Here is a 113813-nt window from a genome sequence, read left to right as displayed (position 1 = left end):
GGGACCGCCGCGCCGCCGAGGCGGGCGATCCCGTGGGCAAGTTCAACTACGGGCTGGCCCTGATCCGGGGGCACGGGGTTTCGCAGGACAGCGCCCTGGGGAAGAGATTGGTGGACGAGGCCGCGCGCGAGGGGCTGGACGTGGCCCGGCGCTTGCAGGCAGCGGGCTATGATCCGGACGAGGTCACGCCCGACGCGGACAACTGGAAATACGCCCCGCTGTTCTGATCCGCCTGCGCCTTACGACGAAAGCACAAATGCAATCGGGACGGACGGCTGCTAGGTTGAGCCCGGAAACGCGCGATAGGGACCGCTTTTGCGGACACGTCATTAGGAGACACAGATGAAATTCGTCCCCTTCGCGCTGGGGGCGTTGTTCCTGGCAACGCCTTGTCTGGCCGAATCCGAAGCCACTTTCGAAAAGATAAAGATCGACGCGGGCGCCGCGCTCTACGATGCCGAGTGCCGTCGCTGCCATGCCTCGGACACAGCGCACGACAGCTATGGCCCGCCGCTGGAAAACGTGATCGGGCGCGGTGCCGGCACTTATCCTGACTACGACTACTCGATCGCGCTGGAGGCATCCGGCATCGTCTGGACGCCGGCGGCGCTGCGGGCCTGGATGGAGGACAACAGCGGCTTCATGCCCGGCACCAAGATGCGCCATGTGGGCATCGAGGATCGCACGGTACAGGATTTCATCCTGGCCTATCTGGCCAGCATCTCGGATCGCGATCCGAGCAAGATATCCGAGTAGACCGCCTCGGAAAGCCGGGTCCGCCCTAGTCTCGGCGGGTCCGGCACTGTTGGCCGCGGCGCTCTTGGACGACCAGAGAGGGCTGCCAGTGCGACTCGGGACCAGCCGGGTGCAGGTGACCAGGCCGAATCGGGCGCAGGGCGCCCTCCGGGGACGGGATACCACGAGGCTGCATTCGATCTCGTGCAGCACGCCCCCGGCCGGTTCCCGTCGACTGCAAGGCGTCGAGAGAAACTGATTGCCCGAATGCGGCGTCGGTCCAGATCGCGAAACAGCATGGATTGACCTTTGGGCAACCCTCCTACGACCTTTGTGCAATTTCGCGGAAACGTGAAGGTTCCAATAATGATGACCAGCCAAACGCCCAGTCTTGCGGGGTGGTCAGGCTTGGAGAGGATGCAAGGGAGGAATACGATGAACCGTTTCATCATGGCCGCGGCTGCGGGTCTGATTGCCGCCACTGGCTGGCAGTCCGGCGCTCAGGCCGGCGTCACCGAGGAAGACCTGGCCCAGGACCAGGCAAATACCAGCAGCGTGCTGACCAATGGCATGGGTCGCCACCTGCAACGCTACAGCCCGCTGGAAACGCTGAACAAGGACAACGTCAAGAACCTGATGCCCGCCTGGGCCTTCAGCCTTGGCGGCGAGAAGCAGCGCGGCCAGGAAACCCAGCCGCTGGTGCATGACGGGATCATGTACATCACCGGCTCCTACAGCCGCCTCTATGCCATCGACGTCAAGACCGGCGATGAGATCTGGCAGTACGACGCCCGGCTTCCCGAAGGCATCCTGCCCTGCTGCGACGTGATCAACCGAGGCGCCGCGATCTACGGCGACAAGATCTATTTCGGCACGCTGGACGCACGCATCGTGGCGCTGGACCTCAAGACCGGCGATGTGGTCTGGAACAAGAAGATCGCCGACTACAAGGCCGGCTATTCCTACACCGCCGCGCCGCTGATCGTGAAGGGGCTGGTGATCACCGGCAATTCGGGCGGTGAATTCGGCATCGTCGGCGAAGTGCAGGCCCGCGACGCCGAAACCGGAGAAATGGTCTGGACCCGTCCCGTCATCGAAGGCCACATGGGCACGTTGAACGGCCAGGAAAGCACCATGACCGGCACGCTGAACGCGACCTGGCCGGGCGACATGTGGAAGACCGGCGGCGGCGCAACCTGGCTGGGCGGCTCGTATGACATCGAGACCGACACGCTGGTGTTCGGCGCGGGCAACCCCGCCCCGTGGAACAGCTGGCTGCGCGATGCCGGCCAGAAGAACGACGGTTCGGGCGACAACCTCTACGCCGCCAGCCGGATCGGCATCAATCCCGACAATGGCGAGATCAAGTGGCATTTCCAGACCACTCCGCGCGAAGGCTGGGACTATGACGGCGTCAACGAAATGGTCGCCTATACCGACCGCGACGGCAACAAGCGCTGGGCCACCGCCGACCGCAACGGGTTCTTCTACGTTCTGAACCGCGAGGACGGCAAGTTCGTGCGCGGCGTGCCCTTCGTCAAGGACATCACCTGGGCCTCGGGCCTTGATGAGAACGGCCGCCCGATCTTCAACGAGGACAACCGCCCCGGCGACCCGGCGGCCGCAGCCGACGGCGCCAAGGGCGAGGTGATCTTCGCATCCCCGTCCTTCCTGGGTGGCAAGAACTGGATGCCGATGGCCTTCAGCCAGCGGACCGGCAACTTCTACGTGCCTTCGAACGAATGGGGCATGGATATCTGGAACGAGCCGATCACCTACAAGAAGGGCGCGGCCTATCTGGGCGCGGGTTTTACCATCAAACCGAACTACGAGGACCACATCGGCAGCCTGAAGGCGATCGACCCGGATACCGGCGAGCTGAAGTGGGAATTCAAGAACGACGCGCCGCTGTGGGGTGGCGTCATGACCACCGCGGGCGGCCTGGTTTTCACCGGCACCCCCGAGGGCAAGTTCATCGCCTTTGATGACGAAACCGGCGAGATCCTGTGGTCCTTCCAGACCGGTTCGGGCATCGTGGGTCAGCCCATCACCTGGGAAATGGACGGCGAGCAGTATGTCTCGGTCATCTCCGGCTGGGGCGGCGCGGTGCCGCTGTGGGGTGGCGAGGTCGCCAAGAAGGTGAACTACCTCAACCAGGGTGGCACACTCTGGACCTTCAAGCTGCCCAGACAGCTGGCCTCGAACTGATCCCGAGACCGCCTTTTCCGACAATCGGGCGCGCGCCTATCCGGGCGCGCGCCTTCGTTTTGGCCACCGAACCGGCTTTGCAAATGCGATTCTGAGACCAACCCGGGCATTCGACCTTTGGCCAATGGCCTTTCTCCCCCGCCTTGCTACACTTTACCGGACACCTCTAGTAATGGCCGGACACATGCAGACCCCGCCCCTCAAATCCGCCGCAAAGACGTTTCAAAAGGCGCTGATCGTGGACGATCATCCTCTTTTCTGCGACGCGCTGTCGATGACGCTGCAGGCGGTGTCATGCATCAGGACCGTGGAGACGGCCGCCCGGCTGGAGGATGCGCTGGAGCTTCTGGCCGACATGTTCCGGCCGGACCTCGTGATCCTCGACCTCAACCTGCCCGATGTCGAGGGGCTGGACGGGCTCGTGCGGATCAGGACCGCGGCCCGCGTTCCCGTGGTGGTGGTGTCCTCGATCACCGACAACCGGGTTATCTCGGGCGTGATCAGCGCGGGTGCTTCCGGGTTCGTGCCGAAACATTCCCAACGCGGCGTGTTCCGCCAGGCCATCGACAAGGTGGCCGCCGGTGGCGTCTTCACCCCCGAAGGTTTTGTCCATCTCTCGGGGGGCAGCGATGAAGGACCGGACGTAGACGATGCGCTGGAACGCCTTTCGGCCCTGACCAACCAGCAGGCCCGTATCCTGCAACTGGTCTGCGAGGGCAAGCTGAACAAGCAGATCGCCTATGACCTGTCGATCGCGGAAACCACGGTCAAGGCACATGTCACCGCGATCATGCGCAAGCTGGGGGTCCAGAGCCGCACCCAGGCGGTGCTGATCGCAAAGAAGACCAGTTTTGCGAGTTTCTTGCCAGAAGGCCAGAAACCGGCGTAACCTGTAGGCAGGTTGCAAGGGAGGAGCGCTTGGACCTAAAACCGGGTCCGGTTCGCGCGGCTCAGACCGCGCCTCAAGTGTTGCGCACCACATCGGTGCGCCACGATCATCCGCATGCAATCGAGTATATCGCCAGCCAGATCGACCGGGGCGACCTGGAACTCGTCATCCTTCTGGTTTCGCACGTGGCCGACTTTGACACCCTGCTGCGTGCCGCCGGCGAGATCCTGCCCGGCACCGTGGTTGTGGGTTGCTCCACTGCCGGCGAGATTTCCGCCGATGGCTATGCCGATGGAGAAATTGTCGCCATCGGTCTGCCTCGCGAAAACTTTCGGGCCCGCGCGACTCTGATCCCCGACCTCGCCGACTATGATGCGCAAACGATCATCGACCGCATGATCCAGACCAGGAACGACCTGGCCATGGCACGCCCGGACTGGAATCACGAGTTCAACTTCATGTTGATCGACGGTCTCTCGACACTCGAAGACCGGCTGGTCTCGGATCTGGCGATGGGCCTGGGCCCGGTTCCCCTTTTCGGAGGTTCGGCCGGCGACGGTGAAACCTTCACGGAAACCCGCGTGTTCTTCGAGGGGCAAGCCCATGCCAACGCCGCCGTCCTGATGCAGGTGCGGACCCGTTGTCCGATCCAGGTTTTCAAGACCGACCACCTGATCCCGTCGGACCAGCGCATGGTGGTCACCGGGGCCACTCCCGAACTGCGCACGGTGCACGAGATCAACGCCGAACCCGCGGCGCGCGAATACGCGCGTATCCTGGGCAAGGACCCGGAACAATTAACCACCTTCACCTTCGCCGCCCATCCCGTCGTGGTGCGGATCGGCGGGCAGCATCACGTCCGTTCCATCCAGCGCGTCGCCGAAAACGGCGACCTCGTGTTCTTTTCGGCCATCGACGAAGGCCTGGTCCTGACCCTAGCCCAGGCGCGTGACATGCGCGAACACCTGCGCGAGGAACTGGCGCGGCTGTCCTCCAACCGGCGACCCTCGGTCATCCTGGGGTGCGACTGCCTGTTGCGGCGTCTCGAAGCACAGGAAAACCAGGTGATCGGCGCGCTGTCGGAAATCCTGCGGGAAAACAACGTGATCGGATTTTCGACCTATGGCGAACAGTTCAACTCGATGCACGTCAACCAGACTTTGACGGGTGTCGCCATCTATCCACCCGAAGAGCAGTGATCCGTGATGCCAGCCAGTCTTTTGAATCCCAACGACAGTGCGGAAAGGCAGATAGAGAAACTGGTCAAGATCAACGGTGCCCTGATGCGCCGTGTCGAACAGGCCACCGATGTCTCCGGGGCGGCCTATGCCCAGTTCGAGCGCGCGGCTTTGCTGGAGGAAGAGGTCCGCAACCGCACCCGCGACCTCGAACATGCGCTCGACCTGCTGAACGAATCGAATGCCCGGCTGGCCGAAGCCAATCGCGCCACCGAAGAGGCCCGGTCCAACCTGGCCAATGCGATCGAAACGGTGCAGGAGGGTTTTGCCCTGTTCGATCCCGACGAACATCTGGTCATGTGCAACTCGCGCTTCGGCCTGCACATGCCCGATATCCGGGACCGGTTCCGCCCCGGCATCACCTTTCGTCAGTACGTGGATCTGGTCAGCGGCTCCCAATACCTTTCGCTGCCCGAGAACATGAACCCGGCCGATTGGGCCGCGCGCCGCATGAAACGGCACCAGGACGATCACGTGATCTTCAATGTGCGCATGGTCGGCAGCCGCTGGGTCCAGGTCAGCGAACACCGGACACCGGATGGCGGCACGGTGATCCTGCAGACCGATGTCAGCGACATCATGCGGCTCGAGCGGCAGGAGCGTGAACGGATGCTCGATGACCAGGCCCGTCTGGTCCGCGCAACGCTGGAACATCTGGATCAGGGCGTGTGCATCTTCGACAATCAGGCCCGTCTCGCCGGATGGAACCAGCGAGTGGGCGCGATGCTGTCGATCCCTGCCCGCAAATTCTCGATGGGAACGCGGTTCTTCACCCTGTTCGAGGGATTCGCGCAGGGCTCATCCTATTCCAGTGGCATCACCGAGTCGGATATCCGCGACTGGATCACCACCAGCGACAGTCGCCCTCCGATCAGTTTCGAGATCCAGCAGGGACAGAACAAGACGCTGGCGGTGCATGCCCAGGAGATGCCCGACAAGGGGTTCGTGATCTCGTTCACCGACGTCTCGGCCGAACGCGCCGCGGTGCGCGCCATCCAGCAGGCCAACGAACTGCTCGAGGCGCGGGTGGCCGAGCGGACCCTGGAGCTGGCCGACGCCCTGACCGAGGCGGAACGGGCCAACGCCTCGAAGTCGCGCTTTGTCGCCGCCGCAAGCCACGACCTGCTGCAGCCTTTGTCTGCGGCCAAACTGTACATGGCCTCGATCGAACCCGGTCAGGATGCCGAACGGCTCCACCAGATCGCCGAAAAGGCCCGCCGCTCGCTCGACAGCGTCGAAACCATCCTGGAAGCGCTCCTGGACATTTCAATGCTGGACTCGGGCAAGGCCGAGGTCCATCGCGCGCCTGTCCCGCTTGGCGTGATCCTGACCCAGCTTGCCGAGGAACTGGGTCCGACCGCGCGCGCCAAGGGATTGGAACTGAAGGTCGTTGCGACCAGCGCAATCGTCCTGTCCGACGCAACCTATCTGCGCCGGATCGCCCAGAATCTGATCGGCAACGCAATCCGCTATACCCGGACCGGAAAGATCGTGGTCGGCGCCCGCAGGCGCAGCAAATCCGTCCGCCTCGAAGTCTGGGATACGGGGCCGGGCATCCACCCGGAGCAGCGCGACGTCATCTTCCGCGAATTCCAACGGCTCGAAACGGCCGCCTCGGCCGCCGAAGGCATGGGGCTGGGGCTGGCCATCGTCGAGCGTGCCTGCGCCTTGCTGGGACACCCGCTGGACCTCGTATCCAGTGTGAACCGCGGCTCGGGCTTTCTGGTGGAACTGGCGCTTGCCCCTGCACCGGACTTCACCGCGCTGAGCCGCAGGCGCACCCCGCCTGATACCACGCCGGGCCTGGACGGGCTGATCGTGCTGCTGGTGGAGAATGATGCCGAATTGCGCAATGCCCTGACCATTGCGCTGGAAAACTGGGATGTCTGCGTACTGCCGACCTCGGACGCGACCGAGGCGCTGGAACTGATCAGGGACGAAGGAATCCATCCCGACGCGATCATCGCGGACCTGCAACTGGACAAAGGTGAGCTGGGCACCGATCTTCTGTCCGATATCCGCGCACATCTGGGTCCGGTTCCCTCCTGCATCATCACGGCATCCCGCTCCCCGGCGGTGATCGACACTTGCGTCCGGCACGGCTGGCAGCTGTTCCACAAGCCGGTCGCTCTGGATACGCTGCGCAACTTTCTGACAACTGCGGCAAGAACCGGTGCCGGGACCTGCGGACATTAGACCAAAGAAGCATTGGCCTGCGACCGAGTGTCAATTATCGTGATCCGAAGACAACCATCCATTGGAGGAGTAAAGATGGCTTGGACTGCCCCGAAGCTTCGTGAAGTCAACTGCGGCATGGAAATCAACATGTACGCCCCTGCAGAGGATGAAGGCGGCCGCGGGGCCGACCCGATCCTGTTCTGATCGTCCCGCCGCGGAGGCCCTGACAGATGCGTATTCTTGTCTTGGGTGCCGCGGCCGGCGGAGGCCTACCGCAGTGGAACTGCGGCTGCGTCAACTGTGTTGACGCGCGCGCCGGTCGGCTCAAGCCGTCCGGCCAATCTTCGTTGGCGGTCTCTGCGGACGGTCGCCAATGGTCGATCCTGAACGCCTCGCCCGACATTCGGCAACAATTGCAGGACAGCCCTGCCCTGCATCCGCGCGGGTTGCGCGGCAGCCCGATCGCGTCCGTCCTGGTCACCAATGGCGATATCGACCATATCGCCGGCCTGCTGTCGCTGCGCGAGCAGACGCCGTTTGTCCTTTGCGCCACCCGCGAAATCCATGCGGTACTGGACGGCAACCGCATCTTCGACGCGGTCTCGCGTGAAAAGGTGCGCCGCCATCCGGTCGCGCTCGACCAGCCATTCGACCTGCACGACGGGTTGGAGGCGATGCTGTTCGCTGTTCCCGGCAAGGTGCCGCTCTTCATGGAAGGCGACGTGGTGGATACCAGCCTCGTAGGCGAACAGACCGTGGGCGTCCGGCTCAGTGACGGCCGGGCGGTGGTCTACTACATTCCCGGCTGCGCCCATGTGCCCGACGACCTTCTGGCACGGCTTGGCGACGCCGATCACCTGCTGTTCGACGGAACCCTCTGGGACGATGACGAGATGATCCGAAGCGGCACCGGCACCAAGACCGGCCGCCGGATGGGCCATATCTCTATCTCGGGACCAGACGGCTCCATTGCCCGGCTTGCCGGGGTCGAAGCCGGCAAGACCTTCATCCATATCAACAACACCAACCCCGTCTGGCGTCCGGACCGCCCCGAAAGGGCGCATGTACTGGCCCAGGGCTGGCAGGTCGCCGAAGACGGACTGGAGATCGTCACATGAGCCGCGAAAGCCTGGAAGCGCGCCTGCGCGCCATCGGAGCGGAACGCTACCACGACAAGCATCCGTTTCACCACAAGCTGCACAGCGGCGGCTGCACCCCCGATCAGGTGCGCGCCTGGGTTATCAACCGCTGGGCCTACCAGGCCGCCATCCCGATGAAGGACGCGGCCTTCATGTCGCGCTGCGACGATCCCGACATCCGCCGCGAGTGGCGCTCGCGGATCGAGGATCACGACGGAGGCGTCGACGAGGGCGGCGGGCTGCGCCGCTGGCTGAAACTGGCCGAGGCGGTGGGGCTGGATCCCGATTACGTGGCCTCGGGCCGGGGCATCCTGCCCGCGACCCGCTTCGCGGTCGAGGCTTATGTCCACTATGTGCGCGAAAAGCCATTGCTACAGGCGGTGGCCTCGTCGCTGACCGAGCTTTTCGCCCCGAAGATCCATGAAAACCGGATCGAGGGCCTGCTGAAACACTATGATTTCGCCAATGACAGCAGCCTCAGCTATTTCCGCAAACGCCTGACCGAGGCACCCAAGGAAGTGGCCTATGGGCTGAAATGGGTGCTGGATCACGCCGACACGCCCGAGAAGGAGGACATGGCCTGCGCCGCGCTGATCTTCAAGACCGACGTGCTCTGGGCCCAGCTCGACGCGCTCTGGGGCGCCTATGTGGACGGTCACCTGCCCCCCGGCGCCTGGCGTCCCGGCGAGGGCATGACATGAGCCTGACCATCGCCGAAAGCGACCGCACTTGCACGTTGGCCATCGCCGACAGCGACCGGCCCTATCTTCCGCGCGGCGTGCGCCTAAAGGCAGACAAGGTCCGCGGCGGAACGGTCCTGCTGGCGCCGGAAAAGGCGGTGGCGCTGGACGCGATCGGCGAGGCCATCCTGAGCCGGGTGAACGGGCAGGCCCGCCTTGGCGAGATCATCGACGATCTCGCCGCCACCTACAATGCGCCGCGCGAGCAGATCGCCGGTGATGTGCAGGTATTTCTCCAGGGCTTGCGGGCCCGCGTCTTCCTTCAGGTGAAGTCATGACCGTACCGCCCCCCATCGCGATGCTGGCCGAGCTGACCCATCGCTGCCCGCTGTCCTGCCCCTATTGCTCGAATCCGGTCGCCTTGCAGGGACGCCAGTCAGAACTGGATACCGCCACCTGGGCCGATGCGTTCCAGCAGGCCGCCGAACTGGGTGTCCTGCAACTGCACCTCTCGGGGGGCGAGCCGGCCTCGCGCCCTGATCTGGTGGACCTGACACGCGCCGCCCGCGAGGCCGGGCTTTACACGAATCTCATCACCAGCGGCATCGGCCTGACCCCGAAACGGCTCGATGCGCTGGAGGCAGTCGGGCTGGATCATGTCCAGCTCTCGCTGCAGGGCACCCATGCCGACCTGGCCGACCGCATCGGCGGTTATAAGGGCGGTTTCGCCCGCAAGATGGCAGTGGCGCAGGAGATCAGGGATCGCGGCATTCCCCTAACGCTGAACGCCGTGATGCATCGCCAGAACCTCGACGATCTGGACCGGACCATCGAGATGGCGGTTGAACTGGGCGCACGGCGGCTGGAGGTCGCCTGTGTGCAATTCCATGGCTGGGCGACCCTGAACCGGGCGGCCCTGCTGCCGACCCGCGAACAGACCGAGGCCACCAAGCGCAAGGTGGCCGAGGCCGAGGCACGTCTGCGCGGGGTGCTGGCCTTCGATTTCGTGCCACCGGACTACTACTCGGACTTTCCGAAATCCTGCATGGGGGGCTGGGGCAGCACGGGGCTCAACATCGTCCCCGACGGCAAGGTCCTGCCATGCCATGCGGCCGAGACCATCCCGCATCTGCAGTTCGACCGGATCACCGACCGGCCCCTGCGCGAGATCTGGTATGACAGCCCGGCCTTCAACGCTTATCGCGGCACCGATTTCCTGCCCGAGACCTGCCGCAGTTGCGAACGGGTCGGCATCGACTTTGGCGGCTGCCGCTGCCAGGCCCTGGCGATTGCCGGCGATGCGGCGGCGACAGATCCGGTCTGCCGCAAGTCGCCCGATCACCATCGGGTCACAGCGTTGCTGGACGAGGCGATGCGCGACGCGGACGGTGCCGATTTCACCTATCGTGTCGCGCCCCGCTAGGCTGTAGTCATCGCGGCAGGCACCCGCGGTAGAGGTCAAGCACCGGATCGTTGTCCAGGTCCACGTCGCCCAGACGCAGGACCGCCCCGGCGGCCACGTCCCGACGCAACCGCACACGGTGCGCCAACCCGATTGGCAACGCATCCGTCGCCTGACCGATGGGCAGGGCCTTGCCCCAGACGGTGTAGCCGCCTTCCCCGTCCAGCATCTCGCCCGCTTTCAGGGGCCGCTTGGCGACACTGGCCACGGTGCCCCGCATCTCGCGCGACATGCCGGTGGGCTCGTTCCGCAAGGCCGCCGACAGGACGGAAACCGACAATTCCAGCCCGATCAGGTGAAAGGGCTTGTACATCGCCGCGAAACGCCCTGTCGCATCGGTCGGCAATCCGTACTGCCGGAAACAGGCGGCGGCATAGTCGTTCGGGGCTTCGAGCACCACGTAAACCCCCCAGCGCAGGTCGCGATAGACCGGGCGCCCGTCCCGTTCGAGCGAGGAGATCGTTTCGACCATACCGACCCGATCCAGTTGCCCGCCCAGCGCGCGCGGGCGCAGCACATGCGCCAGATCGTCGACCCCGCAGGGTGGAAAGGAGAGGCCCCGTTCAGGCACATCCAGCCCGCAGGCATTGGCGATGGCCACCATCTCGATGGCGCTTTTGGTCCCGTCGAGAAAGGAATTAAACATCTTCGGGTTCATGCCGGCCCGTGCCGCCTCTTCCGCCGTCAGGCCATAATGGTCCCACACCCCGTCCGGAGTGACATCATGGTAGGCAGGCAGGTATTTCGTACCCTTGCCCGCCGCCGCGACGCGAAAACCGGTGGCGCGCGCCCAATCGACCATTTCGGCAACGAGCGCGGGTTGATCGCCATAGGCCATGGAATAGACCGTGCCCGCAGCCCGTGCCGCGCGCGCCAGCGCCGGGCCAGCCAGCACATCGGCCTCGACATTGACCATCACGACATGTTTGCCTCCGGCGATGGCGGCCTGCGCATGGGCGATGCCGGCACGCGGGTCGCCGGTGGCCTCGATGATCACCTCTACATCCGAACGGCCGGCAAGCGCGCGGCCATCCTCGACAAAGGCGGTGGCAGCGATCCGTTCCTCGCTCCAGCCCACGGCCCGGCAGGCCGCGCGCGCCCTCTCCGGGTCGAGATCGGCAATCGCCGTCACTCTCAGGCCGGCAATCGTCGGCACCTGGCTGAGAAACATCGAGCCGAACTTGCCCGCGCCGATCAATGCGGCATTCACGGGATTTCCTGTTTCGGCGCGTTCGCCTGCAAGACGCGCAAGGTTCATGTCATTTCCTTCCTGTGGCCCGGTTCCGACAACGCCATTCCGCGGGCATCCATCACCGCCTGCGCCCAATCGGCAGGCCGCTCCTGCGGCAGGTTGTGGCCTGCACCCCGAAAAACACGGTAGTCGAACGCCCCGGTGAAATGGTCGCGATGCCCGGCCGTTCCGGCGTTGACCCCGTCGCTATCGCCATCGATGGCCACCGTGGGCACGCCAATTGACGGCTGGGCCACAAGTTGCGTCTCGATATGGGCATAGGCCGGATCGCCCGGCACCAGTCCGAACCGATGGCGGTAGGAATGGATCACCACTTCGACGAAATCGGGGTTTTCAAAGGACGCGGCGGTCCTGTCAAAACTCGCGTCATCGAAATCCCACCGCGGCGACCACATCCGCCAGAGCGTGCGCGCCATCGCCCGCCGGTCCCGCGCCAGACCCCGGCGCCCGCGCTCGGAGTGGAAATAGTACTGGTACCAATAGCTCGCCTCGATCTCGGGCGCTTCGGGCTCGCCCGAACGGGGAATGTTCTGAATGTTGTAGGAATTGCCGCTGACCAGCGCCACGACCCGATCCGGCCACAGCGCCGAGACCACGCAGGCGGCCCGGCCGCCCCAGTCATACCCGCCCAGCACCGCCCGTTCGATCCCCAGCGCATCCATCAGCGCCAGCAGGTCGGCCGCCAGCGCCGCCTGTTCGCCCGAGCGGGGCGTCTCCGGCGACAGGAACCGCGTGGGCCCATAGCCGCGCAGCCAGGGCCGGATCACCCGCGCGCCGGCATCTGCCAGCAGCGCGGCGGAGGCGGCAAAGGTCTCCACGTCATAGGGAAAGCCATGGCTCAGGATGCAGGGCCAGCCATCCACCGGGCCAGATTCCAGATAGGCGATGTCCAGAACCCCCGCCCTCACTGATTTCCTGTGCAATCTTCCGGTCTCCAGACGCCGCCGTTTCGCCTGCAGATTGCGCGCAAAACCGCCATCGTGCAAGCCCGCCCTAGGGCGCGAAGCCGCACCGCCCTAAACGGTATGGCAGTGCATACCGGAATCGCGCTAAACCCCGCGGGAACCCCCTGTTCGGCGCTCTGCAACCCACGACGGTGAAACAGGAGAAACAGGCATCCGGGCACGGCCGTGGCAGGCATGCCCCGGCAGACCCAGGAGGAATGTCATGGGCGTAATCCGCGAAAGCGACCTGATCGAAAGTATCGCCGAGGCGCTGCAATACATCTCGTACTATCATCCGACCGATTTCATCAGCGCCATGACCAGCGCCTGGGAGCGCGAGGAAAACCCCGGCGCCAAGGCCGCGATGGCCCAGATCCTCGTCAACTCGCGCATGTGCGCCATGGGCCGCCGTCCGATCTGCCAGGACACCGGCGCCGCCAATATCCATGTCAAGATCGGCGTGCAGGCGAAAACCGATTTCACCCGCTCGCTGCAGGAAATCTGCGACGAGGGGACACGGCAGGGCTATCAGCGTGACACCAACCCGCTGCGCGCTTCGGTCGTGGTCGACCCCTTCGGCACCCGCAAGAACTCGGGCGACAACACGCCCTGCATGCTGACCGTCGAGATGGTGGCGGGCGACAAGATCGACGTCGAGGTTGCGGCCAAGGGCGGCGGTTCGGAAAACAAGTCCAAGTTCACCACGCTGAACCCCTCGGGCAACGTGGCCGACTGGGTGGTGCAGACCGTCGAGACCCTGGGCGCGGGCTGGTGCCCGCCGGGCGTGCTGGGCATCGGCGTCGGCGGCAATGCCGACAAGGCGATGGCCCTGGCCAAACAGGCGCTGAACGAACCGCTGGACATGGCCGACCTCTTGCGCCGCGGCCCTTCGGACAAGACCGAGGAACTGCGGCTGGAAATCTACGAGCGCGTCAATGCGCTGGGGATCGGCGCGCAGGGGCTGGGCGGCGTGACCACCGTGCTTGACGTCAAGATCAAGAGCTTCCCGACCCATGCCGCCTCGCTGCCCGTGGGCCTGATCCCCAACTGCGCGGCCACACGGCATGTGCATTTCACCCTCGATGGTTCCGGCCCGGCCGAATTCACCCCGCCGCCGATGGACCTCTACCCGGAAATCCTGCTGGAAAAGGCCGGGGCGCAGGCGACCAAGCTGGACCTCGACAACCTGACGGACGAGGTTCTGGCCTCGCTGGAACCCGGCCAGACGCTGCTTCTGTCGGGCACGCTCTATACCGGGCGCGATGCGGCCCACAAACGGATGATCGAGATGCTCGACCGCGGCGAGCCGCTGCCGGTCGATCTGAAAGGCAAGGCGATCTACTACGTCGGACCGGTCGATGCCGTGGGCGACGAGGCCATCGGCCCCGCGGGCCCGACCACCTCGACCCGGATGGACAAGTTCACCGACCGTATCCTGGCTGACACGGGACTCAAGGTGATGATCGGCAAGGCCGAGCGCGGCCCGGTGGCGCTGGAGGCGATTGCTAAGCACAAGGCGGCCTATCTGATCGCCGTCGGTGGCGCGGCCTATCTGGTGTCCAAGGCGATCAAGGCGGCCAAACCGGTGGCGTTCCAGGATCTCGGGATGGAGGCGATCTACGAGTTGAAGGTCGAGGACATGCCGGTGACTGTTGCAGTCGACACCCAGGGCAATTCGATCCACATCACCGGCCCCGCCAGGTGGCGGCGCGATCCGGTCGCCGCGAGTTAAGCAGACCAAAGCCGCCCGGCATGTCCGGGCGGCTTTTTCAATCGAACTGGCGTTGCGACACGCGCACCTGATCCTCCAGTTCGGCCGAAGGGAACAGGATAACACGGTCCCCGGCCTCGACACCCGACAATATCTCGGCCTCGCGCCCATTGTTCTGCCCTACCTCGACGCCGGTCAGAACCGCGCGGCCATCGCGGACCACAAACACCGCCCAATCGCCGCCGTTCCGGAACAGCGCCGCCGACGGGGCAACCAACGCATCCTCGGTATCCCAGACGATGATGCGCACCTCGACCCGGTACCCGTGGCCCAGAGAGCGGCGCTCCTCCGCCGGCGTTGCGATCCCGATCGTGACCTCGACCCTTTGCTCCTCGACTCCAAGCGCCGAGAACTTGGTATAGCCATAGGGATCGATCCGACTGACGCTCCCTTTCAGATCGGTTCCGCCGCCCCAGTCGGTGATGATCACCGGATCGCCCAGCTGTGTCCGCACCGCGTCCGAGGACAGGAGTTCAGCCATCACCTCCAGGTCGCCCTGAATGTCGCCGATTTCCAGGATCGGCTCGCCCGCGGGCAGGGTCGTTTCGCTTTTCTGGAAAACCTTCAGGATCGTACCGTCGATCGGCGCGCGCAAGGGGATGCCGTACTCTGCCTGAACACTGTCTGCCAGGGCGTTGGCCAGAGCAATGTCATCGAAACCGATCAGCTGCGCCCGGGCATTCGCGAGTTCCGCTTCGCGCATCGCGATTGCCGCCTGAACCGTGTCCAGGTTCGCGCGTGCAACCCGAGCAGCCTGTTCGGCACGCTCCATCGTCACCTCGCTGGCAACCCCCCGCTCGACCAGCGTTTTGGCCCTCTCCAGATCGCTTTCGGCAAAGTCGTACTTGGCCTGCGCCGCGTTCAGATCGGCATGGGCAAGCCTCAGCGCGGCTTCGGCCGCGGTCACGGCGGCATGGGCCTGTTCACGTGTGCGGACATCCAGAACAGACGGTTTCGCCGGGCGCATCTGCGCGACCACGGTTTCACCGGCGGTGACCCGTTCACCCGGCAGCACGGTCACCCGTTGCAACTCTCCCGCCACGGGCGACGAGACCACGTAAGGTTCCTTGACCCGGGTGCGGCCCTCCTCGTCGATAGTCACCATCATGGGCCCCCGGCGCACCTCGGCCATGTCCACCAGGACCGGGCGGGGCCAGAATGCAAATGCGAGAAACCCGCCAACCAGGAGAATTGCCATTGCGGTCAGGACTGTGCGGGAAACCCTTTTCTTTTGTCTCGGCACGCTCATCACTCTCTGCTTTTCAGGGCCTGAACCAGGTCAGTACGGTCTATATCGCGTTTCACCGCCCAACCCGACACCAGAGCGGCCAGAATGACGATCGCAGTCGCCTGGCCGAAACTTGCAAGGCCGAAACTGGCGGGAATCTGGTAGAGGTCAGTGCTGAACCCGGCGGAAACCGCAAAGCTCAGACCGTAGCCGCCAAGTGCGCCAACAGGCAATGCCAGCAAGGTCACGAACGCCAGTTCCCCCAACAGGACAAAGGCGACCTCGGATCGGGTGAAGCCAAGCACTCGCAATCCCGCAAGATCGCGTTCGCGTTCTGCCTGCGCCACGCGCGCGGCGTTGTAGATGACGCCGAAGGTTATCACCCCCGCAATCGCCGCCATGACATAGCGCATCGCACCCGCGCCCTGATCCATCATCTTGCGAAGGGCCGCGCGGCTTTCGGCCTTGATCGCGACTCCGGCGACCTGTGGCATGTCCTTCAACCGGCGATAAGTCTCGTCGGCCCGGCTGGCATCGACCCGCAAATAGGCGCCCGAGATGCGGCCCGGTTCCGACAGGAGCCGGTTGAGTGCCGCAATCTGCATGAAGGCCGGAGACCCGATCAGGGATTCGGCAACCGCCGAGACCTGAACCTCGACCTTCGGGCGCCGCCCCTCCCGAACATCCAGCGTCACCATCTGCCCGGGGCCGACCTTCAATTCCTGCGCCAGACCGGTGGCCAGGATCAACCCGTCGCCCCGGATGGCGATCGGCCTGGTACCCGCGTCGACCGCCCGGTAAAGCCGCGGCTGCTCGACCATCCCGTTTATCACACCGCGATAGCTGTTCCTGCCGTTCACCATGACCGCGTCCACGACCCGAAACGGTTCCACCTCGATCACGCCAGGTAGAGCGGCCAGGTCAAAGCGGACCTGTTCGGCCACGGGATGGATGAAAGACACCATAAGGTCGCTGCGGTCTATGTCTCCGAAAGTCAACTCGACCATGTCATCGAAACCGGCCAGAATCGAGGCCATCGCCGCAGCCAGCGCGGTGGCGGCCCCGACCCCGGCCACGGCCCCGGACATGCGCAACGGTTCGCGCGCCAGACGGCGCAGAACCATGCGCGTCGGTTGATCCAGCGCCCGTGCCAATGCCCCCCCGAACGGGCGCGCCCGGCTGAAATCCGCGGGCGCCGCAGGGCGCATCGCGACCGCCGGTGTCAACTCGAAGACCCGGCGCAATACAAGCAGGCCCCCCGCCGACGCAGCCAGCAGGCTGGCCCCGAACCCGATCGCGAAACTAGACGGGTCCAACCGGAATACCAGGAACGGGAACTTGTAATAGAGCAGGTAAACATCGACCAGCGCCCGCCCGGCCAGAATTCCGGCGACGCCCCCAAGAACCGCACCGCCCAGGCTGATGATCATCACCAGTCTGAGATAGTGCGAGCCGACCTCCCAATTGCTGTAGCCGAACGCCTTCAACAGTCCGATTTCCCGCCTCTCCGCCTGGATCATGCGCGAAATGACGATGTAGAGAAGAAAGGCCGCCACCGCCATGAATACAGGCGGCACGACGTGAGAAACCTGACGCAAGCCATTGATTTCCTGCGTAATGTATGTGTCCGATGGAAGATCCGCAAGCGCAAAGGCGCCCGCCCCGCCATAGTTTTCCAGCAGGTGGTCTACCTCCGCGATCACGCCGGCCGCTTCGACCCCGCGCGCGGTCGACAAAAGGACCTCGTTAAAGGCCCCTTCCATGTCGAAAACCGCCGCAATCGCGTCCGGAGCCATCAAGAGCACGGCAAACCGACCATCATCGGGCACCATTTCCCCGGGCGCGGTGGTGTACAGGAACTCGGGCGACATCGCGAGGCCGGCAATCCGGAACGCGTGCCGCGCGCCGTTCATCGTGGCCTGTATCCGGTCGCCCGGACCCAGCCCATGCGCCTTGGCAAAACTGTCCAGCAACAGGATTTCGTCTGGCCTGTCCCCGGTGAGCGCACGGCCGGCGGTGACCAGAACGGCATTCAACCGCGGCAAGTCCCGCAACGACAGCGCGCGGGCGCGCACCGGAACCGAAACGCCCGGCAGGTCGATCCGGGCGGCGCCGGTCACCCGGAGCTCGACGGCGGCAACACCCTGAATTTCCTGCAAGTCCTCCAGCAACCGCCCCGGAGCGCGGGTGACCGGCGCATAAACGTCGGCCAGCCGATATCGCTCGTAATAGGCCCGCCTGGTTTCTTCCAGGCTGACGACCAGTCCGCTTTGCATGACCTGAAGCAGAACGCCGACCGCGACGACCAGCGCAATGGCAATCGCCTGACCCTTTATCCGCAACAGGTCGCGAGCCAGCTTTCTGGTCAGAGGGGCCATGCCACGCCTACCATTCGATCTCCTCGGGGCGCAATTTCCTGTCGTTTTCCCTGACCTCGACCACTTGCCCGTCGCTGAAGCGGATCACGCGGTCGGCCATTGCCGCCTGTGAGGCCGCATGGGTAACCACCAGCACCGTCGCGCCAAGAGTCTCGTTGACATCGCGCAAGACCCTCAGGACCGCGCGGCCCGTGGTGCTGTCGAGCGCCCCGGTGGGCTCATCGCAGAACAGCACGTCCGGCTGTTTTGCCACCGCCCGGGCAATGGCGACGCGTTGCTGTTCGCCGCCCGACAGTTGCGAAGGAAAATGATCGGCGCGTTCGGACAATCCGACTAGGGCCAAAGCCTTGTCCGGCTCCATCGGATTGCGGGAAATCTCTGTCACCAGTTCGACGTTCTCGCGCGCGGTCAGGCTCGGCATGAGATTGTAGAACTGAAAGACAAACCCGACATGGTCGCGCCGGTACCTGGTCAACTCTCTGTCGGACATCGTGGTCAGTTCGCGGTCCCGGAACCGGGCCGTCCCCTCGCTGGCCCGATCCAGCCCCCCGATGATGTTGAGCAGCGTCGACTTGCCACTTCCGGACGCGCCAAGCAGGACAACGAATTCCCCCTCCGGGATGTCGAGATCGACACCCCGCAGGGCATGTACGGCGGTTTCCCCCTGACCGTAGATCTTCTTGAGGTTTCGAATGGTATACGTGTTCTCGGTCAAGACCGCACCTTTCGGCTACCTTCGGGCGATAAGCCTGCCCAGCGACACACATGTGCCCGGGGCCAGTCTAGGACTGCATGGCACGCTTCAGCAAGGCAGGCGGGCAAATGCCGGAACACGGGGCGGCGATACACCACACGCCGCTTGCCAGTCGCTAGGAACGCACGGCATTGTCATCCGGAAAGCGGCCCGGATCAGACTGGATGCGGGCACGATAGGCGGCGATTTCCGTCGAATGCTGCCGGGTCAGGTCGATATCGTCCCAGCCGTTCAACAGCTTGGTCCGCCAGACCTCATCCAGTTCGAAAGGCACCGACAGGTCCGCGATCGTCAGCAGCCTGGCCCCCAGATCGGCAGCACCCTGTGCTGTCCCGGTCGACAGGACCTTTGTCAACAAGGCCGCATCGGCCTCGGCCACCCTGGCCGGCAGCAGACCGTTGTTGACCGCATTTCCCGCGAAAATATCGCCAAAGCTTGGCGCCGCGACAACACGCACACCGGCATCGACAAGCGCATAGACCGCCGCTTCGCGCGATGAACCGCTGCCGAAATTGCGCCCCGCCACCAGGATGGTTGCGTCCGGATGGGCGTTGAGCGGAAAATCGGGGGCCGGCTCACCCCGGGCATTGCGCCGGACATCATGCAGCAGGAACCGGCCATAGCCCTGCGTGCGCGGGGTCGACATGAAGCGCGCCGGGATCAGCTGGTCGGTGTCGATATTGGCCATCGGCAGCAACACCGCCTTGCCACGGGTCACGGTCCATCCGGCCATCAGAGCGCCCTCCCCTTCAACAGCGGCCTTACGTCGCTCAGCGTTCCGGTGACGGCTGCCGCCGCCACCATGGCGGGCGACATCAGATGCGTGCGCGCGCCCTTGCCCTGACGGCCGCGAAAATTGCGGTTGGTGGACGAGGCGCATCTCTTCCCCGCCTCGACAAGATCACCGTTCATACCGACACACATGGAACAGCCCGACGCGACCCATTCGAGCCCCGCCTCGACGAATATCCGGTCGAGCCCCTCCTGTTCGGCCTGCGCCTTGACCCGCGCCGATCCGGGCGACACCAGCCCGGGCACCCGCGCCTTGCGCCCGGCCAGCACCGCGGCGGCGGCGCGCAGGTCCTCGATCCGGCCATTTGTGCAGGACCCGATGAAGATCTGGTCGACCGGTGTGCCTGCAAGCGGCCGCCCCGGCACAAGCCCCATGTAGTCGAGCGCGGCGCGGGCGGCCTGTGCCTTGGCAGGCGGCAGGCCCTCGGGGTCCGGCACCAGCGCGTCGATGGGCAGGGCCTGTTCCGGGCTGGTGCCCCAGGTCACGATGGGCGCGATTTGCTCCGCCGAGAGTGCGACATCGCGGTCGAACCGGGCATCGGCATCGCTCGCCAGATTGCGCCAGTTGTCCAGCACTCTTTGCCAATCGTCGCCGTGCGGGGCATGGGGCCTGCCGCGCATATAGGCAAATGTCGTGTCATCCGGCGCCACCATACCCATGCGGCCGCCCCCCTCGATGGTCAGGTTGCACAGGGTCATCCGGCCCTCCATCGAAAGGTTCCGGACGGCGCTGCCGGCATATTCCACGGCATGGCCTTGGGCCCCATCCGCCCCAAGCCGCGCGATCCAGTTCAGCGCGATGTCCTTGGCCGAAACACCGGGCGGCAAATCACCGTCGACGGTGATCCGCAACGCCTGCGGCTTGCGCTGCCAGATTGTCTGAGTGGCCAGGACATGGGCGACTTCGGTCGCCCCTATGCCAAAGGCCAGCGCGCCGAACGCCCCATGGGTCGAGGTATGGCTGTCCCCGCAGGTGATCAGCAGGCCGGGCAGCGTCAGGCCCTGTTCCGGCCCGACCACATGCACGATCCCCTGATCGGGGTCTTCGAGGTCAAACAGCCGCAGCCCATGCCGGGTGGCATTGCCGCGCAGGGTGTCGATCATCCGGGCAATCGCCGGATCGGCCATCGGACCCGTCCTGCGCGTCGGCGCATAATGATCTACCACCGCAAAGGTCAGTCCGGGTTCGGCCACCGGCAGACCCCGCTCGGCCAGTTTTGCAAAGGCGTGGTGCGATCCCTCGTGCACCAGATGCCGGTCGACCCAGAGCAGCGAGGTGCCGTCCTCGCCCTGATGCACCTCGTGCAGCGACCAGAGCCTGTCCAGCAGGGTCAGCGGAGCATTCATCGGGGCGTCTCCTCCAGCGGGGTAATGGCCGGCTCCCAATGGCGGCCTCCTCCATGGTCCACCCGCGTCAGGCTCATGTCGAGGCGGAACATGTCCGGGCGGTAGAGACCGGACAGGAACTCGACCCCCCGCCCCCCGGCATCGCGAACGATCCGGTCCAACGACAACAGCGCCGAGCCTTCGGGCACGCCGAGCGTCGCGGCCACCTCGGGCCCCGCAAGGGCGGCGGATACGGACTGCCGGGCGTCGGCGATTTTCACACCATTGCGTTCCAGCAGCACATGCAGCGGTTCACTGGACAGATCGGCATCCGATATGCCCGCTGCGATCCGAGCGGGAACAAAGGTGGTAAGGTGAGAATAGGCTGTCCCGCCTATACTGCGGGTCCGCCGGGCGATCTGCACCGTCTCGCCCGGTTCCAGCCCCAGCGCCCGCGCCACGTGTTCCGGTGGCTGGTCGATACGGCTCGACAACAGCCGCACCTCGGTCTTGCGCCCGATTTCCACCAGTTGTGGCAGCAGGGTCGAGAAATCCATCGTGACTTGCTGTGGCGCCGTTGAACGGGGCCGGACACGGGTACCGCTCCCCGCGCGCCGCGTCAGAAACCCGTTTTCCGCCAGAGCATCGAGAGCCCGGCGCACGGTCACGCGAGATACTCCGAAATCCTCGGCAAGCTGTTCTTCGCCCGGCAGTTTCTGGCTTGGCTCCAGCCGACCGGCGGAAATCCGTTCCAGCAGCGACAGGTAGACCCGGCGCGATTTCGCGCCCGTGGGCAACCGCGCCCCGCCTCCGGTTTGTATCCCTGCTTCTGCCATTTTCGGCCGTTTGAAAGGAAAGAATTGCCTCTCACTATATCCTGGTTAATTGTATTATCAATGATACAGCTTTCCATCCGGGGAGGGATGCGATGCCGGTGGTCGAACTGCACCTGATCGAAGGATATGGCGAAGAGGACAAGCGCCGCCTGGGACACGCGCTGACGGATGCGGTCCGCTTTGTCGTTCCCGCAGCACCCGAGGGCGTGGTGGTGATGATCCACGAGATGGCGCCAGATGCCTATTTCCGGGGCCGCACCACCAAGACGCCCGCTCCCGCCCTGCCCGACCCGGCCGAGGTGGTGCGCCGCTATCTGGCCGCGATGGAGGCACGCGATCTCGACACCGCCCGCGCCATGCAGGGGGATGGGTTCTTGATGCAGTTTCCCGGCACCGGCCCGATGACCGAGTTGTCCGACCTCGTCGCCTGGGCCGCGCCGCGATACCGGTTCGTGACCAAGACCTATGACGGGTTCGACGCCATGCCCGGCGCGGCCGACGCGGCGGTTGTCTATTGCTACGGCACGCTGTCGGGCGAATGGCTGGATGGCTCCGCATTTTCCGGCATCCGCTTCATCGACCGGTTCGAACTGGTGGCAGGCCGGATCACCCGTCAGGACGTCTGGAACGACATGGCCGAAGTACGGGGGCGCACATGAGCGAAATCGACCCGATCACCCTGTCGGTGCTGGCCGGGCGTATGGAACAGATCGCCGACGAGATGGACGCGACCCTGTTCCGCGCTGCCTTCAACCCGATCATCGCCGAGGCGCATGACGCCAGCCATGGCCTCTATCACGCCGAAACCGGCGACACGCTGGTGCAGGGCAAGTCGGGCCTGCCGATCTTTGTCGGTGTCATGTCCTTTGCCGTGAAGGCGGTGATCGAGAAGACGACCAAGGACGGCGACCTGGCCGATGGCGACATCTTCATCTTCAACGATGCCCATATCGGCGGTACGCATCTGAGCGACATGCGCCTGGTGCGCCCCTATTTCCGCGAAGGGAAACTGTTCTGCTGGCTGGCCTCGGTCGGGCATTGGCACGATGTCGGCGGCGCGGTGCCGGGCAATTACAACCCCGCCGCCACCGAGGTGTTCCAGGAGGCGTTCGTGCTGCCCCCGGTGCGGCTGGCCCGTGCGGGCGTGGTCAACCAGGACATCATCGACATCCTGCTGCGCAACACCCGCCTGCCGCAATCGGCGCAGGGCGATCTGAACGGCCAGTTGGGCGCGCTGGATCTGGGCGCGCGGCGGATGGACGAGCTGTTGGATGAGTACGGCGCCGACACGGTGCAGGCCGCGCTTGTCGCGCTGGGCACCCGGGCGGAACTATTGATGCGCTCGGAGCTCGCGGCCATTCCCGACGGGCGCTGGGAGGCCGAGGATTTTCTGGACAACGACGGAATTGCCGACACGCCCCTGCCGATCAAGGTGGCGCTGAGCGTCACCGGCGACCGGATGCATCTGGATTTCACCGGCTCGGCCCCGAAATGCGCGGGCCCCGTCAACATCGCGCTTCCCACCACGATTGCGACCGTATACGTGGCGATCAAGCATATCTTTCCGCTCCTGCCCGCCAATGCGGGCGTCATGCGACCCATCGACGTTACTGTCCCTCAGGGCTCGATTCTGTCGGCGGAATTTCCAGCCCCCACAGGCGGCTATACCGAAACCATCCTGCGAATGATCGACGTGGTATTCTGCGCATTTGCCCAGGCGGTGCCGGACCGGGTGGTGGCCAATGCCTATGGCACCATCAATGCGCTCTCGATCGCCGGGCGGCGCAGCAACGGCAAGCCATGGGTAATGTTCAGCTTCTACGGCGGCGGCCATGGCGGATCGCCCGAAGGCGACGGGCTGAACCACGGCAATGCGCCGATCTCGACTGCGACCATCCCGCCTCTGGAAATCCTTGAAGCCGCCTATCCGGTGATGTTCCGGCAATGGGCGCTGCGGCGCGACAGCGCCGGCGCGGGTCGGCATCGCGGCGGGCTGGGCGCGGTCTACGAGATCGAGGTGCTGGAGGAAAACGGCGCCGAAGGTTTTCTGTTCGGCGAGCGCGGCCGCTTTGCCCCCAAGGGCGTGGCCGGTGGGCAGGAGGGCGCGCTGAACGTGTTCTCCTACCAGCAGGACACGGAGTGGCCGCACCCGCCGCTGGTGTCGAAGATGCGCGGCATCCGCCTGAAACAGGGCGAGGCGGTGCGGCTGGAAACCCCCGGTGGCGGCGGCTACGGGCCGCCCTCTGAACGCGACCCGGCCGCCGTGGCGCTGGACGTGGCGCGCGACTATCTGAGCGCGGCCGAGGCCGACCGCCTTTATGGCAGCACCTGGCGCGAGGCAACCCGATGAGTGGCAAGATGATCGGCGTCGATGTCGGCGGCACCTTCACGGATATCTTCGTCCTGGATGAAAGCGACGGATCGGCCCGCGTCGGCAAGGTGCCGACCTCGCGCCCCGACCAGTCGTCGGGTTTCCTTCAGGGTATCACCGAAGCGGTCGCCGATATCGGCGGCGTCGGCGTGGTGGTGCATGGCACCACGGCGGGCACCAACGCCCTGCTCGAACGCAAGGGCGCCCGGACGGGGGTGATCTGCACGGAAGGGCTGCGCGACGTGCTGGAAATGCGCCGCCGCGACCGGCCCCGCACCTGGGGCCTGCGCGGCAATTTCGAGCCGGTGGTGGACCGGCGCGACCGGCTGGAGGTACCCGAACGCACGCTGGCGGATGGCACCATCCGCACGCCCGTGGACCTTGACGCAGTGCGCGCCGCCGCCCGGCAGCTGCAAGACCGGGGCTGCGTCGCCGTTGCGGTCTTGTTCGCCAATGCCTATGCCAACCCCGCCAACGAGGCGGCGGCCGTGGCCGCGCTACGCGAGATCTGGCCCAACGAACATGTCTCGGCCTCCTCCGAGATCCTGCCCGAGATCCGCGAATACGAGCGGTTCTCGACCACCGCGCTCAACGCCTATCTGCAACCCGAGGTCTCGGGCTATCTCGGGCGGCTGGGGGATGCGCTCGACAAGGCCGGGTTCGGCGGCGAATTCATGATCGTGCAGTCGAATGGCGGGGTCATGGACGTTGACACCGCCTGCCGTTTCCCGATCCGCACCGCCCTGTCGGGTCCGGCGGCAGGGGTGATCGCCGCAGGCTATATCGCCCGTTCAGCCGGGTTCGACAACGTGATCACCGGCGACATGGGCGGCACCAGTTTCGATGTCTCGCTGATCGCCGAGGGACGGTCGATGCTGGCACCGCAAACCTCGATCGACTTCGGCATGGTGGTGCGGACCCCGATGATCGAGATTACCACCATTGGCGCGGGCGGCGGCTCCATCGCCTGGGTCGACAGGGGCGGACTGCTGAACATCGGCCCGGAAAGCGCGGGCTCGGACCCGGGGCCGGTGGCCTACGGGCTGGGCAACGACCGCCCCACCGTGACCGATGCCAACGTGGTGCTAGGCCGCATCGATCCCGAGAATCCCATCGGCGGCAAGCTTTCGCGGCTCGATGTCGAGGCCGCCGCGCGCGCCATCGACGCCCATGTCGGGCAGCCGCTGGGACTGGATACGCTGGCGGCGGCCGAGGCGATCCTGCGGGTCGCCAATTCGCGCATGGCCGGGGCCTTGCGGCTGGTCAGCATCGAGCGCGGCTTCGACCCCAAGAAATTCGCCTTCATGCCCTTTGGCGGCGGGGGCGCGCTGCACGCGGGGGCGATGCTGGCCGAGGTGGGAATCGCCCGCGCCATCGTGCCGCGCTATCCCGGCGTGACCTCGGCGCTGGGCTGCGTGATCGCCGACATGCGGCAGGATTTCGTGCAGACGATCAACGCCATGCTCGACGGGTTGGACACCGGCGCGCTGGGCGCGGTGATGCAAGACCACCACGACCGCGGCATGGCAATGCTGGAAGCCGCCGGAACCCGGTTCGAGGCGCGCGAGGCGAGGTTCGAACTTGACATGGCCTATGTCGGGCAAACCCACACCGTGCCGGTGCCGATCCCGGTCGCGGTCGCCGAGGGCAAGGTTCACCCTCCGACACAGGACGAGATCGGCGCTGCTTTCGATGCCGTCTATCGCGATACGTTCGGACGCCTCCTGCCCGGCGGCGTGCGGCGCATCCTCAACCTGCGCAGCGCGGTCACCGGCCTGCGGCCCAAGTTCGACCTCGCCACGCTGGCCCCGACAGCGACGGACCCGGCCCGGCCCAAATCCACCCGCAAGGTGCATTTCGGCACCGGCTGGCAGGACACGGCCATCTTCGACCGCCTCTCGTTGCCGGTCGGAACGTTAATTTCCGGCCCGGCGATCCTCGAACAGCCCGATACCACGGTTCTGATCGAACCGGGGCTGGTGGGACGGGTCGATCACCTGGGCAATGTCATCCTCGAAACCGGACCGGAGGCAGGCAGATGAGCGACCCGAAAGACTGGACCCTGACGCAGACCGCCCTGCTGACCATCGACCTGCAAAACGACTTCCTGCATCCCGATGGCGCCTATGGCCGGGCCGGACAGGGGGCGGCGGCCATCGCCGCGCTGCCCGCCCGCATCGCGCCACTGGTTCAGGCACTGAGGGCAAAGGGCGGGCTTTACATATCGGCCCAGTTCACGCTGGTGCCCGGCCCGGGTGGCGACCCCCTGATCTCGCCCCATCTCAAGGCGCTGCGCCCCTTTCTGAAGCGGGGAGATTTCGCGCCGGGCAGTTTCGGCCACCAATTGGTCGATACGCTGCAACCCGCCGATTTCACGGTCGAGAAAGTGGCCTATTCCGCCTTCTACCAGACCCGGCTGGAATATATCCTGCGTGCGATGGGCATCCGCCAGTTGATCGTCGGCGGCATCGTCACCAATGGCGGTGTCGCCTCGACCCTGCGCGACGCGCATCTGCGCGACATCGACACCGTGATGCTGACCAATGGCTGTGCCGCCTTCCGCGACGAGGTCCACGACGCCACCCTGCTGTCACTGGGCACGGTCACGCATCAGATGACCTGCACCGAGGCGCTTGACTGGCTGGAGGGCGCGGCATGACGCTCAGGACAAGACTGCTTTCGGACAGGATCGTCCTGGCGCCCGGCATCTACGATGGCCTGACCGCGCTGATCGCCGAGCAGGCGGGGTTCGAGGCGCTCTATCTCAGCGGCGCGGCGGTTGCCTATACGCGGCTCGGCCGGCCCGATATCGGCCTGACCTCGGTCACCGAAATGGCCGAGACCATGAGCCTTATCGCCGACCGGACCAACCTGCCGGTGATCATCGACGCCGATACCGGTTTCGGCAACGCACTGAACGCCCAGCGTACCATGCGGCTCTATGAACGTGCAGGCGCCGCGGCGCTCCAGGTCGAGGACCAGACCTATCCCAAACGCTGCGGCCACCTGAAGGACAAGGCGCTGATCCCGGCCGCCGAGATGGCGGGCAAGATCGCCGCCATGGCCGACGCGCGCCGGTCCGACGACACGCTGATCATCGCCCGCACCGACGCCATCGCGGTCGAAGGGTTCGACACGGCGCTGGAGCGCGCCGAAACCTACCTGGCCGCCGGCGCCGATGTCCTTTTCATCGAGGCCCCGCAGACCGATACGCAACTCTCGGCCATCGCGGACCGGTTCGCGTCACGCGTGCCCCTGCTGGCCAACATGGTCGAGGGCGGGGCAACGCCGATCCGTTCGGCCGAAGCTTTGCAGGCGCTTGGGTTCCGCATTGTCATCTTTCCCGGCGGTATCGTGCGGGCGCTGGCCCATGCCGCGCGCGACTATTACGGCAGCCTTCACGCGCATGGCACCACTGCACCGTTCAGGGAGCGAATGTACGACTTTGCCGGACTGAACGAAGTGATCGGAACCGGCGAGATGCTGGAGCGTGGCAAACGCTATGACCCCGGACAGTGAACCGCGCGTAGCGCCGCCGCCCGCGATCTTCGATGTGGCGTGCCAGACGGTGATCATCGGCGCCGGGGCCTGTGGGCTGGTGGCAGCCCTTGCGGCGCGGGAAGCCGGACAGGAGGTTCTGGTGGTCGAAGCCGATGCGCTGCCGCGCGGCTCGACCGCGCTTTCGGCCGGGCTGATCCCGGCACCAGGCACGTCGATGCAGCGCGCGGCGGGCATCGAGGACAGCGCGGCACTGTTCGCGCAGGATATCCAGGCCAAGGCCAAGGGACAGAACGACCCGGAGCTGGTCGAAACTCTGGCTGCCGGGGCCGGGCCGGTCATCGACTGGCTGGCCGAGCGCCACGGACTGCCGTTTTCGATCGTCACCGATTTCGACTATCCCGGCCACAGCCGGCGCCGAATGCATGGCCTGCCCAGCCGGTCGGGGGCCGAACTGATCGACGCGCTGCGGCAGACCTGCGAGGCGCAGGGAATCGACATCGTCTGTTCCCGCCGCGCCCGTGTCCTGCACATGGAGAACGGCCGGGTGCGCGGGGTCACTGTCTTCGGCCCGGACGGCACCGGCGAAAGCATCGGCTGCGACCGGCTGATCCTGGCCTGCAACGGGTTCGGCGGCAACCGGCACCTGGTGGCCAGCCACATGCCTGAAATCCGCGAGGCGCTCTGGTTCGGTCATGACGGCAACCGGGGTGAGGCGGTGCTCTGGGGAGAGGCGCTGGGGGCCGATCTGCGGCATCTCGGGGCCTATCAGGGGCACGGTAACGTCGCCCACCCGCACGGCATCCTGATCACCTGGGCGGTGATCACGTCAGGCGGGGTGCAGGTCAACCGCGACGGCCGGCGGTTCTGGGATGAAGCCCAAGGCTATTCCGAGGCCGCACGCGCGGTGATGGCCCAGCCGGGGAGCGAGGCATTTGCGATCTTCGACGCACGTATCGCAGCCATCGCCCGCCAGTTCGAGGATTTCCGCCGCGCCGAAGCCGCAGGCGCGATCCGGCAGGCGGAGACGCCCGTGGCGCTGGCCCGGCTGCTTGGCCTGCCGCCCGACACATTGGCCGAGACGCTGCGCGACCTGCCGAAAAACGGAACAGATACATTTGGCAGAACGTTCCAGCCCCCGCCCCTCGCCCCGCCCTATTGCGGCGTGCGCGTGACGGGCGCGCTGTTTCACACCCAGGGCGGCTTGCGCACCGACGCGCAAGCCCGTGTCCTGCGCCCCGATGGCCAGCCGGTTCCCGGCCTTTTCGCCGGCGGCGGCGCAGCCTGCGGCATGTCGGGCAGCGGCGACAGCGGTTACCTGTCCGGCAACGGCCTGTTGAGCGCGGTCGTCCTGGGCCGGATCGCGGGAGCATACAGCGAGGCTCAGGCTTGAACCCGCCCGCAAATCACCATCTGACATAATCGACCAAAGCCGAGGATCACATGCGCCCGACACCCTACCTTGCCCCGATGCCCCTGCGCGGCCGCATCGGCAGGCCCCAGCCCAAGGGGCTGCCGGTCGTCAACATGGGCTACAATGAACTGCCCTATCCCCCCCTGCCCGCAATCCGCGCCGCGATGGAGGAGACCGCCGCCTGCGCGCAATCCTACGGCAGCCCGCATTGCGACGCGCTGCGCGATGCGTTGGGGGCGGCACATGGGCTCGATCCTGAACAGATCGTCTGCGGCAATGGGTCGGAGGAGTTGCTGGACGTCATCGCCCGCTGTTTCGCGCGGCCCGGCGACGAGATCCTGATCTCGGAATTCGGTTATATCCAGTTCGCGCTGACCGCCAACCGCGTGGGTGCAACACTGATCAAGGCGGGGGAGCGCGACTATTGCAGCGATGTCGACGCCCTGCTGGCGGCGGTCACCGACCGCACCCGGCTGCTGTTTCTGGCCAATCCCAATAACCCGACCGGCACCATGCTGGAATTGGACGAGCTGGCCCGTCTGGCAGATGATCTGCCTGCGCAGGTCGTGCTGGTCCTCGACCTTGCCTATGGCGAGTTCGCCGCTCCAGGCTATTGCTCGGCGGTGCACCAATTGGCCGCCCAATTCGAGAATGTCGTGGTCACGCGCACGTTTTCCAAGGCCTATGGCCTTGCCGGCGCCCGCGTCGGCTGGTGCCATGCGCCCGGATGGATGGTTCCGGTCCTCTATGCCGCGCGCGGCATGGGAACGGTCAATGCGATGGCGCAGGCGGGGGCGGTGACGGGTCTTGCCGATCCGGAGGCCATCCAGGCGCGCGTCGACGCGATCGTGTCGGAGCGTGAACGCCTGAGCGGCGCGCTTGGGCAACTGGGGCTGGTTGTCGTGCCGAGCCGCACCAATTTCCTGATGGCAAGGTTTCGCGAGGGCGATCCGGCCCGGACCGAGGCGCTGGTCGAGCATCTGTTCGAGGATGCGGGGATCGTCGTCAACCGCACCCGCGAGACGGGCCTGGAAGAGTTCTTCCGCTTCTCGCTGTCGCTGCCCGAGCACAACGACCTGCTGCTGGACAGTGTCCGCAGGTTCATCGGACCCACTTCGTGAGGACACACGTGGGGGGCTAGCCCCCCACACCCCCCAGAGTATTTCCGACCAGAAAGAAGCAGGCGCGCGATTTGCGGCACGCAGTCATTCGCCCTTGACCGGCATCTTGTCGAGGTGCCGCAGCATGGCGGCAAAGGCGCCGATGCGTTCCTTCTGGTAGGCCGCGACATCAAGCCCGTCGTAGTCGAGAAAGCCCTGCCCGTCACGCAGGCCGCGCCGGCCCTCGGCCATGTTGGTCTCGATGATCCCGGGGGCGGCGAACCTGTCCTGCCCGGTGGCGCGCGTCATGTAGCGGCTGGCATGATAGAGGATATCGCCACCACCCCAGTCGATGAACTCCAGAAGGCCCAGCACCGCGAAACGGAAGCCGAACCCGTATTTCGTGGCCTTGTCGATATCGGCGTTGCTGGCGACGCCCTCTTCGACCAGGCGAGCGGCCTCGTTCATCGCCAGCGCCTGGATGCGCGGCACGATATAGCCGGGGCTGGCGGCACAGGTGACAGGCACCTTGCCGATCCGTTCGAGCAGGCCGATGAGCCGCGCCGTCACCGCCGGATCGGTGGCATCGCCCGGCGATAGCTCGACCAGCGGCACCAGATAGGCGGGGTTCAGCCAATGGGCGTTCAGGAACCGTTCGGGCGGCGAGACGAAACCCTGCAGATCGTTCGACAGGATGGTCGAGGTGGTCGAGGCGATGACCGCATCCGGGTCGGCATGACGCGACAGGGTATCAAAAACCTCGCGCTTGGCCTCCAGCGTCTCGGGCACGCCTTCGAAGATGAAGGGGACGCCGTCCAGCGCGCGCGCCAGATCATCATGACCGTGAATATGGATGCGCGCCAGCATCCCGTCGGCCTCCTCCGCCCGCATCAGCCCGACCTCGGCCATCAGCAGGAAGATCGAACGCAGTTCAGCCAGGATTTCCGTCTTGAGCCTGTCGAACTGCTGCGCCGATCGCGGCTTGGCGTCGATCAGGCGGACCGGATGGCCGGAATAGGCGAAGGCCACCGCCATGCCGCGGCCCATGCGCCCTGCCCCGACCGCCGCAATGGTTTCCCGCTCTACCATCTCAGGCCCCATCCCGCAGCAGGACCTGCAAACCGGCGCGGTCCAGTCCGGCCAGGCGCAGGTTTTCCAGCGTCCGGCCCGTCTGGCGGAAATCGTCGTCGCAGATCGCCGAGCCCAGCGCCAGCAGCCCGGTGGCCGTGGGCGCCGGCACCCCGGCCCAATCCGCCACGGATACCAGCAAGGCCAGCCCCACCGCCACGTCCTCGCGCATGTAGCGGTGTTCGGTCAGCACGAGATGCTCGCGCCAGTCACCGCTGTCGACCAGCTTGTCATGGGCAAGGTTGCCATACATCCAGTCCGAGGTCTCGTAGTGATCGGCCAGCGGAAAATGCGGCGCGCCATAGCCCAGCGCCTCGCGCACCGCCATCCGCTCGGCATCCAGCCGGGTCGTGACCCGGCGAATGGCGGGTTGGGTGCCTTCGTTGTGAATGTCCCAATGATCGAAATGCTCGATCGGGCCCGCGTTCATCACGATCAGCGGCGGGTGGATAATGGGGCCTGCGTTCATCAATGCCCCCGAGAGCGCGTCGCCCGCCGGCTCCACCGACGGATAGGCCCGCGCCAGCACCGCATGGGCATGGGCCGCGTTGCGCAACGGGTAGACCCCGGTCGGCAGGCGGGTGGCGCGGGTGGTGATGGCGATGGTGTCGGGTCCATGCAACCGCGTCAGATAGGGCAATGTGCCCGCTTCGGCCCAGCTGACATCGGCCGGGTTCCCGGCCTTGTAGACGATATCGGCCATCAACCAGCTGCCAAAGCTGCCCGGCGGCAGGAACACCACCTGCCCGTCGGTCAGATGCGGCGCCATCGCCGCCGCGATATCGGCTTGCGCGGTTGCCGGTGTCGGGCAGACGATCAGTTCAGCGCCGCGAAGCACTTCTCCGATATCTTCCGTGACCAAGCCGATGCGCACCGGCCGAACGCCTTCGAAATCCTTCAGGTTGATCGTGCTGCCCCGTGCCTTCAGGTCCGCCTGGGCGCGCGCATTTCGCCGCCAGAACCGCACGTTGTGCCCCTGAACCGTCAGATCAACCGCAGCGGCAGTCGATCCGTTACCGCCGCCGAGAACCGCAATTTCCATCACCTGCTCCTGTATCGGATGTCACCATGCCAGACTACATGCATGAAAAATCATATATCAAGGATATTTCTATTGCATTGCACCATGCGGGCAGTCTTACATGAAAATGCATAGAAGTCGGGACCGACCGACCTAGCTACACCTCGGGCCAGGGACCGTTCGAAAGAAAGCGGCCATGGCCCGCCGGATCAACAGGGAGTTGTGACATGAGAATCTTCAGCCGGCTTTCCAGCAAAGCCACTTACCTTATGGCGGCAGCAGCCGTCGCGGCCATCACCACCCCGATCGCGGCCAAAGCCGAGGACCGGGTCAGCGCGGTCCATGCCTTCCCCGAATTCCTCGTCTATACCAAGACCTTCCTCGCGATGGTCGCGGACATCAACGAGCGCGGCAAGGGCATCGTGCAGATCGACGTGCGGGGCGGACCCGAGGCGATCGGCATGTTCGAGCAGCCCGCCGCAGTGCGCGACGGCGTGGTCGACATGGTGCATACGCCCGGCAGCTTCTATGGCGCCAACGTGCCCGAGATCGACGCGATGGTTGCGTCGCGCGTGACCCCGATGGAGGCCCGCGCCAATGGCGGCGCGGCGCTGATGGACAAGGCGCATCAAGAGCGCTTCAACGTCCGTCACCTGGGTTGGATCGACGGCGGCATCAAGTTCCACATCTACATGAACAGCGAGCCCAAGTTCCGTGACGATGGCATCCTGGACCTCACCGGCGTCAAGCTGCGCGACAACCCGATCTACCACGCCTTCTTCGAGCAACTGAACGCAACCACCGCGTCCATGCCGGCGACCGAAGTGTACTCGGCGCTGGAGAAGGGCGTTGTCGACGCGGCAGCCTGGACCGAGATCGGTATCCCCCAACTCAAGTGGAACGAGTTCCTGAAGTATCGGGTGGACCCGACTTTCTACAACACAGATATCGGCGTGATCTTCAACCTCGACGCCTGGAACGCGCTTTCCCCGGAAAGCCAGAAACTGATCGAAGAGGTCGTGATCGAGTGGGAAGGCAAATCCTATGCCGACCGCCAGAAGGAAGTCGAAGCGGATGCCAAGACCCTGGCAGATGGCGGCATGACCTTCGTCGCCCATTCCGCCGAAGCGGGCGAAGTCTATCGCAAGATGGCAGACGATGCGGCCTGGGCGCGGATGTACGAGCGCATTGACGGCGGCGGCGCCGGGGCCGAGACCTACAAGGGCCTGCGCAAGACCTATGCTCTGGACGAGTAACACACCTGGAGACAGGCCGCGGCTTTGACACCGCGGCCTGACCCCGCAAACAGAGCCAGGAAATGATGCGCCTGATCGACCGTATTTGCGACCTGCTGGCCATATTGGCCGGTATCTATCTGGTGGGGATCATGTTCGGAATCGTGATCAGCGCGCTGGCCCGCACGCTGAATCTGTCCGGTTCATGGTCCAGCCATATCTTCACCTTCACCGAATTCGGCCTGCTCTATATCGTGATGGCCGCCTCGCCCTGGCTGGTGCGCCATCGGGGCCATGTGTTCATCGAGCTTTTGAGCGCGGCCCTGCCGCTCCGGATGCAGCGGCCCTACAGCCGGATGATCTCGGCGCTCTGTGTCGTGATCTGCCTTGTGCTGGTCTGGTACACGTGGGGGGCCACGGCCCGGGCCTGGAAGTTCGGCGATGCCGAAATGCGCAGCCTCGACATGCCGAAATACCTGCTACTGGGCGCCATGCCGATCGGGTTCGGCCTGATGGCAGCGCAATTCCTGAGGTTTGTCTTCGGACCCGAGACCATGCACACCGGCGAAGCGGGCGTGCACGAATGAAATCCAAGAATACAAAAGGCGCAGGCAATGGAATGGTATGAAGCGCTCGTCTTTCTGCTGGGCATGATCCTGTTCTTCATGGCGCTCGGCATTCCGGTGGCGCTGGCCTTTCTCGCGGCCAATATGATCGGGGCGGCCTATTTCATGGGCGGACGCGGCGATATCGCCAGCCAGATGGCGCGCGGCATCGGGCAACTGGCCAACAACGCGATCCCCACGGTCACCAGTTTCAACCTGATGCCGGTGCCCATGTTCCTGCTGATGGGCGAGATCTTCTTCTTTACAGGACTGGCCAACCGCATGTTCGGCGCGGTGGACCGGCTGATGGGCAAGCTGCCCGCGCGCCTGTCCTTCGTCACCGTGGCCGGCGGCACCGCCTTTGCCACCCTGTCGGGCTCCTCGATGGGCTCGACGGCGCTGCTGGGCTCGCTGATGGTGCCCGAGATGCAGAAACGCGGCTACAAAAAACATATGGCCATCGGCCCGATCCTGGGCACCGGCGGGCTGGCGATGCTGATCCCGCCTTCGGCACTGGCCGTGCTGCTGGCGACGCTGGCGGAACTGGATATCGGCGACCTGCTGATCGCCGGCATCATGCCCGGCCTTCTGCTGGCGATCTTCTACGCGATCATGATCCTCGGCATGGCGCTCTACGACCCCAATGCCGCCCCCGCCTATGAGGTGGAAAGCTCCAACTGGTCCGAGAAACTACGCCTGCTCTTCGTCGATATCCTGCCGATGGTATCCATCGTGATCGGCGTGATCCTGGTGATCATGTTCGGTATCGCCACACCATCGGAAAGCGCAGCCTTCGGCTGTCTCGGCGTGATCGTGCTGGCCGCGCTCTACCGCTCGCTGACCTGGGACGGCATCGTGAAATCCGTCGCGGGAGCGCTGAAAGTGACCACCATGGCGCTCTTGATCATCTTCGGTTCAGCAACCTTCTCGGCCCTGCTGGCCTTTTCGGGCGCGTCTTCCGGCCTGATCCGCTGGGCCACCGGGTTCGAGCTTGAACCCATCACCATGCTCTTGATCATGTTCGCCATCCTGCTGGTGCTGGGCATGTTCATGGACCAGCTCAGCATGATGCTGCTGACCGTGCCGATCTTCTTTCCGCTGGCGCAGACGCTGGGGTTCGACCTGATCTGGTTCGGGGTGATCGTGCTGCTCGCGCTCGAGATCAGCTTCACCACTCCGCCCTTCGGCCTCCTGCTCTTCGTGATGAAGGGCGTGTCGGCACCGGGCACCAGCATGCGCGACATCTATGTGTCGGCACTGCCCTTCATTGGCTGCTCGATGCTGCTGGTGGCGCTGCTGATCCTGTTCCCCGGCATCGCACTTTGGCTGCCGGGGCTGGGACAATGAGAATACCCGCCAAGGGGCTTACAGCCCCTTGGGATGGGTCAGGAATTCCTCGATGATGTGGTCGGGCGCCTTGGTATAGTCTCCGACCCGGCTCACGCCCTGTCCGGTCAGCCGTTTCAGGCCGACTGCCATCTCGGCCATCTTCACCGCGATCGGGATGCCGTTGACCACCGGCGCGCCGTCGATCTGATGATCGCGGAACTGCGAGAACAAGAGCATCGGGATGCCGCCGCCAGGGATCAGCACATCTGTACCCGCCGCCACCAGCGGCCGGCCCAGCTCCTCGAACAGCCGCTTCACTTCTGCGGCCTTCCCGGCATCGCCATAGGCCCCCAGGATCTGCCCCGGCTCGAATGTCATCGCATGTACCCCGGTCACCCGCTCCCGCAGCCCGTACTTGCCGATCTGGTGATGGAACCAGGGGATGAAGCGCGGGTTGATTGTGACGATACCCAGCCGCTGCCCCATCTGACAACACCACAACATCGTCGCCTCGCCCAGCCCGATCACCGGGATATCGACCACCGACCGAGCCTCGTAGAGGCCCGCGTCCTGGAAATGGCCGACGATGAAGGCGTCATAGCCTTCCCGCTCGGCCCGGATCGCGTTGCAGATCATTTCGCGCGCGCAGCGGAATTCGACCAGAGGGTGGGCATAGCTGTCGAACGGCGTGATGCCCCGTATATCGACCTGGGTCTCCGGCCCCGACACTGCGTCCAGATGCGGCTGGAGCATGTCCCAATACTCCGCCCCGTTCTCGTAATCCACGTAACTTTGATACCAGAGTTTCATCGCCTTCCTCCCTGATCAGCGCCCCGCGACAACTTCCGGGCGCCTCTGCTTCATTCTGGTTCCAAATACTCCGGAGCGCGAGGCGGAGCCTCGCAAGACTTTACCCGGCAAAAGACCGGATCGTCTCGAGCGCCCCGTCGAGCGCCTTTCCTTCCTCATCCTGCAAGGCCGCCTCGCGCAACCGTCGCACCCAGTCGGCAGCATCCGCCCGCCCGGCAACCAGACCGGCGCCAGCCATCACCTTGTCGAACTTGGACAGCCCGCGCGCATGGGTGTCGGAATAGCCCTTGATCAGCCTGCGGCAGCGCAACAGCTCGACCGCCAGATCATAGTCGCCATCGAGAGTTTCGCCGACCTTGCGGAGCCATTCGGCCAGATGCGCCTGTTCCTGCGCGTGCCGGAGCGTACGCCGCCGATAGCCCCTCAGCCCGGCCAGCAGGTAGAGTTGCAAGAACCCTCTCAGCCGGTCGCTGCGAATGCGGCGGCCCCGGTTGAACCAGCGATCAAGCCGCGCCATCCAGGCCTCCGACGCCTGCACTCTTGCGCCAAGGCCCGCCGGCAGCATCGAGGCGATTTCCTCGGCGCGCGGATGCAGGAACTCGGTCACCTGCATCGCCTGCGCCTGGGTCCGCCCCATCTCGGCATCGATCCGCGCCCGGCGCGCGGCACGCGTCTTGCGGTCGGCCACCCGGATCACATCATCATAGGCCATGGCATTGGCGACATGCTTCGCCGCCTCGACGGTCAGCGCGTGACCTTTCGCCGGATCGTCGCGCCCGGCCAGTGCCGCGAGCCGATCGAGATACTCGGCGCCATAATTGCAGTCCTGGAATGCCACAACCTTGCGCAGCCCGGCGCGCGCCATCTCCTGCACCGTTGCCGGCAGAGCGTCTACCCGGCGCTCCAGCGCCTGCCACGCGGCCTGGTCACGGGCAGGTCCTGTTGGCGCCTTCTCTACCGGCGCTGACGGTTGGGCGTTCTCGGAAGCGGTCGGGTTGACCATGGCCTCGAACCCGGCGGCAAAGGCGGCGAGGCTAGCCTCCACGCCCTTGCCCGAGGCATGGATTGCCGCTTCGAACTCGGCGCGCGTAAACGGCAATGCGCCCGACCCCGCCAGTGCTCCGAACAGGCTGGCCGAGATGACCGAACCTTTCGCGACCGCCAGCCGCTCCATATCGGCGCTCAGGAACCGTCGCGCCGCGACTTCCGCAGCGGCCATCACCTCCTCGGCCGCCGCGATGCCATTGCCCGGCACCATCTTTTCCGACACAGCCAGCGCCCGGTGCTCCGAAGCGATCAGCACCGTCCGGTCCGGTGTCACGAAGCCGCGCTGAATGGCGCGGCCCGCCTCCATCATCTCGGCGGCGATGACGATGTCCACGTCTCCTGCCGCAGGGGCCAGGGAAAAGACGGGGTGCTCGACCCCTTCGGGCGCGATCTCGACATAATAGATGGTGGCCCCGGTGCGCTGCGCCACGCCCGCGACAGAGGTCGCCTGCACCGCGCGGCCCGCCGCGCGGGCCACCGCCTCGATCCAGCCGGTCAGCACGCCGCCGCCCTGCCCGCCCACCGCCATGATCACCAGCTTGGTGATGGCTCGGGCGCTGTCTGCGCCCTGCGGCGCCGTCACGCTGTCCATCCGGGTCATGCGGCATCTCCGAAATCAAGCACCCGCCGGGCGCGGCGCGCTTGCAGCCAGGCGATGATGCGGCTGCGCCAGCCTGCCAGCAATGCCTCCCACCGCCCCGGATTGTGCACCAGATCGGCGCGATAGAACGAGGGGCAGAGCACCGCTGCATCCGCCACCTCGCCGCAATTGCCGCAGCCGACGCAGGTCTGGTCGATGCTGGCCACCGGATCATCGCGCAGAGGGTCGTCAAGCGTCTTGAGCGAGAGCGAGGGACAGCCCGAGAGCCGGATACAGGCGTGATCGCCGGTACAGATATCCTCGTCCACTCCGAACCGGGGCGCCTCGACCCGGCGCCCCTCGCGGATCGCCTGGGCGCGCAAGGGTTTCTCGCGCCGCTGCCGGTTCAACATGCATTCGGACGAGGCCACGATCAGCTTTGGCCCGTCGTAGTCGGTGGTCAGCGCCTCGCGGATGGTGTCGCGCATATGACCCACGTCATAGGTGCGGTCGATCTGGCGCACCCATTTCACCCCCACCCCTTCGAGCGCCTTGGAAATCGGGTTGCCGGTCGCCTTGGATGGATTCCTGGCGCGCGAAGAAAGCACATCCTGCCCGCCGGTGGCCGCCGAGTAGTAGTTGTCTACCACGATGGCCACGCTGTCCGACCGGTTGAACACCATGTTGCCGATCGATGAGCTTAGCCCGTTGTGCCAGAATCCGCCATCGCCGATGAAGGAGACCGCCCGCCGCGCGCCGCCGCCGTCAAACGCCGCGTTCGAGGCCGGGCCAAGCCCATATCCCATGGTCGAGCCGCCGATCTCGAAGGGCGGCAGGGCGGCAAAGAGGTGGCAACCGATATCGCCGGTGATCTGGTGCTTGCCCAGTTCCTGCTCGACCAGCTTCATCGCGGCAAAGATGGGCCGTTCCGGGCAGCCGGTGCAGAACCCCGGCGGCCGGATCGGCACGGTTTTCGACAGGTCCGGCTTCTCGGGCGGCAGTGCATTGGGGGCGATGACCTGCCCGGGCAAAAGCTGCGGCACGGTGTCCTTCAGAAACCCCGCGATCCCGTCGAGCATGATCTGGCCGGTATATTCGCCCGCCATAGGGAAGAGGCCCTTGCCATGCAGGCGCACCGACGAACCTGCCCGGTGCAGCATCGCCGCCAGCCCCTGTTCGATGAATTCGGGCTGCCCCTCTTCGACCACCAGCAGCGCCTCCTTACCGGCGGCGAACCGCAGGAACTCGTCGCCGACAAGCGGATAGGTCACGTTGAGCACATAGATCGGGATCGCCGAACGCCCTTCGATATCGGCAAGGCCCAGCCGTTGCAGCGCGCGGATCACGCCGTTGTACATGCCGCCCTGCACAACCAGACCCACCGGAGCGATCTCAGGTCCAAACACTTCGTTCAGCCCCTGCTCGATGATGAAGCGTTCGGCCGCGGGCCAACGGTTTTCGACCTTGTCGCGCTCGTGCTGATAGGACATCGGCGGCAAGACCACGCGGGCGAAATCGCGGCGCGGATCGGACAGCGCCTCGCGCACACTGAGCGGCGGGCGCACATTGTCGGCGCAGTCGAACTGGCCGGTCACGTGGCAGGAGCGGATCCGCACCATCAGCATGACCGGCGTGTTCGACGCCTCGGACAGCGCAAACCCCTGTTTCACCGCCCGGACGATGGACGGCAGGTTCGGGCGCGGATCGAGCAGCCAGAATTGCGACTTCATCGCAAAGGCATGGCTGCGCTCCTGCATGATCGAGGAGCCCTCGCCATAGTCCTCGCCCACGATCACCAGCGCGCCACCGGTCACGCCCGACGATGCCAGGTTGGCCAGCGCGTCCGAGGCCACGTTGACCCCCACCGCGCCCTTGAATGTGACCGCCCCCCGGATCGGATAGTGCACCGAGGCCGCCAGCATGGCGGCGGCGGCGGCCTCGGAGGCGTTCGCCTCGAACCGCACGTCCAGCTCGCCCAGCAACTCCTGCGCATCGGCCAGAACATCCATCAGGTGGCTGATCGGCGCGCCCTGATAGCCGCCGACATATCCCACGCCGGATTCAAGCAGCGCCTTTGTGATCGCCAGAATACCCTCGCCGGTGAAGGTCTCCCCCGCCCCGAGCTTGAGGTCCTGCACCTCGCGTTTGAAGGATCGCTCCGCCATGCCGCCTCAGAACTCGTGCACGCGGATGTTGGACAGCATCCTTTGCAAGGTCGACAGGAATGCATGACGTTCCGACGAGGAAATGCCCTTGAACATCCGGTCATGGCTGGCGCGCATATGCGGCCAGAGCCGGTCATAGACCGCCCGCCCCTCGGGCGTCAGATAGATGCGGCTCGACCGTTGATCGTCGCTGTCCACCTCGCGCCGCACCAGCCCGTCGGTCTGTAACCCGTCCAGCGCGCGCGACAGGGTGGATTGTTCGACCACCGCGTAGACACCCAGCGCCCCGATGGGCAGGCCATCCTTGGCAGACAGGATTGCCAGCGCCCGCATCTTGGCGGTGCTCAGCCCCAGCGCTGTCATTTCCTTGCGCAGGTTCGCGTTGTAACGCCCCATGATGCGATTCATCAGATAGGGCGCATAACCATCGAGGCCGATCTCGGCCAGTTCCCTGAGGTGTTCGCTGTGATCGGTCGATTCGGCCATCTGGGTCTTTCGGTCGTTTTCCGCAACCAGAGTTCCCCAAGTTATATGCAAATGCAAGTAACTTGATCCCCTCGCCCGGTTTAGCAGCACCGATTTCCCGCTTCGGGCTTGCCAAAGGCGTCCGGCCCGGCAATCAGGGGCAAGACACAAAAGGACCAGCCAAAGGACAGACCCGCATCATGGACAAGATCTTCATCACCGAGCGCGAGCTTCGGTTCGGCGACTGCGACATCTCGGGAACCGCTTATTTCCCGTCCTATCTGGATATCCTGAATGGCGTGAACGAAGAATTCTGGGCGGTGATGGGTTTCCCGTGGCACCACATCATCTGGAACGAGCGTTGGGGCACGCCCACGGTGCACCTGAGCTGCGATTTCTCGAAACCCTCGTTCTTTGGCGAAACGCTGAAATTCGAGGTAGGGGTGGTAAAGGTCGGCCGTTCTTCGGTCACTGTCCGTCACCGGATCAGCTGCGGCGCGGAAATCCGCTGGTCCTCGACCCAGGTCCTCGCCGCCAGCGACCTCGACAAGCATATTTCGATTGCCTGGCCGGATGCCATGCGCGAGGCGCTGCAAGCACGCCTCGCAACCCCCGAAGAACTCGGGTTCTGACCTACATCTGCCCCGGCAGATAGAGCGCCAGCGCCGGCACCGCCAGCAACAGCGCCAGCCGGATGATGTCCACCACCCAGAACGGCGTGACCCCGCGAAAGATCGTGCCGGTGGTCACGTCGCCCACCACGCCCTTGAGGACGAAGACATTCAGCCCCACGGGCGGGGTGATCAGGCTGATTTCGGTCACCACGACAACGATGATGCCGAACCAGATCGGATCGTAGCCCAGCGAAGTGACCAGCGGAAAGAAGATCGGCACGGTCAAAAGCAGCATCGACAGCGACTCGAAAACGCAGCCCAGCAAGATGTAGATCACCAGGATCACCGCCATCACCTGCCAGGGGCGCAGGTCATAAGCCGTGATCAGGTCGCTCAGCGCCGCGGGCAACCCCGCCACGTTGACGAAGTTCGAGAATATCCAGGCCCCGATCAGCACCGCAAAAAGGCTGGCTGCGGTGATCGAGGTTTCCAGCAGCACCTCCAGCGTGTCCTTCAGGCTCAGCCGCCGCCGCGCCAGGGCGATCAGGAAAGCGCCCATTGCGCCCATCCCCGCCGCCTCGGTGGGCGAGAAATTCAGGTTCAGCGGCGGCACGTCGAACAGGCCGTAAAGCCCGCCGATCACCAGGAAGAACAGCAGCACGACAGCCCAGACCTCGCGCAGGGCGGCCAGACGCCCACGCATCGAAACGCGCGGGCCGGCGGGGCCGGCTTCGGGGGTGCGCCAGACCGTGAAACGGACCGCGCAGAGATACAGCAGGATGCCCAGCATACCGGGCACGATCCCCGCGACGAACAGCTTGCCGATCGAGGTCTCGGTCAGCAGGCCGTAAATGACAAGGATCACCGAGGGCGGGATCAGGATGCCCAGCGTGCCGCCCGCCGCGATGGATGCGGTGGAAAGCTCGTCGGAATAACCGAAGCGGCGCATCTCGGGCATGGCGACCTTGGCCATGGTGGCCGCAGTGGCCAGCGACGAGCCCGAGATCGCCGCAAACCCGCCGCAAGCCACGATGGTCGCCATGGCCAGACCGCCGCGCAGATGGCCGAGAAAGGCGTTCGAAGCGGCATAGAGTTCGCGGCTGATGCCCCCCTTGTTCACGAACAGCCCCATCAGGATAAAGAGCGGCACGACCGACAGGCCATAGTCCTGGCTGGTGTCGATAATCAGCCGCGCCACCATCGAGATCGAGGCCCGGAAATTGCTTTCCAGCATGAAGCCCACCATGCCGACGAATCCCATGGCAAAGGCGATGGGCACGCGCACGAGGATCAGGATCAGAACCGCGGCAAAACCGATGAGGGAGGCGGTCATGGCGCGCTCCTCGCCAGGCGCGGCGCCACGATCAGCAGCACGCCGCGCACCACCAGCACCACCGCCGTGACCAGTGTCATCGCCGCGATGAACCAGCCGACGACATGCAGCGGCAGGCGCAGGTACTCCATCACGTCACCGTAGGATCGCGACCGTTCGGCCAGGTCGAACACCCGTTTCGCCGGCCAGAACAGAAGCGCGCCACAGAACAGGCAAACCGCCGCATCCCGCCAGCGCGACAGGCGAAACCGGCTGAACGCGCCGTCCAGCAGATCGACGCTCACATGGGCATTCCGGCCCGACAGGACCGGCATGACCGAAAATACCATCACGGCCATCAGGAGCCGTGTCAGATCGGCCGCCACCTCGATCGGCGCATTGAAGACCGAGCGCAGGACCACATCGGCAAAGGTCATGACCATCAGCACGAACAGCGCGGCCGAGGCCAGAAGCCCCGGCAGCCAGACGGAAAGGGAGAAAAGTCGCATCATTTGGGCAATCGCAAACCTGCCGCCCCAGGGACCGGAGCGGCAGGTTCCTTGTGTATCAGTTCGCGGCCATCTCGGCCTTTACCATCTCGTAAGCGGCCTGCGCGTCCACGCCTGCGGCTTCGAGTTCGGCCAGGACCTTGGCGGTCACCTCCGCCGCGATCGCGGCGAACTTCTCCTGATCCTCGGCCGAGGCCTCGACGATCTTCGTGCCCTCGGCCGACCTGGTCGCTTCATAGGCGATCATGTCCGACTTGTCCCAGGCCGCGCCCGCCATCCGGCTGGCCGGTTCGCCGAACACCTTTTCATCCAGCGCCGCCTGCACATCGGCGGGCAGGCTGTCGAAGGTTTCCTGGCTCATGATGATCGCGAACGACCCGCGATAGAACCCGCCGGGCATGTCGTAGAGGTTCTTGGCCACCTCGTTCAGCTTGAAACCGACGCGCTCGCCCACGTTCATCGCCACCGCGTCGGCGGCCCCAGATTCCAGCGTCTCATAGACCTTGGGCGCCGGCACGTTGATGCCCACCAGACCCAGTGCCGCGCCGACATCGCCCGCGACGCCGCCGCCGATCCGGGTCTTCAGACCATTCAGATCAGCCAGCGTGGCAACGTCCTTGCTGGTGTGGATCTGGCCCGGACCATGAGTGTTCAGCGAAATCAGCTTGACGCCGCGATGCTCGTCCAGCTTGGCCAGATGCGCCTCGTGCACACGCCAGTAAGCGACCGAGGCAGCCTCGGCATTGCCCTCGAATCCGGGCAGTTCGATCAGCTTGGTGCCGATGAACCGGCCCGGCTGATAGCCATGGAAGATGATGGCCATATCGGCGGCACCGTCCTGAATCAGGTCCATTTGTGCCGGCGGCGGCGCCAGGCCAAAGACCAGCTCGCCACTGACCTGCCCGCCGCTGGCCTCTTCGATCATGCCGATCAGCCCTGCAAAAATCTCGGTGTTGATCCCGTGGGTGGGCGGCAGCCAGGTGGAAATGCGCAAGGTTGTATCGGCGGCCCAGGCGGCCATGCTGGTGCCGGCGCAGATGACCGCGGCGGCAGCAAGACGTGCGAAATGCTTCATGTTATCCTCCCTCGTGATGCTGAGCCCGGCCAGCCCGGGCCATACGATCCCTCGGCAAGCATCACACCGTGCCTCGATGCTTGTCAAGAAATATGAAATTGCATGTATTCTGCGTCATGCCGGATCCGGCTTGTCCAGCACGTCCAGAAGCGTCCGTAGGACGCCCTTGATGCGGGCGGCATCGGTATCGGCCAGTGCCGACAAGAGCCGGGTTTCGTGCCGGCGGGCATCCTTGACCAGGGATTCGGCCAGGTCCCGCCCTTCTGCGGTCAGACGCACCCGGACCCGCCGCTTGTCGTTGGCGTCGGCGCCCCGAGTCACCAGTCCGCGCGCATCCATCTGGTCGACGATTCGCGTCATCCGCGACTGTTCCATCAGCGAAAGCCGGGCCAGCCGGGTGATCATCATCCCGTCATTGTCAACGAGGCAGGCCAGCACCCGCCATTCAGGTACCCGCAGCCCGCGTGCGCGAACATGATCGTGAAACTGCGTGCTGGCCTGCTCGCTGGAGGCCGCGAGAAGATACAGCAGGTATCCCGAAACAAAGGTGTCGTCTTGCGTGTCTGTCATGGGGTCTGAATTTGTCTTGACTCGATTTATATGATTTTTCATATTTTCGACAGGGAGGCGCCGAGATGCTCGACTTGAGAATTGCGCAGAAACTGGCCGTGACCAAGCGGATTTCGGCATTCACCCTGGTCGCGGCCGGTGGCGAGCCCCTGCCGACCTATACCCCCGGCGCCCATATCGACGTTTCGACACCTTCCGGACCACGCAGTTATTCCCTGATCGACTGGCCCGGCGACACACCGGGCAGCTACACCATCGCGGTCCAGCGCGAGGACGAAGGCGGCGGTGGCAGCAGGGCGATGCATGCCCTGTCCGAGGGCGACAGGGTCGCAGCGACGGAACCCGGCAACGATTTCGAACTGCGATCCGAAGACAAGCCCGTGGCCCTTCTGGCCGGCGGCATCGGGGTGACGCCGCTGATCTCGATGGCGTCGGCGCTGCGGGCACAAGCGCGGCCCTTCGTCTTTCATTATGCCGGGCGCAGCGCCGAAGCGATGGCCTGGCTGGACCGGCTGAGCGATGATTTCGGTCCAGGTTTTCATGCCCATTTCGACGATACCGCGCCATTGGACATGACCGCGCTGATGGCCGGGCTTTCAGGCCACGCGCTTTATGTCTGCGGCCCCAGGGGCATGATCGAGGCCGCCCGCGCCGCCGCCGAGGCCGCAGGCATCGCCCCCGCCGACATCCATGTGGAGCTTTTCACCACCGCCGCGCCCGCCGCGGGTGACAGCGCCTTCGAGGTGGAAATCGCCTCGACCGGGCAGGTTATCCCAGTGGACGCCGGCCAAACCATCATCGAAGCGCTGGAGGAAGCCGGGCTCGACCCGCTCTATGATTGCCAGCGCGGAGATTGCGGCATCTGTCAGACCGGGGTGATCTCGGGCACGCCCGATCATCGCGACGTGGTGCTCAGCCAGGCCGAACGCGACAGCGGCAAGGTCATGCAAATCTGTGTCAGCCGGGCGCTCAGCGCGCGCCTCGTGCTGGATATGTAAGGGAGGAAGGCATGAACGCGGACGATATCAGGGCCATGGTGCAACCCGGCCGGGTCCATCGCGACGTCTATATCAGCAATGCGGTCTACCAACTGGAAATGCGCCACCTCTTCACCAATGCCTGGGTCTTTGTCGGCCATGACAGCCAGACTCCGAACAAGGGTGACTACATCACCACGCAAGTGGGTGACCAGCCGGTGATCATGGTGCGCCACACCGATGGCGAGGTAAAGGTTCTCTACAACCGCTGCCCCCACAAGGGCACCAAGATCGCCATCGACCGGGCCGGCAACACCGGCAAGTTCTTTCGCTGTCCCTATCACGCCTGGAGCTTCAAGACCGACGGCTGCCTGCTCGCCATCCCGCTGAAGAAGGGCTACGAGGGCACCGGCCTGTCCGAGACCCAGAACGGCAAGGGCATGCAGGCGGTCGGCGCGGTGCACAATTACCGTGGCTTCGTCTTTGCCCGGCTGGCCGAGGACGGCATCGGGTTTCAGGACTTCTTTGGCGGCAGCCTCAGTTCCATCGACAACATGGTCGACCGTGCGCCTGCGGGACGGGTCGAGATCTCCGGCCCGCCGCTGCGCTACATGCACAAGTGCAACTGGAAAATGCTGGTCGAGAACCAGACCGACACCTGCCACCCGATGGTCGCGCATGAAAGCTCGGCCGGGACGGCGGTGAAGATCTATGAACAGATGGGCAACCCTGAGCCGCGCCCGCCCGCGATGCAGATCATCGCGCCTTTCATGTCGCCTTATGAATTCTTCGAGGATATGGGCATCCGCACCTGGCCCAACGGCCACGGCCATACCGGCGTCAACATGTCGATCCATTCGAAATACGACGCCATCCCGGGCTATTTCGAGGCGATGGTCGAAAGCTATGGCGAGGAGCGCGCCAAGGCGATCCTGGACGAGAACCGGCACAACACGGTCTATTTCCCCAATATCATGGTCAAGGCGCCGCTGACCCAACTGCGCAACTTCATCCCGCTGGGGGCCGACCGGACGCTGGTGGAAAGCTATGTCTACCGGCTGGTCGGCGCGCCCGAGCAACTGACCGCGATGTCGGCCATGTACAACCGGATGATCAACGCCCCCACCTCGATCGTCGGCCATGACGATCTGGAAATGTACGAGCGCGCGCAGGAGGGGCTGCACGCCGAGGGCATGCAATGGGTCGATATCCGGCGACTGCACACCGGGCCTGAGGATTTCGAGACCGAGGCGGTCGAGAACGGCACCACCGAACGGCAGATGCGCAACCAGTTCCACGCCTGGGCCAAGTTCATGACCATGTCGATGGAGGACGCCCCCGGCGTCGCCGCTGAATGAGCGAGGGGAATGGAACCATGACCACCCGCGACGACGTGATCGACTTCATCTATGCCGAGACCCGGATGCTGGACGAGGGCCGCTATACCGAATGGCTCGACCTGTGGCTGCCCGACGCGGTCTACTGGATGCCGCTCGACTACAAGCAGGCCGATCCGGTCAACGCCACCTCGTTCCTTTACGAGGACAACTTCATGCTGCGCCTCAGGGTCGAGCGGCTGAACGGCGAGCGCACCTTCTCGCAGAAACCCAAGTCGCGCTGCCACCACGTGATCCAGCGGCCCTTCGTTGATCTGTTCGAACCCGAGGCGGGGCGGTTCCAGACCGTGACCAACATGCATTATGTCGAAACCCGGCTGGACGAACAGCAATTGCTGGCGCTGACAGTGACGCATGATCTGGCGATGGTGGATGGGGCGTTCCGCATCGCGGGCAAGAAGGTCGAGTTGCTGAATTGCGACGCCGCCTTCGGCAATATCCAGCTCCTGCCATGAGCGCCGAAAGCGTCTATGCCGCCATTGCGGCCACGGCGGCGCGCTGGCCGGACCGGCCGGTGCTTGAGGTGCTGCCCGGAACGGCTGCGACCTATGGGATCGAGGCGGGGCCGGTCTCCTACGGCACGTTCCTGGTCCGGGTCGATACCCGCGCCGAGGTGCTGGAACGTGCCGGATACGGACCCGGCATGCGCGTCGCTGTGCTCTTGGAAAACCGCCCCGAGTTCTTCGAGGTCTTTGCCGCGCTCAACCGCATCGGCGCCTCGATCGTGCCGATCAATCCCGACCTGCGCGCCGCCGAACTGGAATACCTGCTGGGCCATGCCGAACCCGCGTTGGTCATCGCTCTGCCCGCCCGCCTTGACGAACTGCGCGCCGCCGCCGCGGCGGCGGGCCTCGCGGCCCCGGTCATCGGGGCCGATGACACACCGCCCCCGCCCCGCGCAAATGCCGCCGTGGCCGAGCCCCTGACCGGAGAGGCGCGCGAGGCAGCGGTGCTCTATACCTCGGGCACCACCGGCAACCCCAAGGGCTGCGTGCTGCCCAATGCCTATTTCCTGCTGGCGGGCCGCTGGTATGCCGATTTGGGCGGCGTCGCCTCCCTGACCGAAGATGGCGAGCGGATGATCACGCCACTGCCCATTTTCCACATGAACGCGATGGCCTATTCCTTCATGGCGATGGTCACCGTGGGCGGCTGCCTGATCGCCCTCGACCGGTTCCACCCGTCCAGCTGGTGGGCCGACGTGACCGCCGCGCGCGCCACCTGCCTGCATTACCTGGGCGTCATGCCCTCGATCCTGATGTCCTTGCCCGAGGCGCCAGAGGAGCGGTCCCATCAGGTGCGCTTCGGCTTCGGCGCCGGGATCGATCCCAAGCTGCAGGCCGGGTTCGAAGCGCGCTTCGGCTTTCCCCTGATCGAGGCCTGGGCGATGACCGAAACCGGCGCCGGCGCGGTGATCGCCGCCCACACGCCCGACCGGCTGATAGGCCAGTCCTGCCTTGGTCGGGCCGAAGGTTGGGTCGACGCCCGTGTCGTGACCGACACCGGGCAGGACGCGGCTCCGGACGAACCCGGCGAGCTGCTGGTGCGCAACGCCGGTCCTGATCCGCGCTACGGCTTTTTCTCGCACTATTACAAAAATCCCGAAGCCACCGCCGAAGCCTGGCAAGGCGGCTGGTTTCACACCGGCGATATCGTGCGCCGCGATACCGGGGGCCGGTTCTTCTTCGTGGACCGCAAGAAGAACGTGATCCGCCGGTCGGGCGAAAATATCGCCGCGGTCGAGGTCGAAAGCGTGCTGATGCGCCACCCTGCCATTCAGGCGGCAGGCGTGGCCGCCGTGCCCGACGCGCTGCGCGGCGACGAGGTCTTTGCATGTCTCAAGGTAGCCGACCCCTCGCCCGAGCTGGCCGTTCAGATCGCCGATTGGGCGCTGACCCAGATGGCCTATTACAAGGTGCCGGGCTACATCGCCTTTGTCGATGCGCTGCCCCTGACCCCCACGCAAAAGATCCAGCGCAAGGCGCTGAAGGAGATGGCGCAGGCGCTGCTGGACGATCCCGCAACCGTGACCCTCACCCATCTCAAGAAACGGCAGGTGGCGTGATGGCGCGGCCTGCCTCTTATGAAGGGGTGGCGCTGGTCGCGCCCTTCTCGACCCCCTATCAGCGCTATTCCATCGACACCGCGCATCACTGGATCGCCACCGCCTTGCGCGGATCGCTGCAGGCGGCGGGGCTGAAACCGGCTGAACTCGATGGGTTCTCGGTGTCGTCCTTCACGCTTTTCCCTGATACCGCCGTAGGACTGACCCAGCATCTGGGCCTCTGCCCGCGCTGGCTCGACCATATCCCGATGGGCGGCGCCTCGGCAGGCGTGGCGCTGCGCCGGGCGGCGCGCGCGATACAGGCGGGCGATGCCGAGATCATCGCCTGCGTCGCGGGCGATACCAACCATATCGACAGTTTCCGCCAACTCCTTTCGAGCTTCTCGCGCTTCGCCATGGACGCGAGCTACCCCTATGGCTACGGCGGCCCCAACGCCAGCTTTGCCCTGCTCACCGACCGCTACATGACCGAATACGGCGCCACGCGCGAGGATTTCGGGCGCCTCTGCGTGGCCCAGCGCGACAATGCGCTGAAAAACCCGAACGCGGTGATGAAGAAACCGCTGACCATGCAGCAATACCTGGACGCCCGCCCTATCGCCGAACCGATCGCGCTCTTTGACTGTGTGATGCCTTGCGCGGGGGCCGAGGCGTTTCTGGTCATGTCCGAGGAGCGCGCGCAGTCTCTTGGCCTGCCCTATGCAAGGCTGGCGGCAGCCATTGAACGACACAATGCCCATGCCGACGACCCGATCCAGCTGCGCGGGGGCTGGACGATGGATGTGGACGTGCTCTGGGATCAGGCTGGAATGGGACCGCAGGAGATGAATCTGGTGCAGACCTATGACGACTATCCTGTGATCTCGATGATGCAGATCGAGGATCTGGGGTTCTGCGCCAAGGGCGAGGGCCCCGCGTATCTCCGCAACAAGGATCTGACCATCTCGGGCGACTTCCCGCACAACACCTCGGGCGGCCAACTGTCGGCTGGTCAGGCCGGGGCGGCGGGCGGTTTCATCGGCATGGTCGAGGCGATCCGCCAGGTCACCGGACAGGCCGGCGGCACACAAGTGCCGGACGCGGAACGGGCGCTTGTGTCGGGCTTTGGCATGATCAACTTCGACCGGGGCCTGTGTTCCAGCGCCGCAGTGCTGACCACCGGAGCGCGCGCATGACCCATCCTCTGGCCCCGCCACCCAAGAAAAACCCGCAGAAACGGTCGGTTTCACCGACCCGCCCGCCCGAGGTGCGGTCGCGTGCCGCCCTTCACCTGACCGCCGCCGCCGCCGAGGGGCGGTTCGCCCTGCAACGCTGCGCCGAATGCGGCAAGGTGCAATACCCGCCGCGCGACGCCTGTTCCGCCTGTCTGTCCACCGACCTGCCGTGGCAGGACATGGCGCCGGGTGGCACGCTGATCGCCGAGACCACGGTGCAGACCTCGCCCCGCCTTTACTTCCGCGAGCGGATGCCGTGGCGCGCGGGCACCGTGCAGCTCGATGCAGGCCCCACGGTGCTGGCCCATATACATGGCGACGTGGCGCGCCACGCCCGTGTCCGCGTGGTGGCCCGGCTTGACCAGGCAGGACAGGGCGTATTGGTCGCCCTGCCCGAAACCGACACCCCGAACATGGAGGACGATCCGCTGATGCGTGCCCTCTCTGCCGATCCCAAACACCGACGCGTACTGATCACCGACGCCCGCAGCGCGCAGGCGCCCGCGCTGGCCCGCGCCCTGAAACAGGCGGGCGCCGCGATCATTTTCGCGGGAGAGCCGGAAAGCTGGCGACCCTATCCGCAGCGCGCCGAACTACAGGCGCTGGGGGTCGAAATCCTGCCGATGGATGTGACCGACACCGCATCCGTGCAGAAACTGGCGGGCGAGATCGGCGGCAAGACCGATATCCTGATCAACACCGCCCGCTTCCTGCGCCCCGGCGGCGTGCTCGACCGGGGCGACACCGGCTTTGCCCGCGACGAACTGGAAGTGAACTACCTCGGCCTGATGCGGCTGGCGCAGGCCTTTGGCCCCGGCATGTGCGCCCGCGCCGCCGACGGAGTGAACGCCGCCGCCGCCTGGGTCAACCTGCTCAGCGTCGGCGCGCTGAGCAACGCCCGCCCCTTTGGCGCCTATTCCGCCAGCCAGGCCGGGGCCTATTCGCTCAGCCAGTCGCTGCGCGCCGAATTCCGGCCCTCGGGGCTGAGGGTGATGAACGTCTTCTTTGGCCCCACCGAAGAGGACGACTGGTACCAGCCGCTGCCGCCGCCGCGCGTGACGGCGCTGGCGCTGGCGCGGTCGGTCGTGGACGGGCTGCAACGGGGATTGGAAGACGTCTGGTGCGGCGACATCGCTCAGGACCTGCGCGACCGGTTCCGCCGCGACCCCAAGGTGCTGGAACGCGAAATGACGCTGGGAGGAGAAGGCGCATGAGCACGCTTGCCAATTTCGCCTCCCGCATCGCTACCGGTGAAATCCGGGTGGTGGACCTCACCCATACGCTCGACCCCGATTTCCCGGTCATCATCCTTCCGCCCGAGTTTGGCCAATGCGCCCGCTTCCGGATGGAGGAGATCAGCGCTTATGACCATCGCGGCCCGGCGTGGAAATGGCACAATATCTCGATGTCGGAACACACCGGCACCCATTTCGACGCGCCCGCGCACTGGATCTCGGGCCGCGACCTGCCGCGCGCGGCGGTGGACGAGATCGCCCCGGCCGATTTCATCGGCCCGGCCTGTGTCATCGACTGTTCCGAAGGCGCGGCGAGAGACGAGGACTTCGAGCTGACCGTACCGCTGATCGAGGCATGGGAGGCCAGCCATGGCCGCATCCCGTCCGGGGCCTGGGTGCTGATGCGTACCGACTGGTCGAAACGGCGCGGGGCCGAATACCTCAACATGCGCGAGGACGGGCCGCATTCGCCGGGGCCGACGCCGGAAGCGATCCGCTTCCTGATCGACCAGCGCGACATTCGCGGCTTTGGCGTGGAAACCGTGGGCACCGATGCGGGACAAGGCAGCCACTATACCCCGCCCTACCCGGCGCATTACTACCTGCACGGCGCGGGACGCTTCGGGCTGCAATGCCTCTCGGACCTCGACCAGCTACCTGCAACCGGCGCGGTGCTGATCGCGGCCCCCCTGAAGATCAAGAACGGCACCGGCAGCCCGCTGAGGGTGCTGGCGCTGGTGGAGGAGACATGACCCATACCGCCGTCATCACCGGAGGCAACAAGGGCATCGGCGCGGACCTGGCGCAGGCGCTCCTGGCGCGCGACTATACCGTCGTCTCGATCTCGCGCCACGCGCCCGAATTCACCCATACCCGCCTGTTTTCCGTCGAGGCCGATCTCCTGGACCCACAGGCGGTGGCCGAGGCCGCAGCCCAGGTGGCCGCCAACCACGAGGTCACCCACCTGATCCACAATGCAGGCCTGATCTGGCCCAACCTGATCGAAGAGGCCGAACCCTCGGACATCACCGGGCTGGCGCAATTGCACCTCGGCTCGGCGCTGACACTGCTCAAGGCGTTCCTGCCCGCGATGAAGGCGCGCCGCTTTGGCAGGGTGATGTTCAACGGATCCCGCGCGGCGCTGGGCGCACCCACCCGCACCGCCTATGGCGCCACCAAGGCCGGGATGATCGGCATGGCCCGCACCTGGGCACTGGAACTGGCGCCGCATGGCATCACCGTCAACGTGGTGGCGCCGGGGCCGATCCTGACCGACAATTTCTGGGGCATCGTGGAAAAGGACAGCCCGCAGCAGCAGGCGCTGGCCCAGCGCATCCCCGTGGGCCGCATCGGCCGGGTCGATGACGTCACCCGCGCCTTCCTGTTCTTCTGCGACCCCGAAAACAGCTTTGTCACCGGCCAGACGCTCTATGTCTGCGGCGGAGCAAGCGTGGGTTCCCTGCAGATCTGACCGCCCCCGCCAAGGGTCGCCCGATTTGTTGCGAGGGCACCATATCCGGTGAAAGACGCTTCGAACCGCCGGCCTCGGCCAGCAGCGGCTTCGACGGTATCGCTTCATTCCGGGTCATCGAACGCAGGTGCGGCGATCGGGATGTCCCGAGCCGCGCCAGGGGCAATCCTTGGTCAAGGCGCACTCAGGAAGGCAGACCGCCGGTTATCACCAGTCGACATCGAAGGCGCGGACAACATCACGGATCTGCTCGTCGCTCAGCAGACGCGGGTTCATGCCCCGCATGAGCAGCGCCAGTTTCGCGGTTTCTTCAAGTTCCTCCATGGCGAAGGCCGCCGCCCAAAGGTCCTTGCCCGCGACCACCGGTCCGTGATTGGCCAGCAGAACGGCCGAACGTCTTCCGGCCAGCCCCCGCACCGCCGCCCCCATCGCACTGTCGCCCGGCAGGAAAAAGGGCAAAAGCTGAACCTTGCCCAGTCGCATCAGCGCATAAGGTGTCAGGGCGGGCAGCACGTTATCGGGGTCGGTGTCCGGCAACATAGACAAGGCCACCGCATGTGTCGAATGCAGGTGAACGACCGCTCCGGTCTCGCTGCGCGTTTCGTAAAAGGCCGAATGCAGCGGCATCTCCTTGGTCGGGGCATCGCCACTCAGATGGTGCATGTCCGCAGACAGAAGGCTTATCCGGGCTGGATCTAGAAAGCCCATCGAACTGCCGGTGGGAGTGACCAGCAGGGTCCCGTCCGAAAGCCGGACCGAAATATTACCCGAGGCACCACAGGTCAGCCCCCGGTCGAACATCGACCTGGCGATACGGCAGATATCCTCGCGGGCGCGGGTCTCTTCGCTCATCTGCCGCCCTCCATTGCAGCAAGGGCGGTTTCGAAAAACTGCTCGTCTCCGAAGTTCCCCGACTTCAGCGCAAGGGCCAATTGCCTGCCCTGCACGTGAACCAGAGGCACCCCCGGTGCGATCCGGCGTCCGATATAGAGTACCCGCGCGCCTAGACCCGACACCACCGCGCCCGAGGTCTCTCCCCCCGCGACAACGATCCGGGACACCCCGTTTTCGGCAAGAATGCACGCAAGCCGGGCAAACAGCATTTCTATGGCATGTGCGGACGCCTCTCGCCCAAAGGCCTGCTGAGCGTCCAGAACCGCTTGCGGATCGGCCGAGGAGTAGACCAGCGGCACACCGGCCTGACCAAGCACCCAGTCGGCCAGTTTTTCGGCTGTGACCGATCCGTTCATGACCGCCTGCGCCGACACTTCGATCGACGGATGCCTCTCGCGAAACCGGGCCACCTGCGCTCGGGTCGCGCGCGAGCAGGAGCCGGAAAGAACGACACCCGGGCCAGAGACCGGATCCCAGGACGGCTCGGCACGAACGGCGCCATGGTTCGCAGGCAACCCCAGCGCGATACCCGATCCCCCGCACAGCAGCACCTGATCCCGCGCAGCAGTTCCGATCGTGAACAGGTCGGCATCGCGGATCGCATCGACAATCACCATGGCAGGCGTTTCAGGCAGCGCGGCAAGGATTGCGTCGCTGCCCCGGGCGACCACCTGTGCCGGCACATGTGCGACCGGCCATCGGGTCTGCGCCGCGAGAACCCGACGCAAGTCGGCATCGGTCATCGGGGTCAGCGGATGGTCCTGCATCCCGCTTTCATTGAGCAGCCTGTCCCCCACAAAGAGATGGCCCTGGTAAACCGACCGGCCATTTTCGGGGAAGGCAGGGCAAACCATGATATGCCGCGCGCCCAGACGGCCGGCCAATGCTTCAAGCACCGGGCCGATGTTGCCCTGCGGGGTACTGTCGAAGGTCGAGCATACCTTGGACACGATCTGACCACAGCCCTGCGCCAGCAGCCAGTCGCAGGCGGCAAGGCTCTCGGCCACGGCCTGATCCACCGGCGCGGTGCGCGACTTCAGCGCCACGACACCGGCCTGAAGCCCGGGCTCGGCCGCAGTGTCTGGGACGCCATTGAACTGCGCCACGCGGAATCCCGCCTCTGCCAGGGTCAGCGCAATATCCGAGGCTCCGGTGAAATCATCCGCGATAATGCCGATCTGCATTCCAGCCTTCTTTCTGTCCCTTGACGGCACTCTACTGTATCCGCCGCAAGCGGCGGCACTGAATTACTGCATGCATGGCAAAGTACCTTTCGGAACGATACCGCCAGACCATGGGTCAGCGCGACCCGTTCCGGCGCGAAGCCCGGCATGACCACGGCGCCAGTTGCATTTGCGTCTCAGGCTTAGCCGCAATCAGACACCAAGGCTCTTTCGGCTGGTTTCCCAGCGCCGCCCGAACTCTGCGGCAAGGATCGAAAACTCTTCGCTTTCCAAGATCTGCGCCGCCTCCTCCATGCGCGCCAGTATCGCCTGCAACCCGTTCAATCCGAGGACGGCCGCGCTGCCGGCCACCTGATGACACCGTCGCGCCATATCGCCACGGGCGCCGGCGCCGGCAAGAGGGGTCGAGATATCATGCAGCAAATCCGCGCATTCGCCACCAAAGAGATGCAACAGCTTCGAAACTTCGACGTCCCCCAGGGCTGTGCGCAATTCCGCAAGCCGATCCTCGATCTGCGAGGCGGGCGTCGGGTCTTTCTGCTCCCGGTCCGCCACGACTTCGGACGGCAGACCGGACAGATGGTCGCGAAGGGCCTGGAATGTCAGCGGCTTTCCAAGAACGCCGTTCATTCCGGCCACCTTGTAACGTCTGGCATCGCCGGGCAGGACATTGGCGGTAAACGCGACAATCTGGGACCGGGCCGAAGCGCCGTCGCCCTCGCGGATCCGGCGGGCGGCTTCCAACCCATCCATGACCGGCATGCTGATGTCCATCAGGATCAGGTCGAAAAACCGTTTCGATGCCTCTTCCACAGCCGAATGCCCGTCCCGGGCGGCGGTTACCCGGTATCCTTCGCGTTCCAGCATCTCCACAACGACTTTCAGATTGATCTCGTTGTCTTCCACCACAAGGACATCCTGTTTCGACAGGGGACCCTGAACCAGCGTTTCCAGCGGCCTTGCTTGTGGACCGGATGCCCTTGTGACAGGGATCTGAATGTAGAATGCACTGCCTTCGCCCGGTTCACTGGCCACGCCAATCTCGCCGCCCAGGTTGTGAGTCAACCGGCGTGCGATCCCAAGGCCAAGCCCCGTTCCGCCGGCGGCACGATGAAACGAGGCGTCGGTCGTCCGGAAATCCTCGAAAACCAGATCAAGCTGGTCTTCGGGAATACCGATACCGGTATCTATCACCCTTACTTCCAGCAGGCTGCCGGTGCCATTGTCCGACGGGCCCGCGAATGAAAGCTCCACCTCGATGTCTATCCGGCCATTTTCGGTGAACTTGATCGCGTTTCCCACCAGATTGAGCAGGATCTGCTGCAAGTGCTTCGGATCGGTTTCCACCCAGGGCGCTGCCGTGCCGACCCAGCCCCATGCGATGGCATTCCCGCGCGCGGCGGCGCTGCCGCCCTGGCTGTCGACGATATCCTGCAAAAGTTCGTCGATGCACACCTTTTCGATGTTCACCGAGACCTTGCCCGCTTCGAGGCTGGCAATATCAAGAACGGCGTCGACATGACTCATCAGCAATCGGCCCGAAATATCCATGCTGCGAACGTAGCGCGTCTGCACCGGCGAAAGCTCGGTTTCCTCCAGCAAGGAAAGGTTTCCGAGCATGCCGTTCAATGGCGTTCGGATTTCATGGCTCATGACCGTCAGAAACTCGGCCTTGATCCGCTCGCCCTCCAGGGCGTGGTCGCGGGCCGCGATCAACTCTCTTTCGTCGGCGATCTGGCGGGACATGTCGCGGATGAAGCCGACGATGATCAACTCGGGGCCGTCAAGGGCCGTCTGAACCGTCAATTCGATCGGAAGCACCTCACCGTTCCGGCGCATCGCCTTGAACCGGAACGGTTCCTTGCGCGCGCCCTGACCGTCACTCTCCTGCTTGAGGTTCCTCATTTCGCGCAGATAGCTTCTGCGGATGCCCCTTGGGACAAGTATGTCTGCGGAATCGCGCCCGATCACATCCTGGGCGGAATAACCGAACATCCGCTCTGCTGCCGGGCTGAACTCCCTGATCCTGCCGGCACTGTCGACCACGACCACCGCGTCCTGCGAGGTGGATAGGATCGTTGCCATCCGCTGGTTCATCTGCTCGACCTGGAATCTCCTCCTGAGAGTCCGGCGATTGACGATCAGCAAGTAGAGGCTGACGGTGGTCAGCGCCGAGAACAACAACACGACCAGCACCAGCAGGCGCCGCAATGTCCCCGCCAGGGCTTCGCGCCGCAAGTCGGACTGTTCGGCGAACTGCACCAGCCCCTGTACGGACGCGGTGCGGACGGCGGGCTGGATCATGGAAAACGCGTGCCGCATTGCGGGCAAGGCAGCGACAAGATCGGTGTCGGTCCCGTCGATCACCGCAAGATGGGCATGCATGACCCGTTGCGCCTGTTGCATCGTGTCCGAGAAAGCAGGATCCTTGTTGAGCTCGGCAAAGAGCCGGCCGCTCGACAAGGTCGCTAACCGGCTGAAAAAAATGTCGAAGGCTTTTCTGACGGCATCAAGATCCTGGGGGGAAACCTGTTCCGGGTTCAGCGCCATGACCTGCTCAACCGCGACTTGCAGGCCAAGCAACTCGACTTCGGCCTGGGAAAGCGTCCACTGAACATTGTCCGAAGTCGCCGACTTCAGGCTTTCCACATCCCGCAACGCCTGATTTGCAAGTTGCGACACCAGCACGACGGAAAATGCCAGGCCCAATCCGACGATTGCGCCCAGAACCAGATTGCCACGCTCACGCGGTCGGGAAAAACTGCTTTCGCCCTTCACACCATACCTTGCCGACTTCGCCAGACAGCTCTCCAACGCCGGATCATATCAGGCCTCAGCCTAATCCGTCACTTCTATCCTGTCCAATTGCCAGATACTGCGAGTATAGACCGTCTCCGATCTGTATGCCTCATCGGAGTCATAAGGATAAACGATCCACAGCGGTCCCTTGTCCCGCCGTGACATGGTCTGTCCATTCATCTCGAAAGCCAGCAGGGGAACATTGGGTTCGATTGTTTCAACCGGTATATCGACCGCATACTCGTTGATGGCCCGGGCCCGCAGCACGCCATCGGTCACATTCAGAAGCCGCAGGATCTCCTTCAGCGGCACACCCGTGAACCGCGTGACGCCCTCGGTCCACAGGGTCGTTGTTTCGTAGCTGACCTGGCGCATCCCCCGCAGCATCTGAAGATCGAATTGCGCGACCGTACCGGCGTTTGCGTTTCCGATATTGCCAGAAACCTCAAGCACGATTTCTTCTGTCGGCACGGCAAGAGGTTCGGCGCAAATCCCGGATGAGGGCAACAAGGGGAACACGGCCAATGCGATCGCGGTTAGAAACCCCTGCCGTGTCAACATTGCCTCTGCTCCTTGTTCGTGGCCAAAGTATGAACCAGGCGTCTTCTCCTTACAGCGCGGTAAAAGAATAGAACATTATCCGAAAGTATAGCGCAAATTAAAGGCTTCGCCCCTGAGTGATCTGTTGTCGGGCCAGCCTGTGCAATCCTAATCCCAACAGTGGCCAGAGGCGCTCGGGATGCGACACGTTCTAGAAAAGACCGGCTTCCTTTCCGATCATGGCGGCTTGGGTGCGGTTCCTGGCCGACAACTTCCGGCACAGCGTCTTGACGTGCAACTTGATCGTGACCTCCTGTAGTTCCAGGTCTCTCGCGATTTCCTTGTTCGACTGGCCGCGACACAACCCTTTCAGCACCTCCACCTCGCGGCGGCTGAGAAGTTTCGCGATCGGATGGTCCTCCGCGACATCCTCGGTGGTCATGAAATCCGCGGGCACAAAGGTTTCCCCCGCCACCATGAACCTGATGGCATTGATCAGCGATCTGGCGCCAATCGTCTTTGGCAAGAATCCGGCCGCCCCTGCGTTCAAGGCTTCCTGGGCGACGGTTCGCGGTGCGGTTCCGGACATGATAGCCACAGGCTGACCATCGCCGGCTTGTATCGCTTGCGCCAATCCTTCCAACCCGTTCATTCCCGGCATGGAATAGTCGAGCAGTATGATGTCATAGAGTGTCTGGCGCGCCGCGTCGCAGGCGGCAAGCAGGTCGGGCACCGCGGTGACTTGCATGTCGACCTCGGTTTCGATGAACGCGGACAGCGCATCTCGCACAAGGTCATGATCGTCGGCCAACAGTACTTTCATATCTTACTCATATGTCGAAAGTGATGTCTTTATTCATGAACGGCTGCGCGTTCCACCAAAGGAACCAGCCGGCAAACAGCGACATTCAATACAACGCGAAGCTTTGTCTCTCGGCCCCGACTATAACATGAATTACTCGTGGACCCACGCTTTTGCAACATTCACTGCAAAGGCCGGTGCGTGTGAAACTCCGCCCATTCAACACCTTGTCCCGAGCACCGGCTGGTTGCCGCGCCGGTCACGAATGTTCTTCGGCTGCCGTCGCAGCAAGCGCCCGGTTATACGCCTTGAGCGCGTCAATGTGATAAAGCGCACCCACTGCGGTTTCGCTCCCGCTCTCTTCTCGGACAACCACCGGGATACAGACGTGTTCATCCCGGTCGAACAAGGGCATCGCGGCCTCCAGCGTGGCACTTGCCGGAACCGAGATCCCCTGAGCGACAAGCGCCTCGCACTCGGCAGATCCGATGCAGCGCGGATCGCCCAGCGGGCGCATGACCGAACCCGCCCGCAGCATTGCCAGCAGATAAGCCTGCGGGCCGGCAGCAAGATGGACATTCCGCCGCTCCAATTGCGTCAGGAAGAAAGAACGGTCCACCAGTCGCGAGGCCAGCGCCGTGGACATGCTGACCGACACCATCACCGCCAGTCCGATCTGCCAGTCCCCGGTCAGTTCGAACACGATCAGCGTAGTCGAGATCGGTGCCCCCAGTACGGCCGCGGCGACCGCTCCCATCCCGGCATAGGCATAAAGCGCATGGGTGCCGGAGACTTCCGGCAACAGGCTGGTGGCAATCAGTCCAAAGGCCAGCCCGGTCAGCGCACCCACCATCAGGGACGGCGAAAAGACCCCGCCCCCCATCCTGCCTCCCATGGTGATCGCCAGCGCGGCAGTCTTGACCACGGCAAAGAGAACCGCGGTTCCCAGCGCAAGATCACCGCTGAGCGCCCGGATCGTGGTTTCGTATCCCACGCCGATGATATGCGGGAACCAGATCGCGACCAGTCCCAGCAGGGCTCCGGCGACCGCCGGACGCAGCCAACGCGGCAGGCCGATCCGGTTCTGCACATGGGTGCCGAACGTATCCGCGAAGAATATTGCCCGCATCAGGAGCAGTGACACAAACCCGCAGATCAGCCCCAACAACAGGAAAGCAGGCAATTCCACATAGAATTGCAGCGAACCGGGAGTTTCCAGAACGAATTCGGTCACGTCGCCGCGCTCCAGGCGATTGACCACGGTTCCGGCCACGGCGGCGATGGTGATGGGGGCGAAAGCATGCACCGCGAAATGCCGCAGGACGACTTCCAGCGCGAAGAGGGCACCCGCGATCGGCGCATTGAAACTGGCCGAGACCGCGGCGGCCACGGCACAGCCGAGCAAGTCGCGCCCGGTAATTCCGTCGGCGTTGATCTTCTGGCAGACCCAGGTCGAGATCACGCCGGCCATGTGAACCACCGGCCCCTCGCGCCCCGACGACCCGCCGGAACTGAGCGTGATCAACGATGCGATCATAGAACCGATGCCCGCACGGATTTCCACCCGGCCATCGGTCAGCGCCGCCCCCTCGATGACATCGGCAACGGACCTGCACCGGCCGTCAGGGGTCGTCCGGTGCAGCACCACACCAACCACCAAACCGCCGACAGCAGGAATGAGCAGGATCCAGTACCACGGCAAATGCTCTGCGAAGCTGTGGAGGAAATGCACATCCTCTGTTCCGTAAAGAGCGGCCTGCAACCAGTTGATTCCCTTTCGAAATCCAACAGCCGCAAGACCCGCCGCGATACCTATGACAAGCGCGATGAACCAGAATTGCACCTGGCTGGGTCCGCGGTGACGCAAAACACGCCAGGCATCTGCGATTTCTGCCTTCGCCTGCAGCATCTGCTGCTTCACAACAGTAAGGATCGTCTGGGTCATTCTGCGCTCGGCGAAGTCTTTCTTCCTTAGTAGGGCAGGCCGCAGCGCCAGAAAAGCGGGTTTCCCCAAGGTCTCACCTGCTTGTCGGCAAGTGTTGCGTAAGGATCAGGAGGCCAGCAATGCCCTTGCCGCCGCCCGCGCCGCATCGGTGATCGTGTCTCCGGCGACCATGCGGGCGATCTCGTCGACACGGTCCTCTGCACCCAGCGGAACCACCGTCGACAGGGTCGCGCCATCGGCCACGTCCTTTTGCACTCGCCAGTGATGTCCGCCCCGCGCCGCCACCTGGGGCGAATGCGTCACCACCAGCACCTGCCCGCCCTCGGCGAGCGCCGCCAGCCGTCGCCCGACCGCATCCGCCGTGGCGCCGCCGACGCCCCGGTCGATCTCGTCAAAGATCATGGTCACGCCCCGGTCATCGCCATGCAGGCAGACCTTGAGCGCCAGCAGGAACCGGCTCAGTTCCCCACCCGAAGCAATGCGGTTGAGCGGCCCCGAGGGCGCGCCGGGGTTGGTCGCCACCTCAAAGGTCACCGCATCCCGCCCCTCTGGCCCCGGTTCCGACGGTTCCAGACGGGTCTGGAACACCGCGCGCTCCATCTTCAGCGGCGTCAGTTCCGCCATCACCGCCGCATCGAGCGCCGCGCCCGCCCCAAGCCGCGCCTGCGAAAGCGCGCCGGCTGCCGCGTCATAGGCAGCCTCGGCCGCCGCGAGTTCCTTCGACAAGCCCGCCAGATCCGCATCCCCCGCGTCCAGCGCCGTCAACCTGGCCCTGAGCGTATCGGCATGCCCCGCCAGATCATCCGGCAAGACATCGTATTTGCGCGCCAGCGCGCGGATGGCGAAGAGGCGTTCTTCGACCTGTTCCAGTTCCATCGGGTTGAAATCAAGCGCCTCAAGGCAATCCTCGACACCCGAGAACGCCTCGCCCAGTTCGATCATCGCCCGCCCCAGCGCGGCGATCGGCGCCTCCAGCCGGCCCCCGGCCTTGTCGCTCACGCCTTCCAGCCAGCGCAAGGCATCTCCCATCGCGCCTTCGGCCCCCTCATTGCCAAGCAACTGGAACGCGCGGGCCAAGTCGTCGCGGATCCGTTCGGCCCCCTGCATCATCCGGCGTTGCGCATCCAGCGCCGCCTCTTCGCCCGGCTGCGGATCGAGCTTGTCCAGTTCGGCCACCGCATGGCGCAGGAAATCCTCTTCCGCCCGAACCGCCGCCAGCGCCGCTTCGGTCTGTTCCACCTTGCGGCGGGCGCGGCTTCTGGCGCTCCAGCTGTCACGCACCTGAACTAGCAACGCCTCGTGCCCGGCATAGGCATCCAGCATCGCGCGGTGGCCGCGCGGATTCAGCAGGCCACGGTCGTCGTGCTGGCCATGCAGTTCCACCAGCGTCTCGGAAAGCGCCCGCAGCACCTCTCCGGAACAGCGCCTGTCGTTGACCCAGGCGGTCTTGCGGCCATCCGCCGTGTTTACCCGCCGCAGGATCAGCTGTGCGCCGCCCGGCAGCCCCGCCTCGGCCAGGATCCCATGCGCCGGGTGTCCATCGGACAGCTGGAATTCCGCCGTCACCTCGCCCTGCGCCGCGCCCTGCCGCACCAGTTCCGCCCGCCCGCGCCATCCCAGCACGAACCCCAGGCTGTCCAGCAGGATCGACTTGCCCGCCCCGGTCTCGCCAGTCAGCACGTTCAGACCCGGTTGGAGCTCAAGCTCCAGCCGGTCGATGATGAGCATGTCCCTTATCTCAAGCGCCCGAAGCATCGGCAGCACCGCAGGGCGGGCCAGAGGCCCGCCGCCCCCTTACAACCACTGGCCCTTGATCGACTGGCGGTAGATCTGGCTCAGCCAGTTATTGCCCGGATCGCGCATCTTGAGCCCGCGCGCTGTCAACAGCCTGTAGCTGGCCTCGTACCATTCCGAGGACTGGTAGTTGTAGCCCAGGATCGCGCCCGCGGTCTGCGCCTCGTCCACCAGTCCCAGAGACAGATAGGCTTCGACCAGACGGTGCAGCGCCTCGGCGGTATGAGTCGTGGTCTGGAAATCCTCGACCACCACACGGAAGCGGTTGATCGCCGCGGTATAGTGCTGGCGGCGCAGGTAATAGCGGCCGATTTCCATTTCCTTGCTGGCCAGATGGTCGAACGCCAGGTCGAACTTCAGGATGGCCGAAGTGGCATATTCGCTGTCCGGATAAACCTCGATCACCGTCCTCAGCGCCTGCAACGCCTGGAACGTCAGGCCCTGGTCGCGGCCAACCTCGTCGATCTGGTCGTAATAGCTGAGCGCCAGCAGATACTGCGCATAGGCGGCGTCTTCATCCGCCGGGTAGAAATCGATATAGCGCTGCGCCGCCGCGCGGCTTTCGGGATAGTCCTTGCCCGCATGGAACGTGAACGCCTGCATGATCAGCGCCCGCTTGGCCCAATTGGAATAGGGATAGAGCCGTTCGACCTCGGAGAAATAGAAAGCCGCATCGTCCGTGCGCTTCTGCGCCAGCTCGTATTCGCCGCGCTCGAAGATCTGCTCGGGCGTATAGGCTTCGAGATTCTGCGTCCGGTCGGCCGCCGTGCGGAACGCGCCCCCGCTACATGCCGTCAGAACCGTCGCCAGAAGTAATGCGCCGATAACCCTGGCCCCTGCCCTGCTGCCATTCATGCCGCTTGTCCTTGTCGTCCTGCGAGCGGAGTGTGTCCCCCTGTTGCGCCTCGGTCTAGCACATTAATTTCCGCTGCAAAACGCCCTAAACGCATCGCCCGGCTTCACAGCCGGGCGATTGAACCTGTTCGATGCGCAAGCGGACTTTCCGACGCAAATCAGGCAACCTGAGGGATTTCCGACCAGATCAGGCCCTGGCCCGGCAACAGCGCCGCCTGTTCCGGCGAACACAGGATCGGGCGCACCGCGCCGGGGGTTTCGAACAGGGTCCGCAACAGCGTATTGGTCAGCGAATGTCCGGCCTTCTCGCCGACATACCGGCCCAGAATCGGCCCGCCCGCCATGTAGAGATCTCCCAGCGCATCCAGCATCTTGTGGCGCACCGCCTCGTCGGCATGGCGCAACCCGCCCGGCGTCAGCACATCCGCGCCATCAACCACCACGGCGTTTTCCAGCGTACCCCCCAGCGCCAGCCCGTTTGCGCGCATCGCCTCCACATCCGCCCTGCGGCAGAACGTGCGGCTGTCACTCAGTTCTCGCACAAAACTGCCGTTGCGCATGTCCATCCGGCGGGTCTGACGACCGATCGCGGCATCTGCAAAGTCGATGGTGAATTCGATCTCCAGCCCATCCGCCGGCATCAGGGTGGCGCTGGCTCCGTCCTTTTCGACCGTGATCGTCTTGAGCACCTGATAGGCCAGCACCGGCGCCGCCTGCTGGCGGACGCCACGCGTCATGATCCCGCGCACGAAGTCCACCGACGAGCCGTCCATGATAGGCACTTCGGGACCGTCGATCTCGATCAGGGCATTGTGCACGCCGCATCCCGCCAGCGCGGCCATGATGTGCTCGACGGTCGACACCGAGACCCCGGCCTCGTTGACGAGACGGGTGCACAACGGGGTGCGTTCCACCAGGTCATAAATTGCCGGGATCATGGAATCGCCGATTTCGATGTCTGTCCGTTTGAACCAGATGCCATGACCTGCCGCGGCGGGTCTGACGGTCATCCTTGCGGGTGCACCGCTGTGAAGTCCGTTTCCGACGAAGGTCACCGAGGTTTTCAGCGTATGTTGCAAATTCGGCCTCTGGGCACTGTTTACAGCCTCTGCGAGCTGTGTTGCATCTCAGGTAAGCGACCGCCCCCAAAGCCTCAACTCAATCTTTGTAACCGATTGAAACAGTTTGGTAACAGATCGGCAAAACTCTGCGTATGGTGATCCAACCCATTGTTAATGAAACAGAAAAGGCTGCCAAAAGGCAGCCTTTTCTGTTTCAGTTGTGACCGCTATCAGTTGGCTTGACGCCGCAGGAAGGCCGGAATTTCGATCCGTTCCCGATCCGGATCGGGTTCGGCCCGCGCGGCGGCGGTGGAGTCACTCTGGCGCACCACCGGTTGCTGACGCGCCGGGGCGGCAGGCCGCTCCGCAGGCATGTCCGGGGCATGGCCGGTCATGCGGTCGATCAGACGGTTGAACCCGAATCGGGGTTTCTCGGCGCTGGGCTGAGCAGTCGGGCGCTGCCCCTGCTGAGGAGCATGCGGCACTTTTTGCGCGGCGGCCTGAAGACGGCGCAAGGCTTCCGGAGACGGGGTGCCCGGTGCAGGCGCGCGCGGCGCGACATAGGTTTCGGCCGGTTCTTCCTCGACATAGGAACGCGGGTTGAATTCCGGAACCTGCGGCTGATAGGCGGGCGGCGGCAGGCCATCCTCGTCAACCAGTTCCGGTTCCTCGGCTTCGAAGATATCCTCGCCCAGGTCACGCGCGGCGACTTCCTCGACCTCCATGCCTTCAAACAGGGTCGGTTCTTCGGCGGTCTCGGCCACCGGCGCCAGCTTCTCCAGCGTCAAAGGCGCCTGCTTCTCCTCGGCGGCGATCTTTTGCTTGAGCGGTGCCGTCATCGATCGGCGCGGCACCGGCATGTCCGCATTGACATCGACCGCGTCGATCCCGGTGGCGACCACCGAAACACGCATTGCCCCTTCGAGCGAGGTATCGAGCGTGGAGCCGACAATGATGTTGGCGTCCGGGTCCACCTTTTCGCGGATGATATTGGCCGCCTCGTCGAGTTCGAACAGCGTCAGGTCGTGTCCGCCGGTGATGTTGATCAGAACGCCCTTGGCGCCGTTCAGGCTGATCTCGTCCAAAAGCGGGTTGGCGATTGCCTTCTCGGCGGCCTGTACGGCGCGGTCCTCGCCCGAGGCTTCGCCAGTCCCCATCATCGCCTTGCCCATCTCGTCCATCACGGCGCGCACATCGGCGAAATCGAGGTTGATCAGGCCCGGTCGCACCATCAGGTCGGTCACGCCCTTGACGCCCTGGTAGAGCACGTCATCGGCCATGCTGAACGCCTCGGTAAAGGTCGTCTTTTCGTTGGCAAGGCGGAACAGGTTCTGGTTGGGAATGATGATCAGCGTGTCCACGACCTTTTGCAGCGCGTCAACACCGTCCTCGGCCTGACGCATGCGCTTGGCACCTTCGAACTGGAACGGCTTGGTCACGACGCCAACGGTCAGAACGCCAAGCTCACGCGCCGCCTGCGCAATGATCGGCGCGGCGCCGGTTCCGGTGCCGCCGCCCATGCCGGCAGTGATGAAGCACATATGCGCCCCGGCAAGGTGGTCCACGATCTGCTCGATGCTTTCCTCGGCGGCGGCGGCGCCAACACTGGCCCGCGCACCGGCACCCAGACCTTCGGTAACCTTGACGCCCAACTGGATCCGCGATGGCGCCTTGGTCTGTTGCAGCGCCTGCGCATCGGTGTTGGCGACGACGAAGTCGACGCCTTCCAGCTGTTTCTCGATCATGTTGTTGACCGCGTTTCCGCCAGCCCCGCCGACCCCGAAAACGGTGATCCGCGGCTTCAACTCTTCCTGTCCGGGCATCGAAAGGTTCAATGTCATGCTCTGTCCGCCTGTTCTACACCCTGCCTTTGCAGAGATTTTTCTTACCTATCCACAGGCAATCCTACCGTTCTCGGCCCGGTTCGTCACGCGCAAAACGCAAAATCGACACAAAATATGGAAAGATTCTGGCCAGAGACGCGGTATTTCGCCGATCACGGCAGATATTGCGGATCTCGCGCAAGCAGACACAAAAAGACAGACCCCCGCACGCCATCAGCGGCGGGAATCACAAGTTAGGAATTTCCGAGGGACCTGCTCGCCCCATCAGGCGCCGCTTGCCGGGCGCTTGCCTGTTTCTTATCACGGCGCAATCGGTTTGTCACCGCAAAGCTTTGAAAAACCACCGAAGCAGGCGCCTACCAGTTGTCGCGGAACCATTTGACCGCGCGCCGCAGGGAGCGGGCCGGATAGCGATCGACCGGCACCTCGAAATCCCACCATTCGTCCTGCGGGTGGGCGGCGAACAGGCTGAGCCCGACGACCGACGAGAAACCCGGCCCGGTCGCGGATTGCGGCAGCCCATGCACGCGCAGCGGTCGGCCAAGCCGCACCCGCTGACCGAGAATGCGGCTGGCCAGGCCATCCAGCCCCATGATCTGGCTGCCACCGCCGGTCAGGACGATCTGCTGACTTGGCAAGTGGTCGAAACCCGCAGCGTCAAGCCGCACCCGCACCTCTTCGAGAATTTCCTCGACCCGCGGCCGCATGATGCCGATCAGCTCGGCCCGGCTCACGGTGCGCCGGTCGTGCTCCCAGTCGCCGGTATCGCCGCCGATATCTATCATTTCTCGGTCATCCGCGCCGGTGGCGTGTACCCCTCCGGAAAAGGTCTTGATCCGCTCGGCATTCGCGGTCGGAACGCCCAGGCCCATCGAAATGTCGCCAGTAACATGGTCGCCGCCCATGCGGACGCAATCGGCAAAGATCATGTGCTTCTTGAGAAAGATCGAAACGCTGGTGGTTCCGCCCCCGAGATCGATGCAGGCGGCGCCAAGTTCCTGCTCGTCCTCGACCAGGGCGGAAACCCCGGAAACGTAACCCGAGTTGGCGATCCCGGCCAGTTCAAGATCGCAGCGCTTGATGCAATGCGCGAGGTTGCGGATGGCGGTCGAGTCCACCGTCAACATGTGCATGTCGACGGACAGGGTTTGCCCCAGCTGGCCACGCGGGTCGATGAGACCCGAGCGATTGTCGAGTGCGAAATTCACCGGTTGTGCATGAAGAACCTCGCGCCCGGCGCCGTATTCGGGCACTTCGCAGGCGTTCAGCACCCGGCCGATTTCGGCCTCGGTCACGACCTGGGTTTCCAGTTCGACCTCGGCATCAAGACCATAGGACCGCGGGTTCGCCCCGGAAAAACAGGCGATCACGTGATCGACGCGGATGTCGGCCATCTTCTGCGCCGCCTGAAGCGCGGTACGGATGGCGCGCTCGGTCTCCTGCATGGCTGTGATCTCGCCAAACTGCACCCCGCGCGACCGCGTTGTCGCGGCGCCGATCACCCGGAACCCCGTCTGCCCCGCCATGGACCCAACCGAAGCGTCGTCGCTCAGCCTGCCCGACCCGTCAAAGCGCAGCACTAGGCAGGATATCTTCGAACTCCCCACATCCAGAATGGCGACAACGCCCCGCTGTATGGCTTGCTGGCGCATCTGACGCATTGCACGTTGCGACTGATAAAGATCCGTCATCATCTGTCTTACTGCCCGTTTCCGCTCGTTTTATTGCTCTGCCACCATTCGGCATTGGCCGCCTCGGTCATTCTGATCGTGGGTCTCGCGCCCAACCGCATGTCGATATCGGCGACATCCCGTTCCAGAAGATCCTGCACCTCGTTCACCGCCAGAACCCGCTCCAGCGCCTGTACCGGCCGTTGTTCCGGCAACAGGATGCGCTGGCCACGGTCCAGAACCACATCCCAGCGCCGCTCGCCGATCCGGACAAGGCCGCGCATCCGGTCGCCCAGCGGCTTGGCGGTTGCAAGCAGCCTGAGCGCCTCCTCCACGTGCTTGTCAGCCCCCTCGCCTGCGACCAGGGGCAGGTCGGAGCGATCGCCGCGCGCGGCAAGGTCATCCACATGCGCCCCGGTTTCATCCAGCATTTCCAGCCCGCCGCGCGTTCTCCAGATAACCGCCGGCTGTCGCTCGACCACATCCACCTGCAGGATGCCACCGGGCCTTATGCGCACGCTGGCGTTCCTCACCGGATCAAGTCCGGTGATCACCTGCCTTATCTGTTCGACATCCAGATCGAAGGAACTGACAGGAAAGTCGATCGGCACCACCTCGCGGATATCCGCGGCCAGGTTGGACCCCGCCCCGTCGATCGCCATCAGTTTGACCATGAACTCCGGCCGTTCCTGGATCGAGGCGCGCACATCGGCGACAAAGGCATTCAATGCGTCGCGACGCTTTTCGCTGGCCAGAAACCCGCTGCCCAGGGCAAAGACCAGGCAGAAGGGGACCCCGATGCGCAGACCCAGGCGAATGCCGGGCGTCAGCATCCAGCGCTGCATCCGGTAGCTCAGCCGCGACGGGGCCGGGTCGGATTTCCTGGCGCCGGATTTGAGACGCGTCAGCCCCTCCAGGCGAATGGCCGAACCCGTAGCTTCCGCATCCCCTGCGGCGCCGAATTCAGCGTCTTGCCCGGCCGGAAGGTGCGGGCGAAACCGTATTGGCAAAAGGGTGCGCTTCAGCGATTGCACGAGGCGTCCTCCACCAGCCAGGCGCAGAGCTGCCCGAATGTCATCCCCAGCGCCGACGCCTGTTCCGGTGCCAGCGAGGTGGGCGTCATGCCCGGCTGCGTGTTGGTTTCAAGCAGGTAGAGCCCATCGGCGCCGCGCGCCTCGTCCCAGCGGAAATCGGTGCGGCTCACGCCCCGGCACCCCAACGCCCTGTGGGCACGCAGCGCATAGTCGAGGCAGAGGTCGAAAATCTCCTGCGGGATCTCCGCCGGCACCACGTGGCGCGACCCGCCCGGCGCATATTTGGCGTGATAGTCGTACCAACCCTCGGTGATGATATCGGTCACCGTCAGCGAACGGTCGCCCATCACCGTGGTCGTCATCTCACGTCCCGGCACGTATTGCTCGACCATCACCTGCGCCGGCATCTCCGGCGAGAGCTGCGGCGGCCGGTTGGCGCTTTCCTGCACGATATAGATCCCGACCGAGGAACCCTCGTTGTTGGGCTTGACCACATAGGGCGGCGCCATCACATGCGCGGCCTCGACCGACCCGCGATCCGCGATCACGCTCTCGACAACCGGAAGCCCTGCGGCCCGGTACACGTCCTTGGTGCGCTGCTTGTCCATCGCCAGCGACGAGGCCAGAACCCCGGAATGCGTATAGGGGATCCGCAGCCACTCCAGCAGGCCCTGCACGCAGCCGTCCTCGCCCCAGCGGCCATGCAATGCGTTGAAAACGACGTCGGGCGCGATCTCGCGCAACCGGTCGCACAGGTCCGGCCCCGCATCCAGTTCGACCGCGTCGAACCCTTCTCCCCGCAGCGCTGCGGCACATTCACGTCCGCTGACAAGCGACACCTCGCGCTCGGCCGAGGGTCCGCCCATCAATACCGCCACCTTGGGGTGTGTCCCGCTCGACTGACCCAACTCAGTGCCTCTGTGTTTTCCAGGTCTTATCTTGTGACCCGTTGCTGTCCTGATCCCCGGACTCCGCCCCTGTACTTGCCTGAAAGGGTTAACGGTTTCGGGGTTTTAGTCTTGTCGCGGATCTCCGACCCGCATGATTTCCCACTCTAGCGTTATGCCGCTGGTGTCGTAAACCTTTTTTCGCACCTCCTCGCCCAGACCTTCGAGATCCGAGGCCGTAGCGCCACCGGTATTGATCAGGAAGTTCGAATGTTTCTCGCTCATCTGCGCCCCGCCTCGGCGCGCGCCGCGCATCCCGGCGTCATCGATCACCTTCCAGGCCTTCAATTCATGCGTGTCATCCGCCCGCCCGGTCGAAGAAAACCCGGCCGGATTGCGAAAGGTCGATCCGGCGCTGCGGTCTCGGGTGGGTTGGGTCTCGTCGCGTTTTTGCAGCTGGGCCTCCATCCGGGTATGCAGTTCCGCCGGATCGCCCTGCGGCCCGCGCAGCACCGCTGAAACCAGCACCGCGCCCTCGGGCAGGTCGGACTGGCGATAGCGGAAATTCAGGTCATCGGCGCACAGTTCGGCGGTCTCGCCGGCGCGCGTCACCACGGTCGCCGAGTGGAACACATCCGCCAAATAGCTGCCATAACAGCCCGCGTTCATTCGCACCGCCCCGCCGATCGAGCCGGGAATGGTCCGCAGGAACGTCAGGTCAACGCCCGCATCCGCCGCCTTCTTCGCCACATGCGCATCCAGCGCCGCCGCCCCGGCGGTGACGGTATCGCCCGTCACCTCGATCCCGTTGAAACCCCGCCCCAGCCGGATCACCACCGCGCGCAAGCCGCCGTCCCGCACGATCAGGTTTGACCCCACGCCCATCGGGAACACCGCCACCGCTGGCGGAAGGTCACGCAGAAAGCTTTGCAGATCCTCCATATCGGCAGGCTGGAACAGCCAGTCCGCCGGTCCACCGACGCGCAGCCAGGTCAGTTCCGACAGCGCCCGGTTCGGAGTCAGCCTGCCGCGTATCTTGCTGGTGTCAATCATCTCTGCCTGCCCGTCCTGTTCGCACCCGGCATGTAACCCGGATCGCCCCCCGCGAACAACGGCAAAGCTCAGCCCGGTCGCCCCGTCCGGCCCAGCTGGGCCGCACCGCCAAAAATCGCCAGCAGGATGACATAGAGCAACAGCTTATCGGTCACGCCTGCGCCTCCAGCAGCCAAAGGCAGCGCCGGCAAGCAGCCCCAGCGCCAGCGGCAGGCAGAAGAGGACGCCCACGATGCCCGGGCCCATCCCTTCCCATCCGAAAAGTTGCGAGTGAAACACCAGCAGCCAGGCAATGGCCACCGCCGCCAGCGCGGCCAGTACCGCCCAGATCGCGGCCCCGATCCGCGCCAGCACAACGCCCGCGCCGATCCCCAAAGCCAGCAATCCGACCGGTATCAGGAACTCCGGGTCCACCGCGATCAGGGCCGCGGACGCCGCAGCCAGCGGCCCAGGTAGATCACCGGCCAGCGCAGCACGGACATGCCACCTGCCAGCACCACCAGCCCGATCCACGGCCCGTTCTCATAGGTCACATAACCCAGGATCGGAATGCCCACCGCGATCAGCATATAGGCATTGCGCCAGTGATGGTCGCGGCTGGGCAGCATCGCGATGACATTTGCCGCCACGGCCCAGACACAGGCCAGGATCAGCGACAGGCTCATTCCGCTGACTCCCGCCCGCGGCCCGTGGCCCTGCCCCAAAGGTAGCGCAACGGGTTTCGGAACATCGACACGAAAGCCGCCAGCGCCAGCAGCCCCGGCAGCACCCCGTGCTCGTAACCGATGAACAGGATCAGCATCGGCGCAAGGATCAGCAGCGCCAGTCCCGGCGCGTATTGGCGCCGCAACGGCAGCAACGCCACACCGGTCGCGGCCAGCACCCAGGCGGTGCCCAGAATGATCGACAGGCTCATGTCACCCCCTTCAATGCAACCGCAAGCGCCCCGAGCGACAGGACCAGCCCCACCACCGGAACGGCCATCGGCACCCGGAACCGGGCCTCGGGCTCCCGCCTTTTCTGGACGATCAGCGCCGCGTTGACCAGCGCAAACACACCCAGCAGGATCGACGAGGTGGTCCCGGCCAGCGTTTCAAGCGGCACATAAAGCGCGCAAAGGATCACCGCCGCCCCGACCAGCACCGTCGCCAGCACCGGCGTGCCAAAGCGCGGATGCGCATGGTGGAACCGGCCCAGCGCCGGATGGCGCCCGCCCAGCCCGTAGAGAACCCGCGCCGCCATCACGATCTGCGCCAATATGCCGTTCAGCGCCGCGAAGACGGCGATCGCCGACAGGAACCTCGCATCGCCGCCGCGCGTCACCTGCCAGATCAGCGCCAGCGGGCTGCGCGACTGGCCCAATTGGTCAAGCGGCACCGCCCGCACCGCGGCAAACGCCACGAGGCCATAGAGCAGAGAGGTCAGGACCAGCGCGTACAGGATTGCACGCGGCAGGGTGCGCTCGGGGTTCTCGACCTCCTCGGCCATGTTGACGATATCCTCGAATCCGATGAAGGCAAAGAACGCCAGAATGCCGCCCAGCCCGATCCCGGCCCAGACCGGCGCCGCGGGCGCCGACCAGTCCGGCGAGGCCTCGGCCCCCAGCCCCGCCCAGATCACCAGCACCAGCCCGCCCAGTTCGATCGCCGTGAACACCGCCGCCAGCGCCAGGCTTTCCAGCACGCCCGCCACCGCGACCAGCGTCAGTGCCACGCCCAAGCCCACCATCGCCCAGACCGGATCGACCGAGACGATCCCGGTCAGGTAACCGACGCCGCCGCGCAGCACAGCACCCGCCGACACGGTGCCCGCCGACACCACCGCCAGCCCGACGAGCAGGGCCAGCGCCCGGCTGTTCAGCCCGGCGCCCACATAGGCCGCCTCGCCCGCAGCCTCGGGCAACCGGGTCGAGAACTCGGCATAGCTCAGCGCCGTCGGCGCAGCGATCAGCCCCGCCACGACAAAGGCCAGCGGCGCCCAGATCCCGGCATCCGCCGCCACCGCGCCCACCAGCACATAGATCCCGGCCCCCACCATCACGCCCACGCCGTAGGCGGTCAGCAATCCCAGACCGATCCGGCGCTTCAACGGGGGTTCCGTCATCTCGGCTATCCTTTCAGGCGCCCCGGCAGGTTGTTGGCCCACGTGCTGATGGTTCCCGCCCCGAGACAGACCACCATGTCGCCCGGTCGGGCGTATGCGCGCACCAGTCGTTCCAGATCATCCTCGCACAGGATGGCGCTGGCATGGCGATGACCATGCCGGATCAGCCCGGCGACCAGCGCGTCGCGGTCTGCACCTTCGATCGGATCTTCTCCAGCGGCATAGACCTCGGCGATGGCCACCACGTCGGCCTCGTTGAAACAGGCGCAGAACTCCTCGAAGAGATTATGCAGCCGCGTGTAACGATGCGGCTGGTGCACCGCGATCACCCGGCCCGAACTGGCCTGGCGCGCCGCCTTCAGCACCGCCGCGATCTCGACGGGGTGATGACCGTAATCGTCGATGACGGTAACGCCGCCGACCTCGCCCACCTTGGTGAACCGCCGGTTCACTCCGCCGAATGCGGCCAGCGCCGCGCGAATGTCTTTCCCCGCCATCCCGAGATGGCGCGCAACCGCGATGGCAGCGAGCGCGTTCGACACGTTGTGGTCCCCCGGCATCGGCAGGGTGCAGCCCTCGATCACCGCGTCCTCGTATTGCAGGTGCACGTCGAAATGTGCCACCCCACCCTCGTAGCGCAGACCCGCCGCGCGCACATCCGCCTGGGCGTTGAAGCCGTAGGTTCGCACCCGGCGGTCGGTGACCCGGCCCACCAGCGCCTGCACCTCGGAATGGTCGGTGCAGCATACCGCCAGCCCGTAGAACGGGATGTTCGACACGAAGTCGAAGAATCCCTTGCGCAGCGCCTCGATCGAGCCCCAGTGCTCCATGTGCTCGGGGTCGATATTCGTCACGATGGCGATGGTGGCGGGCAACCGGTTGAACGAGCCGTCGCTCTCGTCGGCCTCGACCACCATCCACTCGCCCTGTCCCATCCGCGCGTTCGAACCATAGGCATGGATGATGCCGCCGTTGACCACGGTCGGGTCGAACCCGCCCGCGACCATGAGTTCCGCCATCATGGTCGTGGTGGTCGTCTTGCCATGCGTTCCCGCAATCGCGACGTTCGATTTCAGCCGCATCAACTCGGCCAGCATGTCGGCGCGGCGCACCACCGGCAGGCCGCGCGCCCGCGCGCCATCAAGTTCCGGGTTGCCCGGCTTGATCGCCGACGAAACGACCACGACCGCCGCCTGGCCAAGGTTCTCGGCGCGCTGTCCTGTAAATATTTCCGCCCCCAGCCCGGCCAGCCGGTCGGTGATTTTCGATGCCTTCAGGTCCGAGCCCTGCACCCGGTAGCCGAGGTTCAGCAGCACCTCGGCAATACCCGACATGCCGATACCGCCGATGCCCACGAAATGGATCGGGCCCACATCCTGCGGCAGTTTGGTTGCTGGGGTCATCATGTCTCCTTTTCGGCCAGCTGCTCGACCAGCTGCACCAGGCGTTCGGTTGCATCCGGCGCGCCCACCGACAGGGCCGCATTGGCCATCTGCAGGGCCGCGTCCGGATTGGACAGCACCGCGGCGATCTGCGCCGACAGCGCCTCGACGCTCAGAGCGCTTTCTGGGATCAGGATCGCGGCATTGGCGCCGGTCAGCCCGCGCGCATTGGCGGTCTGGTGATCGCCCGCCGCCGCCGCATAGGGGATCAGGATCGAGGGCCGCCCGATCACGCTGATATCGGCCACGCTCGACGCGCCCGCCCGGCTGATCACCAGCTGCGCCTCGGACATGCGCCGGGGAATATCCTTGAAGAAGGGCTGCACATCGGCGTCGATGCCATGGGCGGCGTAGAATTCGGTCACCCGCGGCCCGTCCTCGTCGCGCGCCTGATGCGATACCCGGATGTACTGTCGCATTTCGTCCGGCAGTGCCGCGATGGCCTCGGGCACCACATCGCTCAGAATGCGCGCCCCCTGGCTGCCGCCCATCACCAGAACCGACATCGGATAGGGACCGGGCGCGATATAGGCCGCACCGGCGCGCTCCAGCACCGCGCCCCGCACCGGATTGCCCACATGTATGCCATTGGCGCCCTCGGGCAGATCCGTCGGCCAGACACCGCAGGCCACCTGCGCCACGCGCTTGGCGAACATCTGGTTCACCCGCCCCAGCACGCCGTTCTGTTCATGAATCATTCGGGGCACGCCCAGCAGCGTCGCCGCCGCCAGCGCCGGAACCGACGGGTAACCGCCAAAGCCCACCACCACGTCAGGCCGGTCGCGGCGCATCTGCCGCGCCATCGACAGAACGCCCGCCGCGATACGGGGCGCAACCATCGCCTTGGCCACAAGACCGCCCCGCGCGAATGTGGCGCTCGAAACCTGCACGATCTCGGTCGTGTGCGGAAAGCCCCCGGTATAGCGCGCACCGCGGGCGTCGGTGGACAGGCGTACCCGCCAGCCCTTGCGCAGCATCGCCTCGGCCAGCGCCTGCGCGGGGAACATGTGCCCCCCGGTTCCGCCTGCCGCGATCATCAGGTATTTCTGCGTCATCCTGCCCGCCCGTTCATCTGCCCCGGCTGTTCCGGGCCTGTATCATCCACGCCCGCGCAACAGATCGCCGAGCTCTCCCTGCGGGCGGCTGCGGGTGAAACACAGAAGCATCCCGACCGCAATACCGCCCGCGATGAGGGACGAGCCGCCATAGCTCACGAACGGCAGCGTCATGCCCTTGGCGGGAAGCAGTCGCACCGCCACGCCCATGTTGATCATCGCCTGCACGCCAAAGATGCAGGCCAGGCCGGTCCCGGCAAGACGGATGAACATGTCCCGCTCACGCATTAGCCGAAACAGCGAGCGCACCACGATCAAGGCATAGAGCGCAATGATGATCAGCACCAGCACCAGCCCGTATTCCTCGGCCGCCACCGCGATGATGAAATCGGTATGCGCATCCGGCAGCGACCATTTCACCTGCCCTTCGCCAACGCCGACGCCGAACAGCCCGCCCTCGCGGATCGCGTTGGTGGCATATCCCAGCTGGGTCGTGGGATCGACATCGGGGTTCAGAAACCCGTCGATGCGGCGGGCGAAATGCTCGGAATTGGAATAGGCCACCATGCCGCCCAGAACCACCACACCGGCCATCATGACCAGCAGCAGCATCGGCGCGCCGGCCACGAAATACATCACACCCCAGCCGAACAGCACCAGGCAGGCCTGCCCGAAATCCGGCTGCATCACCAGCATCATCACGATCGCCATGCACAGCGAGAAGGACCACAGCCGCCCCGGCGGCCCGTTGATCTCCTGCGAGGCGGCAAACAGCCAGGCCGCCACCACCATGAACCCGGGCTTGAGAAACTCGGAGGGCTGCACCGAGGCGAAGCCCAGCGAATACCAGCGCACCGCACCCTTGCCGAAATCGGTGCCGAAGACGGGCAGAAGCGCCAGCGCCACGAAGGAGCCCAGAAAGCCCAGCACCGCCAGCCGCCGCACCAGCGTGGGCGACATCATCGAGGTGAGCAGCATCGCCAGAATGGCCAGCCCGCCAAAGAAGGCCTGCCGCTGAACATAGTGGAACGGCTGGAAATCGTTGCGCGCAGCCAGCGGCGGCGAGGCCGCAAGCCCCAGGAGCAGCCCGATCCCGAACAGGATCAGCACGCAGGACATCGACCATTTGTCGAGCGTCCGCCACCACTTGGGAAGAATCGGTTCGCCGCCCCGTTCGGGGACGGCCCCATACACCATGTCGGTCATGCCACCACTGCCGTTTCTGCCTCGTTCGCGCCCCTGTTCGGGGTCTTCGTGCCCGGTTCGCGCCGGATCTGCGGCCAGAGTACTGCAAAGGCGCCATTCGTGCCAGCCTCTTTGTCTGTCGGCGGCATGGTTCCGCCTTGAAGCGTCAGTCGTCCTTGACCGTCCCCCTGCCGATCCCCAAAACTCCATCCGAACCGCGACAATGACGCGTTTTGCAAACGCGGATACCATGAGGGACATCCGCACCCGGCCCAGTGCGCCCAACGCCGGGACCGGCCTCGCAACACCCTGAACCACCAGTCTTTTGCGGCGGATCGCGTCGCGAACGGAACAGACGCATCGGCCAGCCGCAGCCAACATCGCGCGCAAACAGGCAGAGGGCGCGCGGCATGAATTACTCGACAGGTGTCATTCTGGTGGCGGCCGCCGCCATTCTCTGGTCGCTGCTGGGCCTTGCCATCCGTCAGATCGAAGAGGCCGGAACCTGGGCAATCCTGTTCTGGCGCTCGGCGGCGATGGTGCCTGCCCTGCTGGCCTTTGTCGCATGGCGCAAGCGCAAACCCATCGTTCCGGCCCTGCGCGCCACCGGACGGGCGGGGCTGATGGGCGGGTTCGGGCTGGTGCTGGCCTTTTCGGGCGCGATCTTCGCCATCCAGTCCACCACCGTGGCCAATGCCGTGTTCCTGTTCGCCGCCTCGCCCTTTCTGGCTGCGGCGCTCAGCTGGGTGGTGCTGCGCGAAACCGTGCGGCCCGCCACCTGGCTTGCCATCGCCTTCGCGCTGGCCGGTCTGGTGGTGATGGTGCGCGAGGGGCTGGCGCTCGGGGCGCTGGCCGGCAATCTCGCCGCGCTCGCCTCGGCGCTCGGCTTTGCGCTCTTCACCCTGGCGCTGCGCTGGGGCCGCCTGGGCGACATGATGCCCGCCGTCGCCATCGGCGGCATGTTGTCGATGGTCGTGGCGCTGGTGATGCTTGGGCTCACCGGCCAGCCGCTCATCGTGCCCGCCCGCGACATCGCCATCGCCATGGCGATGGGCGCGGGGCTGCTGGCGGTGGGCATGGCGCTCTACACGATGGGCAGCCAGGTGGTGCCCGCCGCCGAACTGACGCTGATCACCATGATCGAGTCGATGCTGGCGCCGGTCTGGGTCTGGCTGCTGCTGGGCGAAGAGGCCAGCCCCGGCACGCTCTCGGGCGGCGCGATCATCCTGGGCGCGGTCGCGCTCAACGCGCTCAGCGGCATGCGCCGCAAACCCGCGATCCCGCCGATGGCCTGAGCCCCCTTGCCAAATCGCGCCGCTTGCGGCACCCCCGGCACATGCATCTGAACACGATCATCCTGGGTGCCGGGGCCGCCGGCATGATGTGCGCGGCTTTTGCCGGGCCGGGCACGCTGGTGCTCGACCATGCCCGCGCACCGGGGGAAAAGATCCGCATTTCCGGCGGCGGGCGGTGCAACTTCACCAACCTTCACGCCGGGCCCGAGAATTTCCTGTCGCAGAACCCGCATTTCTGCAAATCGGCCCTGGCACGCTACACGCAGTGGGATTTCATCGACCTGGTGAACCGCCATGGCATCGCCTGGCATGAAAAGACCCTGGGCCAACTGTTTTGCGACGGCTCGGCCAAACAGGTCATCGCCCTGCTGCTCTCGGAGATGGAGCGCGCGGGCGCTACCCTCTGGCTGAACACCAGCCTCAAGGATCTGTCCCATGCCGATGGGCGCTTCTCCCTGACCGTCGAGCGCGAGGGCCGGACGGAACGCCTAAACGCCCGCAACCTGGTGCTGGCCACCGGCGGCAAGTCGATCCCCAAGATGGGCGCCACGGGCCTGGCCTATGACATCGCCCGGCAGTTCGGCCTGCCGGTCACCGAAACCCGCGCTGGCCTTGTCCCCTTCACCTTTCCCGAGGGCCGGTTCGCCGCGCTCGCCGGTGTCGCCCTGCCCGTCCGCCTGTCGAACGCCCGCGCCAGTTTCGACGAGGCGCTGCTCTTCACCCATCGCGGCCTCAGCGGCCCGGCGGTGTTGCAACTCTCCTCCTACTGGCGCGAGGGCGAGGAGATCCGGATCGACCTGGCCCCGGACCAGGACCTCTACACGGCGCTGCGCGACCAGCGGCAGGCGGCAGGCCGCCGCGACCTGACCACCGAACTCGCCCGCCACCTGCCCGCCCGCCTGGTCGAGGCGCTGGCGCCACAACTGGGTCTGGCCGGGCGCCTCGCCGACCAGTCGGACGCCACCTTGCGCGCGCTCACCGACGCGCTGCACGACTGGCGCCTGACCCCTTCGGGTACCGAGGGCTACCGCACCGCCGAAGTGACGCTCGGCGGCATCGACACCGACGCGCTCCATGCCCGCACGATGGCGGCGAAATCCTTTCCCGGTCTTTATGCGATCGGCGAGGCGGTGGACGTCACCGGCTGGCTCGGCGGCTACAACTTCCAATGGGCCTGGTCCTCGGGCCACGCGGCTGGCACGGCCATAGCCGGGCGCGCCGCCTGAACATTGTCCACTCGGGTGTCCGACCGGCTTGAACGCCCAAGGGCGACGGGCCGGCAATCCTTGATCCCATCCAAATCCGAATGCGGTCAGATCGGGGCCGGCGCATCGACCACAGGGGCGATTTCTGCTAGGATCCCGCTCTATCGGGGGAGGACGCTTGCATGCTGAAATTCGGTCATGACACCGCCCGCGTTCTGGAAGACGCCTATCAGGGGGCCGATATCACCCGCAGGCGCCGCGCCAGTTTCGACACGCTGGCCCCGGCGCCCGGCGAAAGGCTGCTTGACCTGGGATGTGGCAACGGGCTGCTCACGCTCGACCTGGCCCGCGCCGTGGGTGACAGCGGCCATGTGCTCGGCCTCGACCCCAGCCCCGACATGCTCGACCTCGCGCGCGCCCGCTGCGCGGGTCGCGGCAACGTCGGTTTTGAGCAGGGCCGCGCCGAAACGCTGCCCTTCGCCGATGCCAGCCTCGACGGGGCCGTGTCCCTCCAGGTGTTCGAATATTTCGACGACATGCGCCCCCCGCTCTGCGAACTCTTTCGTGTCCTGAAACCCGGTGGTCGGCTAGTCATAGGGGACATGCACTGGGACACGCTGACCTGGCACAGCGACGAGCCCGCGCGGATGGCCGAGATGTGCCGCATCTGGGATCGGCATGTCGCCTGCCGCGATGTGCCCGCGCGGCTTCCGGCAGTGCTGACCGAGGTCGGATTTCGCCTGTTTGCGGTGACGCCCGTCCCCTTCAGCGATACCCAACTGCGCCCGGACGGGCTGGCCGCGATGATGATCCGCCTGATGACCGGCTACGCGGTGCAGACCGGCGCCATGACCGACGCCGATGCCGGCGCATGGGCGAAGGAACAGCGGGACCTGGCGCGCGACGGCCGGTTCTTCTTCTCCCTCACCCATTTCGTCTGCCATGCTCAAAAGCCCTGATCCACGGAAACCTACGCGTTTCCGATGGGAAACGTCGCAATCGGCAAATGCAGAATCGCGGCCACATCCTATATCCCCCTCATGAGCACGCCCTATCGCCTCCATTACGCCCCCGACAACGCCTCGCTGGTGATCCGCCTGGCGCTCGAACACCTGGGCCTGCCCTACGAGACCCGGCTGGTGGACCGTGCCGCAAGAGCGCAAGACACGGCGTTGTATCGCGCGCTCAATCCCGCCGGGCTGATCCCGGTGCTGGAAACCCCGCAAGGCCCGATCTTCGAGACGGCGGCGATCCTGTTGTGGCTCGCCGATACACATGGCGGGCTGGCCCCCGCGCCGCAGGACGAAGACCGCAGCCTCTTCCTGAAATGGCTGTTCTTTGCTTCGAACACGCTGCATGCCGATCTCAGGATGCTGTTCTACCCCGAGAAATACATCGCCGCCGACCAGGCCGAAACGCTGCGTGCGGGCCTGCGCCCGCGGCTGGCAACGCATCTGGCGCTGCTCGACGCCGTTGCCGCCACCGCGCCGCGCTGGCTCTCGCCCGCGGCGCCCTCGGCGCTCGGCTGGTATATCGCCTGCCAGATGCGCTGGATGGCGCTTTATCCCGCAGCTTCCGACCGCGGCTGGTTCCGCCTCTCCGACACGCCGCATCTTGCCCGCATCCTGACCGCGCTCGAAACGCATCCCGCCACCCGCGCGGCGCAATCCGCCGAAGGGCTGGGCGACACGCCCTTCACCTCACCCCGTCACCCAAACCCGCCAGAAGGCTCGGCTACCTGATATGTTCCTCTCCGTCTTCGACATGTTCAAAGTGGGCATCGGCCCGTCCTCGTCGCATACCATGGGGCCGATGGTGGCCGCCGCGCGCTTTCTCGACATGATGCGCGCCTCGCCCTTCGCCTTTCACGGCGTCAAGGGGTCACTGCATGGCTCGCTGGCCTTTACCGGGGTCGGCCACGCCACCGACCGCGCCACCATTCTCGGGCTCGCGGGATTTGTCCCCGACAGCTATGACAACGAGAAGGCCGAAGCCACGCTGACCGCGATCCACGCCACCCATACGGTAACGCCCAAGGGGCTGCCGGTGCTGGCCTTCAACCCCAAGACCGACCTCGTCTTCGACTACGACCACGCCCTGCCCGGACATGCCAACGGCATGATCCTGATGGCCACCGACGCGCAGGACGACGTGATCCTGCGGCAGGTGTTCTATTCGGTTGGCGGCGGCTTCGTGCTGACCGAAGAGGAACTGGCCCAGGGCAAGGACACCAACGACGGCCCGCCGGTGCCATTCCCGTTCAAATCCGCCGCCGAGATGCTGGAAATGGCCGCCGCCTCGGGCAAGTCCATCGCCCAGATGAAACGCGCCAACGAGATCGCGCGCGGCTGCGAGGTCTCGCTCGCCCGCGGCACCGCGCGGCTCTGGGAGGTGATGAACAACTGCATCGAACGCGGACTGGCCACAGACGGCATCCTGCCCGGCGGCCTCAAGGTGCGCCGCCGCGCCAAGGGCATCCATGACGCGCTCATGGCCGAACGCGGCATGAACCTGAACGCGCCGCACACGATCAACGACTGGATGAGCGTCTACGCCATGGCGGTGAACGAGGAGAACGCCGCCGGTGGCCAGGTGGTGACCGCGCCCACCAATGGCGCGGCGGGCACCCTGCCCGCGGTGCTGCGCTACTATCTCGACCATGTGCCGGGCGCCTCGCCCAGCCATATCGAGGATTTCCTGCTGACCGCCGCCGCCATCGGCGGGCTGGTCAAGTACAATGCCTCGATCTCGGGCGCCGAGGCCGGTTGCCAGGCCGAAGTCGGCAGCGCCGCCGCCATGGCCGCCGCCGGCCTTTGCGCGGTGATGGGCGGTACGCCCGAACAGGTGGAAAACGCCGCCGAGATCGCACTGGAACATCACCTCGGCATGACCTGCGACCCGGTCAAGGGGCTGGTGCAGGTGCCCTGCATCGAGCGTAACGGGCTCGCCGCGATCAAGGCGGTCTCGGCGGCCAGCCTCGCGCTGCGCGGCGATGGCAAGCATTTCGTGCCATTGGATGCCTGTATCGAGACCATGCGCCAGACGGGCCAAGACATGAACGAGAAATACAAGGAAACCTCGCTGGGCGGGCTGGCGGTCAACGTGCCGAACTGCTGAGACCGGCTCAGATCGCGACGGCCTGGAACAGGTGCGCGGTCTGCGGCATCCGCAACTGGCCGTCTTGTTCGAACCTGCGCACCTCGGCCAGAACCTCGTCGATGATCCGCCCGATCACCGCTTCGCCCGCCTCCAGCAGCGCGGCCTCGTTCGGCGTCGCCAGCAGCTCGGTCCGGATCGCGCCCTTGTCAAAGGCGATCCGGCGCTCCACCGTCAACGGCTCGGGCGCCGGGCAATCATATCCCGCGGCCGAGATCATCTCCGCAATCATCTTGGCGTCATTCCAGGCGAAAGGCTCCACCGCCTTGTCAGCCGCGGCCTTGTCCATGTGCCGCTCCAGCGCAGCCCCTATCGCCTGAAAAAACGGCGGCGTTCCGGCCCAGCATGTCAGCACCAGCCGCCCGCCAGGGGCGGTCACGCGGCGCATTTCCCGCAGCGCGGCCGGTTTGTCGGGAAAGAACTGTATCCCCTGTTGGCAGAACAGCAGGTCAAACGCCGCATCCTCGAAAGGCATGTCCTCGGCCGGAGCCACGACATAGTCGATCCCCAATCCACCGGCAGGCCCCCTGTCCCGCGCCACCGCGATCATCGCCGGGTTCAGGTCGGCGCCCGTCACCCGCCCCGCCGGACCGACCCGGTCCCGCACCAGCCGCGCGATCACGCCCGTGCCGCAGGCCACGTCCAGAACCCGCGCCTCCGGCGCAATCTCCACCCGCGCCAGCGTCTGCCCGGCCATCGGGCCAAAGATCGCCGGAACCTTCCTGGTGTCATAGGCCTCGGCGGCCGCGGTCGAAAGATGAAAGCTGTTATCCGATCCCATGGCCATCCTGCCTTTCAGACCTGCACCCCCAAGTCTAGCAGAAATCCCGCGCAATCCTAACCGGATATGTCACGCCCGCGATCCGATCTGCCGCAACGGCATGGCTTCTCGGCGGACATGCAACGCAGTAGCGTTTGCGAATGACCCATGACCGCCCCGTTCTTGGCATTCTCCTGATGCTCGGTTTCTGCATCCTCGCCCCCATGGGGGACGCGGTGGCCAAGCTGCTGGGCGCCCATGTGCCGACCGGACAGCTTCTGCTGGTGCGCTTCGCGATCCAGGCGGTGCTGCTGATCCCGCTGGTGCTGGTCACCGGCCGGCCCTGGCGGATGCGGGGGCGGCTGTTGCGGCTGACGGCGCTGCGCACCGGCCTGCATATCATCGGCATCTGGGCGATGTTCACCGCCTTGCGTTACCTGCCGTTGGCCGATGCTGTCGCTATCGCCTTCGTCATGCCCTTCATCATGCTTCTGCTGGGCAGATACGTGCTGGGCGAAGAGGTCGGCGCGCGCCGGATCATCGCCTGCGTGGTGGGGTTCATCGGCACGATGCTGGTGATCCAGCCGAGTTTCGCCGAGGTCGGCTGGCCCGCGCTCCTGCCGCTGGTGGTGGCGGTGGTCTTCGCGCTTTTCATGCTGGTCACCCGGCAACTGGCCAAGGACACCGACCCGATCGCGCTCCAGGCAGTGTCGGGCCTAATGGCCAGCGTGGTGCTCACCCCGGTCCTGTTCATCGGCACCGCCGCCGGGGTCGGCCAGCTCAGCTTCACCCCGATATCGGGCAGTACGCTCTGGCTGCTTCTGGCCATCGGCATTCTGGGCACCTGCGCGCATCTGCTGATGACCTGGTCGCTGCGCTATGCGCCTTCGGCCACGCTGGCGCCGATGCAATATCTCGAAATCCCCTTCGCCACGTTCATCGGCTGGCTGGTGTTCAGCGACCTGCCCGATGGGCTGGCGGCGCTGGGGATCTGCATCACCGTCGCCGCCGGCCTTTACGTCATCCTGCGCGAGCAGGCCATCGCCCGCTCCCGGGCGCAAGCAACGCCTGGATGACCGCATCCAGTGCCGTGCGCGGCAACATGACCAGCAAGCCCGGTGCCGCCGTCTCGATCCGAAGCGGGCCCGTCGCGCTGTTCGAGGTGCCGATGACCCCGTCCGGCGCCATTTCCAGCCCGTCGAGCGGCCAATGCAGCCCCTGCGACCGCGCCGCCACCCGCGCCATCGGGAACACCGAGACCAGATTGCCCGGCTCCAGCGGCAGTTCCAGCAGCGGCGGCGCCAGGAATACGATCTGCTCAATCCCGATGAGGATGCAGCGACGGTCGGCGCGCCGCACCAGGGTGTTGAAGCTGGCCAACTGGTGATCGACCCGGCTTCCCGTGAAGCCGACGCCCAGCACCAGAGGCGCATCTATATGGCGCAATGCCTTGTCGAAATCGGTACTGTCCTGCTCGGCGATCTGGTGCAGGCGCTCGATCGGAACATGTGCCCGCTCCAGGTCGGGCAGGCTGTCCATGTCGCCGATCACCGCGTCCGGCATCCGGCCCGCCGCCAGCGCAACAAGCGCGCCGCTATCGGCTGCGACCAGCAAACTGGCGCGATTCAGCGCCAGGTTCAGGTCCTCCGGCCCCACATCGCCCCCTCCGACAAGGGCAACTGGCCCGGAAGACCGAACAATCGCGGCTTTTTGCCCTAGATTATCGCCCATTTTGGAAACAGGACATATTGTGGTCACAAAATGATACGCTCATTTGCACAGAATCGGGCCGAATTTGACGCCCAGGGGATGGTAAACGGTTAGCCACAACTATGTAGAGGACGAGCATCCCATGGTACAGAACAACAAGGTCTTGACCGTCTCGTATGGGACTTTTTCCTGTACTCTCGAAGGGTTCGACGACTCTTTCGAGACGATGAAGGCCATTGCCGAGTACTTCCGGGACCTGGCCGCCGACGACCGATACTTCGGCGCGGAACCGCCGCAACCCGATGCCGAGATGCTGGCGCGCATCGCGCAGCGCGAAATCTCGCGCCAGGTCGAGGCACGCCGCGAAGCCACTGGCATCGTCCTGCGCGCCGCGGAACCGATCGCTGCCCCCTTTGCCGCACCCGCTGCCGAAACCACGCAGGCCGAAACCGCCGCCGCCCCCGAGGCCGAAGTGGTGGAAGAGCCGGATATCGCAGACGAAGCGCCCGCGGAAGAAGAAGCTTTGGTCGAAGATGTACAGGACGAACCCGCTGCCCCCGCAGTGACCGCCGAAACGGCCGAAGCCGAAGCCGAAGCCGAAGAGTATCTCGCCGAGGACGAACCGGAACCCGTCACGCCGTCGCCAGAGGTCGCCAGCGAGGAACAGCCGGCTGTCGCCGAAAGGACATATGACGAAGAGTTCGAAGACGCCGACGATATCCTTGCCGGCATCGCGGCCCGGATCAACGACGACGTCGAGACAGAAAACTGGCCCGAGACCTTTGCCATGCCCGAGGCGGAGCCGGTCGAGGAAACTTCGCCCGCCCGGCCCGCTGCCGATTCGATCGCCGCCAAGCTTCAGCGTATCCGCGCCGTAGTTTCGCGCAACGAACAGTCCGCGCGTGTCGAACCGGACTATTCCGAAGACGAACATGCCGAAGACATGGCTTCGGAAAACATCGTCCCGGAAACCCGGGCGGATATCCCCGGCGCACCCGAGGCCGATTACGGTTTCGACACAGATGAGGACGAGGGTCTGCCGACAAGCTTGTCGGATGAATACGAGGACGAGCCGGAGGCAGCGCCCAAACCGCAGGTCGCCGTGCGCGTCGCCGTGATCAAGGGGGCCAAGACCCCCCAGGCGGAACCGGAGCAACCGGAAGAAGAGGCCCTTGTCGGCTCATTGTCGCCCGAAGACGAAGAAGACCTCTTGCGTGAACTTGCCGCTGTCGAGGCCGAATACTTTGCAGGCCGCGACGTGTTCGAAGATGAGGACGAAGACCAGATCGAGGAGGGTGCCGAGGACTATCGCGACTCTCTTTTTGCCGAGGCAGACGAAGACGCCGATGAAACCGATCTGGATGAAAGCGAAGATGCTTCTTTCTTTGCGGACGATCAGGATGAAGACACGGATCAGGACGAGAACGACGAAGGTACCCTTCGCGCCGAAGCGGATGATGTCTCGCGGCTGATGGCCGCCGCAGATGAGAAACTGGGCGATCCCGATCTCTCTAGCCAGCGGGAAACCTATTCGCAGATGCGGGCCGCCGTTGCATCGACCCACGCCGAACGCTCGGCTGGCGGTACCTACGGAACCCGGACCAACGACGATGACGACTACCGCAAGGACCTTGCCGAAGTGGTCCGTCCGCGCCGCCCGGTTGCTTCGGGCCAGGCCCCGCGCAGCCGCGAGGAGGCGCGCCCGGCGCCGCTCAAACTGGTGGCCGAACAGCGGATCGACACTCCGCGCGCGGCAGCCACGCGCGGGCCGGTCCTGCCGCGCCGCGTGGCAAACCTGGTCAGCGACGACGCCCCGGCAGCTGCAACCGAAGGCAACTTTGCCGACTTCGTTGCCGAAACCGGGGCCAGCGGACTGCATGAGCTGCTCGAAGCGGCGGCCGCCTACATGTCCTTCGTCGAACGTCGCGACCATTTCTCGCGCCCGCAGCTGATGAACAAGGTCCGCCAGCTCGACGATCAGGAGTTCAACCGCGAGGACGGGCTGCGCTCCTTTGGCCAGCTGCTGCGCGAGGGCAAGCTGAAGAAGACGGCCAACGGCCAGTTCACCGCCTCGGGCCAGATCGGGTTCCGCCCCGACAAACGTGCCGCCAGCTGAGAGCATCCACAAAAACGCAAAACGGCGCCGCGATGGCGCCGTTTTTCTTTGCATTCACACCTTGAGATCAAAAGCCCCTTTGCGAAACCTCGGCAACGATAGGGCTATTCGTCGACATCGTCCACATCCGCCTGCCCGGCCAGCGCCCGGCGCACATGGCTCCAGCTCAGGCCCACGCCCAGCACGATCGACAGCGCCAGGATGCCCAGCCAGACATTTGCGGTGTTGTTGTCCAGATGCAGCAGGCCGAGGTCGAACAGCACCCATAACAGAGACGCCACAACCGACAGGACAAGCGCCATGCCGAACGGGCCGATCGAGCGGAGCGTGGCGCGGATATAGATGATATAGCCGATGGCCAGCAGCAAACCGCTGAAGACCGCGATCGAAAGATGGGTCTGATAATGCCCATAGGTCCAGTGTACGTAGTTGAGTTCCGTCGGGTTGTAGGTCAGAGCCAGCAACACGAAGGCAAACAACCACCTCAGGAATACGCCCATATTTCCAAGCCGCCTTTGACTTTTTTGCCGCCGAGATTTGCTCAAATGCGCGAATCTGTCCAGTGATTCAGATCACATGCGTCGAAAATGCGGTTTCCCTGCCGCGCGCGCACCGGTATATGGACGCGGGTTTGTAACACCAGCAAAGGACCAAATATGGCCAATGTCGTCGTTGTCGGCGCCCAGTGGGGCGACGAGGGTAAGGGCAAGATCGTGGATTGGCTCAGCGAGCGCGCCGACGTGATCGCGCGCTTTCAGGGCGGTCATAATGCCGGCCATACGCTGGTGATCGACGGCAAGGTCTACAAGCTGCACGCGCTGCCCTCGGGCGTGGTGCGCGGCGGCAAGCTCAGCGTGATCGGCAATGGCGTCGTGCTCGATCCCTGGCACCTGGTGAAGGAAATCGCCACGATCCGCGCACAGGGCGTCGAGATCACGCCCGAAACCCTGATGATCGCCGAGAACACGCCGCTGATCCTGCCCTTCCATGGCGAGCTCGACCGCGCCCGCGAAGAGGCCGCCTCCAAGGGCACCAAGATCGGCACCACCGGCCGCGGCATCGGCCCGGCCTACGAGGACAAGGTCGGCCGCCGCTCGATCCGCGTCGCCGATCTCGCGGACGACGCGACCCTGACCGCCCGTGTCGACCGCGCCCTGCAACATCACGACCCGCTGCGCAAGGGGCTGGGAATCGCCCCGGTGGACCGTGACGCGCTGCTGGCCACGCTGCGCGAGATCGCGCCGCAGATCCTGCCCTTTGCCGCGCCGGTCTGGAAGGTGCTGAACGAAAAGCGCAAGGCGGGCAAGCGCATCCTGTTCGAAGGCGCGCAGGGCGCACTGCTTGACATCGACTTCGGAACCTATCCCTTCGTTACCTCCTCGAACGTGATCGCGGGCCAGGCCGCGACCGGTGTCGGCATCGGCCCCGGCGCGATCAGCTACGTTCTGGGCATCGTCAAGGCCTATACCACCCGTGTGGGCGAAGGACCGTTCCCCTCGGAACTGCACGATGCCGATGGCGAACGTCTGGGCACCCGTGGCCATGAATTCGGCACCACCACCGGGCGCAAGCGGCGCTGCGGCTGGTTCGATGCGGCCTTGCTGCGCCAGACCTGCGCCACCAGCGGCATCAACGGTATCGCCCTGACCAAGCTGGACGTGCTCGACGGGTTCGAGACGCTCAAGATCTGCGTCGGCTACGACCTCGACGGCGCCCGGCTCGACTACCTGCCCACCGCCGCCGATCAACAGGCACGCTGCACCCCGATCTACGAGGAAATGCCCGGCTGGTCGGAATCGACCGAGGGTGCGCGCAGCTGGGCCGACCTGCCCGCCAACGCGATCAAATACGTGCGCCGCGTCGAAGAACTGATCGAATGCCCGGTTGCACTGCTCTCCACCAGCCCGGAGCGGGACGACACCATCCTGGTGACCGACCCGTTTGCCGACTGATGGCGCTGAGCTACAAGGCCCGCCGTCGCTGGGCGCTGGTGATCCTGCTGGTGGGGCTGCCGCTCTACGTGGTGCTGGCCGTCACCCTGACCGACTGGTTGCGCGCCCGGTTCGACGGGCTGCCAATGCTGCTGGAACTTGCCGTGTTCGTCGTCCTCGGCCTGCTCTGGGCGCTGCCGTTCCGGTTCGTGTTCCGCGGGGTCGGTCAGGCCGACCCCGACGACAAGGGCTGATTCCCGGCATCACTCCGCCAGTCGCACCGGCTGGCCATGCGGCGTCGACAGATAGGCGCGCTCCCATTCGGCGCGCGCCTCGGCGCGCTCCTCGGGCGCGGCCTCGCCCGCCTCGTCCAGCAACATCTCCAGCGTCTCCAGCCAGGCGTTGAAGTAATCCTCGCCCCCATCCAGGTCGCGCGACAGCCCGTGCCGTTTCAGCGTGGCGGAAAACCGCGCCACCCACTCGGCCCAGGTGAACCGGCCCGCCTCGTTCAGATGCACGGTCAGGGCAAAGACCTGCGCATGCCAGGGCTCGGCAAAGACCGGCTCGGACGCGGCAATGTCGGGACAGTCGTTCATGCCGGCTCCAGGTAGCTCTGCCACAGGTCCAGCACCACCTCATCCCCCGGCGCCTCGGGATCGGCCCACAGCTCCGACGCCGGGAAAGCCACCGCATAGAGCGGCTCGGGCGCCTCGCCCAGCCGGTGAGCATTGCTGTCGGGCAGGACATGGCTGCCGTGTTTCCGCACGATTCGCCCACGCGCGCCCGCCGCATAGGCGGGAAGCCTGGTATGGCCGCCATCGACCAGCCGGTTCGCCGCCGGGCGCAGGGTGCGCACCGCCTGTCCCACCTCGAACCGGGACGCCACGTTCGACGGGCGCTCCGACGGACCGCCGCGCGCCAGCACCGCCGCCACCGCCTCGGCCTTCAGCACGCGGTCGGCCAGCGGATGCGGCGCATCGCCCTCCTGACCGCTCAAATCTTCCTCGGTCAGCACCCCGGTCTCGACCAGCAGGTCGGCCAGCGCCGCGATCCATTTCTCGAAATAACTGAAGCGGCCATAATCGGCGGGCGACAGCCGCTCGCGGGCATGGCGCGAGACGTCGATGTTCCACTGTCCCAGCGCCCCCGCCGCCAGCGTCAGCGCCAGCGCCCGCGCCTGCCAGTCGCCCAGCTGCGGGATGCCGTCGGCCTCGGGCACCACCGCGCCATCGCCGAACCGCCCGCCCATGTCATGCACCCGCGTCATGCCGGCACCCGCGCCAGGCCGGTGCCGATCATGCTGTCGCGCGTGACCAGCGCGGCCAGCGCCGCCTCGTCCATGTCCGCGCTCCCCTCGGGCCGCATCGGCAGCACCAGATAGCGGATCTCGGCGGTCGAATCCCAGACCCGCACGGCGGCCCCCTCGGGCAGGGTGACCCCGAACTCGGCCAGCACCTTGCGCGGCTCGCGCACCGCGCGGGCGCGATAGGCGTCCGATTTGTACCAGCCCGGCGGAATGCCGAGCAGCGGCCAAGGGTAGCAGCTGCACAGGGTGCAGACGACCATGTTGTGGGTCTGGAGAGTGTTCTCGACCACCACCATATGCTCGCCCTGCCGCCCGAAATAGCCCATCTCGGCCACCAAAGGCGTAGCATCCGCCAGCAGAGCCGCCTTGAAATCCGGGTCGGACCAGGCCCGCGCCACCACGCGGGCGCCATTCTGCGGCCCGATCCGATTCTGATAGGTGTCGATGATCTCGTCCAGCGCCGCCGGGTCGATCAGCCCCTTGCGGGTCAGGATCGTCTCCAGCGCCTTGACGCGCAGCGCCGGGTCGGAGGGAAGCAGGGCATGCGGGTGGTCGTGATGGTCATGTGGCATGCGTGGCAGACTGCCGCCCCGACGCTGCCCTGTCCAGCCCGTTTGCAGTGATCACGCCCATCGCCACGCATGATCCCATTCGTGGCTTGCCCCTGCGGGCAAACTTGCATAGATACCACGCGATACTCGCCACCGGCCGCAGGAACACCATGGAAAACGTCGTCCTCATCATTCACCTTCTCCTGGCTCTGGGCCTGATCGCCGTCGTCCTGATGCAGCGGTCCGAAGGTGGCGGCCTGGGCATGGGTGGCGGCGGCGGTGTGATGACGGGCCGCGGGGCTGCAACCGCGCTGGCCAAGGTGACCTGGGTGCTGGCAATCGCTTTCATCATCACTTCGATCACGCTGACGATCATCGCCGCGCAAAAGGCAGCAGGCACCTCGGTCATCGACCGGCTCGGTGTGCCGGCGCCCGAGGCCTCCGAACCGGCAACCCCCAGCGTTCCGGCCGGCAGCGACCTGCTTCCGCCCGGCTCGGGGGACAACGCCCCGCTGGTGCCCAAGGCGGACTGATCCACTACAGATTGCCCGGCAGGTGAGAGCCGCAACAGCATCTTGCGGTTCTCTTGCGCAATTGGCGCGAATCCTTTATACGTAAAGTCCCGTGATGCTGCGGTTTTTCCGAAACCGCCGGGCAGCTGAATTCTGACTTCTCACGGGGGCAGCCGAACACTCATGGCGCGTTTCATCTTCATCACCGGCGGTGTCGTTTCTTCGCTTGGCAAGGGTCTGGCCTCGGCCGCATTGGGCGCGCTGCTGCAAGCGCGCGGATTTTCCGTCCGCCTGCGCAAGCTCGACCCCTATCTGAACGTCGATCCGGGCACCATGTCGCCCTTTGAACATGGCGAGGTCTTCGTCACCGACGACGGCGCCGAGACCGACCTGGACCTCGGCCATTACGAACGCTTCACCGGGGTGGCCGCCCGCAAGACGGACTCGGTCAGCTCGGGCCGGATCTATTCCAACGTGCTCGAAAAAGAGCGCCGCGGCGACTACCTCGGCAAGACCATCCAGGTCATTCCGCATGTCACCAACGAGATCAAGGATTTCATCTCGATCGGCGAAGACGAGGTCGATTTCATGCTTTGCGAGATCGGCGGCACCGTCGGCGATATCGAGGGCCTGCCCTTCTTCGAGGCGATCCGCCAGTTTTCCCAGGACAAGCCGCGTGGCCAATGCATCTTCATGCATCTCACACTGCTGCCCTATATCAAGGCCTCCGGCGAGCTCAAAACCAAACCGACCCAGCACTCGGTCAAGGAACTGCGCTCCATCGGTATCGCCCCCGACATCCTCGTCTGTCGCTCCGAAGGGCCGATCCCTCAGAAGGAACGCGAGAAACTGGCGCTGTTCTGCAACGTGCGCCCCGACGCGGTGATCGCGGCCCAGGATCTCTCCACCATCTACGACGCGCCGCTGGCCTACCACGCCGAAGGGCTGGACCAGGCGGTGCTGGACGCGTTCCAGATCAGCCCGGCGCCGAAACCGGACCTGACGAAATGGGAAGATGTCAGCGACCGCATCCACAACCCCGAGGGCGAGGTCAAGGTCGCCATCGTCGGCAAGTACACCCAGCTCGAAGACGCCTATAAATCCATCGCCGAGGCCCTGACCCACGGCGGCATGGCCAACCGGGTCAAGGTCAAGATCGAATGGGTCGATGCCGAGATCTTCGACCGCGAAGATCCCGCCCCCTATCTGGAAGGCTTCAACGCCATCCTTGTGCCCGGCGGCTTCGGCGAGCGCGGCACCGAGGGCAAGATCAAGGCGGCGCAATATGCCCGCGAACACCAGGTGCCCTATCTCGGCATCTGCCTCGGCATGCAGATGGCGGTGATCGAGGCCGCGCGCAACGTCGCCGGGATCGCCACAGCCGGCTCCGAGGAATTCGACCACGAAGCCGGTGCGAAACGCTTCGAACCAGTGGTCTATCACCTCAAGGAATGGGTGCAGGGCAACTACAAGGTCAGCCGCAAGGTCGATGACGACAAGGGCGGCACCATGCGGCTCGGCGCCTATGACGCGGTGCTGGCAAACGGCTCCAGGGTGGCCGAGGTCTATGGCACCTGCAATATCGAGGAACGCCACCGCCACCGCTACGAGGTCGACATCAAGTACCGCGACAAGCTGGAAAAGGCCGGGCTCAGGTTTTCCGGCATGTCACCCGACGGCCGCCTGCCCGAGATCGTGGAATGGGCAGATCACCCCTGGTTCATCGGCGTGCAATACCATCCGGAACTGAAATCCAAACCCTTCGCGCCGCATCCGCTCTTTGCCGATTTCGTGCGTGCGGCCAAGGAAAGCTCACGCCTGGTCTGACCCGGGTCGGGGGGCGCTGCCCCCGTCGCCTGACGGCGACTCCCCCGGAGTATTTCGGACCAGAAAGAAACAGGTGCCGGACAGGCTTTCTTTCTGGTTGGAAATACTCCGGAGCGCGAGGCGGAGCCTCGCCTTCCGCGCCGGAGGCGCGGCATAAAAAGAGCGCGCCGCAGGCGCTCAACCGGAAAACGATCAGTGCCGCTCGCGCCAGACCTCTGCCAGTACCCGCATCCAGTTGCCCCAGCAGATCCGCTCGATCCGGGCGGCGGTGTATCCGTGCTGCTCCATCGCCTGAACCAGCGCAGGAAGATTGTCCACCGTGTTCAGCCAGCGCGGCGGCGTGCAGCCGTCGAAATCCGACCCAAGACCCACGCCCTCCTCGCCCAGCCGGTCGATCAGATGATCGAGCTGCGCCAGCAGGAAACCCGGAGGGATGTCGTCATCCGGTCGCCCGTCCGGCCGTACGAAGGTCGATTCGTAATTCAGCCCCGCCAGCCCGCCGCTTTCGGCCATGATGCGCAATTGGGCGTCCGTCAGGTTGCGGGCGTGCGGCACCACCGCGTGGGCGTTCGAATGGGTGGCCACCAGCGGACGTTTCGAGATTTCCGCCACATCGCGGAAACCCGCCAGATTCAGGTGGCTGAGATCCACGAGAATGCCCATCTCCTCGCAGCGTGCGATCAATTCGCGGCCACGCTCGGTCAGCCCCGGTCCGATATCGGGACCCGAGGGATAACGGAATGGCACCCCATGGCCAAAGACGTTGGGTCGGCTCCAGACCGGCCCGAGCGAGCGCAGGCCCAGCGCATAGAGTTCTTCCAGCTCATGGAAATCCGGCCCGATCCCCTCGGCCCCTTCCAGATGCAGGATGGCCGAGAGCACGCCATCGGCCCGGGCGCGGGCGATCTGCGCGGTGCTGGTGCAGATACGCAATGCGCCGAACTCCTCGAGTGCCAGGAGCGTATCCGTCTGCGCGCGGATCATCTCCCAGGCCTGGGCATCGGGCACCGGGTCGGGCAGCGGCACATCGTACTCGGACCCGAGCGCGCTGAAATCGGTCAGCCCGTCCGAACGCGACCAGAGCGCGAAGAATCCCCCGCCGAACCCTCCCTTGCGCGCCCTTGGCAAGTCCATCTGGCCGGGCAATCCGGTCAGGAACCCCGGCGCCGCGGCCCGGCCGCCAGCCCGGCTCAGTTCGGTGAGCACGTCGTTATGTCCGTCGAAGATCAGCATCTGGCACCACTTTGCCGAAATCGCCGCACCGCACAAGCGGGATTGCACAAGCCCGCGTTCCCCGGCAGGTTGACGGCACAGAGAAGGAGCTAAAGATGACCAAGGGATACTGGGTCGCCCATGTCGATGTGGACGATATCGAAACCTACAAGACCTACATCGCCGCCAATGCCGCCCCCTTCGCCGAATACGGGGCGCGCTTCCTGGTGCGGGCGGGGGATTACGAACAGACCGAGGGCCATTGCCGCGCCCGCACCGTGGTGATCGAGTTTCCCAACTACGAGGCCGCGCTGGCCTGTTACCACAGCCCCGGCTACCAGGCTGCCAAGGCGCTGCGCGATCCGGTTTCGACCGGCGACATGGTGATCATCCGGGGCTATGACGGGTAGTTCACGCTTGGAGCCCCGCAAGATATGGGATAAATTCGCGTCATGCTGAAAAAGTTGTTCCAGGCCTTCCGCCCGCCCGCGCCCATGACCCTGCCCGACCCGGACGCCGAACTGGCGCTTGGCGCGCTGCTGGTGCGCGTGGCCAAGGCCGACCGCGACTACCAGGTCGAGGAGATCAGCCTGATCGACCGCATCCTGGCGCGGCTCTACCAGCACAATGCGATCGAGGCCGCAAAGGTGCGCGCGACCTGCGAGAAGCTGCATGCCGCCGCCCCGGACACCGACACGTTCGGCAAGCTGATCCGTGAAACCACCGGGATCGACGAGAGGCTTGCCGCGCTCGACGCGCTGTGGGAGGTGGTACTGGCCGATGGAGAGGAGCGCGAAGGCGAAGTCAAGATCGTCGAGGAAGCACGCATTGCGATGGGACTCAGCGGCAAGGACAGCGACGACGCCCGTGCCCGCATTCTCGCCCGCCGCGACGGCTGATCTTGGCGCGGCGCCCAACCCGTCCTATAGCTTGGCCATGTTTCGCGATTTCCTGAACCGGCTGTCCCAGCCGCAGCCCGCCCCGCTGACCGACGACGATGCCCGCCTGGCGCTGACCGCGCTGTTGGTGCGCATCGCTCGGTCCGACAACGATTATGCCGCAGCCGAAGTGGCGCGCATCGACCGGATCACCGCCCGGCGCTATGGCCTTTCCCCGTTCGAGGCCGCTGCCCTGCGCGCACGGGCCGAAACGCTCGAAGCCGAGGCCCCGGATACCGTCCGCTTCACCCGCGCCATCAAGGAGGCGGTCGGTTACGAAGACCGCCGCGCCGTGGTCGAGGCAGCCTGGTCTGTGGTGCTGGCCGACGGCCAGCGCAGCGGCGAAGAGGACGCGCTGATGCGGCTGGTGGCCAACCTTCTGGGCGTCAACGACCGGGATTCCGCGCTTGCCCGGCAGAAGGCGGCGCAGCAATGACCGCGATGCTCGGCATGTATGACCTGCCGCCGTTGCGCGACGCGAACGACCGGTTCTGGGCGCTGATCCGCGCCGCGTTTGGCGAGGGTCCCGATCGGCTCGACCGCGACCGCGATTTCTGGGAGATATGGCAGGATCCCGACCTGGTGCTGGCGCAGACCTGTGGCATGCCCTATCGCACCCGGCTGCACGGAACCGTGCAACTGGTTGGAACACCCGACTATGGCCTGCCCGGCTGCCCGCCCGGACACTATTGTTCGGTCTTCGTGGCGCGCGCCGACGATGACCGCGACCTGGCCGGACTGACGGGCGGCACATTCGCCTATAACGAAGCGCTGTCGCAATCGGGCTGGGCTGCGCCGGTCAACCATCTGCTGGCACTTGGGCTGCGGCCCGAAACACTGCTGCAAACCGGCGCCCATGCGCTATCGGCGGAGGCGGTGGCGAACGGGGCAGCCGATCTGGCGGCGCTCGACGCGCTGACCTGGGAACTGCTCCGCGAACACACCGGGCTGGGCGGTCAGCTTCGCGAGGTGGCGCGCACAGCGCCCACGCCGACCCTGCCCTATATCACCGCATTGCGCAGCGACTCCGCCGCCATTGCCGCCGCCGTGCGCGTCGCGATCGCGAATCTGTCCCCCGATGACCGGGCGGCCCTGCATCTGCGGGGCCTGGTCGACATCCCGGCGGCGACCTATCTGTCCGTAGCGAACCCGCCCGCACCGGACGCATTTAGCCCTCGGGACTGACCATTTCGGCAGCTTCACTGCGCAAACCGTCGTTTTGAACGTTGCAATATGCCGAAAATTCGGACCTAGTTACGCCCTGAAAACGAGAACAAAAGCACCGGGACGACACGTGACAGACAATCCCCCCGTCATCCAGATCAAGGACCTTCACAAGGCATTCGGCCAGCTCGAAGTGCTAAAGGGCGTCGATATCACCGCCCATCGCGGCGACGTGGTGTCGCTCATCGGGTCGTCCGGTTCGGGGAAATCCACGTTGCTCAGGTGCTGCAACCTGCTCGAGGACAGCCAGCAGGGTGAGATCATCTTCAACGGTGAACCGGTGCGCTGGACGGGCAGCGGCTCCAACCGCCGCCCCGCCGACCCCAAGCAGGTGCTGCGCATCCGCACCAATCTCAGCATGGTGTTCCAGCAGTTCAATCTCTGGGCCCATATGACCATCCTGCAAAATGTGATGGAAGCGCCGCTGCACGTGCTGGGCCGCGACCGCCACGAGGTCGAGGACAGCGCGCGCCGCTATCTCGACAAGGTCGGCATCGGCGACAAATGCGACAACTATCCGGCGCAGCTTTCGGGCGGCCAGCAACAGCGCGCCGCCATCGCGCGCGGTCTGTGCATGGAACCGCAGGCGCTCTTGTTCGACGAACCGACCTCGGCGCTCGACCCCGAGCTGGAGCAGGAGGTGATCCGCGTGATCAAGGACCTCGCCGCCGAGGGCCGTACCATGATCATCGTCACCCATGACATGAAGATGGCCGCCGATATCTCGTCCCATGTGGTGTTTCTCCACCAGGGCCTAATCGAGGAAGAAGGCTCTGCCGAAGAGATTTTCGGCGCGGCCAGATCCGAACGCCTGCGGGGCTTCCTTTCCGCCACACAGGCCGCATAAACTCAAAAACACAAAACTCTAAGGGGAGTGTCTCACAATGAAAAAACTGATTCTGACCGCCGCAGCGCTGGCGCTCACCGCCGGCATGGGCATGGCCCAGACCGTGCGCATGGGCACCGAGGGCGCCTACCCTCCGTACAACTTCATCAACGACAAGGGCGAGGTCGACGGGTTCGAGCGCGAGTTGGGCGACGAGCTTTGCAAGCGCGCCGAACTGACCTGCGAATGGGTCAAGAACGACTGGGATTCGATCATCCCGAACCTGGTGTCGGGCAACTACGATACCATCATCGCCGGCATGTCGATCACCGACGAGCGCGATGAGGTGATCGACTTCACCCAGAACTACCTGCCGCCGACCGCCTCGGCCTATGTCGCCACCTCCGAAGATGCCGACCTGTCGGGCGGCGTGGTCTCGGCCCAGACCGCCACCATCCAGGCCGGCTACATCGCCGAGAGCGGCGCCACCCTGGTCGAATTCGCGACCCCCGAGGAAACCATCGCTGCCGTCCGCAACGGCGAGGCCGATGCCGTGTTCGCCGACAAGGACTATCTGGTGCCGCTGGTCGAGGAATCGAACGGCGAGCTGATGTTCGTGGGCGATGACGTGCCGCTGGGCGGCGGCGTCGGCATGGGTCTGCGCGAAAGCGACGGCGAACTGCGCGGCAAGTTCGATGCGGCCATCACCTCGATGAAAGAGGACGGCACACTGAACGCGATGATCAGGAAGTGGTTCGGCGAAAACGCCGCCGTCTACGAATAATCCCGACACCGGCCGGGGCGGTCCTGTTGCAAGGCCCGCCCCGACCCCGCGCCATCGCCGCGCCACGCCCCGCAAAGGCTCTCCGATGTTTTCCTACTGCGCCGATCCCGACACGCTTGGCACCTTCCGCTGGTTCTCCTGCTACCTGACCAACGGCGTGCACCTGTCGTTCTACATGTCCTTCGTCAAGGTGCTGCTGCTCCTCTTCATCACCGCACCGGTTGCGCTGGCGATGGGATTTGGCGGCGCCATGGCCACCCGGGCCCACCTGGCCCCGGTGCGCTGGCTGGGCGAGGGATATATCGCGATCATGCGCGGCGTGCCCGATATCGCCTTCTTCCTGTTCTTCGTGATCGCGCTCGACCAGGCCTTCGAATGGACCCGCCACCAGGTCCTGTGCCCCGAATGGACCGACCCGATCCGCCAGGGCAACGACTTCCTCGTCTGCCCCGCCGCCAAGCTGCCGCTTGGCACCGCGCCGGAATGGATGCACCAGAGCTATTCCTTCTTCCTCGCCGTCATCACCTTTGCCATCGTCTTCGGCGCCTTTGCCGCCAACGTGCTGCGCGGCGGCATGCGGGCCGTGCCCCATTCGCAACTGGAAACCGCCGCCGCCTATGGCATGAGCCGGCGCCAGACCTTCTGGCGCATCCTTGTCCCGCAGATGTGGATCTATGCCCTGCCCGGCCTGTCGAACCTCTGGCTCATCCTGATCAAGGCGACGCCGCTGCTGTTCCTGCTGGGGATCGAGGACATCGTCTACTGGGCGCGCGAGATCGGCGGCACCAAGACCTCGCGCTTTACCGACTACCCGCACGACGACTGGCGCATGTGGTACTTCCTGTTCCTGCTGGTCTTCTATCTCAGCTTCACCCGCATCTCTGAAATCCTGCTGGAGCGGCTGACCGTGCGCCTCAGCCACGGCCAGGCCACCACCGGCGGCGAGGCCCTGCGCAAGGAGGCCGCGGTATGAAGAACTGTCTCGACACCATCCAGGATTACGGCTTGCGCTCGATCGGCATCGGCGAGCGGCTGCTGCCGAAATCCGACTTCACGCTCTGCGAACAGTTCACCCTGATCGGCTCGGGCATGATCTGGAACATCTATTTCGGGCTCATGGCGCTGGTCTCGGGCTATTTTCTGGCCGTCACCCTGGCGCTTGGCAAAAGTTCGTCCAACCGCTGGGCGCGCAAACCGGCGGAATGGTTCATCTTCATCTTTCGCGGCTCGCCGCTCTTCATCCAGTTCTTCTTTGCCTATTTCTTCTTCCTGTCGCTGAAGAAGAGCTATCCGATGTTCGACATGCTCACCTCGGCCTGGGCCGGGGCGCTGATCGTGCTGTTCATGAACACCGCCGCCTATTCGGCCGAGATCTTCTACGGCGCGCTGCGCGCCATCCCCAAGGGCGATGTCGAGGCCGCCGATGCCTATGGCATGAGCGGCTGGCCCCGCTTCCGCCGCATCATCTGGCCAACCATGATGCGGCTGGCCTGGCCTGCCTACACGAACGAGGCGATCTTTCTCTTCCACGCAACAACGCTGGTCTTCTTCTCGGCCTTCCCGGCCTGGCAGCAGCGCGGCGATGCGCTCTATTATGCCAGCTATTTCGCCGACAAGACCTTCAACCCGTTCATCCCCTACCCGATCCTGGCGTTCTACTTCATCCTGCTGACGCTGACCGTGGTGGGCGTGTTCGGGGTGATCAACACCCGGCTCAACCGCCATCTGCCCGCGGAGAGGCGCGCCAAGATGCGCTTGCGCCTCAACCTCGCCCGCTGAGGTGCATTGATGCATGTCGTGGTGATCGGAGCCGGTATCGTCGGCGCATCCATCGCGGATCAACTGGCGGCGCGCGGTGCCCGTGTCACGGTGTTCGACCGCGCAGGCCCCGGCGCCGGTGCCTCGGGCATGTCCTTTGGCTGGATCAACGCCGCCGCGTCAGAGAGCGACACCTACTTCCGCTTTCGCCTGGCCGCCGTGGCGCGGTTCCGGGCGCTCTGCGACACGCTCGACCTGTCAGACGCGGTCACCTGGAACGGCTGCATCTGGTGGGAGGATGAGGGCGACGCCTTCGACGTCCATCTGGACGCCATGGCACGCTGGGGCTACGACGTCTCATTGATCGGCCCGGACGAGTTCACCCGGCTGGAACCCAATGTCGCCAACCCGCCCGAGCGGGCGATCTGGTGCCCCTCCGAAGGTGCCGCCGAACCCGACAAGGTGGCGCGCGCCCTGCTGCGCCGGGCTGCGGCGAATGGCGCCCGCCTGATCCTCGGGCGCGAGGTGACCGGGCTGTTACGGACAGGCGACCAGGTGACAGGGGTGCAGACCGACCTCGGTCCGATGTCCGCCGATCTGGTGGTGGTCGCCGCCGGCATCCGCTCGGGCGCGCTGACCGGCCTGCCGATGAACAACCGCCCTGGCCTGATCCTGCGCACCGCGCCCGTCGCCCCGGTGATCAGCCGCATCGTCATGTCCTCGGACATCCATTTCCGCCAGGCCAGCGATGGCCGCCTCTATCTGGGCGAGATATTCTCGGGTGGCATCGCCACCGAGACGCTCGACTTTGCCAGCGACCTCATTGACGAGCTGATGGACCGCCTGCGCCGCCGCCTGCCCGACGTCGCGGATCTCCACCTGGAACAGGCCGCCCTGGGCACCCGCCCGGTCCCCGCCGACGGCTTTCCCGCCATCGGCCCCGTGCCCGGCCACGACGGGCTCTACCTTGCCACCATGCACAGCGGCGTCACCCTCGGCCCGCTTGTGGGCGAGCTTGTTGCGCGCGACGTGCTGGAGCAGGACAGCGACCCTCTGCTCGCGCCCTACCGTCCGAACCGACTCTTCTGAGCCTCTGAAGCCCTGGTACAAAACGGTCAATTCACCTCCGAAAGGCCGTACAATACGGTCAATTTCGGTGTGTCTTGCGATCCGCCGTTGGCAGCCAAATCAAAGGGGCAGGAAATAGAGCTTGCCAGACCCCCCGGACTGGTAGTAGGAATTTGATCAAATCTAACAGACATCGCATGAGAAGGTCCCATGCAAGCCAAGAACTGGCTGCGGAAACATCCGCAGGTAAGAACAATTCGCGTGGCCGCAGCCGATCTGAACGGCCAACCGCGCGGCAAACGCGTCCCGGGACGGTTCGCCGAAAAGGCGATCGAAGGCGGCACCCGCTTTCCGCTGTCGGTGATGAATCTCGACATCTGGGGCGAGGATATCGAGAACAGCCCCCTGGTGCTGGCCTCGGGCGACCGTGACGGAGTCCTGCAACCGACCGAACGCGGTTTCATGCCAATGCCTTGGCTCGACACGCCGACCGGGCTTCTGCCGATCTGGATGTTCCACGAGGACGGCCGCCCCTACGAGGGCGACCCGCGCCACGCGCTGAACACGGTGGTAAAACGCTACAAGGCGCGCGGGTTGAACCCGGTCGTCGCGGTCGAGCTTGAATTCTTCCTGATCGACGACAGCGGCCGCCACCTGCAGGTGCCGCAATCGCCGCGCTCGGGCAAGCGCCGCAAGGCCGGCGAGATCCTGTCGCTGCGCGCACTCGACCAGTTTGATCATTTCTTCACCGAGCTCTACGACGCCTGTGAAGTCATGGACATCCCCGCCGACACCGCCATTTCCGAAGCAGGCGTCGGCCAGTTCGAAATCAACCTCATGCACCAGGACGACGCCTTGCGCGCCGCCGACGATGCCTGGCTTTTCAAGATGCTGGTCAAGGGTCTGGCCCGCAAGCATGGCTTTGCCGCCAGTTTCATGGCCAAACCCTACGAGGATTACGCTGGGTCAGGCATGCACATGCATTTCTCGGTTCTTGACGACGAGGGCAACAACATCTTCGACGATGGCACCGAACGCGGCAGCGATACCCTGCTGCATGCCGTGCGTGGCTGTCTGGATGCGATGAGCGGCAGCACCTTGATCTTTGCTCCGCATGACAACAGCTATGCCCGGCTGGTGCCCAACGCCCATGCGCCCACCGGCGTGGGTTGGGCCTACGAGAACCGCACTGCCGCCATCCGCATCCCGTCAGGCAGCCCCGCCGCGCGCCGGATCGAGCACCGGGTTGCCGGTGGTGACGTCAATCCCTATCTGATGATCGCAGCGGTCCTTGGGGCGGCGCTGAACGGGATCGAGGACGGACAGATGCCGCCCGCAGCAGTGTCGGGCAATGCCTACAACGCGAACTTGCCGCAGATCCCCGACAGCTGGGAGGCCGCAATCCAGGCCTTCGAAAACGATCCGGCGGTTGCGCGCATTTTCGCACCCGAACTGATCCGCAATTATGTCATGACCAAGCGGCAGGAATACCGCTACATTCAGGAATTGACCGAGGCGGAAAAGACCGAAGTCTACCTGGACACGGTCTGAGGCAACCGTTCGCCGGGCAATGCCGGGGCCCTGATCCGGCAGAAAACACACTTGGTGATACATGAAAATTGGCATTCTTCTGACCGGCCACGCCCCGGACGCGCTGATCGACGCGACCGGCGATTATGACGCATTCTTCGAACGTCTTCTTGGCCGCCAGAACTTTGAATTCGCGACCTATGCAGTGGTGGACGGGCAGTTCCCCGACAGCGCCGGCGCGGCCGACGGCTGGCTGATCACCGGCTCGCGTCACGGGGCTTACGAAGACCACCCCTGGATCCCCCCGCTCGAGGCGCTGATCCGCGAGATCCGCGACCAGGGCCAACCGCTGATCGGGGTCTGTTTCGGCCACCAGATCATCGCCCAGGCCTTGGGCGGCAAGGTGGAGAAGTTCAAGGGCGGATGGGCTGTCGGCCCCACCGAATATGATCTCGACGGCGAGTGCGTCACCGTGAACGCCTGGCATCAGGATCAAGTGACAGCCCTGCCCGAAGGTGCCCGTGTCCTGGGCTCCAACGCGTTCTGCCAGAACGCGATGGTCGCCTATGGCGACACTATCTGGACCATTCAGGCGCATCCTGAATATGATAATACCTTCATAGAAGGGCTGATCCGCACCCGCGGACGCGGCGTTATACCCGATACGGTGCTGAACGACGCAACCCGCAGGCTGGACACGGCGCTGGACAGCCCCGCCATCGCTGAGCAGATGGTGGAATTCTACAAGAAAGCGAGGGCCTGACATGGCCGACTGGACTGAACATCTTCCCGATGCCGCAAAGGCATACCTGGAAAACCGCCGCCTGGACGAGGTGGAATGCATCATCTCGGACCTGCCGGGCATCGCCCGCGGCAAGGCCGTGCCCGCCAGCAAGTTCGCCCGGCAGGACTATTTCCACCTGCCCGACAGCATCTTCTACCAGACCATCACCGGCGACTGGGGCGATGCGGCGGGCGAAGAGGGCTTCATCGAGCGCGACATGATCCTGCGCCCCGATTACTCGACCGCCACCGCCGCCCCCTGGACCGGCGACTGGACGCTTCAGGTGATCCATGACGCCTATGACCGCGACGGCGACCCGATCCCGTTCAGCCCGCGCAACGTGCTGAAACATGTGGTCTCGCTGTATCATGCGCAGGGCTGGAAGCCGGTCGTGGCGCCCGAGATGGAATTCTATCTCGTGGCCCGCAACCTGGATCCGGCCAAGGAGATCGAACCGATGATGGGCCGGTCGGGCCGCCCCGCCGCCGCGCGGCAGGCCTATTCGATGACCGCGGTCGACGAATTCGGTCCCGTCATCGACGACATCTACGACTTTGCCGAGGCGCAGGGGTTCGAGATCGACGGCATCACCCAGGAAGGCGGCGCCGGACAGCTGGAAATCAACCTGCGCCACGGCAGCCCGGTCAAGCTGGCCGACGAGGTGTTCTATTTCAAGCGCCTGATCCGCGAGGCGGCGCTGCGCCACAACTGCTTTGCCACTTTCATGGCCAAGCCGATCGAGGATGAGCCCGGCAGCGCCATGCACATCCACCATTCGATCGTGGACCTGAAGACCGGCGAGAACATCTTTACCGGGCCGGCGGGCGGCGAAACCGAAGCGTTCTATCACTTCATCGCCGGGTTGCAGAACCACATGCCCTCGGGGCTGGCGGTGATGGCGCCCTATGTGAACTCCTACCGCCGCTACGTGAAGGACCACGCCGCCCCGATCAACCTGGAATGGGGCCGCGACAACCGCACCACCGGCATCCGCGTGCCGCTGTCCGGCCCGTCGGCGCGCCGGATCGAGAACCGCCTCGCGGGCATGGACTGCAACCCATACCTCGGCATCGCAGTCTCGCTGGCCTGCGGTTTCCTCGGCCTGATGGAAGAGAAGCGCCCGCGCAAGCAGTTCCGCGGCGACGCCTATGAGGGCGACGGCGATATCCCTCAGGTGATGGGCGATGCGCTAGACATGTTCGAGGAGGCCAAGGATCTGCATGATGTGCTCGGGCCCGAGTTCGCCCGCGTGTACAGCATCGTCAAACGCGCCGAATACAACGAGTTCCTGCAGGTGATCTCGCCCTGGGAACGCGAACATCTGCTGCTGAACGTCTGATCAGCCGCCGACTGTTCTCCCTGTGATGCGGGAAGGGCTTGCCCTTCCCGTTTTTTTTTGCCCGATCGGCGGTTTTTTGTATGGCTGTTCAGGATTTTCTTGGTTCCGTTACACAACTGTTTTACATTTCTGAAAGGTTGAATTCGGGAATCTCAAATATGACACTACCGCCCAACGTACATGACGCCGAACCCATTCCCGCCGCCGCGCGCGAAGCAATCGACGCGCTGATGCAATCGGGCGACCTGTTCCGCTACACCGCGCCGCAGGATGCGCCGGTGGCGCTGCTCGAGGCGGAGTTTGCCGAACTCCTCGGGGCAAAATACGCGCTGGCGGTCTCGTCCTGTTCGGCGGCGCTGTTCCTGTCGCTCAAGGCGCTGGGCCTTCCGCGTGACGCGCGGGTACTGATCCCCGGCTTCACTTTCGCCGCCGTGCCCTCCTCGGTCGTGCATGCCGATTGCGTGCCCGTGCTGTGCGAGGTCGGCGCGAACTATCGCATCGACATGGCGGATTTCGCGGCCAAACTGGATAGTGTCCAGGCTGTCATGATCAGCCACATGCGCGGCCATACCTCGGACATGGACGGCATCATGGCGCTGTGCGATGCGCGCGGCGTCCCGGTCATAGAGGACGCGGCGCATTCGCTCGGCACCACCTGGGCTGGGCGCAACATCGGTACAATCGGTCGGGTCGGCTGTTTCTCGTTCCAGTCCTACAAGATGATCAACGCCGGCGAAGGCGGCATCCTGGTGACCGACGATGCCGATCTGGTGGCCCGCGCGGTGATCATGTCGGGCGCGTACGAGCATAACTGGAAGAAACACAAAGGGCCGGAGGGGCAGAACTCGCCGGAACTGGCCGAGGCCTTTGCCCGCTGGCAGAACAAGTTGCCGCTCTACAATCTGCGCATGTCGAACCTGAGCGCCGCGGTGATCCGCCCGCAAATCCCCGAACTGGCGCGGCGGGTGCGCGACGGGCTGATCAACCACGATTATGTGGCGAGCCGCCTCAATGCCTCGCCCTTCATCGAGGTTCCCGCGCCGCTGGCGCCGGAACGGCGCGCGCCGGATTCGATCCAGTTCAACCTGGTCGGGCTGGACGAGGCCGAAACCCGTGCCTTTGCCGCCGCCGCCGAGCGGCGCGGGGTCAAGGTGCAGGTGTTCGGCCTGAGCGAGGACAACGCCCGCGCCTTCTGGAACTGGCAGTTCCTGGGCGATGTGCCCGACCTGCCCCAGACCCGCGCCATGCTGATGCGCGCCTGCGACGTGCGCCTGCCTGTACGCCTGAGCCGTTCGGAACTGGACGTGGTCGCCGATATCCTTCTGGCTGCAATGACCGAGGTCACCGGCCCCGCCCGGGCCTACGGCACCTGAAGCCGCGCTGGCGGCTTCATCTTTTCGCAAATACTCCGGGGGAATCACCGCGTGCGGTGATGGGGGGCAGCGCCCCCTTCCCTTTTGGGCCCGCGCGAACGCGCTCCCTGCTGCACTCCCGTCCCCGAACCCGCGCCTCAGGCCCGGAGCTCAACTCAGCTTGGACAGTTTCTTCTGCAACTCGGCCAGTTGCTTCTTGATCTCGTCGAGATCCTCTCCCCCGCCAGACTTCTCGCCCTCATCCTGCTTGCGACCCGGCCCGCTCCAGGTGCCGCTCAGACCGCCGGTCATTGCGCGGATGAAAGCCTCCTGCTGGGCCTTGAGCGCCTCGAACCCAGGCATCTGCGACATGGGGTTCATCGCGTTCATGTTCTCCATCAGCTTGGATTGGCTTTCGCGCAACATGTCAAAGGAGCTTTGCAGGAACTGGGGCATCATGCCCCCGCCGGGCACCATGTAGCTGCGCACCAGATCGTTGAGCACGTTCACCGGCAGCACGTTCTCGCCCCGGCTTTCGTGCTCTGCAATGATCTGGAGGAGATATTGCCGCGTCAGGTCATCCCCCGTCTTCAGATCGACGATCTGCACCTCGCGACCCGCACGGATGAAGCCGGCGATATCTTCCAGCGTTACGTAATCGCTGGTTTCGGTGTTGTACAGTCGCCGGCTGGCGTAACGCTTGATCAGCAGCGGCTTGTCTCCATCGCCCACGGCGAACCCTCCCCATTTTTTGGCGTTGCGGCAAAGCCTATGCGAGTGCAGCACAAAAGAAAAGAGAAAGGGCAGGTCTTTCGACCTGCCCAGCGGTTACGCACCAAGGGGGGAGGAGAGAGGGTGCGCCCCGCGCTTTCGCTTATTTTGCAGCTGCGGCTTTCTTTGCAGCGGCGGTCACCTCGTTGGTGGCCTTCTTGACGGCGGCGGTTGCATCTTCGGTGATGTCCTTGCCTGCAGCCATCAGCAGCTCGACGGTATCCATCTGCACTTTCTTGGCCACTTCAGCGAAGGCGGCCATGTTCTCGGCGGCGACTTCGGCCGATGCGCTTGCGAAATCGGTCATCGCCTTCGCATAATCTGCCGGCTCAGCCTTTGCTTTCGACATCTCGGACAGCTTGGCCAGGGTTTCCTTGGTCCACTTGCTCGAGATCTCGGCCGACTTCTCGGCGGCTTCCAAGGCAACGCCCGACAGCTTCTCGTTCAGGGCTGCAGTCGACTTGAACGCGTCTTCCATTGCCTTGGTGTCAACCGGGAATGCACCCATCATGTCTTTCATGATGGCGGAAAAATCTTGTGCCTTTGCCATAATCTCAATCCTCTTTGCCGGGTCCGGGCCCACCCCAGTTCCATCGGCTTGAGAGGAATATGCTTTCTGCAGCGCAGCATTTCAAGCATTTTTTGCTGCGCTGCAGAATAAATTTTCATGACACCAATAAAATCAAGCGCTTGCCTTTGCCACGACATAGGTTCCCGGTGCCGGACACAGGCGCGGATGTTCCGAATCGCCAGTATCGCGGGCCGGCACCTGCTTGCCCGAGCGCTTTTGCATCCAGGCGTCCCACATCGGCCACCACGAGCCTTCGTTGAAATCCGCCTCCGCCAACCAGGTATCAGCATCGGCGTTCAGGTCAGGGTTGGTGTAATGGCCATACTTCTTCTTGGACGGCGGGTTGACGATGCCGGCAATATGACCGGATTCCGAAACCACGAAGGTCTTGGATTTCGACCCCATCCTCTGGACACCGCGATAACAGTCCTTCCAGGCGGCGATATGGTCCGTTTCGCAGGTGATCGCCATCAACGGCACATCCACATCGCGCAGATGCAGCTTGTGGCCCATAAGTTCGAACCCGTCACCGGCGAATTCGTTGCGCTGGCACAGGCCGCGCAGATACTGTTTGGCCATCTTGCCGGGCAGATTCGCCCCGTCCCCGTTCCAATAGAGCAGGTCAAAGGCCGGCGGGGTCTCTCCCAGCATGTAGCTGCGAATGGCCGGAGTATAGATCAGGTCGTTGGACCGCAGGTACGAAAAGGTGCGCGCCATGATCCAGGACCGCAGCACGCCGTCCTTGTCCACCTGCTCCTCGATCCCGTCGATGAAATCGTCCTGCAGGAAGGGGGTGAACTCGCCCTGATCCGAGAAATCGGTCAGCGCGGTGAAGAAGGTCGCCGATTTCACCGACTTGTCGCCGGTCTGTTTCATCAGCGACAGCGTCAGGCTCAGCGTCGTGCCGGCGATGCAGTAGCCGACAGCGTTGACCTGCTTGACCTTGCAGATCTTCTTGACCTCGTCGATTGCGGTCAGGAAACCGTCCTGAACGTAATCCTCCAAACCCACATCGGCATAGCTGGCATCCGGATTGACCCAGCTGACGACAAAGATCGTGTAGCCCTGTTCGGTCACCCATTTGATGAAGCTGTTCTGCGCCTTCAGATCGAGGATGTAGAATTTGTTGATCCAGGGCGGGAACAACACGATCGGCGTTTCATAGACCGTTTCGGTGACCGGCTTGTACTGGATCAGCTCCATCATCCGGTTGCGATACACAACGTCACCCGGCGTGGTGGCGATGTTTCCACCGATCTCGAACGCGCTTTCATCCGCCAGCTTGACCACCAGCTGGCCATCATTGGCCTCGAGATCCTTGATGAGGTTCTCCAGCCCCTTGAGCAGCGACCGTCCTTCGGTTTCCACCGCACGTTCCAGCGCATCGGGGTTGGTGCCGAGGAAATTGGTCGGCGCCATCAGGTCGATGATCTGTTGCGAAAAATATCGCAGACGCCTGCGGTCCTTGTCGGGCAGGTCCTCGACCGAGGCGACGGCCTGCGCCAGCGCGGCCGCGTTCGTCTGATATTGCTGCCGGATGAACCGGAAATACGGGTTGGTTTCCCACATGGGGTGAGCAAAGCGTCGATCCTTGGGAGCATCTTCGCCGTCCTCGACCTCGCCGGTCATCAACGCCTGCTGGGCTTCGGCAAAATTCATCACCGACTTGCCCCAGAACTCCAGTTGCTGCTCCAGCAGCTTGGCGGGATTCTGCCAGGCCTCGGTCCAATAGGCCGTTGCTGCCCGTGCAAAAAGCTCTTGATTCGGAGCGTCCAGGGCCGGGGTATGTGGCTTCTTTCCGGCCATGATCTCGACCAGCCGTTTGGACAGTTCTTCGACTTTCCCCATATTTTCCTTGAGCTGTTCGAAATGCTCGCCAGTCAATTCCGGCGCTTCACCGTCACTTGTTGTCATTTTAAGGAATCCCCCTTAACCTTGCTGCCATGCAGAATAGCGTCGTGGGCGTCGGGGGGCAAAGCGACGAATGGTCCGAACTCTATGGGTGTGGCTTAGGAGGCCCATTTCATGCGCTATATGATGACCTACGACTTGATGGAAACCCTTCGAAACACCAACCAATGGCTTGGGGCAACTGCCAGCGCAATGGCGTCTTACCCCGCCTTTTCGATGACTCCAAACCCCGCATTCAACTGGCTGGCCGCCTGGGGCGAGGTGACCGAGCGCACCTTCCAGCGCATGGTCGTCAAGCCTGACTGGGGTATCCGCACTTTCACCTGCGAGGACGGCAAGGATCACCTGGTCGAGATCACCACGGTGGTGGAACGCGATTTCGGCGACCTGGTCCATTTCAATGTTGCCGGCCGCAAGACCCAGCCCCGCAAGGTTCTGATCGTGGCACCGATGTCGGGGCACTACGCAACACTGCTGCGTTCGACGGTCAAGAGCCTGCTGGTCAATTGCGAGGTCTATATCACCGACTGGCACAATGCCCGCGACATCCCGGTGTCAGCCGGTAAGTTCGACGTCGAGGATTATACACTGTACCTCGTTGATTTCATGCGCGAACTGGGCCCGGACACTCATGTAGTCGCTGTCTGCCAGCCGGCACCGCTGACGCTGGCCGCCACCGCCTATCTGGCCGAACTAGACCCAAAGGCGCAGCCCAGCACCCTGACCCTGATCGGCGGCCCCGTTGATCCCGACGCAACCCCGACCGAAGTGACCGATTTCGGCCGCCGCGTCACCATGGGCCAGCTGGAACAGTCGATGATCCAGCGCGTCGGCTTCAAGTACAAGGGTGTTGGGCGCATGGTCTATCCCGGCCTGTTGCAGCTCGCCTCCTTCATGTCGATGAACGCCGACCGCCATTCCAAGGCCTTTTCGGAGCAGATCTATCGCGTGATGCGAGACGAGGCGTCGGACCACGACGCGCACAACCGGTTCTACGACGAATACCTTGCAGTCATGGACATGACAGCGGAATTCTACCTCTCGACCGTCGAGCGGGTGTTCAAGAAGCGCGAGATCGCCAAGAACAAGTTCATCGTGGCCGGTCACAAGGTCGACATTTCCAAGATCACCGATGTCGCGGTCATGACCGTCGAAGGCGCCAATGACGATATCTCGGCCCCCGGCCAGTGCATCGCCGCGCTCGGCCTGTGCACAAGCCTGCCCGACAGCATGAAGGCCAGCCACCTTGAGCCCGGCGCCGGCCATTACGGCATCTTCGCCGGCCGCAGCTGGCGCGACAATATCCGCCCGCTGGTGATCGACTTCATGAACACCAACGCGCGCAAGGCTCGTCAGGTCAAGGCCGCCAACACGAACTCGGCCGCCTGAGAATGCCCAGACGCCCCGCCCGGCCGCTGGCATTCGCCTGCGCGTGCGGGGCGCTCGAAGGACACCTGACACCGGCAGCGGTGCAATCGGGAACGCATGTGGTCTGCTACTGCGCCGATTGCCGGGCAGGTGAGGTGTTCTTCGGCCAACCGGACCCCGCACCCGGACCGGTCGACATCTTCCAGCTCAGCCCAGATGGGATCGTGATCGAGAAAGGCCGCCAGCATCTTGCATTGATGCGCCTGTCGCCCAAGGGTTTGCTCCGCTGGTACGCCAATTGCTGCAACACTCCGATCGCAACCACCCTGAAATCCCCCAAGACCCCCTTTGCCGGGTTCAACACCCGCCGTCTTGCCGACATCGCGGCCCTGGGACCGGTCAGGACCAGGGCCTTCGTGCCGCAGCCCGGCGGCGGCCACAAGCATGTCAACATCGCGCCGGCCGTCTATGGCCTGTTTTCGCGCATGCTGGCCGCGCGACTATCGGGCCGCTGGCGCGAGACCGCTTTCTTCGACACCGCAACTGGTAAACCGGTTGCCGAAGCCCGTATCCTGACGAAAGAAGAGCGGCAAGCACTCTATCGCTGAGCCCTCAGGCCGTCAGCCAGGCGCGCAGATACTCGGTCACTGTCTCGGGCGTCTCCAGCGTCGGCAGATGGCCCGCATCCTCGATCACCCGAAGTTCGGCCCCTGCGATCAGTTCTGCCAGAAAACCATGCCTCCTGACCGAGGTCATCCGGTCATGCGCGCCGCACAGGATCAGCGTCGGGACCTTGATCTTGCGCAGGGTCCCCTGCTGATCGGGCCGCCGCTGCAACGCTTTCATCTGGCGCACGAAGACATCGGGTCCCAGCCCGACGCCCATGTCGCGCAGCAGATCCAGAACCGCCATCCGCCCCGGCCCTGGCGCCAGCGTTTCGGGGCGCATCATCTGGGCCAGCGCCTGGTCCAGTTTGCCCACCCGCGCGCTGATCATCAGCGGCTCGCGCGCGGCGGCCATCTGCGGCGTATCGGTCGTCGCGTCGGTGGACATCAGGCACAGCCGGCTGATCCGCTCGGGCGCACGCCGCATCAGTTCCATCGCCACGATGCCCCCCATGCTGAGCCCGGCCAGCGCAAAACGGGCGGGCAATTGCGGCAGGATCGCCCGGGCAATATCCTCGATGCGGTCGGACTGGGTGATCGGGCAGAAGGTGACGGCACGATCCTGCGACAAATGGCGAATCTGATGCTCGAACAGCCGCACATCACAGGCCATGCCCGGCAACAGAACCAGAGGTTCGGTCATTGTCATCCCTTCCGCCACTCTCGTAAACCACCGGCACAATGAGCAGTTTCGGCGGGCCGGGCAAGTCCCGTCAGGGGTATCGAATGCCACGGAAGGGCGGGAAATCGGCATAGGCCGCTTGCCGTTCGGCCAAAGGCACCAGCGGCGTATGTCCTGCGACAACCAGCCGCCCGCGCGACGCGATATAGCTGTCGATCCGCCGCAGGGGCGTCGGACGCCACACCAGGTTGAAAGCGCAGAGCCGGGGAAAGAACCAGATCTCGGAATAGTCCAGATGATCGTGCAGCCACCACGCAAGATCGCGCCAGTCCCGTCCCTGCGCATACCGGTCGGCAAACCACGGAATTATGATCGAGGCTCCGGCAACGCGCGCCTCTCCCCGGCCCCTGTCCCAGATGTGGCACTCCAGTGGGTGATCGTTGCGGGCACAGTTCAGCCGGTTTTCATTGCCGAACTGGTTCAGCGTGGCCGAGCGATAGCCCGAGCGTACCGCGATGCGGCCAAAGGTCTCTTCCAGCGGATCCATCAGTGCTTCGCAGAACGCCCGCCCGGTCTCGATCGCCAGATCGGGGTCGTCAGGGATATTCTGTTTCTCGTGGAAATTTCCGATCTCGGAGTACAGGAAATCGCGCATGAAGAAATGCCGCGACAGGCGCACCCGACCCAGCGTCTCCAGGCTCCACATGCTGCCCGGACGGCGCATCAACCGTAGCCGTTCCAGCGGAATTCGCCGTTCGGCCCCAGCGCCGAGAACGGGTTGTGCGCGATCTCCCAGATACTGCCGTCCGGCGCGCGGAAATAGCCGATGTAGCCGCCCCAGAACACCTCGTGCCCGGATCTCAGGATGTCGGCCCCCGCCGACCCAGCCCGTTCCAGCAGCGCGTCGACCGCCTCCGGGCTGGACAGATTATGGCTCAGCGTCACCGCGCCATGTCCCAACCGCTCCTGCGGCACGCCGATGTCGGCGGCCAGCGCAGCCAGCGGATAGAGCCCCAGCGCCTGCCCGATCAGATCGAACACGACAATGCCCTCGGGTGTTTCCACGCGCTGCCAGCCCAGCGCTTCGTAAAACGCCGCCGCCGCCTCCAGGTCGGCCACCCCGATGGTGATCAGGCTGACACGTTGCTCCATCATTCGATCCCCTGTGCCTTCAGCCAGTCCAGCATGCCGGCCACCGCCGCGTCGGTCTGGCCCGGGGACATGATATCGCCCGCCACCACATGCGAGGACGGGTCGTCCCCCGGACCCATGGTCACGTTCCGTACCTCGACCGGCCCGCCCCAGCGCGCCGCCACCTGGCGGGTCAGGTCGGGGCGCACCACCTTGTCGTCAGGCGAGAACCAGAACAGCGCCGGAATTTGCGCCAGGGAAAAATCAAGCCCCACCACCGCCTTGACCAGCGCCGCCATCGGCACGACAGCCTCCCAGGAATAGCGGCTGGTCCAATAGGTGTTCTTTGCCGGATCGGGGCTGCTGACATCCCGTTCGCCCCCCATGACCAGCGGCAGCCAGTACCGCGCGCCCGGCAAGCTCGGC

Annotated in this window: 110 protein-coding genes (2 of these 110 running past the window's edge); 57 read left to right on the top strand and 53 right to left on the bottom strand. The window is 64.9% G+C overall.

The features are described 5' to 3' along the window. The 11 genes from BLT75_RS10075 to pqqE form a co-directional block, all read left to right on the top strand. Nucleotides 1-227, top strand: partial view of a tetratricopeptide repeat protein gene (locus tag BLT75_RS10075; protein ID WP_093030425.1) — the 3' end only. It extends 310 nt beyond the left edge of the window; 227 of the gene's 537 nt are visible here — the last part of the coding sequence; the start codon falls outside the window, past its left edge; it ends in the stop codon at nt 225-227. Nucleotides 228-342: 115 nt separating this feature from the next. Beyond that, nucleotides 343-756: a c-type cytochrome gene (locus BLT75_RS10070; RefSeq protein ID WP_093030422.1), complete on the top strand. Its 414-nt coding sequence runs from the start codon at nt 343-345 to the stop codon at nt 754-756. 414 nt (nt 757-1170) lie between these two features. Next, nucleotides 1171-2943, top strand: a complete 1773-nt coding sequence (locus tag BLT75_RS10065; protein WP_093030419.1) for a PQQ-dependent methanol/ethanol family dehydrogenase — start codon at nt 1171-1173, stop codon at nt 2941-2943. A gap of 184 nt (nt 2944-3127) precedes the next feature. Next, nucleotides 3128-3832, top strand: coding sequence for a response regulator (locus BLT75_RS10060; protein ID WP_245706451.1), 705 nt, complete (start codon nt 3128-3130; stop codon nt 3830-3832). Between the two features lie 29 nt (nt 3833-3861). Further along, on the top strand, nt 3862-5031 hold the full coding sequence (locus BLT75_RS10055; RefSeq protein ID WP_093030413.1) for an FIST N-terminal domain-containing protein: 1170 nt from the start codon (nt 3862-3864) through the stop codon (nt 5029-5031). 6 nt (nt 5032-5037) lie between these two features. Continuing rightward, nucleotides 5038-7266: a PAS-domain containing protein gene (locus tag BLT75_RS10050; RefSeq protein WP_093030410.1), complete on the top strand. Its 2229-nt coding sequence runs from the start codon at nt 5038-5040 to the stop codon at nt 7264-7266. A 75-nt stretch (nt 7267-7341) separates the two neighbouring features. Continuing rightward, nucleotides 7342-7452: a pyrroloquinoline quinone precursor peptide PqqA gene (pqqA, locus tag BLT75_RS10045; RefSeq protein WP_093030407.1), complete on the top strand. Its 111-nt coding sequence runs from the start codon at nt 7342-7344 to the stop codon at nt 7450-7452. A gap of 26 nt (nt 7453-7478) precedes the next feature. After that, complete coding sequence (pqqB, locus tag BLT75_RS10040) at nt 7479-8366, top strand: pyrroloquinoline quinone biosynthesis protein PqqB (RefSeq protein WP_093030404.1); 888 nt, start codon at nt 7479-7481, stop codon at nt 8364-8366. Next, nucleotides 8363-9088, top strand: a complete 726-nt coding sequence (pqqC, locus tag BLT75_RS10035) for a pyrroloquinoline-quinone synthase PqqC (RefSeq protein WP_093030401.1) — start codon at nt 8363-8365, stop codon at nt 9086-9088. Before pqqB ends, pqqC begins: the two co-directional genes overlap by 4 nt. Next, complete coding sequence (gene pqqD / locus BLT75_RS10030; protein WP_093030398.1) at nt 9085-9405, top strand: pyrroloquinoline quinone biosynthesis peptide chaperone PqqD; 321 nt, start codon at nt 9085-9087, stop codon at nt 9403-9405. The genes pqqC and pqqD overlap by 4 nt, the downstream gene beginning before the upstream one ends. Continuing rightward, the gene (pqqE, locus tag BLT75_RS10025) at nt 9402-10490 is read left to right on the top strand and encodes a pyrroloquinoline quinone biosynthesis protein PqqE (RefSeq protein WP_093030395.1); all 1089 of its coding nucleotides are present in this window, start codon (nt 9402-9404) and stop codon (nt 10488-10490) included. Before pqqD ends, pqqE begins: the two co-directional genes overlap by 4 nt. A gap of 7 nt (nt 10491-10497) precedes the next feature. Here the strand turns inward: pqqE and BLT75_RS10020 are convergent, their stop codons facing one another. Both BLT75_RS10020 and BLT75_RS10015 read right to left on the bottom strand, forming a co-directional pair. Further along, nucleotides 10498-11787: an NAD(P)H-dependent oxidoreductase gene (locus BLT75_RS10020; protein ID WP_093030392.1), complete on the bottom strand. Its 1290-nt coding sequence runs from the start codon at nt 11785-11787 to the stop codon at nt 10498-10500. After that, nucleotides 11784-12704: an alpha/beta fold hydrolase gene (locus BLT75_RS10015; protein WP_093030578.1), complete on the bottom strand. Its 921-nt coding sequence runs from the start codon at nt 12702-12704 to the stop codon at nt 11784-11786. The genes BLT75_RS10020 and BLT75_RS10015 overlap by 4 nt, the downstream gene beginning before the upstream one ends. A 244-nt stretch (nt 12705-12948) precedes the next feature. Between BLT75_RS10015 and BLT75_RS10010 the strand changes: the two genes are divergently transcribed. Continuing rightward, nucleotides 12949-14457, top strand: a complete 1509-nt coding sequence (locus tag BLT75_RS10010) for a fumarate hydratase (protein WP_093030389.1) — start codon at nt 12949-12951, stop codon at nt 14455-14457. Nucleotides 14458-14494: 37 nt separating this feature from the next. Here BLT75_RS10010 and BLT75_RS10005 read toward each other — a convergent pair whose 3' ends face one another. The 6 genes from BLT75_RS10005 to BLT75_RS09980 all read right to left on the bottom strand — a co-directional run bounded on the left by BLT75_RS10005 (nt 14495) and on the right by BLT75_RS09980 (nt 21771). Beyond that, entirely contained in the window at nt 14495-15745 is a 1251-nt protein-coding gene (locus tag BLT75_RS10005; protein WP_176827913.1) for an efflux RND transporter periplasmic adaptor subunit, read from the bottom strand. After that, nucleotides 15745-18102, bottom strand: a complete 2358-nt coding sequence (locus BLT75_RS10000) for an ABC transporter permease (RefSeq protein WP_093030383.1) — start codon at nt 18100-18102, stop codon at nt 15745-15747. The genes BLT75_RS10005 and BLT75_RS10000 overlap by 1 nt, the downstream gene beginning before the upstream one ends. A gap of 7 nt (nt 18103-18109) precedes the next feature. Beyond that, nucleotides 18110-18817: an ABC transporter ATP-binding protein gene (locus tag BLT75_RS09995; protein WP_093030380.1), complete on the bottom strand. Its 708-nt coding sequence runs from the start codon at nt 18815-18817 to the stop codon at nt 18110-18112. Between the two features lie 154 nt (nt 18818-18971). Continuing rightward, nucleotides 18972-19589 carry a 3-isopropylmalate dehydratase small subunit gene (gene leuD, locus BLT75_RS09990; RefSeq protein ID WP_093030376.1) on the bottom strand — a complete coding sequence of 206 codons (618 nt, stop codon included), beginning with the start codon at nt 19587-19589 and terminating at the stop codon, nt 18972-18974. After that, a complete protein-coding gene (gene leuC / locus BLT75_RS09985; protein WP_093030373.1) occupies nt 19589-20995 on the bottom strand; it encodes a 3-isopropylmalate dehydratase large subunit in 1407 nt (468 codons plus the stop codon). Before leuC ends, leuD begins: the two co-directional genes overlap by 1 nt. After that, entirely contained in the window at nt 20992-21771 is a 780-nt protein-coding gene (locus tag BLT75_RS09980) for a GntR family transcriptional regulator (protein WP_245706450.1), read from the bottom strand. Before BLT75_RS09980 ends, leuC begins: the two co-directional genes overlap by 4 nt. 131 nt (nt 21772-21902) lie before the next feature. On the opposite strand from BLT75_RS09980, the gene BLT75_RS09975 reads away from it, so the two are divergent. From BLT75_RS09975 to BLT75_RS09945, 7 genes are read left to right on the top strand one after another with little or no spacing between them, the layout of a single operon-like run. Further along, a complete protein-coding gene (locus BLT75_RS09975; RefSeq protein ID WP_093030367.1) occupies nt 21903-22469 on the top strand; it encodes a tautomerase family protein in 567 nt (188 codons plus the stop codon). Then, complete coding sequence (locus BLT75_RS09970) at nt 22466-24160, top strand: hydantoinase B/oxoprolinase family protein (protein WP_093030364.1); 1695 nt, start codon at nt 22466-22468, stop codon at nt 24158-24160. The genes BLT75_RS09975 and BLT75_RS09970 overlap by 4 nt, the downstream gene beginning before the upstream one ends. Next, nucleotides 24157-26223 (top strand): hydantoinase/oxoprolinase family protein, encoded by a 2067-nt coding sequence (locus BLT75_RS09965; protein WP_093030361.1) that lies wholly within the window; start codon nt 24157-24159, stop codon nt 26221-26223. Before BLT75_RS09970 ends, BLT75_RS09965 begins: the two co-directional genes overlap by 4 nt. Further along, nucleotides 26220-26840 (top strand): cysteine hydrolase family protein, encoded by a 621-nt coding sequence (locus tag BLT75_RS09960; protein ID WP_093030359.1) that lies wholly within the window; start codon nt 26220-26222, stop codon nt 26838-26840. The genes BLT75_RS09965 and BLT75_RS09960 overlap by 4 nt, the downstream gene beginning before the upstream one ends. Then, complete coding sequence (locus tag BLT75_RS09955; protein WP_093030355.1) at nt 26837-27700, top strand: isocitrate lyase/PEP mutase family protein; 864 nt, start codon at nt 26837-26839, stop codon at nt 27698-27700. Before BLT75_RS09960 ends, BLT75_RS09955 begins: the two co-directional genes overlap by 4 nt. Continuing rightward, nucleotides 27684-29072: an FAD-dependent oxidoreductase gene (locus BLT75_RS09950; protein ID WP_093030352.1), complete on the top strand. Its 1389-nt coding sequence runs from the start codon at nt 27684-27686 to the stop codon at nt 29070-29072. The genes BLT75_RS09955 and BLT75_RS09950 overlap by 17 nt, the downstream gene beginning before the upstream one ends. Before the next feature lie 50 nt (nt 29073-29122). Next, nucleotides 29123-30214, top strand: coding sequence for a pyridoxal phosphate-dependent aminotransferase (locus BLT75_RS09945; protein ID WP_093030349.1), 1092 nt, complete (start codon nt 29123-29125; stop codon nt 30212-30214). An 84-nt stretch (nt 30215-30298) separates the two neighbouring features. Here BLT75_RS09945 and BLT75_RS09940 read toward each other — a convergent pair whose 3' ends face one another. Both BLT75_RS09940 and BLT75_RS09935 read right to left on the bottom strand, forming a co-directional pair. Then, nucleotides 30299-31282, bottom strand: a complete 984-nt coding sequence (locus BLT75_RS09940) for a 3-hydroxybutyryl-CoA dehydrogenase (RefSeq protein ID WP_093030346.1) — start codon at nt 31280-31282, stop codon at nt 30299-30301. Nucleotide 31283: 1 nt separating this feature from the next. Beyond that, nucleotides 31284-32363: an NAD/NADP-dependent octopine/nopaline dehydrogenase family protein gene (locus tag BLT75_RS09935; protein WP_093030343.1), complete on the bottom strand. Its 1080-nt coding sequence runs from the start codon at nt 32361-32363 to the stop codon at nt 31284-31286. Nucleotides 32364-32569: 206 nt separating this feature from the next. Here BLT75_RS09935 and dctP point away from each other — a divergent pair, with 206 nt between their 5' ends. The 3 genes from dctP (at nt 32570) to BLT75_RS09920 (ending at nt 35529) form a co-directional block, all read left to right on the top strand. Continuing rightward, a complete protein-coding gene (dctP, locus tag BLT75_RS09930; RefSeq protein ID WP_093030340.1) occupies nt 32570-33598 on the top strand; it encodes a TRAP transporter substrate-binding protein DctP in 1029 nt (342 codons plus the stop codon). A 62-nt stretch (nt 33599-33660) separates the two neighbouring features. Next, on the top strand, nt 33661-34164 hold the full coding sequence (locus BLT75_RS09925) for a TRAP transporter small permease (RefSeq protein ID WP_093030337.1): 504 nt from the start codon (nt 33661-33663) through the stop codon (nt 34162-34164). Nucleotides 34165-34191: 27 nt separating this feature from the next. Beyond that, entirely contained in the window at nt 34192-35529 is a 1338-nt protein-coding gene (locus BLT75_RS09920; protein ID WP_093030334.1) for a TRAP transporter large permease, read from the top strand. A gap of 18 nt (nt 35530-35547) precedes the next feature. Here the strand turns inward: BLT75_RS09920 and BLT75_RS09915 are convergent, their stop codons facing one another. The 4 genes from BLT75_RS09915 to BLT75_RS09900 all read right to left on the bottom strand — a co-directional run bounded on the left by BLT75_RS09915 (nt 35548) and on the right by BLT75_RS09900 (nt 40599). Continuing rightward, the gene (locus tag BLT75_RS09915; RefSeq protein ID WP_093030331.1) at nt 35548-36321 is read right to left on the bottom strand and encodes an aspartate/glutamate racemase family protein; all 774 of its coding nucleotides are present in this window, start codon (nt 36319-36321) and stop codon (nt 35548-35550) included. Between the two features lie 100 nt (nt 36322-36421). Next, nucleotides 36422-37969 (bottom strand): indolepyruvate oxidoreductase subunit beta family protein, encoded by a 1548-nt coding sequence (locus BLT75_RS09910; RefSeq protein WP_093030328.1) that lies wholly within the window; start codon nt 37967-37969, stop codon nt 36422-36424. Next, complete coding sequence (locus tag BLT75_RS09905; RefSeq protein ID WP_093030325.1) at nt 37966-40113, bottom strand: thiamine pyrophosphate-dependent enzyme; 2148 nt, start codon at nt 40111-40113, stop codon at nt 37966-37968. The genes BLT75_RS09910 and BLT75_RS09905 overlap by 4 nt, the downstream gene beginning before the upstream one ends. Nucleotides 40114-40119: 6 nt before the next feature. Continuing rightward, a complete protein-coding gene (locus BLT75_RS09900; protein ID WP_093030322.1) occupies nt 40120-40599 on the bottom strand; it encodes a MarR family winged helix-turn-helix transcriptional regulator in 480 nt (159 codons plus the stop codon). Nucleotides 40600-40778: 179 nt separating this feature from the next. Between BLT75_RS09900 and BLT75_RS09895 the strand changes: the two genes are divergently transcribed. Continuing rightward, complete coding sequence (locus BLT75_RS09895) at nt 40779-41210, top strand: acyl-CoA thioesterase (protein ID WP_093030319.1); 432 nt, start codon at nt 40779-40781, stop codon at nt 41208-41210. Between the two features lies 1 nt (nt 41211). Here BLT75_RS09895 and BLT75_RS09890 read toward each other — a convergent pair whose 3' ends face one another. The 4 genes from BLT75_RS09890 to BLT75_RS09875 form a co-directional block, all read right to left on the bottom strand. Continuing rightward, nucleotides 41212-42525: a TRAP transporter large permease gene (locus tag BLT75_RS09890; RefSeq protein WP_093030314.1), complete on the bottom strand. Its 1314-nt coding sequence runs from the start codon at nt 42523-42525 to the stop codon at nt 41212-41214. Next, nucleotides 42522-43016, bottom strand: coding sequence for a TRAP transporter small permease (locus BLT75_RS09885; RefSeq protein WP_093030311.1), 495 nt, complete (start codon nt 43014-43016; stop codon nt 42522-42524). Before BLT75_RS09885 ends, BLT75_RS09890 begins: the two co-directional genes overlap by 4 nt. 55 nt (nt 43017-43071) lie before the next feature. Then, nucleotides 43072-44088, bottom strand: coding sequence for a TRAP transporter substrate-binding protein (locus BLT75_RS09880; protein ID WP_093030308.1), 1017 nt, complete (start codon nt 44086-44088; stop codon nt 43072-43074). A 114-nt stretch (nt 44089-44202) separates the two neighbouring features. Further along, a complete protein-coding gene (locus BLT75_RS09875) occupies nt 44203-44658 on the bottom strand; it encodes a MarR family winged helix-turn-helix transcriptional regulator (RefSeq protein ID WP_093030305.1) in 456 nt (151 codons plus the stop codon). Between the two features lie 65 nt (nt 44659-44723). Between BLT75_RS09875 and BLT75_RS09870 the strand changes: the two genes are divergently transcribed. The 8 genes from BLT75_RS09870 to BLT75_RS09835 are packed head-to-tail and all read left to right on the top strand — an operon-like array spanning nt 44724 to nt 53017. Then, entirely contained in the window at nt 44724-45656 is a 933-nt protein-coding gene (locus BLT75_RS09870) for a PDR/VanB family oxidoreductase (protein ID WP_093030302.1), read from the top strand. An 11-nt stretch (nt 45657-45667) separates the two neighbouring features. Continuing rightward, nucleotides 45668-46993, top strand: coding sequence for an aromatic ring-hydroxylating dioxygenase subunit alpha (locus BLT75_RS09865; protein WP_093030299.1), 1326 nt, complete (start codon nt 45668-45670; stop codon nt 46991-46993). A 17-nt stretch (nt 46994-47010) separates the two neighbouring features. Next, nucleotides 47011-47487, top strand: coding sequence for an aromatic-ring-hydroxylating dioxygenase subunit beta (locus tag BLT75_RS09860; RefSeq protein WP_093030575.1), 477 nt, complete (start codon nt 47011-47013; stop codon nt 47485-47487). Continuing rightward, nucleotides 47484-49097, top strand: coding sequence for an AMP-binding protein (locus tag BLT75_RS09855; RefSeq protein ID WP_093030296.1), 1614 nt, complete (start codon nt 47484-47486; stop codon nt 49095-49097). The genes BLT75_RS09860 and BLT75_RS09855 overlap by 4 nt, the downstream gene beginning before the upstream one ends. After that, nucleotides 49097-50272 (top strand): thiolase family protein, encoded by a 1176-nt coding sequence (locus BLT75_RS09850; protein WP_093030292.1) that lies wholly within the window; start codon nt 49097-49099, stop codon nt 50270-50272. Before BLT75_RS09855 ends, BLT75_RS09850 begins: the two co-directional genes overlap by 1 nt. Further along, on the top strand, nt 50269-51525 hold the full coding sequence (locus BLT75_RS09845; protein ID WP_093030289.1) for an SDR family oxidoreductase: 1257 nt from the start codon (nt 50269-50271) through the stop codon (nt 51523-51525). Before BLT75_RS09850 ends, BLT75_RS09845 begins: the two co-directional genes overlap by 4 nt. Further along, nucleotides 51522-52298 carry a cyclase family protein gene (locus tag BLT75_RS09840; protein ID WP_093030286.1) on the top strand — a complete coding sequence of 259 codons (777 nt, stop codon included), beginning with the start codon at nt 51522-51524 and terminating at the stop codon, nt 52296-52298. Before BLT75_RS09845 ends, BLT75_RS09840 begins: the two co-directional genes overlap by 4 nt. Then, nucleotides 52295-53017 (top strand): SDR family NAD(P)-dependent oxidoreductase, encoded by a 723-nt coding sequence (locus tag BLT75_RS09835; protein ID WP_093030284.1) that lies wholly within the window; start codon nt 52295-52297, stop codon nt 53015-53017. The genes BLT75_RS09840 and BLT75_RS09835 overlap by 4 nt, the downstream gene beginning before the upstream one ends. A gap of 207 nt (nt 53018-53224) precedes the next feature. Here BLT75_RS09835 and otnC read toward each other — a convergent pair whose 3' ends face one another. From otnC to ftsW, 21 genes are all read right to left on the bottom strand, one after another. Beyond that, the gene (otnC, locus tag BLT75_RS09830; protein ID WP_093030281.1) at nt 53225-53869 is read right to left on the bottom strand and encodes a 3-oxo-tetronate 4-phosphate decarboxylase; all 645 of its coding nucleotides are present in this window, start codon (nt 53867-53869) and stop codon (nt 53225-53227) included. After that, nucleotides 53866-55095: a 3-oxo-tetronate kinase gene (gene otnK / locus BLT75_RS09825; protein ID WP_093030279.1), complete on the bottom strand. Its 1230-nt coding sequence runs from the start codon at nt 55093-55095 to the stop codon at nt 53866-53868. The genes otnC and otnK overlap by 4 nt, the downstream gene beginning before the upstream one ends. A 192-nt stretch (nt 55096-55287) precedes the next feature. Beyond that, nucleotides 55288-57873, bottom strand: a complete 2586-nt coding sequence (locus BLT75_RS09820; protein ID WP_093030276.1) for a hybrid sensor histidine kinase/response regulator — start codon at nt 57871-57873, stop codon at nt 55288-55290. Nucleotides 57874-57933: 60 nt separating this feature from the next. Next, nucleotides 57934-58455, bottom strand: coding sequence for a putative pterin-binding protein (locus BLT75_RS09815; protein WP_093030273.1), 522 nt, complete (start codon nt 58453-58455; stop codon nt 57934-57936). A 190-nt stretch (nt 58456-58645) separates the two neighbouring features. Continuing rightward, nucleotides 58646-59257: a response regulator transcription factor gene (locus BLT75_RS09810; RefSeq protein WP_093030270.1), complete on the bottom strand. Its 612-nt coding sequence runs from the start codon at nt 59255-59257 to the stop codon at nt 58646-58648. Nucleotides 59258-59495: 238 nt separating this feature from the next. Next, the gene (locus BLT75_RS09805; RefSeq protein ID WP_093030267.1) at nt 59496-61181 is read right to left on the bottom strand and encodes a chloride channel protein; all 1686 of its coding nucleotides are present in this window, start codon (nt 61179-61181) and stop codon (nt 59496-59498) included. A gap of 105 nt (nt 61182-61286) precedes the next feature. After that, nucleotides 61287-62936: a DNA repair protein RecN gene (gene recN / locus BLT75_RS09800; RefSeq protein ID WP_093030572.1), complete on the bottom strand. Its 1650-nt coding sequence runs from the start codon at nt 62934-62936 to the stop codon at nt 61287-61289. A 39-nt stretch (nt 62937-62975) separates the two neighbouring features. Continuing rightward, nucleotides 62976-63830, bottom strand: a complete 855-nt coding sequence (locus BLT75_RS09795; RefSeq protein ID WP_093030264.1) for an outer membrane protein assembly factor BamD — start codon at nt 63828-63830, stop codon at nt 62976-62978. Nucleotides 63831-63988: 158 nt separating this feature from the next. Further along, nucleotides 63989-64909 carry a UDP-3-O-acyl-N-acetylglucosamine deacetylase gene (gene lpxC / locus BLT75_RS09790; RefSeq protein ID WP_093030261.1) on the bottom strand — a complete coding sequence of 307 codons (921 nt, stop codon included), beginning with the start codon at nt 64907-64909 and terminating at the stop codon, nt 63989-63991. Between the two features lie 212 nt (nt 64910-65121). Continuing rightward, nucleotides 65122-66732 carry a cell division protein FtsZ gene (gene ftsZ / locus BLT75_RS09785; protein WP_093030258.1) on the bottom strand — a complete coding sequence of 537 codons (1611 nt, stop codon included), beginning with the start codon at nt 66730-66732 and terminating at the stop codon, nt 65122-65124. Between the two features lie 359 nt (nt 66733-67091). Then, complete coding sequence (gene ftsA / locus BLT75_RS09780; RefSeq protein ID WP_093030568.1) at nt 67092-68426, bottom strand: cell division protein FtsA; 1335 nt, start codon at nt 68424-68426, stop codon at nt 67092-67094. Nucleotides 68427-68434: 8 nt separating this feature from the next. Next, nucleotides 68435-69439, bottom strand: coding sequence for a cell division protein FtsQ/DivIB (locus tag BLT75_RS09775; RefSeq protein WP_425441130.1), 1005 nt, complete (start codon nt 69437-69439; stop codon nt 68435-68437). Next, entirely contained in the window at nt 69427-70347 is a 921-nt protein-coding gene (locus BLT75_RS09770) for a D-alanine--D-alanine ligase (RefSeq protein ID WP_093030255.1), read from the bottom strand. Before BLT75_RS09770 ends, BLT75_RS09775 begins: the two co-directional genes overlap by 13 nt. A gap of 105 nt (nt 70348-70452) precedes the next feature. After that, complete coding sequence (murB, locus tag BLT75_RS09765) at nt 70453-71379, bottom strand: UDP-N-acetylmuramate dehydrogenase (RefSeq protein WP_093030252.1); 927 nt, start codon at nt 71377-71379, stop codon at nt 70453-70455. 144 nt (nt 71380-71523) lie between these two features. Continuing rightward, the gene (locus BLT75_RS09760) at nt 71524-71793 is read right to left on the bottom strand and encodes a hypothetical protein (protein WP_093030249.1); all 270 of its coding nucleotides are present in this window, start codon (nt 71791-71793) and stop codon (nt 71524-71526) included. Between the two features lie 5 nt (nt 71794-71798). Then, on the bottom strand, nt 71799-72044 hold the full coding sequence (locus tag BLT75_RS09755) for a DUF2484 family protein (protein ID WP_093030246.1): 246 nt from the start codon (nt 72042-72044) through the stop codon (nt 71799-71801). Continuing rightward, the gene (locus BLT75_RS09750) at nt 72041-72295 is read right to left on the bottom strand and encodes a DUF2484 family protein (RefSeq protein WP_093030243.1); all 255 of its coding nucleotides are present in this window, start codon (nt 72293-72295) and stop codon (nt 72041-72043) included. The genes BLT75_RS09755 and BLT75_RS09750 overlap by 4 nt, the downstream gene beginning before the upstream one ends. Then, entirely contained in the window at nt 72292-73482 is a 1191-nt protein-coding gene (locus BLT75_RS09745) for an APC family permease (RefSeq protein WP_093030241.1), read from the bottom strand. Before BLT75_RS09745 ends, BLT75_RS09750 begins: the two co-directional genes overlap by 4 nt. Nucleotides 73483-73487: 5 nt before the next feature. Then, nucleotides 73488-74885, bottom strand: a complete 1398-nt coding sequence (murC, locus tag BLT75_RS09740; protein WP_093030561.1) for a UDP-N-acetylmuramate--L-alanine ligase — start codon at nt 74883-74885, stop codon at nt 73488-73490. Next, complete coding sequence (gene murG, locus BLT75_RS09735) at nt 74885-75979, bottom strand: undecaprenyldiphospho-muramoylpentapeptide beta-N-acetylglucosaminyltransferase (RefSeq protein ID WP_093030238.1); 1095 nt, start codon at nt 75977-75979, stop codon at nt 74885-74887. The genes murC and murG overlap by 1 nt, the downstream gene beginning before the upstream one ends. A gap of 42 nt (nt 75980-76021) precedes the next feature. Then, a complete protein-coding gene (gene ftsW, locus BLT75_RS09730) occupies nt 76022-77185 on the bottom strand; it encodes a putative lipid II flippase FtsW (protein ID WP_093030235.1) in 1164 nt (387 codons plus the stop codon). Nucleotides 77186-77574: 389 nt separating this feature from the next. Here ftsW and BLT75_RS09725 point away from each other — a divergent pair, with 389 nt between their 5' ends. From BLT75_RS09725 to BLT75_RS09705, 5 genes are all read left to right on the top strand, one after another. Continuing rightward, nucleotides 77575-78459: a DMT family transporter gene (locus BLT75_RS09725; protein WP_093030232.1), complete on the top strand. Its 885-nt coding sequence runs from the start codon at nt 77575-77577 to the stop codon at nt 78457-78459. 41 nt (nt 78460-78500) lie between these two features. Then, on the top strand, nt 78501-79685 hold the full coding sequence (locus tag BLT75_RS09720) for a BaiN/RdsA family NAD(P)/FAD-dependent oxidoreductase (protein WP_093030229.1): 1185 nt from the start codon (nt 78501-78503) through the stop codon (nt 79683-79685). 161 nt (nt 79686-79846) lie between these two features. Continuing rightward, nucleotides 79847-80623 (top strand): methyltransferase domain-containing protein, encoded by a 777-nt coding sequence (locus tag BLT75_RS09715; RefSeq protein WP_093030226.1) that lies wholly within the window; start codon nt 79847-79849, stop codon nt 80621-80623. Nucleotides 80624-80704: 81 nt separating this feature from the next. Next, nucleotides 80705-81406, top strand: coding sequence for a glutathione S-transferase family protein (locus tag BLT75_RS09710; RefSeq protein ID WP_093030558.1), 702 nt, complete (start codon nt 80705-80707; stop codon nt 81404-81406). Between the two features lies 1 nt (nt 81407). Then, a complete protein-coding gene (locus BLT75_RS09705) occupies nt 81408-82781 on the top strand; it encodes an L-serine ammonia-lyase (protein ID WP_093030223.1) in 1374 nt (457 codons plus the stop codon). A 7-nt stretch (nt 82782-82788) separates the two neighbouring features. Here BLT75_RS09705 and BLT75_RS09700 read toward each other — a convergent pair whose 3' ends face one another. Then, a complete protein-coding gene (locus tag BLT75_RS09700; protein WP_176827911.1) occupies nt 82789-83601 on the bottom strand; it encodes a class I SAM-dependent methyltransferase in 813 nt (270 codons plus the stop codon). Nucleotides 83602-83741: 140 nt separating this feature from the next. On the opposite strand from BLT75_RS09700, the gene BLT75_RS09695 reads away from it, so the two are divergent. Next, on the top strand, nt 83742-84656 hold the full coding sequence (locus BLT75_RS09695; protein ID WP_093030217.1) for a DMT family transporter: 915 nt from the start codon (nt 83742-83744) through the stop codon (nt 84654-84656). Here BLT75_RS09695 and BLT75_RS09690 read toward each other — a convergent pair. Next, nucleotides 84601-85311, bottom strand: coding sequence for a thiamine diphosphokinase (locus BLT75_RS09690; protein WP_093030213.1), 711 nt, complete (start codon nt 85309-85311; stop codon nt 84601-84603). The genes BLT75_RS09695 and BLT75_RS09690 overlap by 56 nt on opposite strands. A gap of 121 nt (nt 85312-85432) precedes the next feature. Between BLT75_RS09690 and BLT75_RS09685 the strand changes: the two genes are divergently transcribed. Beyond that, nucleotides 85433-87406 carry a hypothetical protein gene (locus BLT75_RS09685; RefSeq protein WP_093030210.1) on the top strand — a complete coding sequence of 658 codons (1974 nt, stop codon included), beginning with the start codon at nt 85433-85435 and terminating at the stop codon, nt 87404-87406. A gap of 104 nt (nt 87407-87510) precedes the next feature. Here the strand turns inward: BLT75_RS09685 and BLT75_RS09680 are convergent, their stop codons facing one another. Next, nucleotides 87511-87906 carry a DUF6524 family protein gene (locus tag BLT75_RS09680; protein WP_093030208.1) on the bottom strand — a complete coding sequence of 132 codons (396 nt, stop codon included), beginning with the start codon at nt 87904-87906 and terminating at the stop codon, nt 87511-87513. Nucleotides 87907-88062: 156 nt separating this feature from the next. Between BLT75_RS09680 and BLT75_RS09675 the strand changes: the two genes are divergently transcribed. After that, on the top strand, nt 88063-89358 hold the full coding sequence (locus tag BLT75_RS09675) for an adenylosuccinate synthase (RefSeq protein WP_093030205.1): 1296 nt from the start codon (nt 88063-88065) through the stop codon (nt 89356-89358). Further along, nucleotides 89358-89591: a DUF2842 domain-containing protein gene (locus BLT75_RS09670; protein ID WP_093030202.1), complete on the top strand. Its 234-nt coding sequence runs from the start codon at nt 89358-89360 to the stop codon at nt 89589-89591. The genes BLT75_RS09675 and BLT75_RS09670 overlap by 1 nt, the downstream gene beginning before the upstream one ends. Nucleotides 89592-89600: 9 nt before the next feature. On the opposite strand, the gene BLT75_RS09665 is transcribed toward BLT75_RS09670, so the two are convergent. Genes BLT75_RS09665 through nthA form a run of 3 tightly spaced genes read right to left on the bottom strand, consistent with a single transcriptional unit; the run spans nt 89601 to nt 91215 of the window. Continuing rightward, nucleotides 89601-89933 carry a nitrile hydratase accessory protein gene (locus BLT75_RS09665; protein ID WP_093030199.1) on the bottom strand — a complete coding sequence of 111 codons (333 nt, stop codon included), beginning with the start codon at nt 89931-89933 and terminating at the stop codon, nt 89601-89603. Continuing rightward, nucleotides 89930-90604, bottom strand: coding sequence for a nitrile hydratase subunit beta (gene nthB / locus BLT75_RS09660; protein WP_093030196.1), 675 nt, complete (start codon nt 90602-90604; stop codon nt 89930-89932). The genes BLT75_RS09665 and nthB overlap by 4 nt, the downstream gene beginning before the upstream one ends. Beyond that, a complete protein-coding gene (nthA, locus tag BLT75_RS09655) occupies nt 90601-91215 on the bottom strand; it encodes a nitrile hydratase subunit alpha (protein ID WP_093030193.1) in 615 nt (204 codons plus the stop codon). The genes nthB and nthA overlap by 4 nt, the downstream gene beginning before the upstream one ends. A 149-nt stretch (nt 91216-91364) precedes the next feature. On the opposite strand from nthA, the gene secG reads away from it, so the two are divergent. Both secG and BLT75_RS09645 read left to right on the top strand, forming a co-directional pair. Beyond that, on the top strand, nt 91365-91727 hold the full coding sequence (gene secG, locus BLT75_RS09650) for a preprotein translocase subunit SecG (RefSeq protein WP_093030555.1): 363 nt from the start codon (nt 91365-91367) through the stop codon (nt 91725-91727). Nucleotides 91728-91889: 162 nt separating this feature from the next. After that, the gene (locus BLT75_RS09645; RefSeq protein ID WP_093030190.1) at nt 91890-93533 is read left to right on the top strand and encodes a CTP synthase; all 1644 of its coding nucleotides are present in this window, start codon (nt 91890-91892) and stop codon (nt 93531-93533) included. 192 nt (nt 93534-93725) lie between these two features. Here BLT75_RS09645 and BLT75_RS09640 read toward each other — a convergent pair whose 3' ends face one another. Continuing rightward, entirely contained in the window at nt 93726-94766 is a 1041-nt protein-coding gene (locus BLT75_RS09640; RefSeq protein ID WP_093030187.1) for a dipeptidase, read from the bottom strand. A 95-nt stretch (nt 94767-94861) separates the two neighbouring features. On the opposite strand from BLT75_RS09640, the gene BLT75_RS09635 reads away from it, so the two are divergent. The 13 genes from BLT75_RS09635 to BLT75_RS09575 all read left to right on the top strand — a co-directional run bounded on the left by BLT75_RS09635 (nt 94862) and on the right by BLT75_RS09575 (nt 106369). Further along, entirely contained in the window at nt 94862-95155 is a 294-nt protein-coding gene (locus tag BLT75_RS09635; protein WP_093030184.1) for a DUF1330 domain-containing protein, read from the top strand. A 42-nt stretch (nt 95156-95197) separates the two neighbouring features. Next, entirely contained in the window at nt 95198-95644 is a 447-nt protein-coding gene (locus BLT75_RS09630; protein ID WP_093030181.1) for a tellurite resistance TerB family protein, read from the top strand. 37 nt (nt 95645-95681) lie between these two features. Continuing rightward, nucleotides 95682-96119: a tellurite resistance TerB family protein gene (locus tag BLT75_RS09625; protein ID WP_093030552.1), complete on the top strand. Its 438-nt coding sequence runs from the start codon at nt 95682-95684 to the stop codon at nt 96117-96119. Then, nucleotides 96116-96868 (top strand): phosphate/phosphite/phosphonate ABC transporter substrate-binding protein, encoded by a 753-nt coding sequence (locus BLT75_RS09620; protein WP_093030179.1) that lies wholly within the window; start codon nt 96116-96118, stop codon nt 96866-96868. The genes BLT75_RS09625 and BLT75_RS09620 overlap by 4 nt, the downstream gene beginning before the upstream one ends. A 109-nt stretch (nt 96869-96977) precedes the next feature. Continuing rightward, nucleotides 96978-97754 carry an ABC transporter ATP-binding protein gene (locus BLT75_RS09615; protein ID WP_093030176.1) on the top strand — a complete coding sequence of 259 codons (777 nt, stop codon included), beginning with the start codon at nt 96978-96980 and terminating at the stop codon, nt 97752-97754. Nucleotides 97755-97791: 37 nt separating this feature from the next. Next, nucleotides 97792-98517, top strand: a complete 726-nt coding sequence (locus BLT75_RS09610) for a transporter substrate-binding domain-containing protein (protein WP_093030172.1) — start codon at nt 97792-97794, stop codon at nt 98515-98517. 85 nt (nt 98518-98602) lie between these two features. Further along, nucleotides 98603-99490, top strand: a complete 888-nt coding sequence (locus BLT75_RS09605) for an ABC transporter permease (RefSeq protein WP_093030169.1) — start codon at nt 98603-98605, stop codon at nt 99488-99490. Continuing rightward, a complete protein-coding gene (locus tag BLT75_RS09600; RefSeq protein ID WP_093030166.1) occupies nt 99487-100296 on the top strand; it encodes an ABC transporter permease in 810 nt (269 codons plus the stop codon). The genes BLT75_RS09605 and BLT75_RS09600 overlap by 4 nt, the downstream gene beginning before the upstream one ends. A gap of 9 nt (nt 100297-100305) precedes the next feature. Continuing rightward, on the top strand, nt 100306-101364 hold the full coding sequence (locus tag BLT75_RS09595; protein ID WP_093030163.1) for an NAD(P)/FAD-dependent oxidoreductase: 1059 nt from the start codon (nt 100306-100308) through the stop codon (nt 101362-101364). A gap of 189 nt (nt 101365-101553) precedes the next feature. Further along, on the top strand, nt 101554-102894 hold the full coding sequence (locus tag BLT75_RS09590) for a glutamine synthetase family protein (protein WP_093030160.1): 1341 nt from the start codon (nt 101554-101556) through the stop codon (nt 102892-102894). A 61-nt stretch (nt 102895-102955) separates the two neighbouring features. Next, complete coding sequence (locus BLT75_RS09585) at nt 102956-103636, top strand: type 1 glutamine amidotransferase (protein WP_093030157.1); 681 nt, start codon at nt 102956-102958, stop codon at nt 103634-103636. 1 nt (nt 103637) lies between these two features. Then, nucleotides 103638-104996: a glutamine synthetase family protein gene (locus BLT75_RS09580; RefSeq protein ID WP_093030154.1), complete on the top strand. Its 1359-nt coding sequence runs from the start codon at nt 103638-103640 to the stop codon at nt 104994-104996. A 158-nt stretch (nt 104997-105154) separates the two neighbouring features. Beyond that, nucleotides 105155-106369, top strand: coding sequence for a DegT/DnrJ/EryC1/StrS family aminotransferase (locus BLT75_RS09575; RefSeq protein WP_093030151.1), 1215 nt, complete (start codon nt 105155-105157; stop codon nt 106367-106369). Nucleotides 106370-106519: 150 nt separating this feature from the next. Here the strand turns inward: BLT75_RS09575 and phaR are convergent, their stop codons facing one another. The 3 genes from phaR to BLT75_RS09560 form a co-directional block, all read right to left on the bottom strand. Further along, on the bottom strand, nt 106520-107080 hold the full coding sequence (gene phaR, locus BLT75_RS09570; protein ID WP_093030148.1) for a polyhydroxyalkanoate synthesis repressor PhaR: 561 nt from the start codon (nt 107078-107080) through the stop codon (nt 106520-106522). Nucleotides 107081-107222: 142 nt separating this feature from the next. Next, entirely contained in the window at nt 107223-107669 is a 447-nt protein-coding gene (locus BLT75_RS09565) for a phasin, PhaP (protein WP_093030146.1), read from the bottom strand. A 132-nt stretch (nt 107670-107801) separates the two neighbouring features. Beyond that, nucleotides 107802-109604, bottom strand: coding sequence for a PHA/PHB synthase family protein (locus BLT75_RS09560; protein ID WP_093030144.1), 1803 nt, complete (start codon nt 109602-109604; stop codon nt 107802-107804). Between the two features lie 111 nt (nt 109605-109715). Between BLT75_RS09560 and phaZ the strand changes: the two genes are divergently transcribed. Both phaZ and BLT75_RS09550 read left to right on the top strand, forming a co-directional pair. Further along, a complete protein-coding gene (phaZ, locus tag BLT75_RS09555) occupies nt 109716-110990 on the top strand; it encodes a polyhydroxyalkanoate depolymerase (RefSeq protein ID WP_093030142.1) in 1275 nt (424 codons plus the stop codon). A 2-nt stretch (nt 110991-110992) separates the two neighbouring features. Beyond that, nucleotides 110993-111577 (top strand): DUF6151 family protein, encoded by a 585-nt coding sequence (locus BLT75_RS09550; RefSeq protein WP_093030140.1) that lies wholly within the window; start codon nt 110993-110995, stop codon nt 111575-111577. 4 nt (nt 111578-111581) lie between these two features. Here BLT75_RS09550 and BLT75_RS09545 read toward each other — a convergent pair whose 3' ends face one another. The 4 genes from BLT75_RS09545 to BLT75_RS09530 form a co-directional block, all read right to left on the bottom strand. Beyond that, nucleotides 111582-112277 carry an alpha/beta fold hydrolase gene (locus BLT75_RS09545; RefSeq protein WP_093030549.1) on the bottom strand — a complete coding sequence of 232 codons (696 nt, stop codon included), beginning with the start codon at nt 112275-112277 and terminating at the stop codon, nt 111582-111584. A 70-nt stretch (nt 112278-112347) separates the two neighbouring features. Further along, entirely contained in the window at nt 112348-112962 is a 615-nt protein-coding gene (locus BLT75_RS09540; protein ID WP_093030546.1) for a hypothetical protein, read from the bottom strand. Between the two features lie 17 nt (nt 112963-112979). Next, complete coding sequence (locus tag BLT75_RS09535) at nt 112980-113408, bottom strand: VOC family protein (protein WP_093030138.1); 429 nt, start codon at nt 113406-113408, stop codon at nt 112980-112982. Then, nucleotides 113408-113813 carry the final stretch of an alpha/beta hydrolase gene (locus BLT75_RS09530; RefSeq protein ID WP_093030136.1) on the bottom strand. 587 nt of this gene lie beyond the right edge of the window, so 406 of the gene's 993 nt are visible here — the last part of the coding sequence; its start codon lies off the right edge, out of view; the stop codon is at nt 113408-113410. Before BLT75_RS09530 ends, BLT75_RS09535 begins: the two co-directional genes overlap by 1 nt.

The sequence above is a fragment of the Ruegeria marina genome, assembly GCF_900101475.1.
Lineage (GTDB): Bacteria > Pseudomonadota > Alphaproteobacteria > Rhodobacterales > Rhodobacteraceae > Ruegeria_B > Ruegeria_B marina.
Note: the sequence above shows the minus strand (reverse complement) of the source record. Positions and strands in the feature narration are given on the sequence as shown.

Coding starts and splice junctions, on each gene's coding strand:
- BLT75_RS10070 (WP_093030422.1), top strand. CDS start 343: ATGAAATTCGTCCCCTTCGCGCTGGGGGCGTTGTTCCTGGCAACGCCT.
- BLT75_RS10065 (WP_093030419.1), top strand. CDS start 1,171: ATGAACCGTTTCATCATGGCCGCGGCTGCGGGTCTGATTGCCGCCACT.
- BLT75_RS10060 (WP_245706451.1), top strand. CDS start 3,128: ATGCAGACCCCGCCCCTCAAATCCGCCGCAAAGACGTTTCAAAAGGCG.
- BLT75_RS10050 (WP_093030410.1), top strand. CDS start 5,038: ATGCCAGCCAGTCTTTTGAATCCCAACGACAGTGCGGAAAGGCAGATA.
- pqqA (WP_093030407.1), top strand. CDS start 7,342: ATGGCTTGGACTGCCCCGAAGCTTCGTGAAGTCAACTGCGGCATGGAA.
- pqqB (WP_093030404.1), top strand. CDS start 7,479: ATGCGTATTCTTGTCTTGGGTGCCGCGGCCGGCGGAGGCCTACCGCAG.
- pqqC (WP_093030401.1), top strand. CDS start 8,363: ATGAGCCGCGAAAGCCTGGAAGCGCGCCTGCGCGCCATCGGAGCGGAA.
- pqqD (WP_093030398.1), top strand. CDS start 9,085: ATGAGCCTGACCATCGCCGAAAGCGACCGCACTTGCACGTTGGCCATC.
- pqqE (WP_093030395.1), top strand. CDS start 9,402: ATGACCGTACCGCCCCCCATCGCGATGCTGGCCGAGCTGACCCATCGC.
- BLT75_RS10020 (WP_093030392.1), bottom strand. CDS start 11,787: ATGAACCTTGCGCGTCTTGCAGGCGAACGCGCCGAAACAGGAAATCCC.
- BLT75_RS10010 (WP_093030389.1), top strand. CDS start 12,949: ATGGGCGTAATCCGCGAAAGCGACCTGATCGAAAGTATCGCCGAGGCG.
- BLT75_RS10005 (WP_176827913.1), bottom strand. CDS start 15,745: ATGAGCGTGCCGAGACAAAAGAAAAGGGTTTCCCGCACAGTCCTGACC.
- BLT75_RS10000 (WP_093030383.1), bottom strand. CDS start 18,102: ATGGCCCCTCTGACCAGAAAGCTGGCTCGCGACCTGTTGCGGATAAAG.
- leuD (WP_093030376.1), bottom strand. CDS start 19,589: ATGGCCGGATGGACCGTGACCCGTGGCAAGGCGGTGTTGCTGCCGATG.
- leuC (WP_093030373.1), bottom strand. CDS start 20,995: ATGAATGCTCCGCTGACCCTGCTGGACAGGCTCTGGTCGCTGCACGAG.
- BLT75_RS09975 (WP_093030367.1), top strand. CDS start 21,903: ATGCCGGTGGTCGAACTGCACCTGATCGAAGGATATGGCGAAGAGGAC.
- BLT75_RS09970 (WP_093030364.1), top strand. CDS start 22,466: ATGAGCGAAATCGACCCGATCACCCTGTCGGTGCTGGCCGGGCGTATG.
- BLT75_RS09965 (WP_093030361.1), top strand. CDS start 24,157: ATGAGTGGCAAGATGATCGGCGTCGATGTCGGCGGCACCTTCACGGAT.
- BLT75_RS09960 (WP_093030359.1), top strand. CDS start 26,220: ATGAGCGACCCGAAAGACTGGACCCTGACGCAGACCGCCCTGCTGACC.
- BLT75_RS09955 (WP_093030355.1), top strand. CDS start 26,837: ATGACGCTCAGGACAAGACTGCTTTCGGACAGGATCGTCCTGGCGCCC.
- BLT75_RS09950 (WP_093030352.1), top strand. CDS start 27,684: ATGACCCCGGACAGTGAACCGCGCGTAGCGCCGCCGCCCGCGATCTTC.
- BLT75_RS09945 (WP_093030349.1), top strand. CDS start 29,123: ATGCGCCCGACACCCTACCTTGCCCCGATGCCCCTGCGCGGCCGCATC.
- BLT75_RS09940 (WP_093030346.1), bottom strand. CDS start 31,282: ATGGTAGAGCGGGAAACCATTGCGGCGGTCGGGGCAGGGCGCATGGGC.
- BLT75_RS09935 (WP_093030343.1), bottom strand. CDS start 32,363: ATGGAAATTGCGGTTCTCGGCGGCGGTAACGGATCGACTGCCGCTGCG.
- dctP (WP_093030340.1), top strand. CDS start 32,570: ATGAGAATCTTCAGCCGGCTTTCCAGCAAAGCCACTTACCTTATGGCG.
- BLT75_RS09925 (WP_093030337.1), top strand. CDS start 33,661: ATGATGCGCCTGATCGACCGTATTTGCGACCTGCTGGCCATATTGGCC.
- BLT75_RS09920 (WP_093030334.1), top strand. CDS start 34,192: ATGGAATGGTATGAAGCGCTCGTCTTTCTGCTGGGCATGATCCTGTTC.
- BLT75_RS09915 (WP_093030331.1), bottom strand. CDS start 36,321: ATGAAACTCTGGTATCAAAGTTACGTGGATTACGAGAACGGGGCGGAG.
- BLT75_RS09910 (WP_093030328.1), bottom strand. CDS start 37,969: ATGACCCGGATGGACAGCGTGACGGCGCCGCAGGGCGCAGACAGCGCC.
- BLT75_RS09905 (WP_093030325.1), bottom strand. CDS start 40,113: ATGGCGGAGCGATCCTTCAAACGCGAGGTGCAGGACCTCAAGCTCGGG.
- BLT75_RS09900 (WP_093030322.1), bottom strand. CDS start 40,599: ATGGCCGAATCGACCGATCACAGCGAACACCTCAGGGAACTGGCCGAG.
- BLT75_RS09895 (WP_093030319.1), top strand. CDS start 40,779: ATGGACAAGATCTTCATCACCGAGCGCGAGCTTCGGTTCGGCGACTGC.
- BLT75_RS09890 (WP_093030314.1), bottom strand. CDS start 42,525: ATGACCGCCTCCCTCATCGGTTTTGCCGCGGTTCTGATCCTGATCCTC.
- BLT75_RS09885 (WP_093030311.1), bottom strand. CDS start 43,016: ATGATGCGACTTTTCTCCCTTTCCGTCTGGCTGCCGGGGCTTCTGGCC.
- BLT75_RS09880 (WP_093030308.1), bottom strand. CDS start 44,088: ATGAAGCATTTCGCACGTCTTGCTGCCGCCGCGGTCATCTGCGCCGGC.
- BLT75_RS09875 (WP_093030305.1), bottom strand. CDS start 44,658: ATGACAGACACGCAAGACGACACCTTTGTTTCGGGATACCTGCTGTAT.
- BLT75_RS09870 (WP_093030302.1), top strand. CDS start 44,724: ATGCTCGACTTGAGAATTGCGCAGAAACTGGCCGTGACCAAGCGGATT.
- BLT75_RS09865 (WP_093030299.1), top strand. CDS start 45,668: ATGAACGCGGACGATATCAGGGCCATGGTGCAACCCGGCCGGGTCCAT.
- BLT75_RS09860 (WP_093030575.1), top strand. CDS start 47,011: ATGACCACCCGCGACGACGTGATCGACTTCATCTATGCCGAGACCCGG.
- BLT75_RS09855 (WP_093030296.1), top strand. CDS start 47,484: ATGAGCGCCGAAAGCGTCTATGCCGCCATTGCGGCCACGGCGGCGCGC.
- BLT75_RS09850 (WP_093030292.1), top strand. CDS start 49,097: ATGGCGCGGCCTGCCTCTTATGAAGGGGTGGCGCTGGTCGCGCCCTTC.
- BLT75_RS09845 (WP_093030289.1), top strand. CDS start 50,269: ATGACCCATCCTCTGGCCCCGCCACCCAAGAAAAACCCGCAGAAACGG.
- BLT75_RS09840 (WP_093030286.1), top strand. CDS start 51,522: ATGAGCACGCTTGCCAATTTCGCCTCCCGCATCGCTACCGGTGAAATC.
- BLT75_RS09835 (WP_093030284.1), top strand. CDS start 52,295: ATGACCCATACCGCCGTCATCACCGGAGGCAACAAGGGCATCGGCGCG.
- otnC (WP_093030281.1), bottom strand. CDS start 53,869: ATGAGCGAAGAGACCCGCGCCCGCGAGGATATCTGCCGTATCGCCAGG.
- otnK (WP_093030279.1), bottom strand. CDS start 55,095: ATGCAGATCGGCATTATCGCGGATGATTTCACCGGAGCCTCGGATATT.
- BLT75_RS09815 (WP_093030273.1), bottom strand. CDS start 58,455: ATGTTGACACGGCAGGGGTTTCTAACCGCGATCGCATTGGCCGTGTTC.
- BLT75_RS09810 (WP_093030270.1), bottom strand. CDS start 59,257: ATGAAAGTACTGTTGGCCGACGATCATGACCTTGTGCGAGATGCGCTG.
- BLT75_RS09805 (WP_093030267.1), bottom strand. CDS start 61,181: ATGACCCAGACGATCCTTACTGTTGTGAAGCAGCAGATGCTGCAGGCG.
- recN (WP_093030572.1), bottom strand. CDS start 62,936: ATGCTTCGGGCGCTTGAGATAAGGGACATGCTCATCATCGACCGGCTG.
- BLT75_RS09795 (WP_093030264.1), bottom strand. CDS start 63,830: ATGAATGGCAGCAGGGCAGGGGCCAGGGTTATCGGCGCATTACTTCTG.
- ftsZ (WP_093030258.1), bottom strand. CDS start 66,732: ATGACATTGAACCTTTCGATGCCCGGACAGGAAGAGTTGAAGCCGCGG.
- ftsA (WP_093030568.1), bottom strand. CDS start 68,426: ATGACGGATCTTTATCAGTCGCAACGTGCAATGCGTCAGATGCGCCAG.
- murB (WP_093030252.1), bottom strand. CDS start 71,379: ATGATTGACACCAGCAAGATACGCGGCAGGCTGACTCCGAACCGGGCG.
- BLT75_RS09755 (WP_093030246.1), bottom strand. CDS start 72,044: ATGAGCCTGTCGCTGATCCTGGCCTGTGTCTGGGCCGTGGCGGCAAAT.
- BLT75_RS09750 (WP_093030243.1), bottom strand. CDS start 72,295: ATGAGCCTGTCGATCATTCTGGGCACCGCCTGGGTGCTGGCCGCGACC.
- BLT75_RS09745 (WP_093030241.1), bottom strand. CDS start 73,482: ATGACGGAACCCCCGTTGAAGCGCCGGATCGGTCTGGGATTGCTGACC.
- murC (WP_093030561.1), bottom strand. CDS start 74,885: ATGACCCCAGCAACCAAACTGCCGCAGGATGTGGGCCCGATCCATTTC.
- murG (WP_093030238.1), bottom strand. CDS start 75,979: ATGACGCAGAAATACCTGATGATCGCGGCAGGCGGAACCGGGGGGCAC.
- ftsW (WP_093030235.1), bottom strand. CDS start 77,185: ATGACCGACATGGTGTATGGGGCCGTCCCCGAACGGGGCGGCGAACCG.
- BLT75_RS09725 (WP_093030232.1), top strand. CDS start 77,575: ATGAATTACTCGACAGGTGTCATTCTGGTGGCGGCCGCCGCCATTCTC.
- BLT75_RS09720 (WP_093030229.1), top strand. CDS start 78,501: ATGCATCTGAACACGATCATCCTGGGTGCCGGGGCCGCCGGCATGATG.
- BLT75_RS09715 (WP_093030226.1), top strand. CDS start 79,847: ATGCTGAAATTCGGTCATGACACCGCCCGCGTTCTGGAAGACGCCTAT.
- BLT75_RS09710 (WP_093030558.1), top strand. CDS start 80,705: ATGAGCACGCCCTATCGCCTCCATTACGCCCCCGACAACGCCTCGCTG.
- BLT75_RS09705 (WP_093030223.1), top strand. CDS start 81,408: ATGTTCCTCTCCGTCTTCGACATGTTCAAAGTGGGCATCGGCCCGTCC.
- BLT75_RS09700 (WP_176827911.1), bottom strand. CDS start 83,601: ATGGGATCGGATAACAGCTTTCATCTTTCGACCGCGGCCGCCGAGGCC.
- BLT75_RS09695 (WP_093030217.1), top strand. CDS start 83,742: ATGACCCATGACCGCCCCGTTCTTGGCATTCTCCTGATGCTCGGTTTC.
- BLT75_RS09690 (WP_093030213.1), bottom strand. CDS start 85,311: ATGGGCGATAATCTAGGGCAAAAAGCCGCGATTGTTCGGTCTTCCGGG.
- BLT75_RS09685 (WP_093030210.1), top strand. CDS start 85,433: ATGGTACAGAACAACAAGGTCTTGACCGTCTCGTATGGGACTTTTTCC.
- BLT75_RS09680 (WP_093030208.1), bottom strand. CDS start 87,906: ATGGGCGTATTCCTGAGGTGGTTGTTTGCCTTCGTGTTGCTGGCTCTG.
- BLT75_RS09675 (WP_093030205.1), top strand. CDS start 88,063: ATGGCCAATGTCGTCGTTGTCGGCGCCCAGTGGGGCGACGAGGGTAAG.
- BLT75_RS09670 (WP_093030202.1), top strand. CDS start 89,358: ATGGCGCTGAGCTACAAGGCCCGCCGTCGCTGGGCGCTGGTGATCCTG.
- BLT75_RS09665 (WP_093030199.1), bottom strand. CDS start 89,933: ATGAACGACTGTCCCGACATTGCCGCGTCCGAGCCGGTCTTTGCCGAG.
- nthB (WP_093030196.1), bottom strand. CDS start 90,604: ATGACGCGGGTGCATGACATGGGCGGGCGGTTCGGCGATGGCGCGGTG.
- nthA (WP_093030193.1), bottom strand. CDS start 91,215: ATGCCACATGACCATCACGACCACCCGCATGCCCTGCTTCCCTCCGAC.
- secG (WP_093030555.1), top strand. CDS start 91,365: ATGGAAAACGTCGTCCTCATCATTCACCTTCTCCTGGCTCTGGGCCTG.
- BLT75_RS09645 (WP_093030190.1), top strand. CDS start 91,890: ATGGCGCGTTTCATCTTCATCACCGGCGGTGTCGTTTCTTCGCTTGGC.
- BLT75_RS09640 (WP_093030187.1), bottom strand. CDS start 94,766: ATGCTGATCTTCGACGGACATAACGACGTGCTCACCGAACTGAGCCGG.
- BLT75_RS09635 (WP_093030184.1), top strand. CDS start 94,862: ATGACCAAGGGATACTGGGTCGCCCATGTCGATGTGGACGATATCGAA.
- BLT75_RS09630 (WP_093030181.1), top strand. CDS start 95,198: ATGCTGAAAAAGTTGTTCCAGGCCTTCCGCCCGCCCGCGCCCATGACC.
- BLT75_RS09625 (WP_093030552.1), top strand. CDS start 95,682: ATGTTTCGCGATTTCCTGAACCGGCTGTCCCAGCCGCAGCCCGCCCCG.
- BLT75_RS09620 (WP_093030179.1), top strand. CDS start 96,116: ATGACCGCGATGCTCGGCATGTATGACCTGCCGCCGTTGCGCGACGCG.
- BLT75_RS09610 (WP_093030172.1), top strand. CDS start 97,792: ATGAAAAAACTGATTCTGACCGCCGCAGCGCTGGCGCTCACCGCCGGC.
- BLT75_RS09605 (WP_093030169.1), top strand. CDS start 98,603: ATGTTTTCCTACTGCGCCGATCCCGACACGCTTGGCACCTTCCGCTGG.
- BLT75_RS09600 (WP_093030166.1), top strand. CDS start 99,487: ATGAAGAACTGTCTCGACACCATCCAGGATTACGGCTTGCGCTCGATC.
- BLT75_RS09595 (WP_093030163.1), top strand. CDS start 100,306: ATGCATGTCGTGGTGATCGGAGCCGGTATCGTCGGCGCATCCATCGCG.
- BLT75_RS09590 (WP_093030160.1), top strand. CDS start 101,554: ATGCAAGCCAAGAACTGGCTGCGGAAACATCCGCAGGTAAGAACAATT.
- BLT75_RS09585 (WP_093030157.1), top strand. CDS start 102,956: ATGAAAATTGGCATTCTTCTGACCGGCCACGCCCCGGACGCGCTGATC.
- BLT75_RS09580 (WP_093030154.1), top strand. CDS start 103,638: ATGGCCGACTGGACTGAACATCTTCCCGATGCCGCAAAGGCATACCTG.
- BLT75_RS09575 (WP_093030151.1), top strand. CDS start 105,155: ATGACACTACCGCCCAACGTACATGACGCCGAACCCATTCCCGCCGCC.
- BLT75_RS09565 (WP_093030146.1), bottom strand. CDS start 107,669: ATGGCAAAGGCACAAGATTTTTCCGCCATCATGAAAGACATGATGGGT.
- BLT75_RS09560 (WP_093030144.1), bottom strand. CDS start 109,604: ATGACAACAAGTGACGGTGAAGCGCCGGAATTGACTGGCGAGCATTTC.
- phaZ (WP_093030142.1), top strand. CDS start 109,716: ATGCGCTATATGATGACCTACGACTTGATGGAAACCCTTCGAAACACC.
- BLT75_RS09550 (WP_093030140.1), top strand. CDS start 110,993: ATGCCCAGACGCCCCGCCCGGCCGCTGGCATTCGCCTGCGCGTGCGGG.
- BLT75_RS09545 (WP_093030549.1), bottom strand. CDS start 112,277: ATGACCGAACCTCTGGTTCTGTTGCCGGGCATGGCCTGTGATGTGCGG.
- BLT75_RS09540 (WP_093030546.1), bottom strand. CDS start 112,962: ATGTGGAGCCTGGAGACGCTGGGTCGGGTGCGCCTGTCGCGGCATTTC.
- BLT75_RS09535 (WP_093030138.1), bottom strand. CDS start 113,408: ATGGAGCAACGTGTCAGCCTGATCACCATCGGGGTGGCCGACCTGGAG.